The sequence below is a fragment of the Streptococcus oralis genome, assembly GCF_002386345.1.
Classification (GTDB): Bacteria; Bacillota; Bacilli; order Lactobacillales; family Streptococcaceae; genus Streptococcus; species Streptococcus oralis_S.
Genome location: NZ_CP023507.1, coordinates 114432 through 229774, shown reverse-complemented (window position 1 = coordinate 229774; position 115343 = coordinate 114432). Strand labels below are relative to the sequence as shown.

The following is a 115343-nucleotide window of genomic DNA, read 5'->3' as shown; positions in this document are numbered from 1 at the left end:
CAAGTCTTTCACTTCTTGTGGAAGTTCTTTACCTGGAGTTCCGCTGACAAACTCATGTGTTGCCTTGTAGGTTGGCGCTGGGGTGAATTCCCAGGCTCCTACGAAGTGTGCGTCTGCTCCATTGATGGTTTCCGATGTCTTATTGTAGGACTTGAAGCTCCAAGTGCCTTCCGTGGTCTTAACTTCTGTTTGACTTGGTTGCATTGGCGTTGCTTGGCTACCATCTTTCAAGTCTGTTTGGTCTGCTGGAAGTAGGGTTTTCACTTCTTGTGGAAGCTCTTTGCCCGGGGTTCCACTGACAAACTCGTGCGTCGCCTTGTAAGTTGGCGCTGGAGTGAATTCCCAGGCTCCTACAAAGTGTGCGTCTGCTCCATTGATGGTTTCAGATGTCTTGTCATAGGACTTGAAGCTCCATGTACCTTCCGCGGTCTTAACTTCTGTTTGACTTGGTTGTGTTGGCGTTACTTGACTGCCATTAGGTAAATTCTTTTCTGTTGCTGGAAGCAAGTCTTTCACTTCTTGTGGCAACTCTTTACCTGGAGTTCCACTGACAAATTCATGGTGTTTTTCGTAAAGAAGAGCAGTGCTCACCTGATTAGAAGGAGCTGATAAGTTATCAACATGCAAGGTTACAGTATTGTTAATTTTTTCAGGTCCTTTTTCTTCCACTTTTTTGTTGGTAGCTGTTTTATAAGTGATAATAATCTCAGCGGCAGAATTTGATTTTATGTATTCAGGTGTCATTTTAACAGTAACTGTTTGACCTGACTTCTCGATCGTATAGTCACGTCCTTCTTGCAGAGTCACTCCACCTGATTCAACTTTAAGTTCTTTATAGTCCAAGCGATCATCAAAATTTTGAACCATTTCAATAGATGATGGAGCTGCTAAAAGGTCTTTACCTGGAACCGGAACTTTAAAAGTAGCCTTATAAGTTACATCCTGCCCCTCTTTAGCTGGAATCTCAGTTGGTTCCACCTCGAGAACTGGACTTGGGTCAAGCTTTTCAACATACAATCCAAATACAGCAGAACAGGTTTCCGTAGATGAATAACCAAAATTCATGCTGTTACTATTTGAACGAAGCGCTAAACCTGAAACATTGTTTTCATAGTAACTACCTCCCGTTATTTGAGTGGCAATCCATGAAGTACGGTCACTTGTTTCTTCCTGTTGCAAGACATTGGCATTGTTCATTAATCGAAGGTTCACATCATTCTTATAGTTTTTTACATAGAAAGTTTCCTTCAAATTGTTTGCATCAATTGCATCAATATCTGTTGGTTTCATGACCAATTTCAAGTCTGTTTCTGTTCCATCAGCATAACGAATTTCTGCTGTAACATCAGCATCAATCCAAAACGCTTTATTCATGATGTAGTCATGATTCGCATCCACATAAGGAACATTCCCAATTTCGAAAGCACTACTTTCCCATAATTCAGAAATTGAGAAAAATTCGACAGTAGATTTTTGAGCACTATTCATTTCAGACTCTGCTTGAGCAGTATTTAGATAGTGAAGAGTTACCTTATTAAATTTTAAATAAGCATCTACTTGCTTACCGTGAACGTTACCAATATTTGTGAATTTTAGAGATAAAGGATTTTCAAAAACTTGATCTTGCTTTTTACTTTTATCTACTTTGAGAGTAAAGTTTTCCATCTCACCTGGATAAGCACCCCCACTTAGATATTCATAATGGGGATTCGATAGATGAAACTGATCAACAGACTGTGATTTAGATAAAACACTAGCATTGTTAATATTTAAATTAAACTTACGAATATCCAAGGTAGAGATATCCGTTCCATTTTTAATCTCTTCTAATGCAGCATAAGACTGAACCGGAAGAAGAAAAATAGAAAAAAGTAAAACGACCAGGCCGATATAAGCCTTTGTTTTTCTACCTAAATTAGTAGAAAACGGCACTTTCATGCCTCTTCTCCATTTCATAATTAACCTCCAAACTAAAAATGATTTGTATACAATCATTTTAAAAAGAAATGTTCACCTCATTCTAACACAAAAAGGGGGCAATTAAAAGTAGATTATAGATAAAAATTTATTATTTTGTATTTCCAGACTGTCAATTTTCGGTGAGAATAATTAAAATATCAAAATTTCAGAACAGGCGTTTACACTATGTAAATAGCCTTTTTATTGTTGAACCTATTATCACTCCATGAGTTTCATAACGTGCTCATACTACACATAAACATTAATATATTTAATTTTTTATAAAAAAGAACCCAAGAATAAATTCTGGGTTCTTTTTAGTATTTCTCGTACAAAAGATGCTTTTGTACAATTAGAGAGCCTTAGTCTTTCTTACGAAGGACAAAAGCAGCTAGACTTGCAAAGGCAAGACCGATGACTGAAAGAAGACTAGATACTGCTGTACCTGTGCTTGGTAGAGCTTTCTTATCTTGACTTGCAGTTTCTTCTTTCTTAGTGCTTTCGGCTTGGTTTCCTGTTGTTGCAGGATCCTTCTTATCACCGTTGGTTGTTGTAGAAGCTACTTTCTTAGTTCCTACTTCAACGATCTCATCTACGGCTGGAGTTGTGATTGTGTTTGATTTCTCAACACGACCTGTCTCTTTTCCATCTGTGTAAGTCACTGTATAAACAATGGTGCGAACACCTTTTTGGCCAGCTGTTTTCACTCGGCGAGTTCCTTCTGGAAGATCTGGATTTGTTACTTCCTTAGTTTGGAAAGCAACTTCTTCTGTCTTGGTCTCTTCCTTAGTCGTTACAACTGGGGCTACTACTTTCTTAGTTCCAACTTCGACAACTTCGTCTACTGCTGGAGTAGTGATTGTGTTTGATTTCACCTCGCGGCCTGTCTCTTTTCCGTCTGTGTAAGTCACTGTTTCAACAATCGTACGAACACCCTTTTGACCAGCTGTCTTCACTCGGCGAACACCTTCAGCTAAGAGTGCATTTTCAACCTCACGAGTCCGGAAGGCAACTTCTTCAGTTTTGGTTACTTCCTTAGTCGTTACAACTGCTTTTGAACCGGTATAAGTAATCTTGTTTTTGGCTGCTTTCTTGGTCTTGCGTGAAACTTCTTTACGAGATTTTTCAACACCATCCACTTTTGTCACTTCATAAGTGACTTCATCGATACCTTCTTCACCTTCTTCAACACGCGTTTGACCTTTATCCAGTGCTGGGTCTACTTTCGTTTCTTCTTTGAAAGCAACTTTTTCCTCTACAGTCACTGTTTCTTTGGTTTCTACACCTGTTTTCTTAGTTCCAACTTCGATGATTTCTTCTACTGGTTCTTTGGTAACTTTCTCGCTTTTCTTAGTACGAGCTGTTTCTTTACCATCTGTCAGTGTGATATCCCAAGTAATGGTCTTAGTACCTTTAACACCCGCTTGTTTCACATTGCGAGTACCTTCTGCAAGATCAGCATTGTTTTCGGTACGAGATGCATAAGGAATCTCTTCTGTTGTAGTGATTTCTTGATGCTCAACTTTTGGTTCCGCTGGTTGTTCTGTCTTACCAGCCAACAAAGCTTCAACCTTGGCTTTCAACTCATTGTAGCGAGCTTCATATGCCACAAAACCTTTTTGACCTTCTGGACTCTTCATTGCCTTCTTTGCGGTAGGAAGGTAGTTAGTAGCTTCCGCCAAACTATCTTCTAATCCAGTTTTGTTGTCTTCATCATTAGGATTAGCTTTATAGTCAGCGATGAAAGCCTCTACATCATCAAGCATTCTTTTGAATTTAAGCGCAATGTTTCGCTCTGCTCCATCTGGAATTTCTTCATCTTCCGCCGGTGTTTCTTCTGCATGCACTGTTGGAATTTGATATAGATCTGGAGCTACATGATACGTTGCTACTCCAAGAGCGTTTAAAGCAAGTATTGAAATCCCTAACTTTAATAATTTTTTTCTACTCATTCTTTTTCCCTTAACACTTTCAAAATACAGTAAGGAGGAGAGTAAATATTTCTACCCTCCTCTTACTATGCAATCCTATTGTTCAGCTGTGTTTTTCCAAACTAGAAGTCCTGTAAGTCCAAGAATGAGAACTGCAATGACTTCAAAGAGTGTAGAAACTTCAGAACCTGTATTTGGCAAGTTTTTGCCTGGATCTTTTGGTGGAACTTCCCCCTCAGAAGGTGGAATATTTGGAGCCGGTGGTGTTACCGGTGTTGGTGGGAACACCACAACTGTGTTGGTAGATTGTGGGGTGTGATTGAAGCTTACTGTAGCTGTATTTGATACACCGTCCTGATACTTAGCGAAGTCTGTTCCTTCTTTGAAGTTTGTGTAAAGAACGAGAGTTACTTTACTTCCCTTCAAGGCTTCAAGAACATCCTTGTCGCTGATTTCAAGAGTCACAAGATTTTCAGTTTCATCGTAAGTAACAGTAGCAATTGCTTCCAACTCTTTACCTACTAATTCACCGCGGTCATTTGAAGACTTACTCAATTTATCAATAGCTGCTTGAAGCTTAGTTTGAGCTTCTTTTAGTTTCTTGATTTCATTTTCAAGTTTCTCTTGTTGTTGTTTCTTATCAGCTGGTGCTAATTCTGCTTCTTTCTCTGCTGGTGCTTGAAGTTTAGCCAAGTTTTCTTCAGCTGCTTTCAACTCTACTTCCAAGCTTGCAAGATCTTGACTTGATTCGCTAGTTGCAGGTTTATTATCTTCTGTTGCAGAAGAATCAGATGTAGCTGGTGTTGTAGTTTCAGCTGGTTTAGCTGGCTGCGCTGCCTTAGCTGCTTCCAACTTCGCTTTCAATTCAGCCACTTTCGCTTCCGCCACTTTCAAATCTTCCTTCTTGTTAGCCTCTGTTGAAGTCTCATCAGTTGACTTACCTGTCAAAGCTTTGAGTTCTTTCTCAGACTGTTCAAGTTGGGCTTGAAGAGTTGCTTTGATCTTGTCAAATTGAGCGTTTTCAACTTTGAGGGCGATGCGGTCAAGGTTCACTTTGAGGACTTGATTGATTTTATCACTGATTGTGAAGTTCGTCAATTCCGTCTTCTTGATGCGACCGTACTCATCTTTCAAGGCATTTCCATTTTCATCCTTAGGATCTGCAGGAACGAGCGTTGAAATGTCGAAGCGGAATGTTTCATCTGCTTCTTTCAATCTGTAACCACCAGTTGGATTTGATCCATCTTCTGGTCCAACAGTCTTAGAAGGTTCATTTGGTTTTGGTTCAGTTGGTTTTTCTGGGTCACGTGGTTTCACCGTTACCGGTTTTGATTCCTTGCTGCCAGATTGACCATTGGCATCCTTGAAGTTAACACTTACTTTGTTTGGTACCAATTGATCCTTATAAGGAGTCAAATCGCTATGCGCTTTGAGTTTAGCTGGGATGTACAATTGAATCTCTTTGAAGCCTTTTAGTCGAGCGAAATCTTTCACTTTTACAGTGACAGTGTTTCCTTCAACACTTGTTTCAAGAGCTCCATTTGCATCACGACCGTCCACATAGGCTACTGGCGTATCAGCGATTGCCAAAACAGATTCAAGTGTATCTGTTACGGTGAACTCTTTGTACTTATCAATATCTTTTGGTAAAGCTGTATTGACATTGTACATGTAAGGTGCATCGTATTCGACATCCAAGTGGTCCAAGGTACGGTTGATTTTCTTCGTAATTTCTGGTTCTGGTTCTTTTGGAACGATAACCGGAACTTTATTCGAGTCTTTGTGTAGCCCTGGTCTATTTGGAATGTTTGCATCATAAGAAGCCGTATTTGGAACAGTGAATCCACGATCTGTTAGATATGGAGTCAAATAAGCTCCCGCTTTAATCTTAGCAGTGAAGCTCAATTCAACAGCTTGACCGCCATTGGCTTTCACTTGTTCCTTTGTAAGGGTCAAGGTAATCGTTTGACCTTCTACCTTGATTTGACTAGCATCAAGAGCTTGACCATTCAATTTAGCACTTGAAGTTCCTGCGAATTCAAGAACGTCCACTAGGGTATCTGTGACTGAGAAGGCTGTCGCATCTTGCGCTACACTTGTTTTCACATTGTATGTGAAGACTTGGTCGCGTTTGTCAAGAGTTTCTTCTGCCTTACCGTTCACATCTTTCTTGATCTCTGGCTCGTCTGGTGTTGGTGGCGTTACTGGAACTTCGTTAGAGTCCTTGTGCACTCCTGGTTTGTGTGGGAAGCTTGCGTCATAAGAAGCCTTATTCGGAATCTGTGTACGGCCGTCTTCCTTCACATATGCAGACAAGTTAGCGCCGGCTTTGATCTTAGCGTCGAATGTTAATTCAACTGCTTGACCGCCATTTGCTTTCACTTGTTCTTCTGTAAGGGTCAAGGTAATCGTTTGTCCTTCTACCTTGATTTGGCTTGCATCAAGAGCTTGACCATTCAAGGCCGCACTTGATTTACCTGCAAACTCAAGAACATCTTCGATCTTATCGGTTACGCTGAAGGCTGTCGCATCTTGCGCTACACTTGTTTTCACATTGTATGTGAAGACTTCATCACGTTTTGCGAGAGTTTCTTCTGCCTTGCCGTTCACATCTTTCTTGATTTCTGGCTCGTCTGGTGTTGGTGGCGTTACTGGGACTTCGTTAGAGTCCTTGTGCACACCTGGTTTATGTGGGAAGCTTGCGTCATAAGAAGCCTTATTCGGAATCTGTGTACGGCCGTCTTCCTTCACATATGCGGACAAGTTCGCGCCAGCTTTGATCTTCGCGTCGAATGTTAATTCAACTGCTTGACCGCCATTGGCTTTTACTTGTTCCTCTGTAAGCGTCAAGGTAATGGTTTGACCTTCTACGTTGATTTGACTAGCATCAAGAGCTTGACCATTCAATTTAGCACTTGAAGTTCCTGCGAATTCAAGAACGTCTACTAGGGTATCTGTGACTGAGAAGGCTGTCGCATCTTGCGCTACACTTGTTTTCACATTGTATGTGAAGACTTGGTCGCGTTTGTCAAGAGTTTCTTCTGCCTTACCGTTCACATCTTTCTTGATCTCTGGCTCGTCTGGTGTTGGTGGCGTTACTGGAACTTCGTTAGAGTCCTTGTGCACTCCTGGTTTGTGTGGGAAGCTTTCGTCGTAAGAAGCCTTATTCGGAATCTGTGTACGGCCGTCTTCCTTCACATATGCAGACAAGTTAGCGCCGGCTTTGATCTTAGCGTCGAATGTTAATTCAACTGCTTGACCGCCATTTGCTTTCACTTGTTCTTCTGTAAGGGTCAAGGTAATCGTTTGACCTTCTACCTTGATTTGGCTTGCATCAAGAGCTTGACCATTCAAGGTCGCACTTGATTTACCTGAGAACTCAAGAACATCTTCGATCTTATCGGTTACGCTGAAGGCTGTCGCATCTTGCGCTACACTTGTTTTCACATTGTATGTGAAGACTTCATCACGTTTTGCGAGGGTTTCTTCTGCCTTACCGTTCACATCTTTCTTGATTTCTGGCTCTTCTGGTGTTGGAGGTGTTACTGGGACTTCGTTAGAGTCCTTGTGCACACCTGGTTTGTGTGGGAAGCTTGCGTCGTAAGAAGCCTTATTCGGAATCTGTGTACGGCCGTCTTCCTTCACATATGCGGACAAGTTAGCGCCAGCTTTGATCTTCGCGTCGAATGTTAATTCAACTGCTTGACCGCCATTGGCTTTCACTTGGTCTTCTGTAAGCGTCAAGGTAATCGTTTGACCTTCTACCTTGATTTGACTTGCTTCAAGCGCTTGACCATTCAAGGTCGCACTTGATTTACCTGCAAACTCAAGAACATCTTCGATCTTATCGGTTACGCTGAAGGCTGTCGCATCTTGCGCTACACTTGTTTTCACGTTGTATGTGAAGACTTGGTCGCGTTTGTCAAGAGTTTCAGATTCTTTGCCGTTCACATCTTTCTTGATCTCTGGCTCGTCTGGTGTTGGAGGTGTTACTGGGACTTCGTTAGAGTCCTTGTGATATTTCGGATTGTGATCAATATCATAAGAAGCCTTATTCGGAATCTCTGTCTTACCATCTTTATTCACATAAGCTGATAAGTTGGCATTATCTCTAATCTTAGCCTTGAAATTCACTTCAATGGACTTACCTGCATCTGCTTTTACAGAAGCTTCTGTAAAGGCAACTTTGATGACTTGACCAGAAAGTGTCACTGTCGCCTTCGATCCTGCATCCTCACCATCAAGTTTAACAGTGGCTGAAGCATTCTCACCAACAAATTCTAGAACTTCTTTCAACTCGTCTGTCATCTCAAACACAGTTGCGCTGGCAGGCATTGTTGTTTTCAAAGTATAAGTAAACTCTTCATTACGTTTTGCAAGATCATAACGTTCTGCTCCGTTTACTTCCTTCTTAAGCTCTGGAGTAGTGGTTGGTGGTGGTGTAACGGTAACTGGTTTTGATTCTTTCTTAGAATCAGGATTATCATTAATGATGTAGCTAGCAGTATTTGGTACTACCGGCTTGTCTTTTGATTCATTTGGATAAGCTGCTAAGAGTGCATCAAAGGTAATGCCTTCCTTCACCTTAGCCTTAAATGAAACTTGTACAGCTTTACCAGCATATTGTTTCACTTGCTCTTTACCAAATGTGACCGTCAAACGTTGACCTTCTGTTGTTACAGTGAGGTCTTGAACAGCTTGGCCATCAACAGTGACCGTTGCTTCTCCTTCAAATGCCAATTCTTTGACGATATCATCTGAAATGGTGAAGCTATCTGCCACATGTGGAACCGTTGAGTCAATCGTATAAGTAAAGATTTCTGATAACTTACCAAGATCTGCGTGTTCCTGACCATTCACCTTCTTCGTGATTGGTGGTGGTGTAACAGTGACTGGCTTGGTTTCTTTCTCACCTTGTTGGTCATTCTTGTTGGTGTAAGTAATCTTAGCTTTGTTCTCAATAGATGGAACAGTTGAGCCTTTCTTCACTTTGGCATGAATCACGAGCTCTACTTCTTGGTTACCGTAGTCACCCGCATTCGCAAAATCTTTCATCGTTGCAGTCACGGTTTGACCTTGAACTGTTACATCGAAGAATTTCGCTGCCGCTCCCTTGATTTCAGCTTGACCTGAAGTCAAGTTCTCATCCAAGGTATCCGTTACAACGAAGGACTTGTACGTTGTAATATCATTTGGCAATTTCGCTTTGATATTATAAGTAAAGTCGGTTTCCGCACCGATTGTTGCCTCTGTCAGTGTTTCGTTGATTTTCTTATCAACACCTGGTTCTGATGGAGGAGTTACGGTGACAGGTTTCGTTTCTTTTTCTCCGCTATGATCGTTCTTATCTGTGAAGCTGAACTTCGCAGTATTTGGAATGTTGATACGAGTCACTCCATCATTGATCTTAGCCGGAATAATCAATTCCACTTCTTGACCAGCAAGGTCTGTAGCGTTCGCAAACTCCTTCATCGTTGCAGTCACGGTTTGACCCTCAACTGTTACATCGAAGAAGGCTGCAGCTGCTCCTTTGATAACTGGTTTGCTTGAAGTTTCATTGATAACTGACAAATCTCCTTCAAGTGTATCTGTAATCACAAATTTCTTGTAATCTGTAATATCGGTTGGAAGTTTTGTCTTAATGTTGTAGTTATACGCTTGACCTGTCGCGATATCTAAGTGATCAAGAGTTTCATTGATCTTCTTCGTTACAGGAGGTGGCGTTACGGTGACAGGTTTCGATTCAACTTCTTTCTCTACATTATTCTCATTTGTAAAGGAAATAGAAGCCTTGTTTTCAATGGTTGTACCTATCACACCATTTTTAACTTTTGCAGGAATGACTAGTTCAACAGTTGAGTATTTTGCAAGTTCACCAAACTGACCATCCTTCACCGTTGCCGTAATCTCTTGGCCATTGGTGTGGATATCAAAGAGGGCCGCTGCAGAACCTTTAATACTTACGTCTCCTGCAAGTTCCAAATTAGCATCCAGTGTATCACGAATCACAAATTTCTTGTAATTAGCAACATCACTTGGTACTGCTGTTGTAATATTGTAGTTGTATGGTTGCCCATCAAACGTTTGGAAGCTATCCAAGTTTTCATTGATTTTCTTATCAATCGTTGGTTCTTTTGGTTTTGGTGGGGTAACCGTTACTTCGTTAGAGGTTTGTTTCACATCGTTCAAGATCACATCCGCTGTATTTGGTACTTTTACTTGACCATCTTTCTTGTATTTAGAAAGATCAGCACCTTTACGGATTTTCGCCTTAAAGGTTAATTCTACATATTGAATGTCTTTCACCTTACGGCGATTCACTTTACGAGTGATTTTTTCAAGATTAGTTTTGTCTAGTGTCAACGAAACGGTTTGACCTGAAACAGTTGTCGCACCTTTCAAATCAGCGTTATCTTTTCCACCGAGTTTTACATTCAAACTATCTGCTTGAACTTCTAACTCTGGAACAACTGTATCTGTCAGCGTAAAGTTGTCCGCAATACCTGGCCATGGAGCAGTCACCTTGTACTCAAAGAGTTCCTCTTCTGCCTTCAAATCTTCATGTTCTTTGTCATTAACCTTCTTCGTAATTTCGGTTACAACTGGAGGTTTCACGTAAACTGGATTTGAACGGCGAATGGTACTTGGTTTGGTATCTGTCTTGGCATGCGCATCTTGGTTTGGTTGATTGTCATCACCATTCCACATGATGTTCCCTTGGTTTAGGAGACCAAATCCATTACTTTCCTGAAGGAGAGCCATGAATTCTTTACTTGATTGATTATTGCGGTATTGTTCTTTCAAACGAACCTTAATGGTCATTTGAGCTTTCTTCAATACCAAGTAATTATAGTTGGATCCTTTAGCAGGAACATCCGCAACCACGACACTTTGAGGGTTGCCTTCTGAATCATCTTGACTAACTACACGAGTGGTCCATTTTTCTCCATTTGGTCCAGTAGCTGAACTTTCAACCACTTCCAAACGGTAGTCAAGTGGGTCTGTCAACATGACGTTCTTTTCAAATTCGTAGGCTACGTTATTGAAGTTGTAATCAAGAGTATAGGTAAACTCCTCTGCCTTGTCTGACAATTGTGCAGAATAGGCTTTTTTCTTTGTCAAACCAAGCGGGTCATCAATTTCTCCCAAATCATTACTCTTATCTGCGTCGGTAATTCTCTTCGTGACACTTGGGTAACAGTACTCGAGTTTTTGAACTTCAACTTCTTCATTACGTCCACCAATCTTACGGGTTGTAAATTCACCTGTCTTGAAGACACCAGTCAATTCAGGGACTGTAATTGTTTCATTCGTTGGTGTGTAATCAGCTGGCGGATCAACTTCATCCTCTTCATTCGTTTCAGGAGCACGAGCTTCCTTACTCAAATCATAGTCGAAATTGTTATCTCCAGGGTTGAAGACACTATCGGGTACATAGATTGTGACATTGTCACCTTCTTGATTGATTCGACCACGAATTTGTTTTGATGGATCTGTGACTTTTTCAACAACTGTTTTACCATTGATTCGAACAGCATCAACCTTATACCCGGGTGTAACAGTGAACTCACCTTTGATGTCTTCCTTGATCAACGCTGCAGCTACCGATTCTAAAATTCGATTTGAGAACTTATCGATATCGCTTTGTTCATTAACATAGAAGGAAACGTTCTTTCCGTTTACAACCTTGTCTGGTGAAGCCATCGATTGAAGAGCATCATGGAAGATTCCTTGAACTGAACGGTTATCACCGATATTCAATGTTTTTCCAAATCCATTCAAATAAGCAGAACCATATTGGAAGTATGGGTCAGTGAACCCTGCCACTCGCTCCCAGAAACCAATAACTACAGAGCCTTCTGATCCAACAGCATTCTTAAGTGTATTTCCTGCCTCTTTTAACTCGTTTGCACGGCTGACAATATCTTGCGCTGCTTCAGGGAAATAGTTTTGACCAAGTCCCCATGCAGGTTGAATAGCATCTGTTCTTGTCCAGCTCTTGTCCATAACCACTGTGTTAGTCCCTGGCAGACGGTAACCGTTGGCTACCCCATCCGTTACAAGGAGGAATACTGTCTTACGACCATTTTTCATTTCTCCTTTTTGACTGTTATAAGCAGCAAGAGCATCCGTGATACCAGGAACTGTAGGAGTTCCTCCTCCAACAGTAATATTATCAATAAAGCTATGAATAGATTTTTGATCTGATGTTAAATCACTTGAACTAAACTGATAATGTTTACCAGTGATCCCCTCATTTGTATAGGTATCAATCGCTCCTGTGAAGTCCTCATTATCAAAATATCGAACCTGATCCAATCCTTGATAAGCTGAAACGAAGACGCGGTCAGTCGTATCTGGATCACCTGTACTCACTAAATGTGGGTCAGTTTCATTGTACTGTTCAGGTTTCACATAAGTGGTCAAACGCTTCAAGGCATTCTTAACACTAGGAATAGTCTTTTCAAAGGATCCACTCGCATCTTGAAGGATAACTAAGTCGATCGGTTTACGTGGAACTGTCCACTGTGTTTTTTCTGTTTTCTTTACCTTACGATAACATCCATTCTGGATAATTTCTGTGTTCTCTCCTACTTGTCTTGCAGCCCCTTCATCAGCTGATGCACCTCGAGCAAGGAACAGTCCAGCCAATCCTAATGGCACAGAGAGAAACAGAATCATAAACAGAACAGAGACCTTTTTAATGAAATCTCTCATAATTTTCTCTGAAATCCTATTGCGATTTCTTCTTCCTCCTCTTTTCTGAAATAGATGTATATTAGTTTAGCAGTTCTTGTAACTCTTTCGAGAAAATTTCAGCAGTAGTATGATTTACTAATACATTCTTTACCTGTTGCTGTTTTGTCACAAGATACATACTTGGTATGGTTTGAACCTGTAAAAGATCGGCTGCGGACTGATCTTCGTCATAATAATACGGGAAAGTATATCCTTTTTCTTTGATATACTGATCAGCAGTTTCCTTTGTTTCTTTTCCTGGTTCGTTCATATTCAGAAGAACAAAATGAATTTGATCTCCATACTTTTCATACATCTGCTGAACAATGGGTAGTTGTTTCTAACAACGAGGACACCAACTAGCCCATTCGACAACTAATATAGGTTTATCTTACAGTCCTGAACTAGCAATCAATTTTCCATCTTGAGAGGCCGTTTTAAATTCTGGAAGTTGTTGACCTTTTAAACTCAAAGTTGAATTGTTCTCATCACTTGAAGTTGATTGCAAAATTGAAGACGCCCCTATATCTCCATCCTTAGTGGGTCTAGTGAAATAAATTAAACCCACCGCTAAAGCTATGATGACTCCATCTCTTAAAACAGAAACCACCATCTGTCTTTTTTACACAAAATCTCCTTTCTTATAATAGTAAAATATCATGAATAAGTTTCAATTAAATAATATATCAATCTATAAAAACGAGAGCTAAACCTCATTCATGTCAAATGATATTTTATCATTTACTAATTAGTATTTCAAGAAATATGTTGTCAAATTGTAAATTTTTTTTAGAATGTTAAAAACCTACTATTTCATACATTAGAGAGATTCTCGAGATAGGATTACGGGAATATTATTCTGAGTTTTTTCAGAATATTATTACTTTTTAATCAATTCAACTAATGATCCATTTTTGCTCAATTCACCATATTATATATACTAAGAATAGTATCAAAATGCATTTAAAAAATTGCAATAATAAAAAAGATTATCCAATTAGATAATCTTTTTTATGTTCTTAATACAAATCAAGATAATTATCAACTTCCCATTGTGAAACAAATGTTGCATAGCTGGCCCACTCGATACGTTTCGCTTCAAGGAAGCTAGTGTAGATGTGTTCACCTAGGGCTGCCTTGACCACTTCATCTTCTGTCAAAGCTTTCAAGGCGTTATGAAGAGTTGATGGAAGATCAGTGATTCCAGCTTCCTTACGCTCTTCTGCTGTCATGATGTAGATATTTTCTTCGATAGGAGCTGGTGCTTCGATTTTGTTTTCAATACCATGCAAACCAACTTCCAAAAGAACCGCCATAGCGATGTATGGGTTTGCCATTGGGTCCACTGAACGCAACTCAAGACGAGTTCCCATACCGCGTGAAGCCGGTACGCGCACAAGTGGCGAACGGTTACGACCAGCCCAAGCAATGTAAACAGGCGCTTCATAACCTGGAACCAAACGTTTGTATGAGTTAACCGTTGGGTTCATGATGGCAGTATAGTTGTAAGCATGTTTGATCAAACCACCAAGGAAATGGTAGGCCGTTTCAGACAACTGCATTCCTTTTGGATCATTTGGATCAAAGAAGGCATTGTTTCCTTCTGCATCAAACAAGGACATATTACAGTGCATACCTGATCCAGCGATACCAAATTTTGGTTTCGCCATAAAGGTTGCGTAAAGACCGTGTTTGCGAGCAATGGTTTTAACAACGAGTTTAAAGATTTGAATCTTGTCACAGGCACGGAGGACTTCATCATACTTGAAGTCAATTTCATGTTGTCCAACCGCAACCTCGTGGTGACTCGCTTCTACTTCAAATCCCATTTTGGTCAAGACATTAACAATTTCACGACGTGTATTGTCAGCAAGGTCAGTAGGCGCCAAATCAAAGTAGCCACCCTTGTCATTTACCTCAAGAGTTGGATCGCCATTTTCATCCAGCTTAAAGAGGAAGAATTCTGGTTCTGGACCAAGGTTGAAGGATTTGAATCCTACTTCTTCCATATGACGAAGTGCACGCTTCAGATTACCACGTGGGTCACCTGCAAAGGGTTCGCCTTCTGTTGTATAGACATCACAGATCAAACCTGCAACACTCCCATTTTCATCTCCCCAAGGGAAGACTGTCCATGTATCCAAGTCTGGGTACAAGTACATATCTGACTCATTGATACGTACAAAACCTTCAATAGAAGAGCCATCAAACATGGCTTTGTTTGACAAGACCTTATCTAACTGTTCATCTGTAGCAGGAATTTCGACGTTTTTCATGGTTCCCAGAATATCTGAAAACATGAGACGGATAAAGGTAACATTTTTTTCCTTGACTTCACGACGAATATCTGCAGCTGTGATTGGCATGGGTTTTCTCCTTAATATATATGACTACTTGCGATTGCCTAACCGCGACCAAAGGGTGACCGTACTGAAGCAAAGCGCCCCTGCTGGAGGAGTTCATTGTGGAGTGCACGACGCACTTCCGTCTGACTCACGGCTTTCTTGGACTTCGCCTCGCGTTCAGCATATTTTTTCTTAATCGCAGCAATATTATGACCTTCAGAGATATAATCTTTGATTTCAAGCAGACGATCCATGTCATTCAACGAATACATGCGACGGTTCCCTTCGTTTCGATCAGGTTTGATCAACTCTTGATCTTCATAATAACGAATCTGACGAGCCGAGAGATCGGTCAACTTCATAACACTGCCGATAGGAAAAACAGCCATATTTCGGCGAAATTCTCTTTCCTTCATTTACAATTTCCTTCTTCCTGTCTATTATAGTCTAAAAAAAGACATACGTCAACGAATAATGTCATAAAATGTAACATTATTTTCTTTTTTTCTCCCAAAAGAGTTTCAGTTGCTCAATATCATAATTTACAAGGATTGCGACAAAAACTCCCATAAATGTTTCAAATACACGTGCAAACACGTACAAAAATGTTTCTCCGCTTGGTATTGATAGGGTAATAATCAACATAGCCGCTACACCACCGATAACTCCTGCCTTGTTGTTCATGGCAACGTTTGTCATAATGGTTAACATGGTGCAAATCGGAACAACTAGTAAGGTTACCCAAAAGGCTCCATGAAATAAAGTGTTTAAGAGGAAAAAGACAAGGGCGTAAAAACCGCCAATACTATTTCCTAAGATACGCGAAGTTCCAAAATGGACACTCTTATCAAAGCTCTCTCGTAAACTGAAGACCGCTGTCAACGCTCCAATTTGAAGCCCCTTCCAGCCAAAAAAACCAAAAATCAAGAGAACTATAAATACGGCAATCCCCGTTTTGAAGGTTCGCATACCAAGCTTGAACTGTGACTTATCAAATTTATATTTTTTAAAATAACTCATAATCTCAACTTTCTACTACCATTTTAACATAAATTAGTTGATTTTATGAGCCAAAATCAATAGGAAGCGTTTTTAATTCAAGCTACAAGAAAAAGAGGAAACAAAGTTCCTCTTTTCTATTTAACTTTTAGAGCTTACTTGCTTTCGTCTTCTTTACGTTTCAACTGACCAAGTCCTAAAACCACTACTAAAGCTGCTAGACCAAGATATGGCATGTAGCTTGAATCATTTGTACCTGTTTGAGGTAGAGTAGGGTTACCTTTTGGATTTGGAGTAGGAGTCGTTGGCTCCTCTGGTTTCTTAGGTTCTGGCGTTGTCGTACGAACTGTATTTGAGGCGTAAGCAACTTTGTTCACAGTATTTACATAGGTATTTTCAAAGGTTCCAACAGCAATTCGTTTCATTTGAATATAAGTCTCAGCCTGGAATGGAGAATCCAACTGAATCTCTTGAAGGAATTCTTCCTTGAAGCGAATTGTAAGCATTCCCTTATCTTGATCATGTTCAACCTGTGTTTCAGCCGTTAAGTCTGTTCCTGCCTTAATAACACGACCGTCTTTCAATCGGATATCAACCTTGGCAAGAACTTTATAGTTTCCAGTGTATTGATCACCTTTTTGGTCATAATCATCTACAAAACTATAGTCATTCAAGTCCTCAGAATGATTTTGTGGAATCAAACCACCGATTAAACGATAATTGAAGTACTGGTTCAACGGAATGGTTTGGCCATCAATATTGTCACTGCTTGGATCCATACTGATTGTCACATCTTTTTTAGGTGTGATTTTCGGTACATTGTTGACAACTACTTCTGTAGCATAACCATTTCCAAAATCAATTTGGTAAGCTTTGTTTTCATACTTACCACCCGTTTGACCAAATTCAGGTTTAACTGTCATCGGATCTGTGATGAGCAATGATTTTCCTGCTGCTACATAGTTCTTGTAGAATTCGGCTGGATTATCAGCTGAGAAGAGTTGGAAAGCACCTTTAACAGTGATGTTGGCTTTCTTCAACAGATCTTGAACCTTCTTAGGCGCAGCTTCTAAACTATCAAATTGTTGAACACTGATACCTGATACAAGGTTGCCCTCTAGATCACGGATCTTAACCAATTCTGGTTGAAGGGTTAAGGCTTCTTCTGGATAATCATCCACATAGTAGAAACCATTTTGAATCGCTTCTTTAGAAGATTTATCTCCCTTGTATTGGTCCAAATCCCATGTAAGTTCATAGTAGTTCGTTGAACCAGCTAGAACCTCTTTACCATCAATATTTACACCTTGCTTGTTCTTGTTAACTTTCAAAGGCTTGATGTAGTTGTTATTTGGATTGTCAGGATCATTTGGTTTACCTGGAGTCGTTACACGAACAATGTTTGACTTAACACCGTAGGCGTCGTTGACTGTCAATGTAAAGTTATTTGTATAAGTTGCCCCATCATTCAAGACACGACCAACAACAGTTGGATATAGAGTCTCAAAGGATTTTGTCAAATCCGCATTGAAAGCAGCCAAGGTCTCCTCAGTAGCCTTAAAGGTTACAGTGTGACTAGCTTTATCATAGCTTGTTTCAAAACCTTTGCTTGCAGCCTTGGTTGCTTCCAAATCAAACTGATAGCCAGTTGGAAGTGGATCTACCAATACAAATGAAGTTGTTTTTGGACGACCAGCTGTCAACGCTTCTGTTTTCAACTCAAACTTCACTACAGACTGCTTAGCAACTAGAGTACGATCGATATCTACTCCATCCTCATTTTTAATTTCTTTATTAATCTGAGGTTGTGCAAATAGACGATTGTAATGGAAGTGAACTGTTGGCACCGCTGGTGGTGTTGGCAACTGCTTAGGAGTTGGTGCTACCGGCGGAGTTGGCAATGGATCATAATTTGGCTCTTCTGGTTTTGATGGCTCTGGTTGATCTGGAGTTTTTACCGGTGGAGTTGGCTCATTTTCGTAGCTTGGTGCTACTGGAGCTGGTTCCAATGGTTTCTCTGTCTCATATGTTGGCTCTTCTGGTTTTGATGGCTCCGGTTGATCTGGAGTTTTTACCGGTGGAGTTGGCTCATTTTCGTAGTTTGGTGCTACTGGAGCTGGTTCCAATGGTTTCTCTGTCTCATAATTTGGCTCTTCTGGTTTTGATGGCTCCGGTTGATCTGGAGTTTTTACCGGTGGAGTTGGCTCATTTTCGTAGTTTGGTACTACTGGAGCTGGTTCCAGTGGTTTTTCCACTTCATAAGTTGGAGCTTGTGGTGCAGTTGGTTCTACTGGCGGAGTTGGTTTTTCTTTTGTAATTTTCGGAACGTTAACCGCACGAATCTTACCATTGAGTGAGTACCAGATATTTGGTCTTTTACCTGTATCAACCGCCATAACTGGATCAGAAGGAACTACTAAAGTAGCTGAAATGGCACCGACAGTAACACGGTTAGTTGAACCAGACATGCTAATTGCTCCTGCACCATACCAAGAGTTTGGAGCATCTGATGAATCCCATCCTGAATTAGGCTGGCTATTTTTATACATTGTCCAGCGAGCTCCACCCTGTCCTTGTTTAAAGTTAAGAGTTTCTGTGGCATAAATCTTTCCGTCTTTTTCTCCAACAGATGAACCGGAAATTTTAATAAAGTTACCAGTGTAATCCTTGGCCATCTCAATAGAATTATTTTCTCTATTTAGAGATGCAACTGAAAGAAGGGCATTGTCGAAATTAATTGGTTGGTCATTTTCATCATAGAAGGTAAATTCATTTTTAATGAAAATTGAAGTCCCTTTTTCAACATCACCAGTGTAAGCAGAAGCAAAGACTCCCAAAGTTGGGTCACTAAAGATTCCCAACCAAACTTTTCCACTAGGATTTTTAAATTGAGAAGAAGGATCTACAGTATATTTGTAAACAATCTTCGAAATCTTTTTACCGTTGTAGTATGAATTTTGAAGGTTGGTATAAGTTGCTGTAGCACTTTGTCCACGTTCTAAAAGAACCGATCCCCATTTAACCTCTGTTTTATTCCCTACATTGGTCGTCCAGTCTGATTTGTCTCCAATATTACCATACAATTCCACTGAAGAAGTAGTTGCACCGTTCTCCAAGTTCTTGACATTGAGATTGTCTAACTGAAGATTTTTCTTACCATATTGGTCTGTGTCTTTCTTAAAGGCTTCATCAACTGCTGCTGCAGTGAGAAGTTTTCCTTCTGTTTTGAGGTCAAGTTGGGCATTCGGTTCTAAATCATAAACCAAGCTCTGAGCAGATGGCTTAGATAAGTAACCATCTTGATCTTTATTCTTTTCAAGTTCTACAAGCGCTGCCTTAATTTGGGCCTGCTCATCTTCATAAGCCTGCAACTTAGCCGGATACTCAGCCAACTCTTTCTTATATTTGGCAAGATCAGCTTCATATTTAGCTAATTTTGCTTCATAGTCAGTTTTAGCCGCGGCATTCCGTTGCTTGATTTCTTCGTTTTCAGCTTGGAGCGCTGCATTTTTAGCTGTGTTTTCTTCAACAGCCTTCTCATAAGCTGCTTTAGCATCAGCATTTGCTTTTTGAACGCGAGCTAATTCCGTCTGGTATTCGGCTAGCTTAGCTTGGTAGTCTGCTTCGTTGGTAGCATTTGCTTGCTTAACTGCCGCCAAATCTGCTTCATATTTCTTCATCGCAGCTTCATAATTCGATTTTGCAGTGGCGTTACGCCGCTTAATAGCTTCATTTTCAGCTTGAATGGCTGTATTTTTTGCAGTATTTTCTTTTACTGCTTTATCATATGCCTCTTTAGCTTCAGCATTTGCCTTTTGAACACGTGCCAACTCCGCTTGGTAAGCTGCTAATTTTGCTTGGTAGTCAGCATCATTATCCTCTTTAGCTTTCTTAATAGCTGCAAGGTCTGCTTCATACTGCTTCATCGCTGCTTCATAATTCGCTTTTGCAGTTTCATTACGCTGTTTAATCGCTTCATTTTCAGCTTTAAGCGCTTCGTTTTTAGCTGTATTTTCTTTTACTGCTTTATCATAAGCCTCTTTAGCTTCAGCATTAGCTTTTTGTACTCGAGCTAATTCTGTCTGGTAAGCTGAAAGTTTATTTTGATAATCCTGTTGACTATCTTCATTTGCTTTTTTGACAGTTGCTAAATCTTTTTGATATTGTGCTAGCTTAGCCTCATATTCTGCTTTAGCTGTTGCATTAGCAGTGTTGATTTTTTCAACTTCTTCTTGATGACTTTTTAGATCTTTTTGGTACTTGTCATCCGCTGCTTTGTTTTCAGCATTGATTTTATCTGTTTCAGCCTGATGAGCTGCGACTTCTTTTTTATATGCTTCAGTTGTTGTCTTTACTTCTTCAGCCTGTTTAGCATAGTCGCTTTTAATCTCATCTTGTTTTTGAGCATTCTCTGTAGCAGTTGTGGCTGTTCCTTTGTCTTTTGTTTCATCTTGAACTACCTTAACTCCTGCAGATTTTGCATCAGCAACTGCTTTATCCAAATCAGCTGATGATACTTCTACTGGCAAAGCTGAGTCTTTAGAACCAGCCTTAGCTTGGCTCTCTTTGGCAACTTGGCTCATTTCACCCTGAGCTTCAGGTAGATTTGTGGCTGGGTTCCCTGTAGTAGCTACCTCAACTGTACTTGTACTAGTTGTCTCTGTAACTTCATCAGCAAATACTGCTTTGTCTACAAAAGCAATCAAAGCAGTTCCTAAAACAGCACCACACAAAGTTTTCGCAACTTTGCTTTTACGAAATCCATAGACTTCTTTTTTATTTTTCATTATAAGTCATTTCCTTATCTAAATTTAGTCGTTACTTCTTATACTAGCACTTTACAAGGCAGGATGCAAATATTTACTCTTTTTTCTTTTTATTTATAGAAAAATTTCACCTATTTATAAATTAAATTAAAAAGAAGATGGTCACACCATCTTCTTTTAGTTAAACTATTTATTTTTCAGTCAAAGCTGCCAATCCTGGAAGAACTTTACCTTCAAGGAGTTCCATTGATGCTCCACCACCTGTAGAGATCCATGAGAACTTGTCTGCACGTCCAAGGTTGATGGCTGCAGCAGCTGAGTCACCACCACCGATGATTGATTTAACACCTGGTTGTTTCACGATAGCATCCATGACACCGATTGTACCAGCTTGGAAGTCAGGGTTTTCAAATACACCCATAGGTCCATTCCATACAACTGTTTTCGCACCAGTCAAAGCTTCATCAAACTTAGCGATAGATTTAGGACCGATATCCAAACCAAGGAAACCTGGGTCTACTGCTTCACCTTCAGTGTCTTTCACTTCAGTGTAGTCAGCAAATGCGTTCGCTTCTTTTGAGTCAACTGGCAAGATCAATTTGCCGTTTGCTTTTTCAAGAAGAGCTTTAGCGATATCCAATTTGTCTTCTTCTACAAGTGAGTTACCGATTTCGATACCTTGTGCTTTGTAGAATGTGTAAGTCATCCCACCACCGATAAGAACTTTATCAGCTTTTTCAAGCAAGTTTTCGATAACACCGATCTTGTCTGAAACTTTTGAACCACCAAGGATAGCCACGAATGGACGTTCTGGAGCTTCAACAGCTTCTTGGATATAGGCAATTTCGTTTTCAAGAAGGAAACCAGCAACTGCTTTTTCAACGTTTGCCGAGATACCAACGTTAGATGCGTGTGCACGGTGAGCTGTACCGAATGCATCGTTTACGAAGATACCATCTCCAAGTGATGCCCAGTATTTACCAAGTTCAGGATCGTTTTTAGATTCTTTCTTGCCGTCAACATCTTCGAAACGAGTGTTTTCAACCAAGAGAACTTGTCCATCTTCAAGAGCGTTAACAGCGGCTTCCAATTCAGCACCACGTGTAACACCTGGGATAAATTTAACTTCTTGTCCCAATTTAGCAGCCAAGTCAGCAGCTACAGGAGCAAGTGATTTACCTTCTTTGTCTGCTTCTTCTTTTACACGTCCAAGGTGAGAGAAGAGGATTGCACGTCCACCTTGTTCAAGGATGTACTTGATAGTTGGAAGAGCTGCAGTGATACGGTTGTCATTGGTAATCACGCCATCTTTAACAGGTACGTTGAAGTCAACACGAACGAGAACTTTTTTCCCTTTCAAGTCAACGTCTTTAACAGTCAATTTTGCCATTAGATATGACTCCTTCTTTTTTTATACGTGTTAATTATATCACAAAATCAGCAAAAGAGATAGAAAAACCCTAAACTTTTCTTGTTCTTTCTTCTATTTATTAACCTAAAAACCTAGGATTGCAGTTCGGAAAATAGCAATCTTCACATAATTCGGTTGGAAAAATTTAGGCAAATTTCTTGATTGCTCTGCCTAATTACTTCTATACCATTCTTTTTCCAACATTTTAATCCTTAATATTCTAAACTATACGGTCCTTCTTTTTGAATTGCTAGGTTTCTTATTGTACAATATAACTGAAATAGTTTCTTTTAGTTTGTGCTATTTGAAATTAAAAAAGAGGATTTACTACAATGAAATTAGAAAGACTAATCTATATTTTACTGTCTCTTTTAAATAAGAAGAGAATAACAGCTAAAGAGATTGCAGAGAGGTTTGAAATATCTAGTCGAACAGTATACAGAGACATGGATACGCTTAGTTTAGCGGGGATTCCAATCTATTCGGAACGTGGAGATAAGGGAGGTTTCTATATACCAAGCGACTATAAGATAGACAGAAACTTTTTCACTGAGGAAGAGAGACAGTTTATTATTAATATGAGCCAGAATGTTAGTAAAATCGTTGGTCATTCAAGTCTTGACAGTATCGAACACAAGCTGTCTTCTCAAGAAATTACAAGAGTAAACAGTCCTTTTTACTTTGATCTCAGTTCCTGGACTCTTAATACAAATTATTTACTAGAAATTGAGGAAGCGATACAAACTGAACAGATGATTTCTTTTTCTTACTATTCGAAAAAACAAGAGAAAAGTCAGCGAACAGTTATTCCATACAGATTGATCTATAAACTGAATGCTTGGTATGTTATCGGTTACTGCTTAGAAAAATTAGATTTTCGTATTTTTAAATTAACTCGAATTCGTGAACTAGAACTAGTGGAGATAAAAGATAAACCATTCGATTATCCACGTTTATCTCAAGAAAAGTTAGAGCTTTTTTTAAATCCCCCAAAACATAAAGTGGAGGGGCAAAGAGAAGAAATTGAACTAGTTTTTACAAGATTTGCACTTCCAAAAATCTACGATCACTTCACGGAAGAAGAAATCAGAGTCGAGGACGAAATAATAAAAGTTCAGGCATTTAGAGCTTTAACTCCCTCGTTTTTTGATTTACTATTAAGCTTTGGTTATCAAGTAAAGGTCGTATCTCCAAGTCACTTACAAAATCTACTGGTCAGTACTCTCAAAAAAAATCTTCAGCAATATGACAACCTGTAGTCATATTTCCTTTTGTATACTCTTAAGTGGGCAAAATATTTCGTGATATTCATCATAGCCCAATTATTTTACAGGAGGTTCCAAATGGATACAAAAACACTTGCAGAAAGCTATTTTACGGCAGTAAATGAGGGAGGCTGGGAAGATTTCGTAGCTGAAAACTTTGACTATGGCATGTGCGATAGTATAGAAATTCGACAAGGACGTGATGTTTATTTGCAAGGTGCAGGCCAATTCTATGCTTTAAGCCAGCATCTTGAAGTGAAGCAATTACTTGTTGATGGTCGAACAGTCTCAGCTTTAAACCGCTACCATCTACATTCTCCTCAAGGAAAAGAACTCGAACTGGATGTCGCAGAATTTCTGAAATTCGATGAATTTGATAAATTAGTTGCATCCAATATCTATTTCGACACTTATCGTTTCCAAAAATTTATCCAAGGAATTGAATAACAAAAATCTAGCTTCAAATTTACTCTTCAATTTCAAAACTAAAAACAAGGCCTGACTAATCTACAGTTAAACCTTGTTTTTTTATTTTTATGAGAAAATCCAAGATTCGTAAATCTGATTAGTCTTCTCTCTTCTTTCCAGCAAGCAAGCCGTAGCCACTCATTAGTCCGAGGAGTCCTAGCGCTACTAGACTAGCATCTCTTGTCGCTCCCGTATTTGGGAGCTCTCTATTTGTTTCTTCAACTTTTGCTGGTGTTGCTGAGAGCGCTTGATCCCTTGTTTGTGAGACTTGCTCTTCTTTCGTTCCAACTTCAACAATTTCTGGGATTGATTCCTTGACTACCTCAGTCGAACGAAGAGTGCGTTTGCCTTGGCTATCTACTTCTACAAAGTGGCGAACTTGACCTTCAACGCCTGCTTGAACTAGCTGGTGTTTGCCTTTGAGAAGGGCTGCATTTGGTCGTTCCTGATGTTCGAAGGCAACTGTATCCTCTTCAACTTCCAGTTTCGGAATTTCTAAAACTAGGTCTTTTACTCCCTCAGCCGGTTGGTTGCTGGATAGAACTTTTGTACCTACTTCTGTAATTTCTGGAAGAGCTTCCTTGAGAACTTCTGTTGAACGAAGGGTGCGTTTGCCTTGGACATCTACTTCTACTAGACGACGAACTTGACCTTCAACTCCAGCTTGCACAACACGGCGTTGTCCTTTGAGAAATTCGGAGTTTGGTCGCTCCTGACGTTCATAGGCTATTGTTTCAGTTTCAATAACTAGTTCAGGGAGGGCCTTAACCGTCGGGGCCACTTCATTTGGATCCATGCTACCAACATGATGGCTTTCTTCTGCAGGAGCTAGTTTCTTATTCAGCTTTTCTTTCATGTCCGCAAAAGCCTGTGGAGTTGGCATCTCTGAAGCCAACAAAGTTTCTGCTTGGTCAATCAATTCAGCTTTAGGATCTTTTTCACGGACGGATTCGAGCAAGCCTTCCAACTCTTCTCTAGCAGTCTGATAACGTTGATTTCCATCCAAGGCTGTCCCTGCTTGTTTCAACTCATTCAAAGCCCGATTGACTTCTTCTTGGCTAGTATTATGGTTTTCTGCTACAGCTTTCGCTACATTGAGCTTCTCTACTAGTGCTGCTTGTTTGTCCTCGCTTGAGAAGGTGTAGGCAAGGGTTGACTGACGGCCTTGGGCAGCAGTAATTTCTTGTTTGAGGTACTCGTCGTTGACAGCTGCTTTTGGAGAAACCAAGACATCGAACTCAGCTGTGTGTCCCTTGTAATGAAGAGTCAAGGTCTGACGACCAGTCTTTTGAGCATCGTAGCCCGTAATTTCAACACCTTGATCTGTGAAGGCATGGCTTTCTTCTGTCTCATCATCATAGAGAACGCCGAAGCGACCTTCTGCAAGGTCCAGTTGATCCCCTACTAGATAGTCTGTTTTCGGTTTCTTAGTAATGTACAAACCTGCTACTTCTTTTTGTTTTCCTTCATCTTGACCAGTCACTTGTACGTTTAAATTACCAGTAACTGGAAGTCCAAGGTAGCTGACTGTGAGCTTTTGTTCCCCTTTTTGATGAGCGTTGTAGCCAGATACTATCACACCTGAATGAGTAAGGTTGATCAGCTCGTCGGCTTGTCCCCCTTCGTATTGAACACGGAGAGTGCCGCCTCTAAGGTCCAGTTTTTCTCCCTCTTTATAAACTGTCTTCTTAGGCCCTTTTTCAAGACTAACTGCAGCAATTTTCCTCTCATCCTGTGGAATCGCTACTGCCAAGGTGTTACTGATTTCTTTGCCAGGTAGTTGGGTACGATAGTAGAGGAGAGTTGGTTGCTTGTCAAAGCCCAATGGTGCTGTTGCCAAGTCGCCTCCAGTTTCAGACTTCAAGGTTGCAATCGGTGTTTGTGAATCTGCCTTGTCGTAAACGGTGATGGTTGCACCCGCTGGAACATCAGAGAAGCCTAGTTGAACTTGATGGTTTCCAAGTGAACGGGCAGCTACCTTAGCCATTGGAATATTTTGACTTTCTGTGTCCAAGGTTTCATACATCTTCCAGTTGTAGATACGAATGGCCTTCCAAGGTGTCCCGTTATCTGAAGTGATAACTTTTAGGCGCCAGTCTTGAGCAGTGATTGGTTTGTCAAGAGTGATATCCGTAACGTGCGCTTTGTTGCCACGGACTTCCTTAGCTAGTTTCCATTCACCATCTGCATCTTTATAATAAAGGTCAAAGTCTTTGGTGTTCATCAAACCGTCGTTGACAGACTCACCACCAGCTCCCGCATGATCCATGACCCATCTAACAACGGTACGTGGCTTGGTCAAGCGAATATCCACACTACCGCTCAACTGAGCTGAAGACCACTTGTCTGACAGGCTAGTAATGGTACCGTTCAACATACCTTCAATGCCTTCTCCACCTTCAGTATTTGGGAAAGTACTACCGATAACCTTTGCACCTGGAACAATATTTTCAGCCAAAGGTCTTGGGAGAGTCGTATCCTGAACTGTCATCCCCCAGTTAAAGGATGCCATCGCCGCTTCGGAACGGAGGCCATTTTTACCAACTGCAACGACTTTTAATTCCTGAGTCCTACCAGTCGCATTAGCAGAGCGGCTAACTTTTGGCAAGTAGATGGTTGAAGCAGATGATCCTGTCAACAAACGCCAGTTATCTCCATCTTTTTCGTAGACTTCATAGAAATCTGCATCTTGGTTACCAGCAAATTGGACCACTGCTTCAGCTTCTTGGGCATTCTTGAGAGATTGTTTCACAACAGAGAGTCCTGTTGGGGCTTGTGGTGCTTGGTGATTGTCCGAAATTGTTAATTGTCCTAGGTTGAACTGATAATCTTTTACAGCCCCTTCATGCTCGAAGAAAAGTTTGACTGCATAGATGGTTTTACCTGCTAGTGAGCTAAGGTCAAATTCTTCATTCTTCCAGTCATCAGAGAGAGTCAGTTCTTTCCATGCAGCTGCATCCTCAAATTTGTAGTCTGGAGTCGTAGAGAAGGCCATATAAACTTTAGAGCCTTTTCCTCCCTTGTGGGCAACACGAAGTTTGGTTTTCTCTGTTACTTCTAGTTTGGTAGAATACAAATTCACATCCTGGTCCGTCTTACCAGCTACATCACCTGAGAATTTAAGAGAATTTCCGCCATTGTAGGCATCTGTAAAGTCATATTCTGCACGAAGTTTTTCACCTGTCGAAGTCTGCCACCAGCGCCATGTTGGTAAAACACCTGAAACAGAACGGTAGTTCCACTCAGAATCCTTAGAAACTTTACCGTCAACAAACCATTTTCTACCATGACCTGTATTAAAAGAGGTGGTGAAGGTACGTCCTACTGCTGGTGTACGGTCAGCAACTAAATTGGCAATTCCATACCACTCTTTGTCAGCTGGTTTTTGAGCCGTTGGATCTCCTTGGTAACCTGTAAAGAAGATGTCTTCGTTCTTGTGGTAGTCTTCGCCTGTTTTTCCTAGACTGGTAATCGTATCTGGTGCAAAAAGTCCAAGTGACAAACGCAACTTACCCTTTTCATCCAAGAGAGCATCCCATTTGACTTTGGTCTTATAAGAACCACCTTGTTGCAATTCCAAGCCTGCAAAGACATCATATTGGCTACGTTCTAGCCATTTGGCCATCTCTACGGAGTGGTCATTCTTTTCCTTGTTCCAGTTGAAATTGGCAAAGAATTGGTCCGCAGGAACTTTGTCTCCTTCTTTTTGCATGAACTGGTAGTTGTAATCACCTAGACCATCTTCGTGGTAACGACCGTATTTGTAGGTCATGGCATCGTACCAAGCATACTTGATTGGGTGGTTGACTTTGGCTGCATATTCTTTTGTATAGAGCATGAATTGGCGCATTTTTTCACCAAGAGGTGCTACCAATTCCCCCGTTGTTTCCTGATTAATGAAATAGCCATCAAATCCGTAATACTTAGCAAGATCAACGAGCTTGCGTGCGATAGGGAAGCTGCCATCCTCATCTTGTTTCAAGGCAGCGGCAAATTTCTCTTGGTCAGCAATACTGTTTGACCAGTTGAAAAAGAGTGTTCCATAAACGGGAACTCCGTTGCGGTGACCGGCATCAATGACATCTGGAGTTGGAACTAGACCTTCCCAGAAGACCATTGAATCCAAGTATTGCCAGTAGTCAAAAGCATAGGCCTTGAATTCTTCTCCACCAACAGAAGCGTGGTCTTTAGCCTTTGAGTTGGTATTTGCCAGCGCCTGAACCTTGGCTCTTCTGCTTGCTTTTTCATTGACCAACTGCCCTCTGTGGCGCTTGGCGAGTTCAACTGATGAACGGTTAATAGGATCATCCTCACGCGCACCCGGTTCCCATTTTAACAAATCTTCCCAAGTATCAAATTTGATTTCTTTTGGTCGGAGACTCTTTTCTTCATTTTTAGGAACGTCTGCTAGAGTCGGTTTGTCGGCTTTCTTCTCAGCCACTTGAGGAGCTTCCTCTGGTTTGACTTCTTCTTTTTCAGTTGGTTGAGCAGGTTTTTCAGTTTTATCTGTTGGAGCTGGCTTCGCTTCTTCTTTTTCATTAACCAGATCCGTTATTGTTGGAGTGTTTTCTGAAATTGGTTGCTCAGCTACTTTGTTCTCTGTTTCCTCTAATTGTTTTTCAAGGGCTGCAGTATCTGGATTAGCTGTTTCACTAGTACTTGTCGCTTGGGCGCTCGTATTTGTAGCTGTTTCAGGGACTGCGACTTGTTCGGCAAGAGCTGGACTCGCAAATAGAGCTGAACCAATCATCAAGGAACAAGCTCCGATTGACAGCTTACGAATACTGTAACGGCAACGTTTTTCAAAAAATAGATTTTTCATCTTATCCTCCTAATAAAATATAAAGTAAGCGCTTTACTTTTTGATAAAAAGTAACTGTTCTCAGTGCACACCACCAGAACAGGATTATCTTCATTTTATCCTATATGAAAGCGATGTCAATCTATTTAACATAAAAACTATAACTAGGATAAAAATCAGTAAAATTTGGACACAATCCTATAAATCATCTATCTTAAAGGGAAACTATCTCTCATTTTGAAAGAAAGTTCTTGTTTCTTATGAAAATTTCAGCTAAACACTTGTGAGATTTACTTTTATCCTTTAAAATAGAATAGGAGAAATTCCGTTATTATTTTTCGGAGGAAAAAGAAATGTCCATTAATTGGCAGGAAATTTTATTTCACTTTTTAGGAGGTCTGGGACTGTTTTTATACAGTATCAAGACCATGGGAGACGGTTTGCAACAAGCTGCTGGAGATCGCCTTCGTTTTTACATTGACAAGTACACTAGCAATCCCTTTTTAGGCGTTCTAGTCGGAATCGTCGTGACTGCCCTGATTCAGTCAAGTACAGGGGTTACAGTTATCACGGTTGGGCTAGTCAGCGCTAGTCTTCTAACCCTTAGACAGGCTATCGGAATTATCATGGGAGCCAACATCGGAACCACCGTTACATCCTTTATCATCGGTTTCAAGCTTGGTGAGTATGCTTTACCCTTGATTTTCCTTGGAACCATGTTCCTCTTCTTTACAAAAAACAGAACAGCAAACAATATCGGGCGCATCCTGTTTGGTGTCGGGGGAATCTTCTACGCCCTCAACCTCATCAGTGCCGGTATGAGCCCGCTTAAAGATTTACCACAATTCAAGGAGTATATGGTAACCTTGGGACAAAATCCTATTTTAGGAGTAGTAGCCGGTGCAGTGATTACCGTCCTCATTCAGGCCTCTTCGGCAACTATCGGGATTCTACAAGGTCTCTATGCAGGTGGCTTCCTTGACCTTAAAGGTTCGCTACCGGTTCTCTTCGGGGATAATATCGGGACAACTCTAACCGTTATCATTGCGGCAGCTGGAGCCAATGTCTCAGCGAAACGCGTTGCGGCAACCCACGTTACCTTTAACGTTTTAGGAACTATTCTTTGCTTAATCTTATTAGGCCCTTTCACTGCTATGATCGAGTACTTCCAGGCACTCCTTCACCTCTCACCTGAGATGACAATCGCCTTCTCTCACGGTGCCTTTAACGTAAGTAACACCATTGTACAATTTCCATTCATCGGAGCCTTGGCCTACTTTGTAACCAAGCTCATCCCTGGTGAAGACGAGGTTGTCAAGTACGAGCCCCTCTATCTCGACGAGCAACTTATCCAGCAATCTCCTTCCATCGCTCTAGGAAATGCCAAAAAAGAACTCTTGCACTTGGGGAACTATGCAACCAAAGCTTTTGACCTTTCTTATACCTATATCATCGGTTTGGATGAAAAGGTAGCTGAAAAAGGGCACAAGACAGAGGAAGCCATCAATACCATCGATGAAAAACTCACTCGTTACCTCATCAGACTCTCAAGCGAATCCTTGAGCCAAAAGGAAAGTGAAGTCTTGACCAACATTCTGGATTCATCTCGTGATTTGGAACGGATTGGGGACCACGCAGAAGGCTTGCTCAACCTAACAGACTACCTCCAACGTAAGAATGTTCAATTTTCTGATGCTGCTTTAGAGGAATTAGCTGAGATTTATCAAGCAACAACTGCATTTATCAAGGATGCCCTTGATAGTGTGGAAAATAATGATATTGAAAAAGCTCAAAGTCTGATTGAACGCCATAAAGAAATCAACAATATGGAACGCGTTCTCAGAAAGACCCACATCAAACGCCTTAACAAAGGTGAGTGTTCTACACAAGCTGGAGTCAACTTTATCGACATCATTTCCCACTACACTCGTGTATCTGACCATGCTATGAACCTAGCTGAAAAGGTCATCGCTGAACAAATCTAATACTCTTCGAAAATCTCTTCAAACCACGTCAACGTCGCCTTGCCGTATATATGTTACTGACTTCGTCAGTTCTATCCACAACCTCAAAACCGTGTTTTGAGCAATCTGCGGTTAGTTTCCTAGTTTGCTCTTTGATTTTCATTGAGTATAAGTGCCAAGAAGCTATCCTGAATGGGATGGCTTTTTCGTTTCCTCATCAAAAATGTTTTTTCTGACATATAAAAAATGCTTTGATTCACAATGGAATCAAAGCATTTTAAAGAGTTCTCCAAACATGATAGCAGAAACTGCAGTGCCCCTGTATTTGGCTTCTTCTCTTTTGATAAAGCGCGCCAAGTTGAGCAACTCAGGTGCTGGGTGTTTGGGATTGGTGAGCAATTCACGGGTGACCAGTCCTGAAAGTCGGACTGCTAGTAATTGCTCATTTGTAGTAGGCAGCTTCTTAGCAGTCTCTAGGAGAGCAGCAACTAAATCTTCACTCAAACCCTGACGAGCATGGTTGTAGAGATCTCTTATAAGGCTTTCTAGGTTTGGTTCGGCCATCCTGACCACCTCCCTTATGTTTAATAATGTTTAATCAAATCAACCGTTGAACGATCCATTTTTTTCACCAAGGCTTGCAAGAAGGCTTGGGCTTCTAAGAAGTCATCCATCGCGTAGAGAGTTTGGTGAGAGTGGATATAACGAGCACAGACACCGATAGTTGTAGATGGGACACCACCATTTTTCAGATGAGCTGCTCCAGCGTCCGTTCCGCCTTTTCCACAATAGTATTGATACTTGATACCCGCTTCTTCAGCCGTTGTCAAAAGGAAATCCTTCATACCTGGGAGGAGCAAGTGACCTGGATCATAGAAACGAATCAAGGTTCCATCCCCAATCTTACCTTGGCCACCGTAGACATCACCTGCTGGTGAGCAGTCAACTGCCAGGAAGACTTCTGGATCAAACTTAGTTGTAGAAGTATGAGCGCCACGAAGGCCAACCTCTTCTTGGACGTTAGAGCCAAGATAGAGTTCATTTCCCAGTCTTTGACCTGACAAGGCTTCTGCTAGCTCACTTACCATGAGGACACCGTAGCGATTATCCCAAGCTTTTGAGATGATATTTTTTTCATTGGCTGTCAAGATAGCGGAACTATCAGGGACAATGGTGTCACCAGGACGGATACCAAAGCTTTCTGCCTCAGCCTTGTCTGCAAAACCACCATCAAAAATGATATCAGAGATTGCTGGCATGGTTGGCCCACCTGTTCCACGTGTCAAATGTGGAGGGACAGAACCTGAGATCACTGGAATTTCACGACCGTCACGAGTAAAGAGTTTGAAGCGTTGGCTGCTGACCACCATAGGATTCCAGCCACCGATTTCAACCACACGGAAAGTTCCGTCTGGCTTAATCTCACTGACCATAAAACCAACTTCGTCCATGTGAGATGCGACCAAAACACGCGGGGCATCCGTAGCTTCTGAATGCTTGATACCGAAAATACCACCTAAGCCATCTGTCACTACTTCATCCACATGCGGTGTCAACTTTTCACGAAGATAAGCACGGACAGGCGCTTCGTGACCTGAGATCGCAGCAAGCTCTGTTACTTCTTTGATTTTTGAAAATAATGTTGTCATATCAGTTCCTTCTTTCTGTCCTCCATTTTACCACTTTTTATAGGAGAAGGATAGTGGGAAGGTAAATTGGTTTTTACTCAGTTTTCCAATAAAAGAGAGGGGCAGATATTATTTCAGGAATTTTTCTTTCTTTTTACATTAAATTGTTAGAAAATTTATTGAAAGATTAAAGAAATCATGTTACATTTATATCCGCAGGTATCTTTCGATACCAAATCTACACGAAAGGACGGGGTATGAAACTCTCTCATATTTTAACAGGCTTACTTCTACTCCTAGTCTTTCTCTCCATTAGCATTGGAACCAGTGATTTTTCTTGGGAAAAATTCTTTGCTTTTGACCAACAGACCTGGCTTCTCTTTCAAGAGTCGCGTCTTCCAAGAACCATCAGTATTCTCCTTGCAGCCTCCAGTATGAGCATGGCAGGACTACTCATGCAGACCATTACTCAAAATCAATTCGCTGCTCCAAGTACAGTCGGAACCACAGAAGCCGCTAAACTGGGAATGGTGTTAAGCCTCTTTGTCTTTCCGTCTGCGAGTCTGACCCAAAAGATGCTCTTTGCTTTTGGCTCATCCATTTTATTTACCCTCTTCTTCCTGGCCTTTATGACTATTTTTTCTATAAAGGAAAGGTGGATGCTGCCCTTGATCGGGATCATCTATAGTGGGATTATCGGTTCTGTCACAGAAGTTATCGCCTATCGTTTCAATCTGGTTCAGAGTATGACTGCTTGGACCCAGGGCTCCTTCTCCATGATTCAGACCCATCAGTATGAGTGGCTCTTCTTAGGCCTCATTATCCTGATAGCCGTTTGGAAATTATCCCAAACCTTCACCATCATGAATCTGGGCAAGGAAACCAGTGAAAGTTTGGGGATTTCTTACTCTCTACTTGAAAAACTGGCCCTTTTTCTGGTGGCGCTAACGACAAGTGTCACCATGATTACCGTGGGTGCCTTGCCTTTTCTCGGAGTCATCGTTCCCAATCTTATCCGCAAGCGCTATGGAGATAATTTGAGTCAAACCAAACTCATGGTCGCTCTGGTCGGTGCTAATCTAGTTCTGGCCTGTGACATCCTCTCTCGAGTCTTGATTCGGCCCTATGAGCTGTCTGTCAGTCTCCTACTAGGAATCATTGGTAGTCTCGTCTTTATCCTACTTCTATGGAGAGGGGGACAAAAGGATGCAGTTTAAAAGCAAACATACCAAACTCTTCTGCCTTCTCATTATTCTGGCCATCGGAGCTTGCCTCCTCTACTTTTGGCCCATCACTCAGCTGTCTGCCTTTGCCTGGAAGCTACGTTCCCAAAAAATCATCGTTTATCTCTTGGTAGCTATCGCGACAGGGATTTCGACCATTAGTTTTCAAACCCTGACGGAAAATCGCTTTCTGACGCCAAGTATTTTGGGAATCGAATCCTTCTATGTCTTGCTACAGACCCTGCTACTGATATTTGAAAGCAAATTTCTACAGCTTGGGAAGTCGCCTGTCTTAGAATTTCTAATCTTGCTTCTGCTTCAATCCCTCTTCTTTCTCGCCTTACAAGGTTACTTGAAGACGCTGATGAAGCAAAATTTGGTTTTCATTCTGCTAATCTGCCTAGCCCTCGGAAGTCTCTTTCGAAATATCAGTACCTTCCTCCAAGTCCTGATGGATCCAAATGAATACGATAAACTTCAGAACAGTCTCTTTGCTTCCTTTCAACATCTCAACACTTCCATCCTAGCCATCGGTTCTCTAATCATCCTCGCCTTGACAATCTTTTTCTTTCGAAAAGCAGTCGTTCTGGATGTCTTGCACCTGCAAAGAGAAACGGCTCAGATACTGGGACTCAATGTTGAAAAAGAACAGAGAGAACTCCTCTGGGGTATCGTGCTTTTGACCTCAACAGCCACTGCCTTGGTAGGGCCTATGGCCTTCTTCGGTTTTATGCTGGCCAATCTTACCTACCTAATCGTCAAAGATTATCGGCACAAGTTGCTCTTTATCGTAGCCATTCTGGTCGGGTTTATCAGTTTGACCCTGGGGCAAGCCCTTATTGAACGAGTCTTTGCGCTGGAAATTCGCATCAGCATGATTATTGAGAGTGTGGGTGGCTTCTTATTCTTTATCTTACTATACAGGAGGGCGCGTCAGTGAAACTGGAAAACATTGACAAATCCATTCAAAAACAGGATATTTTGCAAGACATTTCGCTTGAAGTCAGTCCTCAGAAACTGACGGCCTTTATTGGTCCAAACGGTGCTGGAAAATCAACTCTCCTCTCCATTATGAGCAGACTGACCAAGAAAGATCAGGGAATTCTCAGTATCAAAGGTCGTGAAATCGAGAGTTGGAATTCGCAAGAACTAGCCAAAGAACTCACTATCCTAAAGCAGAAAATCAATTACCAAGCCAAATTGACTGTAGAAGAGCTTGTCAGCTTTGGACGTTTTCCCTACAGCCGTGGTCGACTGAGAGCAGAAGACAGGGAAAAAATCCGAGAAACTCTGGACTATCTGGAACTGACCAACTTAAAAGACCGCTACATCGATAGTCTGTCTGGTGGACAGCTCCAACGTGTCTTTATCGCCATGGTACTAGCTCAGGATACAGACTTTATCTTGCTAGACGAACCGCTCAATAATCTCGATATCAAGCAAAGTGTCAGCATGATGCAGATCCTTCGGCGACTGGTGGAGGAACTTGGCAAAACCATTATCATCGTCCTCCACGATATCAACATGGCTAGCCAATATGCGGATGAAATTGTTGCCTTCAAGGACGGTCAAGTCTTTTGCAAGGGAACGACTGCTCAAATCATGCAAGCCGAACTGCTCAGTCAACTTTATGAGATTCCCATCACGCTGGCTGATATCAATGGCAAAAAGATCTGTATCTATAGCTAGCTATTCTGAACTCATGTTAGAAAAGCCTCTGTCTCTTAGCTAACAAGCCTATCTAAGAGCCCCCCTACATCGTTATCACATTTTAAAAAGGAGAAATCATGAAAACATCCCTTAAACTTTATCTCACTGCCCTAGCTGCCAGCTTCTTGCTCTTACTTGGTGCATGTAGTACAAATACAAACTCAAGCACTAGCCAGACAGAGACAAGTAGCTCTGCTCCAACAGAGATAACTATTAAAAGTTCACTAGATGAGGTCAAACTTTCAAAGGTTCCTGAAAAGATTGTGACTTTTGACCTCGGTGCTGCGGATACTATTCGCGCTTTAGGTTTTGAAAAGAATATCGTCGGAATGCCTACAAAAACTGTTCCGACTTACCTAAAAGATCTTGCAGGAAATGTCAACAATGTGGGTTCCATGGTTGAGCCAGACCTAGAAGCCATCGCTGCTCTTGAACCAGACCTAATTATCGCTTCACCACGTACCCAAAAATTCGTAGACAAGTTCAAAGAAATCGCTCCAACAGTCCTCTTCCAAGCAAGCAAGGACGACTACTGGACTTCTACCAAGGCCAACATCGAATCCCTAGCAAGCGCCTTTGGTGAAACTGGTACACAGAAAGCAAAGGAAGAATTAGCCAACCTAGACAAGAGCATTCAGGAAGTCGCTACTAAAAACGAAAGTTCTGATAAAAAAGCCCTTGCTATCCTCCTCAATGAAGGAAAAATGGCTGCCTTTGGTGCCCAATCTCGTTTCTCTTTCTTGTATCAAACCTTGAAATTCAAACCAACTGATACTCAATTTGAAGACTCTCGCCACGGACAGGAAGTCAGCTTTGAAAGTGTCAAAGAAATTAATCCTGACATCCTCTTTGTCATCAACCGTACCCTTGCCATCGGCGGGGACAACTCTAGCAACGATGGCGTCCTAGAAAATGCCCTCATCGCTGAAACTCCTGCTGCTAAAAATGGAAAAATTATCCAACTAACACCAGACCTCTGGTATCTAAGCGGAGGCGGTCTTGAATCAACCAAACTCATGATTGAAGACGCACAAAAAGCTTTGAAATAAACAAGAAAACCCAACATCAGGTGATGTTGGGTTATTTTTTTTCTTGATTTCGTCTGAGAGAAAAGTGGTCTGGGACAGGATCTTTTCCTATTTTCGACCAAGGATGACAACGCAAAATCCGAGCCAAGCCCATCAGAACACCCTTGAAGCCATGTTTTTCAATAGCCTGAATCATGTAGTTGGAACAAGTCGGCTCAAAGCGACAAGAGGGTGGAAAGGCCGGTGAGATAAAACGTTGGTAAAAGCGTACTGGCGCTATTAAGATTCGTTTCATTATTTCTTGGTTACAGCCATGGTGTGTAGTTGGCTGATTTCTTTTTTATTAAGACGACGGGCTTCTCCTGGACGGAGACCAGTTAAGTCTAGATGTCCAAAACGTGTTCGAGACAACTTATCCACTTGAAGACCGACGGCTTCAAACATCTTTTTAACCTGATGGTTACGCCCTTCATGGATAGTCAACTGTACCACAGAGCGGTTTTTGACTGGATCCACTTTGAGAATCTCATAGACAGCTGGCTTGGTTTTCTTACCATCAATCTCAAGACCACGGGTCAAGGGGCGGAGATTTTCTTTGTTGGCCACACCTTTAACACGCGCGACATAGACCTTGTCAATCTCATTACGGGGGTGAATCATTTCATCCGTAAAGTCCCCATCATTGGTCAAAATCAAGACACCTGATGTATCCCAGTCCAAACGTCCCACAGGGTAAATGCGTTCTTTAACATTAGGCAAGAGATCCACAACAGTCTTGCGGCCCTTGTCATCTGTCACACTGGAAATCACTCCACGTGGTTTATTAAGCAGATAGTAAACCTTTTCTTCGTTGTAGATGGGCTGACCTTCCACTTCGACCTTGTCACCAGACTTGATGGTGGTTGCGAGTTCACGCACTACCTGTCCGTTGACCGTTACCAATCCTTGCTTGACCAGCTCTTCTGCTTTTCTCCTACTGGCCACACCTGCGTGGGCAATATATTTATTGATTCTCATCTTCTTCTATCCTTTCACCAAATAATTGGCTTTCTTGGGCTTGAATCTCAAGCTCATCAATCACTGGCAGTTCTTCCAAATGGTTAATTCCCATGTAATCTAGGAAATAATCCGTTGTTACATAGAGGTTGGGGCGGCCCAACACTTCTTTTTTCCCATCTTCTCGTATCAAGTCAAAAGCCTGCAACTTTGCCAAAGCCCCACTCGAATTGACCCCACGAATAGCATCAATCTCAATTCGGGTAATCGGCTGCTTGTAGGCAATGATGGACAAGGTCTCAAGGGCAGCTCGAGACAAGCTCTGGTTGATAGGTGCCTTAGAGTATTCCTTCAAAACCTCTGAAAACTGAGGCTTGGTCACCAATCTGTAAGCCGTCCCTGTCTCAATCAGAGCCAAACTGGAATCAGTGTCCTTTTCATACTTCTGGACTAATTTTTCTAAACTCTGCTGGATGCCTGTCGGAGGAAGCGATAGGAGTTCAGCCAACTGACGGACTCGAATCCCATCTTCACCTGCTACAAACAAGAGCGCTTCTATTTCTGCTAAAGTACTCATCTTTCCTCTCTATCAAGTCTAGCTTTGTGCCTCTTGACTTTCTTCCTTCTTTTCCATGAGATAGATATCTCCGAAACTCTCCTCTTGCACGAGGATCAGTTCCTGGGTTTTGATTAACTCTAGGGTCGCCAAAAAGAGGGTAATAACCTCTTGAACATTCTGAGCTTCCTTGAACAAATCCTGCAAACGCAACTGGTCTCGTCCAGTCAAGGACTCTTTTACGATGACCATCATGTCCTCAATCTTATACTCATCCCGCAAGATAGTCGTGTGATTCTGTGCGAATTCCTCTTTTTTCTTGACTAGGATATTTGAAAAAGCCAAAAAGAGGTCAATGGTCGTCTTGTCATGCACAAGCTCCGCATCCTCGTAAATCAACTCTGTTGGCGCTTTGGAATAGTACTGGGCTCGATCTTGGTGCCTAGCCTCCAAGTGCTCACCCAAGAGCTTGAACTTGCGGTATTCTTCGATTTGAGAGAGAAGATCCTGCTCTAGGTCATCCTCCAAGTCTGTCACTTCTGCTACCTTTGGAAGAAGCTTGCGACTCTTGATCAGCATGAGCTGACTAGCCATGACCATATACTCGCCCGTTACTTCCAGACGCATGGCCTGCAAAGTTGAGACATAGGCTAGATACTGTTCGATGACTTCTGTAATGGGCACATCGTAGATATCCATCTGGTACTTAGAAACCAGGTGCAAAAGCAAGTCCAGCGGCCCTTCAAAATCTTTTAATTTAATATCCATTATCTATATTTTTCTAAGGTCAAGACTGTTTTTAATCCTAGTTTTTTTGCAATTTCGTACAAATCGACCTTGTTTTCTATTTGTCTTAGAATGAACTGTTCCCGCAAGGCTTGGGCTGATAAGGTTGGGAAACCTTTCTCCTTGACAAAGGACTCCAGCTGACGAAAGGCCCACTGACGAGAATAGGCTTTCCCTGCCCTTTCAAAGAGATAGGTCTGCCCCATCAAGGGTTCTAGCTCTGGAATCAAGGTAGTGGGAATGCTAACAATCCTCTGTTGGGAAACCTTGTTAATTCGCAACACCTGAAAATCCAGATTGATATCTGCAACCTTAAGGGATAAAATCTCGCTTGGCAAGAGTCCCATTTCTAGGATTAAGAGCGCTAGCAAGCGTCCCTCTGGATAGTCACTTTCCTGCCAAAAAGACTCTAGGTCTAACAGTTCTGGCTTTTCGGTCTTCTTTTCAGCTTGTTTGGTTAATTCCAGACGGTAAAAACTGTCCACTTCTCCTTTTCGATAGAGAAAGTAGAGAAATTGGTTACAGGCCGAAAGTTTTCGCTTCTGGGCGCTGATTTTTAGGTTGGCTAGTTGGGCTTGGTAAATCTTGAGACTAGTCTCAGAGATTCGCTCACCTACAATGTCTAAAAATTGCTCCAGATCATACTTATAGGACTGCTTGGAATTGGCAGACAAACCCTGCTTTCCCTCTAAAAAGTCTGAAATCCTATCTCTCATTTGCATCGAATCTCATATTCCTTACTAAAGTCATGCAAGAGAGCATTGACGGCCTTGAGGATAGACTTTCGCGTGATGATTCCTTGAAAAATCCCTTCATCATCTACTACTGGCAAGAAGGGTTCATCCACCAGTTTATGGAGGACTTCAGTGATGTTATAGTCTGGAGCTACTACCGCTACATCCGTCTTGGTCATATTGACGATATCTGTCGTTGCCATCTGCTCATCTGTCAAACCTTGCTCCATTTGATAAGCCAAAATGTCTCTCAGACCAATGGTTCCGACAAAGCGTTTGTCAAAGGTCACAACAGGGATACGGGTATAGGTGATTTGGCTCAGCACTAAAATCGCATGGTCAGCATTGTGGGTATCAATCAAAGCTGCTAGATTCTCAGCAGGGGTAAGAAAAGTCTCTTCCTGCTCCAATAAAAATGCTTCAAATTCCTTGGCAATCATCGAGCAAACTCCTTGGACAAGCCTGGATAAACCTCATGGTCACGTGTCAAAAAGTCTACTTTGAAATAGCTGTCATCAATCTCCACACGCGCATAGAGACATTCTCTGATAGTCCCTCGTGGTTGGCTAATGGAGCCTGGATTGAGAAAGAGTGTCTTTCCTTCCATCCAAGCATTTGGCACATGCAAGTGACCATAGAGACAGATGTCGGCATCTTCTTCCTGAGCCCAGTAGTCCAACTTTTGAAAGTTGAAATTGATATCAAATAAGTGTCCATGAGTCTGGATGATCTTGGTCGGACCAAGTTGGGTTACCAAACGTTCTGGGTAGCCAGCATAAAAGTCCATGTTGCCTTTGACGACATGGATACCCTCCCAGAGCGGAGAATCGGGACGGAGTTCAGAGTCACCATCGTGAAAAATGGCATCGACTTTCCCCAGATAGCGGTCACGAATTTCTTCCACAATCAAGCTATCGCCATGGGAATCACTCATTACAATGATGGTTTGCTTTGCCATGCTGGAAATACCTCCAAAAGTTTCTTAACGGCTAAGGCGCGGTGAGATTGGCTATTTTTTTCTTCAAGGGTTAATTCAGCCGCTGACTTGCCTGTCTCTCCCACAAGGAAGAGGGGATCATAACCAAAGCCATTTTCACCCTTGGGTTCAAAGTTAATGTAACCCGGCCAGTCAGCTTCGACAACCAAGCTTTCCTTGTTTGGACTAGCTACAACCAGGGTCGTGTGGAATTGAGCCGAACGGTCCTTAAGGTCAAAGACCATGGCCAATTCGTGCAAGAGCTTGGCATTATTTTCACGATCAGTCGCTCCCACTCCTGCAAAACGGGCTGACCAGACACCTGGCAAGCCACCTAGGACATCGACTTTGAGACCTGAGTCATCTGCTAGAACTATCTTACCTGTTAATTGGGAAATGGTTTCTGCCTTAAGTCGAGCATTTTCTTCAAAAGTCATGCCTGTTTCTGCTACTTCAGGCAGGTCAGGATAGTCATTAAGATTTTCCACATCATAGCCTAGCTTGTCAAAGATAGCTCGGAATTCCTTGGTCTTGCCCTCGTTACGAGTCGCAATCAACAAGGTTTCTCTAACTTTACTAGTTTCAAAGAAGGCATGAACATTGACCCCTTCTTTAGGCAATTCTACATGCAGGAGTTGCCCATTTTCAACCAAGAGTAGGGCTCCCTGACGTTGGATGACTTCCAAGTTACGTCCTGCTTCCGCATTTAAAATCTCAACGATAAAGGAGAGCAGACGGTAGTTAGAAGACCAGCGCATCACCGTTATCGTAATTGGAAAGCCATTTTCCTCATCACGAAAAATCCGCGCCAAATCCATAAAATCAAGCTCGATAGGATCTTTGATAAGGCTATAGATGCCTCCATAGACATCCCAGACACCGACATACCAGTCCTGGTCATCCTTGTATTCATAAATTTTGTTTGTCATAAAGTTACATGCTCCACATGAATCTCTTTTTCCAGCCATTCTGCTCCAATTTGAGCAAAACTTTGGCTGCTGGCTGTTGTGTAAAAACGGTGCTGAAGAGGTCCTGCATCTCGGCTACGATTGATTTCAAAATAGTTAAGCAAAACCGAGATATCCCGTACACACTCTGCCCCACTATCGATGAGCTGAACCTTTGGTCCCATGACATTTTGGATGATAGGGCGAAGGAGTGGGTAATGGGTACAACCCAAAATCAGGCTATCCACCTTTCCAACCAAGGGACGCAGGGTTTCATAGACCACTTTCTTGGTGACACTGGTCGACAGGGCACCAGACTCCACCAAGGGGGCAAACTTGGGACAGGCCAAACTCTCCACCTGTAAATCCGGATCCAGATCATGGATTTTCTGACGATAGATGTCTGATTGGACCGTCATGGGAGTTCCAATCACCCCGATTTTCCCGCCTTGACTGGACTTAATAGCTGCCGAAGCTCCTGGCAAAATCACACCTAGAACGGGAATGTCTAGTTGGGCCTTGATTTCTTCCCAGACGACCGCAGTCGCAGTGTTACAAGCAATGACAATCATTTTGACATCCTTGGTCAAGAGAAAGTTGACCAACTGCCAAGTATATTCACGAATTTGCTCAGCAGGACGGGGACCATAGGGCGCCCGTGCCGAATCTCCAATATAGACGATTTCTTCATGGGGAAGCTGGCGCATGAGCTCACGAACAACCGTCAAGCCCCCGACACCTGAATCCAAAAAACCAATTGGTCGATTATCCATACAGTCTTCTTTCTAGTCTATTTTCTGATTGATAGTTCATTATGATTCCTTGTCCTGAAGGAACTAACCGACAGCTTGATAGAATGGCAACTGCCTCTCTCTTAATCATAATCAAATATCAATAGAATGCAAGGAAAAAGTCTTATACTTGAGAACTATTGAACATAGTGAGAAGTCTGGAACTTTCATCCCAGACTTTTCCTATTTATTTCTTTTTGTTCTTAGCAAGGGCTGCTTTTTGTTGGCGGATGATTTGGTGGTAAACTTGTTGTACCTTGGCTTCGCTTGGTTTTTGACCATTTGCACTCAAGAGAGCACGAACTGCGTCAGCGTTCAAACGGGGGTTGTCAGCATATTTTTTTTCGATTTGCTTACGAGCCAAGTAAATGCCTCCAAGAGCTCCCCCTAGAAAAGCTAGCACAATCAAGACAATTGCTAAAAGTAAATCCATTCTTTTTCTCCTGTTTCTTTTTGAGTCTTCTATATTATACCACAAAGTGACTTTCCTGACTAGTTTAGATTCCCTGTTGATATTAGTTATTTTTCCACCCTGTGTTTTGAAGAAAGCTTCTATTTTACGCGATTTGCTAATGCTATCATCTTATAAAAATAGACAAACACAAAGCTGTGTTTGTCTATCATCCGAAACAGTTATAGGAGATACCGTCTCTTTACTGTCTATCTTTCTTTTCCCAGATTAACAATCTGAAACTAGTGTAAATCAGAACGATTCCGCTCAGCTGAATCCATAAGGAAATTCTTGAACCTGTGCTAGGAAGATGACCTGCATTAGAAATCATTGATAACTCCTTCGTGCTCTTCTCTGTTGATATCTGTTTAATATCTTGCACTTGTTTTGGAGTGTCTAAAAGAATTTGAGAACTTTTTGGAGTAGGTGGCTCGGAATTTGTCTGAAGTCGTTGATCCTGTTTAGCAAGATTCCTATCCGTCTGATCTAGAATTTCTCTATAGTAATCATCCGCCTGCTGCTTTTCTTGCATTTTCAGTTTAGTCACTAAACGGTTGTAGTTCACTTGAGTAGCAGCTTGTGCCGTTTGCAAGTTGCTCAACTGCTCAATTGCCGCAAGTTGCGCTGCTTCCTTGGCTTTCACCTTTTGTTCAGCTGCTTCTAGCACCTCTTCAGCTTTGGAAAGTTGTTCTTCAGCTTGAACCAAATTCGACACTTTACTCTTTGCTTCCATCACTGCTGTTTGAGCTTTGACGAGTTGTTCCTGAGCAGTATCCCTTTTTTCAATAGCATCAGCAAGCGTACTAGTAGCATCTTTAAGCAAAGCTTCTTCTTTGGAAACATCTGCTTGTGCAGCAGTCAAGTTCTTTTGTGCAATAGAAAGGGCATCCCTAGCTTTTGATAAAGCCTTCACTTTATCATCCTTTTCCCTTTCAACGTTATTAGCAGTTGTTTGTGCTAACCTCAAGGCCTCTTTATCAGTTTCTAACTGATTTTTAGCTTCTTCTAAAGCTTGTTTAGCTTGTTCAAGCCCAAGAGGTGTTTGCGCTGCTTCATCAAAGGCTGTTTGAGCTTGAGTGGCTACTAACTGAGCTTGTTCAAAAACTGTTTTTGCATTTTCCTTATCAGCTTGAGCTTGATTATTTGCAGCCTGAGCTACATCAAAGGCTGTCTGAGCTTGTTCAAGCTTTTCTTGATTTGCTTCCCCAGATTTTCCACCAATTGGCGTCGCGTCAAAATTGTTTTTACTAGCATATTTCACCTGATCTTCCGAAACCATCGTGAAATGAGATACTGTAATATCGTTCTCCATTGAGAAATCAACGCCTAGATAATTCTTTTGACCTCCTGTATTCAAACCAGAAATAGATTTAGCATGCACCCACTCATAGCCATTATACATGAATTCAACTAATGAAAAATAAATATCACGTTTCATATCTGCAACACTCATTTGAGAAGTGTTTGCCTTCCAGATATATGCATTTTCGTAATATTGAATCCCTTCTTGTTCTTGTTCAGAACTAGTTGTAACCAGTCCATACTCACGCGCAACTCGGTTAATACCCCATGCGTCATGATGGTAACGATTCATCAAATCCCAAGACCAATTATCATTTTTATATTCACGAGCTACTTTATCCGCAAATTCAAGTGCTGAAGGAGTAACAACTACCTCGCCCGTCCCCATTTGCGAACGAATTTGGTTAATCAATTCTGCTGTAAACTGAGATATTTCCAAACGGACATCATAAGGAATATTATTTGTATCTATCAGCGTTTTACTATCATTTGGGTCTGCTACATAATTGTTAAAAGATTTAGCCTTATCATTTACAGCTGTCAAGGTAGCTTCAATCTGACTAATCTGTGACTGCGGAGTATTTGGATCTGCCAACTGTTTTAAAGCAGCAATATATTCTGGAGTCATATAGAACGTATTCTTAGTATTAGATGTAACTGGAGCACCTGTATTCTTAGCTGCACTCAATGTAGCTTTTGCTGTTTCAAGTGCTGACTGTGTCTTTTCTGCTTTTGCACTAGCATCATCAAATGCTTGCTTACTTGTTAATACTGCATCATCAGCCTTACTCTTATTAGCAGTTGCTTCAGCTAATTTCTTCTGACGTTCTTCATCTGATTGATTGGCCTTTTCTACACCTTGTTGAGCTTTATCAACCGCGGTTTGACTGGCAGCGACTTTCGTTTTTGCTTGTTCAAGGTTTGTATCCGCGTCAGATGTTGACTCTGTCAATGTTGACTGTGCAACATCAACATCTTGTTGAGCTTGGGTTGCTTTTTCAGCTTCCCCTTTTTCCTTCTCTTTTGCAGTGGCTAAGGATTGAGCTTGATGATCCACTTGCGACTGTGCTTCTTCAAGCTCAGTCTTGCTACTTGCCAGATTGGCTTCTGCTTTTTTTTCTTCATCCAACTTGGTCGCTAGGTCTGATTGCGCTTCTTTTAATGCAGTAGGCGCAGATTCTACAGCCTCTTTTGCTACATCAACACTCTGCTGAGCTATCTTCAGTTCATCTTTGGCTGTAGCTGTGGATTGTCTAGCCTCCTCTACATTCCTTTGAGCTTCCGACACTACTCGATTTACACGATCAAAGTCTGCTTTTGCTGCATCTACTTCACCTTGTGTAACGTTAGAAACAGGTGATTGTTTTTCTTCTCTTTGAGAACTCGTGTTCTCTCCTGAAGGCGTTGAGTTTTCACGCACTTGATCCGCTTTAACACCTTTCGTAAAGAAAATCGAAAGAGCAACTGCACTTATTGAAAATGCACTGAGCATTTTTTTAAACATAAAATATTCTCCTTTAATTTTTATCATTAGGAAAAATGACTAAATTATTTTATCATGTTTACCTTTATCAAGAAAGACGTCAAGTATTAAATATAGCGTATTTATTTGAAAATCAAAGAAATTGTCATTAAATTGTCATTTATTTTTTTCTAAAAATCCTCATAAAAACGGGAATCTTTCAAGGAGGACATTTTTATAAATGGTTCTTCTTGACAATCTTTTTACTTTTTTTTACATTTTAAAGACGAGTTTTAAAAAACGGTATATTATTTAATTATTTACTTTTTTAGTTGACAATCATTTTTCTTTATTTGAGTCAGTTAGCTCTATCCTGTTATAAATATTTAATATATACTTCTGCAAAATAAAAAACAAACTTCATCTAGAAGCTTGTTTTTTCTGAACCTTACTCTAAAATCGTTTATTTACTTTTTAAATATAGTGCTAGGCTATGATACGGTTTCAGAAGGATTTTTTCTGATACTTCTACATCTTCATAGTTTGAAATCAGAATCTGTCCATTTTGGTAGACCACTGGCAAGTCGATTTCCACTTCTGTAGCATAAAAGTTATTGAGGACCAGTAACTTTTCATCCTCATACTGACGTTCAAAAGCGTAGACTTGCTTACTGTCTTCAAAGGCTGGTTTGTAGCTTCCTTCTGAAATGATTGGCATTTCTTTACGAAGTCGAATCAAGTTTTGGTAGAAGGTGAAAATTGGGCCTTGGATGTCATTTTCTACGTTGATATCTTTATAGGATTTACCAGTTTTCAACCATGGAGTGCCTGTTGAAAATCCTGCATTTTCTGAAGCATCCCACTGCATGGGAATGCGTGAATTATCTCGTGACTTAGCCTGAATAATCTGGAAGGCTTCTTGCTCACTTTTCCCTTCTTTTAAGAGCGTCTGATAAGCATTGATAGACTCGACATCCACATAGTCAGTCATGGAATCATAGCCTGGGTCAACCATGCCAATTTCCTCACCCATGTAGATATAAGGTGTCCCACGTGACAGGTGAATGCTGGCAGCCAGCATAGTCGCCCCTTCCTTGCGGAAATGTTGAATATCGACAAAACGATTTAAGGCTCGTGGTTGGTCGTGATTGTTCCAGAAAAGAGCGCTCCAGCCGTTTTTGTCACTCATTTCCTTGCCCCAGCTATGGTAAAGACTTTTCAACTCTTCAAAATCAAAGGGAGACAAGGTCCACTTCTGCCCATCCTTGTAGTCCACCTTGAGATGATGGAAATTAAAGGTCATGGATAATTCTTGACGGTCAGGTGACGAATAGAGGACACAGTTTTCCATGGTGGTAGAAGACATTTCTCCAACAGTCATAAAACTATCATCTGATCCAAAAGTGGCTTGGTTCATCATGCGTAAATAGTCATGAACAATAGGCTTGTCTGTGTAAGCTGGCTTCCCTTCATTTTCAGGACAATCCACTAAAACCTCATCCTTACCGATCAAATTGATCACATCAAATCGGAAACCTTTGACTCCCTTGTCTCGCCAGAAATTAACAACCTTGAAAAGCTCCTTGCGGACATTGGGATTGCGCCAGTTAAGGTCAGCCTGGGTCTCATCAAAGAGGTGGAGGTAATATTTTCCCGTATCCCCGAAAGGCGCCCAGGCAGAGCCGCCAAACTTAGACTGCCAATCTGTCGGTTGGTCTTGGATGAAGAAAAAGTCTTGGTAGTACTGGTCGCCAGCTAGGGCTTTCTGAAACCATTCGTGTTCTGTCGAGCAATGATTGAGCACCATGTCCAGCATAAAGTCAATCTTGTGCTCTTTGCCGACACGGACCATCTCCTCAAAATCAGCCATATCACCAAAAAGAGGATCCACTGCCATATAATCTGAAATATCGTAACCATTATCCCGTTGGGGGCTTGGATAGAATGGATTGAGCCAGACCATATCCACTCCCAGTTTGGCTAGATAGGGGATTTTTTCGATAATCCCACGGAAATCCCCAATACCATTTCCAGTGGTGTCTTTGTATGATTTTGGATAGATTTGATAGACTACTTTTCTTTTATCAAGTGCCATCTGTTTCTCCTTTTCTGATAAAAGGGAGGAACTGATGTTCCTTCCCTGTTTGTACTATTTCGATTAGATTCGTGTAGCGACCATGAGAGCTTCCCCAGCTTGGATAGTTGTTGGATAAGTTCCAGTAATAGTCGCTGTATAAGCATCTTGGTTCGTGATGATAACAGGAGTTTCTGTCACGAGACCTGCAGCCTTAATGACATCCATATCAAAACGAATCAATTTCTGACCTACTGTGACGTGGTCTCCTTGGGCTACAAGACTTTCAAAACCTTTGCCATCAAGACCGACTGTATCCATACCGATATGGATGAGCAATTCCACCCCCTCATCAGAGACAATACCGATGGCATGCTTGGTAGGGAAAAGAACCGTCACCGTCCCATTGACTGGAGCAGTCAACTCACCTTGGCTTGGTTCAATGACTAGACCTTGTCCCATGACACCTGATGCAAAAACAGGATCCGTCGCTTGACTCAATTCTTTCACTTGACCAGTAAGGGGGCTGACAATTTCTACTGGGGCAAGGGTTACTGGTTCATGACTGACAAATTCTGCCTCTTCTTGGGCAACGAATTCTGCCTGTAAGGCTGTATCATCCTCTGTCTTTGTAAAGAGGCCTACCTTGCGGAAGAAGAAAGTCAAGAGCATTGGTACAACAATAGCAACTAGCATGGTTCCTGCAAACGGCAGCATGTATTGAGGTTGAATAGAGAGGATACCTGATAAACCTCCGATACCAATAGAAGCCGCAGTTACATTGAATGTAACGGACAACATACCTGCAAGGGCTGAACCAATCATCCCAGCTACAAATGGATAGATGTATTTGACATTGACCCCAAAAAGAGCTGGTTCTGTAACACCGAGATAGGCTGAAATGGTTGCAGGAAGTGAAATCTGAGCCTCACGCTCATCATGACGATGCATGAAATAATAGGCAAATACAGCAGAACCTTGAGCAATATTAGAAAGTGCAATCATTGGCCAGAGGGCAGTTCCACCAGCATCCGCAATCAATTGTGTATCGATGGCATTGGTCATATGGTGCAAACCAGTGATGACAAACGGAGCATAGAGGGCACCAAAAATCGCACCGAAGAGCCATTTAACTGGACCAGTCAAACCTGCCAAGACAATTGCTGAGAGTCCTTGACCAATTGTCCAACCGATTGGTCCCAAGACAGTGTGAGCCAAAATCAAAGCTGGAATTAAAGACAAGAAGGGTACAAAAATCATGGAAATGACTTCTGGTATACGCTTGCGCCAGAAAATTTCAAGATAAGACAGACTCAAACCTGCAAGCAAGGCTGGGATAACTTGAGCCTGATAACCAATACGATTAACAGTAAAGTATCCAAAATTCCATACCCAGTTGGCTGCGATTTCTGATGCAGGTGTTGAAGCTACTGCATAGGCATTGAGCAACTGAGGTGAAACCAAACAGATCCCGAGAACAATTCCCAAGATTTGACTGGTTCCCATCTTACGAGAGACAGACCAGGTAATCCCTACTGGCAAGAACTGGAAGATCGCTTCACCAGGCAACCAGAGGAAGTGATTAACCCCTGCCCAAAACGGAGAGGATTCTGTGATGGTCTTACCATCCAACATAGACCAATGCACACCTTCCAAGACATTACGGAAACCGAGGATCAATCCTCCGACTATCAAGGCTGGAATAATCGGTGTAAAGATTTCTGCTAGAGTGGTCATGATACGTTGAAGCACGTTTTGATTGCTCTTAGCTGCAGATTTGGCTGCTTCTTTGGAAACACCCTCAATGCCTGAAACAGCTGTAAAATCATTATAAAAAATCGGCACGTCATTCCCAATAATCACCTGAAATTGACCCGCGTTGGTAAAGGTCCCTTTGACGGCTGGAATCGACTCGATGACCTTGACATTGGCCTTCTTTTCGTCTCCGAGAACAAAGCGCATCCGTGTCGCACAGTGGGTAACAGCAGTGACATTCTCCTTGCCTCCGATTGCTTGAAGCAGATCTTTGGCTTCTTGTTCAAATTTTCCCATTTGATTCTTCTTATACCTGTCAAAGCAAGCTTGACTTGATAGTTCTATTGTAAACGATACCAAACTTGTATGCAACTTGTTTGCTATAAAAAGAGGATATTTTTGGATATTTTCTAGCACTTGTATGGCAAAATAGATACAAGTGTGTATAGAATAAGATTCAAAACTCATTTAAGGAAGCAATATGAAGAAATACCAACAATTATTTAAGCAAATCCAAAAAACCATTCAAAACGAGACTTACGCTGTCGGAGATTTCCTCCCCAGTGAGCACGAACTCATGGATCAGTATCAGGTGAGCCGTGACACCGTCCGAAAAGCTCTGTCCCTCCTCCAAGAGGAAGGATTGATCAAAAAGATAAGGGGGCAAGGTTCTCAAGTCGTCAAAGAAGAAACGGTAAATTTCCCTGTCTCTAACCTAACCAGCTACCAAGAACTGGTTCAGGAACTTGGGCTGCGCTCGAAAACCAATGTCGTCAGTCTTGACAAGATCATTATCGATAAAAAGTCCTCACTGATAACCGGCTTTCCAGAGTTTCGGATGGTGTGGAAGGTAGTCCGCCAGCGTGTGGTGGATGATTTGGTATCGGTTCTAGATACGGACTATCTGGATATGGAACTGGTCCCAAATCTCACTCGCCAAATCGCTGAGCAGTCTATCTACTCGTATATAGAGGACGACCTCAAACTCCTTATTGATTATGCTCAGAAGGAAATCACCATTGACCACACTAGCGATCGAGACAAGATTCTCATGGATATTGGCAAAGACCCTTATGTCGTTTCAATCAAGTCAAAAGTCTATCTCCAAGACGGGCGCCAGTTCCAATTCACCGAAAGTCGCCATAAATTAGAAAAATTTCACTTTGTTGACTTTGCCAAAAGACATCCGAAATAAACACTTACAGTTGGGGATACTATCAACTGTTTTTTAGTAGTAAATAATCTAGTTGATAGTTGGAAAAGAGGCACTACTTGCTACTTATTCTACTATTTTAAGAAAAAACAACAGCAAATATGTATCTTGCTAAAAAGCTCTTGACAAATGCTAAGCGACCATTAGAATGGGAGGTGAGGAGATAAATAGAAACAAAATAAACGAAACTGCTTCATAAAATGTAAGCGGTTTCGAATACACAAAGGAGGGTTTTATGAAAAAACACTTTTGGGAGAAATCCTGTCGCTATAGCATCCGAAAGCTGACGGTTGGGACTGCTTCTGTTTTACTGGGGGCCGTTTTTCTAGTCAACCACACTGTAGCCGCAGACAGTGTTGAGGTTAAGCAAACTGAACCAACCTCTGTCGAAGCTATCACTAAGCCTGATAGTGAGCCCAAAGCAGCTGAAGCGACTGAAACTACAAATCCGTCTCTAGCCGAAAGTCCAGTAGTTTCCGAAAGCAAGCCAGCTGTGGAGACTCAGACAACAAATAGTCAAGCTAGTGAAGAAGCCATTGTAGAAGCTAAAGAAAATAAGGAACCTGAAAAAACAGATCAGCCGGTGACAAAGCAAGAAAACTATCAACTCAACTACGATCAACCAACAGCTCCCTCCTATGATGGATGGGAAAAACAAGCCCTCCCTGTCGGAAATGGAGAAATGGGAGCCAAGGTTTTCGGACTCATTGGGGAAGAGAGAATCCAGTACAACGAAAAGACCCTCTGGTCAGGAGGACCACAACCCGATAGCACCGACTATAATGGAGGAAACTACAAGGATCGTTACAAGGTCTTAGCAGAGATACGTAAAGCCCTCGAAGCTGGCGACCGCAAAAAAGCAAAACAGCTCGCTGAACAAAATCTAGTTGGACCAAACAACGCCCAGTATGGACGTTACCTAGCCTTTGGAGATATCTTCATGGTCTTTAATAACCAGAAGAAAGGACTAGATACTGTAACTGATTATCACCGTAATCTGGATATCACTGAAGCCACTACGACCACTTCTTACACCCAAGATGGGACCACCTTCAAACGCGAAACCTTCTCCAGCTATCCTGATGATGTCACTGTGACCCACTTGATCAAAAAAGGAAACAAGACACTTGACTTTACCCTTTGGAACAGCTTGACAGAAGACTTGCTTGCTAATGGCAACTACTCTTGGGAATATTCCAACTATAAGAATGGTCATGTCACTACAGATGCAAACGGAATCCTTCTAAAGGGAACTGTCAAAGATAACGGCCTCAAATTTGCATCCTATCTAGGAATTAAAACGGATGGAACAGTTACTGTTCAGAATGAGACACTAACCGTTACAGGCGCAAGTTATGCAACCCTCTACCTCAGCGCCAAAACAAACTTTGCTCAAAATCCTAAAACCAACTATCGAAAAGACATTGACCTCGAAAAAACAGTTAAAGGGATTGTAGAAGCTGCTAAGGCCAAAGACTACGAGACACTTAAAAAGGCCCATATCAAGGACTATCAAAGTCTCTTTAACCGCGTTAAACTAAACCTAGGCGGAAACAAGACTGCTCAAACGACAAAAGAGGCCCTTCAAGGCTATAACCCAGAAAAAGGGCAAAAATTGGAAGAACTCTTCTTCCAATACGGACGTTATTTACTCATCAGTTCGTCTCGTGATCGGACAGATGCTCTTCCTGCCAACCTACAAGGAGTCTGGAATGCTGTAGACAATCCACCTTGGAATGCTGACTACCACCTCAATGTCAATTTGCAAATGAACTACTGGCCTGCCTATATGAGCAATCTAGCTGAAACAGCCAAGCCAATGATTAATTACATTGACGACATGCGCTATTATGGCCGTATCGCTGCCAAGGAATACGCAGGTATCGAATCCAAAGACGGCCAAGAAAATGGTTGGCTGGTCCACACCCAGGCGACACCATTTGGCTGGACTACTCCAGGCTGGAATTACTATTGGGGTTGGTCTCCAGCTGCTAATGCTTGGATGATGCAGAACGTCTATGACTATTATAAATTCACCAAGGATGAAACCTATCTCAAAGAAAAGATTTACCCAATGCTCAAGGAAACCGCTAAGTTCTGGAACTCCTTCTTGCACTATGACAAGGCCAGTGACCGTTGGGTATCTTCTCCATCCTACTCACCAGAACACGGGACCATCACCATCGGAAATACCTTTGACCAATCGCTAGTCTGGCAGCTATTCCACGACTACATGGAAGTCGCCAACCATCTGAATGTCGACAAAGACTTAGTCACAGAGGTCAAGGCTAAATTTGACAAACTGAAACCACTTTACATCAACAAAGAGAGACGCATTAAGGAATGGTACGAGGAGGACAGTCCGCAATTCACAAATGAAGGGATTGAAAATCACCACCGTCACGTTTCCCATCTAGTTGGTCTCTTCCCAGGTACGCTCTTTAGCAAGGATCAGGCTGAATACCTAGAAGCTGCGCGTGCAACCCTCAATCACCGTGGAGATGGTGGGACTGGTTGGTCTAAAGCCAATAAAATCAACCTCTGGGCTCGTCTGCTGGACGGTAACCGTGCCCATCGCTTACTCGCTGAACAGCTCAAGTACTCAACTCTAGAAAACCTTTGGGATACGCACGCGCCTTTCCAAATCGATGGCAACTTCGGAGCAACTAGTGGGATGGCAGAAATGCTCCTCCAATCTCATACAGGCTATATTGCACCATTACCAGCCCTTCCAGATGCCTGGAAAGACGGTCAGGTTTCTGGCTTGGTTGCTCGAGGAAACTTTGAAGTTAGCATGAAGTGGAAAGATAAAAACCTGCAAAGCTTGTCCTTCCTTTCAAATGTCGGTGGAGACCTAATTGTAGACTATCCAAATATCGAAGCCAGCCAAATCAAGGTCAATGGCAAACCAGTCAAGGCAACGATCCTTAAAGATAATCGTATCCAACTGGCAACACAAAAAGGTGACGTCATTACCTTTGAACACTTCCCTGGTCGTGTAACCAGTCTAACAGCCGTTCGACAAAATGGAGTCACTGCCGAACTCACCTTTAACCAAGTAGAAGGCGCTACCCACTATGTCATCCAAAGACAAGTGAAAGACGAAACTGGCCAAACCTCTGCGACCAGAGAATTTGTAACTAATCAAACCCACTTTATTGACCGGTCACTCAATCCTCAACATGCCTACACCTATACTGTCAAGGCTATGCTGGGCGAGCTTGCCACACAAGTCTCTGAACAGGCCATTGTAGAAACCCCTAGTGAATTGATGGATGACCGAGACGTTCGTATCCAGTACGGAGCTGCCTTTGGAAACTGGGCGGACTCAGAATTATTTGGAGGAACTGAGAAATTTGCTGACCTTTCAAAAGGAGACTACACAGACGAAGACCTCACTGCCACCATTCCTTTCACTGGCGTTGGTATCGAAATCTATGGACTGAAATCATCTGAACTAGGTCTTGCCACTGCTAAAATTGATGGCAAAGAGGTCGGCGAACTTGATTTCCATACTGCTGGAGCAACTGAAAAAGGTAGTCTCATCGGTCGCTTCTCAGGATTATCTGACGGACCTCACACATTGACTCTTCGTGTTAAACGTGAGCACAAAGGACGTGGTAGTGAGCGCTCGAAAATTTCCTTAGACTACTTCAAGATCCTAGCAGGAGCAGGAAATACGATTGAAAAAATGGATGATCGTGATTCGCGCATCCAGTATGGTTCCCAGTTTAAGGACTGGTCTGACCCTGAACTCTACGGAGGTACGGAAAAATACGCGGACATCAACAACAGTGACTCTAGTGCAGCTTCAGAAGCTCAGGCAACTATTTCCTTTACAGGGACAGGCATTCGTATTTATGGCTTGAAGAGCCTTGCCCTTGGACGAGCACGTGTTACACTAGATGGCAAAGAAATGCCAAGTCTAGACTTCTACACTTCAGGTGCAACTGAAAAGAGGGCTTTTATTGGCGAATTTACAAACCTTACTGACGGTCCGCACACCCTGACACTACAAGTTGACCCAGATTCGCCAGAAGGTCGCAAGAAAATCTCTCTAGACTCCTTTGATATCATCAAAGCCCCTGCTGTTGGTATAGATAGCCCTAGCATCGCGCCTCTTAAGGAAAATGACAAAACCATTTCCTTAACCCTACCAGCTGGAGACTGGGAAGCCATCGCTGTAACCTTCCCAGGTGTCAAAGATCCTCTCGTTTTGCGTAAGGTAGATGAAACGCATCTGGTTACCAGTGGAGATCAGACTATCCTATCAATCCAAGACAATCAAGTTCAAATCCCAATCCCTGACGAAACCGATCGCAAAGCTGGAAATGCCATTGAAGCTTATACCATTCAAGGAAATACCACAAGCAGCCCTATCGTAGCCGTCTTTACTAAAAAGGATGAAAAGAAAGTCGATGAGAAGCGACCAACTACAAGCAAGGGGGACGAACCAGCTCCTACTGTTGAAATTCCGGAATACACTAAACCTATCGGGACTGCAGGGCAAGAAGTGCCACCCACTATAGATAAGCCTAAATACACTGAGCCTATCGGGACTGCAGGGCAAGAAGTGCCACCTGCTGTAGAAATTCCTGAGTACACTGAACCTATCGGAATGGCCGGACAAGAAGAGTCTCCTACTGTAGAAAAGCCTGAATACACCGAACCGATCGGAACTAGTGGAGATCAGGCTGCTCCAAGCCTTAGCCTTCCTGACTATCCAGTTCGAGTCTTAAAAGATAAGGAGACTGGAGTAGAAATCATCGGTGGAGCCAGCGACTTAGAAGGAATTTCTCACGTTTCTAGCCGACGTGTCCTAGCTCAAGAACTCTTTGGCAAGACCTATGACGCTTATGACCTACAACTTAAAAATCCAACCGATCATAGTGTACAGCCAAAAGGCGCTGTCTTGGTTCGCTTGCCTGTTTCAGCTAGCGTAGAAAACATCTACTACATCACTCCAACTAAGGAGTTGCAAGCCCTTGATTTCACCGTTCGAGACGGAAAGGTAGAATTCATCACTAATCATTTCAGTACCTATGCTGTCGTCTATCAAGCAACTGGAACAAGCTCTAACACTGAGGAAAAACCAAGTACTTCAGATGAAGAAGCCTTGGCACACGAGGCTGAACAACTTTCAGCTAGTCCGAGCCTTACTAAAGCTGGAAATCATTCTCCTAAAGAAGAACTTCCAGCAACAGGAGAAGCGTCCAACCCACTCCTCTTCTTAGCAGGACTCAGCCTAGCCCTTACAGCCACTTTTATGTTAAAAGGAAGAAAGGATGACTCCAACTAACCTTTAAACACACAAAAACAGGATGAAGATCACCTTCATCCTGTTTTATTTTGTAATCAAAAGTTAGTTTTACAGTAGGTATAAAAAGGCTAGGGTCAAGAGACTTGCTAGAAGCCCAACTCCCCAAAAGAAGAAGTCAACCTTCCACTCGCTCCAAGGATTGCCCTTGCCTGAGAATCCTCCAAGCTCAAAATGATGATGGACAGGCGTCATACGGAAAATACGCTTTCCACCACTAAGTTTGAAGTAGGTAACCTGCATCATAACAGAGCTTGTCTCAAAGACATAGATAATCCCAATCAGCAAAAGGGTCCATTCTTGGTGGAGGGCCATAGAGATTGCTGCCAACATCCCACCTAGAGCCAAACTTCCCACATCTCCCATGAAAACCTTAGCAGGCTTGTGGTTAAAGACGAAGAAACCTAGCAAACCACCAATCATGGCAAGAATCACAAGAAGGATATCCAGTTGATTTTGCATATAAGCAATCACACCGTAGGCCGATAAGCTAATCACCACTGAAATACTTGCTAAGCCGTCGATCCCGTCCGTCAAATTCACCGCATTTGAAAAGCCAACTAGCCAGAAAAGGGCAAAGAAAATATAGAAAATGCCTAGATGAACTTGGTAGCCAAAGACTGAAAGCATGTCGCCACCACGCTCATAAAAGAGGTAGAAAATCACTCCTCCAAGGAGCTGGAGAGCAAGTTTTTGCTTGGGATTTAAGCCTTCGTTAATTTTACGAAAGACCTTGAGGAAATCATCCAAAAAACCTACCAAACCATACAAAACCAAGATAAACAAAATCATGCCGACATTGTTGGTCAATTGTTGGGTAAAGAGAGCGACAAGGAAGCTCACCACTACTGCAACAATCAGGAAGACAAGACCTCCCATGGTTGGAGTCCCAGCTTTAGCTTGGTGTTGCTTGACATCCTCGTGCATCTGCTGACCCGTAATCTGTGCTTTTCGATAAAATCGGATAAAGGCTGGAATACCTATCAAGGTCAATAGAAAGGCTAGAACTCCAGCACTAATGGAACTAATCATCTTAATCTCCTAAAGTTATTTTCATTTTTTTAATGTCTTTGAGGGCTGTATTGGCACGGACACTTTGTTTCTTGACCGTTTTGCCACTACCTTCCCACTCGACTTCTATATTCAGCCATTTGGCAAATGTTTGCACATTTTCATCTGTCCAGCCGTACATATCAGGCATTTCTTCGACCTTATCTGACAGGATCAAGATCTGCTGATTGGCTTCCAAATTATCTCCTTCAGAAACCGAGAGTTCCTTGATCTTGGTTCCTGTTCCGATAACGATTGGTTGGACAAGGTTGCGACGCAATTCCTCTGCTAGGTCACCCGGAGTAAAGTCCTTGGTAGCTGGCATGGCATAGCTTGTCGTCTTGCTGACCTGATCCAAGCTCTTGGCAGTTGACTGAAGATTGAGGGATTCTTTCATAGCAGAAGCTCGCTCAAGGATTGGGTTGGCAAACTCTCCCAGCTGAACACCCGAATAATGCTCTGGCTGTTGCACCGTTACATAGAGGATAAAGTCAGGATTTTCTGCAGGATGCATCGACACAACTGAGAAGATATAGTTGGTTTCACCTGTCAGGTAGCCCCCATTCTTCTCATCGGCAATCTGAGCTGTCCCTGATTTCAGGGCAACATTTTGCCCCGGAACATTGACATTTGGTTTTCCTGTGCTGTGGTTATACATGGTACCGTAGACAGGATCTGTCCCGACCATGACCATGTGCTCCCGAGTAGAGGACGCTGCTGCTTTTGACACAGGATTTCCGACAATTTCCTTTTGAGACTTACGGACAGACTGGTCATTTGGATCATAGAGGGCACTGATAAATTTCGGCTCCAACATAACCCCATCATTAGCAATAGCTGTAAAGGCACGAAGCATCTGAGTCTGGGTAACAGAAATCCCTTGTCCAAATGAACTCATGGCGATATTGACAATGTTATCAGCAGGCAATTGACCTGTGTACTCATCCGCCAGACCAAAACGGGTCGGCACCCCAAACTTAAAGCGGTTAAGGTAGTCCAGCCAAGTTGTATCCCCCATCTTTTGCTCAAGCAAGGTCATCCCGATATTACTTGAGTGGGCAAATCCTTGAGAGAAGGTCATGGTGCCACCACTCGTCAATCCTTCATTGACGTCCCAGTCTCGAATGGTCGCATCAGCTATTTTCAATTCACTGCTGTTAAAGTATTCGCCACCAGGGAAGGTATTGTTGTCAATAGCCGAAGCTAACATCATCACCTTCATGGTTGACCCTGGCTCATAGTTACTTTGATAGAGGATATCACGCCAGACAAAGTCTTTTGTGATGCCATCCTTGGTATCAGCATTAAAGGTTGGCCGTTGGGTCGTAGCCAGGATTTCCCCTGTTTTAGCGCTAACCAAGGTAGCCGTCATATACTTGCCTTTTACCTTTTCCTGAAAGGCATCCATCTGGGTTTCCATAAAGGATTGCAAGGGACTAGAAAGGGTTGTGTACACATCCTTTCCATCTACCGTTTGTTGAGAAGCTTGATCTGTACCCGGAACAATATTTCCCAGACGATCTTTCTCATAGGTGATGATCCCATCTGTACCCGCCAGAATGCTATTTAAGGAACTCTCCAGTCCAGATGTCCCAATCAAACGTTTGGTGCCATCCTCATTTTCATGGAGTTGCGCTAAACCGATAAAGGAAGAAGCAAACTGTCCATTGGGATAACTACGGTTAGGGCTAGTTGTAAAGTCAATCCCCTCAACCCCAGCTGTTTTGAGGTCATTTTTAATAGCCATCATATTGGCATAGGTGATCCCATTTCCCTTGGTACCAAAGGATACCTGTTTTAGATCTGGCTGAGAAAGCTGTTCTTTGACATAGGACTCCTCCATATCCAAATACTTATGGAAAATTTCAGCTACCTTATTAAATTGAGAATCCTCTACATAGAGAATTTTTCCTGTTGCTGACTTGTAGGTCTTGTCAATAACGGCATAGATATTATAAGATGTCGCATCTTCTGCAATAGGTGTTCCATTACGATCGTAGATGGTTCCCCGTTTTGCAGGAATCGTCTTGGTTGTTTGATGGACCTTGTTTGCTTCTTGAACCAAGTCCTTACCAAATTTTTTACCCGTTCCGATAATGACCGCAAAGTTGACCAAAAAGACAGCGAAGAGTATGACAGCCAATAAACTCAGGCTTTTCCCTACTCTTCGACGGTTTTCTTCTGGAGATTTACGGTTACGAACGGCATAACGGATGATTTTTTCTTTCCACTGTTTCATTTCTTACTCCGCTGTTCGGATATTTTCGTTATTCAGCTGCAAATCCTTAGAGTTTGCAATTTCTTTCAAACGTTCTGAACGAATCAATTCATTGACCTCTTGCTTGGCATCGTCTAGCTCTGTTTTCTTTTCTTCGATTTGAGCATTAACCTTGGTCAATTCATTCTGAACTTGTAATAGCTTGGTCTGCATAAACACAACGCTAATTGCCAGGATAATCATTGTTGCAGCAATCGAAACATAGAAAGCCTTTTCCACACGTGAAAAACCTTTAAACTTCGTTTGCAATAACTGGCTTGTTTTTTCGATTCTTTCTGCCATGTTCTTCCTCTTACTTGTGAATTTTTCTAGCCACGCGCAACTTGGCTGAATGCGAACGATTGTTGGCTTCTAGCTCTTCAGCACTTGGCAAGATTGGCTTGCGGGAGACCAATTCCATCTTGGGCTTAAGGTCATCTGGAATGAAGGGCAAGCCTTTGGGAACTTCCACTGTTGAAGCTTCTTTGAATAATTGCTTGGTCAAACGATCTTCCAACGAATGGAAGGTAATGACCGAGATTCTACCATCCAAAGCCAGCATGTCCATGGCCTGCTGGATGGATTCATCTGCAGCGCCCAGCTCATCATTGACTTCGATTCGGATAGCCTGGAAAATCTGCTTGGCAGGGTGCCCCTTTTTCTTGAGTTCCTTAGCAGGCTTGGCCGACTTGATAATCTCTGCCAACTCCGTCGTTGTCTCAATGGGTTTCACCTCACGCGCTTGCTCAATCTTACGGGCAATCTGTTTAGAAAATTTATCCTCACCATACTTGAAAAAGATCCGAACCAGGTCATGATAGTCATAATGATTGACCACTTCATAGGCCGTCAAACTAGCTTCCTGATTCATCCGCATATCCAGTGGCGCATCCTTTTTATAAGAAAAGCCACGTTCACGCTGATCTAGCTGAGGACTGGACACTCCCAAGTCATAACAAATTCCATCAATTTCCTGGACACCAGCCTCCTGCAATCGTGCCTGCAAATGACGGAAGTTGTCCTTGATAAAGGTTACTATCCCCTTTTCGATATAGGGTGCCAACCGTTTTTGCGCATTGTCAATGGCATTCTGGTCCTGGTCGAAGGCATAGAGATGCCCTTTTTCGCTCAATTTACTTAATAAATATTCGCTATGGCCTGCTCCACCCAAAGTCGCATCAACGTAGATACCGTCAGGTTTTACGTCAAGCATATCAATCGTTTCATGAAGCAAGACCGTTACATGATGAAATTCTTTTGTCATATCCTATCTATTTTACCACAAATCTGACCAGCTTGCACTTGTCAGACAAGGCTAAGTTTCTTCGAAAATAATTCTCAAAAATATGTCATATATACTTGACATCTCATCCCCAAAAGAATATAATGTAGTCAAATATATACGACATATCAGAAAGGAGCCCCTATGAATCGTGTGAAAGAATTCCGCAAGGAACTGGGCATTTCCCAGCTCGAGCTCGCCAAAGATATCGGTGTCTCGAGACAGACCATCAACATGATTGAAAACGACAAGTACAATCCAACCCTGGAACTCTGTCTCAATCTCGCCCGCAGCCTCCAAACTGACCTCAATAGCCTCTTTTGGGAAGACGATTTTTAAAAAAGGAGCAAACAAATGAAAAAAGAAACTCTCACTGACAAACTCATCAAACGCACATACGGCATTTCTGGCCCCCTTGACGAACACAAACGGCGCGAGGCTGATCGTATCGGGAATCAGGTCTTTATCGTTCTCTTTTATCTCATGATATTTGGCAACCTCATCCCCTTTGTCCTTGCTTATAAATACCCACAAATTGTCGCTATCGGCTATCCTCTCGTAGTGTTTGGCATTTCGATGATGGCTGCCCTCTATGTGGTCTCTCAAACCAAAAAAACGGGCATAACAGCTATTGACCCCGAAATGTTAAGCAAGAAAGAAAGTAAACAGCTACATTTTCCTGGTCTAAAAGCTGGTCTGATCTATGGCATGGGCATGTTCTTTGGAATACCGCTTCTGAATGTCCTAACCAATGATAGCAAGGATTATCTTGGTTCTCTTTTAAATACAGGGCATTTTGTATCAACTATCCTAGCTACCCTCTTCTTCGGAGTGGCCATACAAATTATTGTCTCTCTTCGCATTCAAAAGGCCAAGAAAGACCAAGAAGACGACTAGGAGGTACCTTATGAAAGCACTAGCTAGACTACTGATCAGTCATGTTTTTATCAGTATCTTTGTTACCTTTTTCCTACTTTCTGGACATATTGAGCATCCTTTCTTGATTTTCTTTCTTTTATTCCTTCCTGTATTGAACAAGGGACAGAGATCCCAGAAAATCCAATCAAAAAAAATACGTCTTCTAAACGCATCTCTCTGTTTTATCCTCGTATCCTTTCCACAACTTTTAACAAATCCTATGGATTGGAGATACCTGGTATTTCTAATAATCTGTATCATTTTTAGTTTGGTTTACTTCTATACTCTCTATCAACTCTTTAAAGAAGTCAATCAAAAATCGCTCATTTAGAAGGTTACTCCCATGAAAAAAGAAGATTTCACCACTCGCTTACTTAAACTATTCTTTCACATACAAGGCCCTTTTGATGAATGTCGTCAAGAGATGATTTACAAGGCTTGTGCCCGTGCCTTGATCCAAATCGTATACTCCTCCCTCCTACTCTTCTTGTTCTATCTCCTATTTGGACGCTTCATAGAGTTGGTTCGAGATGCCATGCCCTACCTCTATTTTGGACTTATCTTCGTCCTCGCATCTAGGGCGAGACTAGCAGTTCGCGACTTACATTTAGACAAGGATGACCCGTCCGAAATCCATCACAAAAGCTACAGCAAAAGTCAAATCAACCTTCGTAGTTGGGGTGTATTCATCAGTATTCCAATTGGATTGTTTGTCTTATCAGCCTTTCACAAACTCTTTGTTCAGCATCTCCCCCTCAATACCTTTTGGGACAATCTCTCCCAGTTCGATAAAATGCTCCCTTTACTAGTCTTAGGTTTGGGAATTGGTGCCATCTTTGGAACCATGACCTACACCTTTTTATCGGAACACGTTAAAAAATAGAGCAAGATTCGCTAATTTCTCATTTTATAGGCAAAGAATCCCACCTAGTTCGTTCTAGGTGGGGTTTCCTCTTCAATTCATAGGATATTTTCCAAAATATCTACTGACCCTCGTCACCAATTCTCCCACTGGGTTTCAATCTTGACCTCACCATAGTTACTTGGCGAGTACTTGCTGTCATAAATAGAACACCAGTCTTTCAAGACTTTCTGGTTGATGATTTCGTCGTAGTAAGAATCCAAATCCTTAGCAGTGATACCGTACTGCTCTAGGTAGGATTTCACCTGAGCTTCGTCTTCGATATAACTATCCTCATTTCCTGATATCACAATCTGAATTGACTTTGTGATTGTTTTAGTATTTGGATTATATTTGTTGACCATCCATAGCTTCGTACCATCAGCTATTTTTCTCTCAAATGAAACAAACAGTTTACTATACGCTTTCTCAAAATTAAATCCAACTCTCAGTTCAAGATAATCCTCTGGAGGAGTCTTATACTTTCCTAAAGGGCTATATTTAAAATAATCTCCATCACTTGGCCAGACATCATCGATTTCAAAACCTTCTATATTTCTTAAAATATTATTTGTGCGATAGGTTTTCTCTGTTTCCTGATAGATTTCATCAAAAATGTTTTTAGGTTGTTTAGAAAAAAAGTAAAGACAAACTGATACAAGTAATACTACTATTGTTAAAACACCTAGAATTTTCTTCATAGATTTCCTCCTAGTCCGCCACGGCTTCCAAGCGGTTTAAAAACTTGGACACACCTGAATAGTTACTTTCAATATATGCTTTAATGGCATCTTCACCTTTTTCCATAATCTCTAATGGGAGGATACTAGCATAAATAGTACTTCTGACATGCTTCCAATCTTTATTTTTTAAGAATTCTCTTTCTCTCTGAGAGGAATCTTTTTGAAGATCAGCATAGTAAGAAGAGATAGCTTGGTCATAGGATTGCCCCTTTTGCATACGGCCGATAAGATTGACCGAGTCCAAATCCGCCTTGTAGTCATCTTCCCCGATGCTTGGTTTCATATCATTTGCATTAAATGTCGTGTCTCCCTCCCAGCCTGAAAGGTCCTTGACATGCTCTCTACCACCATAAAAATCAGATAACTGGAAACTACTAGGATTTAGATGAGTAGCCATAGTGATGGACTGGTGAGTGAAGTCTGCATGGCCTGCTCCGTTGTTAGAGTAAGCCTTTAGTTTCTCATCCCAAAACTTATCAAAACCTTCTTCTTTATTATAAACTTCGGAATAACGCTTTTTGAAAGTTTCATATAACTCAGGGTCCTCAGATTTTAACTTATTTGAATAACTAGCTTTCCCACTAGCCAGTTCATGTTGCAATCGAAGGTTATAATAGAGTTCTTTGGCCTTTTCTTCTTTCAACCCCAGTTCTTGGAAGATTTCAAGAAGTGGTTTTTCTACTCTCATTTTTTCAACTGTAGATGGACTGCTAACAACCTCATCAAAAAAATAATTTTTTAAATATCCTGCAGTCTCATCCCACTTTGATTCGTTGTAAGACGTCGCACCGACGACTCGCAAAAAGATATAGTCACGGAACTCTTGGCTAGAGGTTGGGAACTTCTTGTCTATCCCTTGCTTGATGGTCAAAAGCTGTTGGGCTGTCTCTGCGTCAAAGCCGTATTCTGCCATCATGGTCTGGACAAAGGCCTTCTCTTGACGGCTGAGCTTCAAGTCCTTTGTATCAGCATAGGCAGTCAGATAGTTGGCCCAAGTCAGGTCAGAGGGGACTTTAAAGACGCCTTTCTTTGCATCCCAGCTCGTTTCGATCTGGGCCAGTCCGCGACTCAACTGCACGTCGATACTGTCTAGAACATCGAAAAGTCCTCCTGAGTAGCTATCATAGGCACGCAGGTCTTTCAAAATCGTTTCATAGACACGTTTATTCGCATGGTGTCCTCGCATGAGTTCCACATTACTGCGTCTCAATCTCCCCTTTTCTTCACTATCCATGGTCAAGCTAGAAAGGGATTGGTTGACTTCATCTAGATAGGCAATCATTTGCTCTTCCTGACGGATCTTATCAAGCAGATCATCCTCACGCCAACTCTTGCTGTCGACCATCGTTTGGTAGTCTTCTGGTAATTTCTTGATAGCTTGAGAGAAAGTTTCCGCATAGAGCTGTCCCCCTTTGCTCAAGGGAAGCAAGACACTTGCAAAAAAACTTCTAGCCGAATTATAAGCATCGCCCTTTAGACTCTCCGTATCCTCTGAAAACTTTTGAATGGCTGATTGCAAGGCTTGATAAGCCTCCACCTGAGATTGACACATGGTCGCTACACTCGAACTTTGTAGTTGTGATTGTTCCAAATACATATCAATGCCCATGACGTGTCTCCTCCTCTCTTTCTAGTTCCTTGCGTCTTTCATAGTAAACCGCATCCAAGTCTCCCTCTAATCGGAACTTTTCTTTCTTCAAATCATCCATGTGGTAGGTGAGGTCCTCAAAGATTTGGTTTTTGAGTTGGTTTCTTTGCAGGAGCGTTTCTTCCAACTGTCCTGCATATCGGCTCTGATAGGCTGCCTCCCACAAATCACTTTGATAACGGTGGCTGGCTCTATCATATCCTTCAAAGGTTTCTATCAGTTCTTTAGTGCGGTAGTTCTCTTTTCCATTGTCTTCTAGCTGGTACAAGAGTTCTCGCTCTCTTTTCTTCAACTCATCTAACGTGCTCATGTATGACTCCCAAAACCATTGGCCGCAGCCTTATCTAGCGCTTCAAAATCACTCGCTACAGAGTGAAGTCTTTCGGAAGTTAGGGTGACAGCGGCTGTTATCTGACTAGCTAGATTTTGATCCTTTGTCAGACATTGATGAGCCTTGTTATTCCCTTGAAGGGTCGTTAAGTCATCCTGACTAGCCGCAGCGATCGCTGTTAACGATTGACAAGCATTTTTCAGCTGAGTCGCATATGTTTGCGCAATATTTAGATCACTTTTTACTCTTGACATGACTGTTTTATCCTTTTTCTGATTCCCTAGTGATAGGTACACTCCATTTAGCTATATAGGCCTATTATACCATGTTTCATAAAAGGAGCATCATTTTGTCCTGATTTATCTACAATTGTGTATTTTTCAACAACTTCTCTCATCCAACTCGACGAAAAGGGTAAAAACTGTTACAATGTAGAAAAAGAAAAGAGGCCCTCATGACCAGTGTATATGATTTTTCCGTTTTGAACCAAAACAACCAAGCAAATCCCCTGGAGACCTATCGTGGCAAAGTTCTCTTGATTGTCAATACTGCTACTGGATGTGGCTTAACGCCCCAGTACCAGGGGCTCCAAGACCTCTATGAACGCTATCAAGATCAGGGCTTTGAAATCCTAGATTTCCCTTGCAATCAGTTCATGGGACAAGCACCCGGCAGCGCAGAGGAAATCAATAGTTTCTGCAGCCTACACTATCAGACAACTTTCCCTCGCTTTGCCAAGATTAAGGTCAACGGCAAGGAGGCTGATCCTCTTTATGTTTGGCTAAAAGACCAGAAGTCTGGCCCGCTAGGAAAACGAATCGAATGGAATTTTGCTAAGTTTCTCATTGGTCGAGATGGGCAGGTCCTTGAGCGCTTCTCTTCTAAAACAGACCCCCAAACCATCCAAGAGTCTCTTCAAAAAATACTTTAATTTCTTTTTAAAACGTATCCTTTCATTTAGTTTGAGCCCTGAAAGGATGCGTTTTTTCTTTAAAAAGTAACTGATTTTCTTTAATTTATATTTATTTTTTTGCTTTTTGCTATTGCAATTCTTTCATTAATTTAGTATATTTGTTATATTAAAAGTTTTCAGTCATTTTAAGGGAGAAATGACCTTTTAAATTTTTTTATCTTAAAATGAAAGCGCTTTATAAACAGGAGGTAAGGTGGCTTACAAATTATCAGAGAGTTTTTTCATTAAATCAAGTTGCAACCAAGTCAGACTTGGGCTTGGGCAGTAGCTGACTGCCTTTCTAAAAACTAGGAGTATATTATGAATCGATACCTTTTTGAAAAAGGGCAAACATTTAGCATTCGGAAGTTGACTGTAGGTGTGGCATCTGTTATCGTCGGACTGGCATTTTTTGCTTCTGGAACTGTGCGTGCAGACGAAACGTCTCCTACCACGACATCCAATTTAGATCAGCAAATGAAACAAGTCGCAGATATAGAAGAGACCAAGGTTGAACCAGTCAAAGAAGAAGGCCGTGTAGAAGCTGAAAAACAAGAAACACCTATTGCCGATACCAACAGTGCTGACTTGCTCCCTGAAGACATTCAGGACCGCGCCTATCCCGACACACCTGTCAAAGAACTCGATACGACTACTATCGTTGACCAGAAAGCTAGTCCAAAAGTAGAAACTAAGAGCATTCTAAAGGACAAGGAAGAAGCTCCAAAAGAAGCTGAGAACGGAAACCGTGCCATCATTAACGGTGGACAAGACCTCAAACACATCAACTACGAGGGACAACCTGCTACTGCTGCTACTATGGTTTACAGCACTTACAACGCAGGGGAACAACGCTACCTCGTTTCAGGCTCAGGTATCTTCGTAGCCCCTAACCTGATCCTTACCGTTGCTCATAACTTCCTAGAGGCCAATAAAGAAACTGGCGAAGGTCACATTCGTGGTGGAAAATCTGCCCAGTTCTACTATAACGTTGGTTCAAACAGCGAAAAGAAAAACTCACTGCCATCCTCTGGAACTACGGTTTTATTCAGAGAAAAGGACATCCATTTCTGGAACAAGAAGGAGTTTGGAAAAGGCTATAAAAACGACCTTGCTCTTGTAGAAGCTCCTATTCCTCTTCCGATTGCTAGTCCAAACAAAGCAGCAACTTTTGCACCTTTAGCGGAGCACAAGACGCATCAGCCGGGAGAAGCCATCAGTACGATTGGCTATCCAACTGACTCGAGCTCAAAAGAATTGAAACAACCTATCCTAGCTGGTCAGCTTTACAAGGCAGATGGGACCATCCGATCTGTTGAGTCCTATGATGACAAGGGAACAACTGGTATCACCTACAAAACCACTTCTGTATCTGGTTTGTCTGGTGGCGGGATTGTCGATAGCCAAGGAAAAGTTCTGGGTGTCCATCAACACGGAACCGTTGACAATGGTGTAGCTGAAAAGGATCGCTTTGGTGGTGGACTCGTCCTTTCACCTGAACAACTGAAATGGGTTAAGGACATGATTGCCAAATATGGTGTGAAAGGCTGGTACCAAGGAGATAACGGAAATCGTTACTACTTTACTGATGAGGGGCGTATGCTTCGAAACGAAACAGCTGTGATCGGAAGCAACGAATATTCCTTCAACCAAGATGGGATTGCTACCTTGACCAAGGGAGTTGAGTACGGCCGTGTGGTTATCCAACACGAAGACGAAGAAGGAAATCCTGTCAAAGATAATGACACCTTCATCGAACAGACAGCTGTTGATTCGCCATTTGACTACAATTTCAAAAAAGAAATCGAGAAAACGGACTTCTACCAGAAGAATAAAGACAAATACGAAATTGTATCCATTGATGGCGTAGCGGTCAATAAACAACTAAAGGATGCTTGGGCTGAAGATCACAATGTTGTCAGCAAAGCGCCTGCCGGTACACGTATCATCAAGGTAGTCTATAAAGTCAACAAAGGCACCTTCAAAGTTTACTACCGTCAAAAAGGAACCACTACTGAACTAGCGGAAGCGACAGTTGATAACAATGACGGTCAAGAGTATGACGTTTCCTTTGTCAACACCTTCCATGCAAAAGACATTGCTGGCTTCCGTCCAGTCAAGGCTAGCTTGGAAGCAACTATCCAGCAAAAGGGGGTGAATGAAGTCGTCTTTGAATACGAGCCAGTCGCTGATACAGCTAATCCAACGACTCCGACTCCACCAGTGGCTCATCCAGAAGATAAAGAAACCGAAATTGGCAATCATGGACCTCTTCCAAGCAAGGCTCAACTCGATTATCACAAGGAAGAATTGGCAGCCTTCATCCACTACGGAATGAACACCTATACCAATTCTGAATGGGGAAATGGGAAAGAAGACCCTCGATACTTCAATCCAACCAACTTGGATACTGACCAATGGATTCGCACTCTGAAGGAAACTGGCTTCAAACGAACCATTATGGTGGTTAAACACCACGACGGTTTCGTTGCTTATCCATCTAAGTACACCAACCATACCGTAGCTGCTAGCCCATGGAAAGATGGAAAGGGTGACCTTCTCGAAGAAGTTTCCAAGTCTGCTAGCAAGTACGACATGAATATGGGTGTATACTTGTCACCATGGGATGCTAATCATCCAAAATACCATGTCGCAACCGAAAAAGAATACAACCAATACTATCTCAACCAACTGAAAGAAATCCTTGGTAATCCGAAATACGGTAACAAAGGGAAATTTATCGAGGTTTGGATGGACGGTGCGCGTGGTAGCGGTGCCCAAAAAGTAACCTATACCTTTGATGAATGGTTCAAATACATCAAAGAAGCCGAAGGAGATATCGCTATCTTCTCTGCTCAACCAACAAGCGTTCGCTGGATCGGAAATGAACGAGGTATCGCAGGTGACCCTGTCTGGCATAAAGTCAAAAGGGCCAACATCACAGACGATGTGAAAAACGAATACCTCAACCATGGTGACCCTGATGGTGATATGTACTCTGTAGGGGAAGCTGACGTTTCGATCCGTTCGGGCTGGTTCTATCATGACAACCAACAGCCAAAATCACTCAAAGAATTGATGGATATCTACTTCAAGTCTGTTGGCCGTGGAACCCCGCTCCTTCTCAATATTCCACCAAATAAAGAAGGAAAATTCGCCGATGCAGATGTGGCTCGCTTGAAGGAATTCAAGGCAACCCTAGATCAAATGTATGCGACTGACTTTGCCAAAGGTGCGACTGTAACAGCAAGTTCTACTCGTCAAAACCACCTTTACAAGGAAAGCCACCTCACAGACGGTAAAGATGACACCAGCTGGGCGCTCTCAAATGATGCCACAACCGGTAGCTTTACAGTCGATTTGGGGCAAAAGAGACGCTTTGACGTCGTTGAACTCAAGGAAGATATCGCCAAAGGTCAACGTATCTCTGGTTTCAAGATTGAAGTTGAAATCAACGGACGTTGGGTGACATATGGCGAAGGTTCGACCGTTGGTTACCGTCGCTTGGTTCAAGGCAAGCCTGTAGAGGCACAAAAAATTCGTGTAACCATCACTGGTGCTCAAGCAACTCCAATCTTGACCAACTTCTCAGTCTATAAGATACCAAGCAGCATTGAAAAGACAGATGGCTACCCTCTTGGACTGGAATACCACTCAAACACAACGGCAGATACAGCCGGAACAACTTGGTACAATGAATCTGAAGGTGTTCGTGGCACTTCTATGTGGACCAATCAAAAAGATGCCAAAGTAAGCTATACCTTCACAGGAACCAAGGCCTATGTCGTCTCTACAGTCGACCCAGGTCATGGAGAAATGTCCGTCTACGTTGATGGCCAAAAGGTTGCAGATGTGCAAACTAAGAATGCTAGCCGTAAACGAAGCCAAAAAGTCTTTGAGACAGGCGATTTAGCACCAGGTCAACACACTATTACCCTCGTGAACAAAACAGGTGAACCAATTGCTACAGAAGGAATCTACACCCTAAACAATGATAGCAAAGGAATGTTTGAACTCGAGTCTACCAACTACGAAGTCGAAAAAGGAAAACCCGTCACTGTTAAGATTAAACGTGTTGGTGGAAGCAAGGGGGCTGCTACTGTGCGCTTCATCACAGAACCTGGAACTGGAGTTCACGGTAAAGTTTACCAAGATACAACTCAAGATGTGACCTTTAAAGACGGAGAAACAGAAAAGACTGTGATCATCCCAACGATTGACTTTACAGAACAAGCCGACTCTATCTTTGACTTCAAAGCCAAGCTAACTTCAGTCACTGATGGTGCCCTGCTCGGTTTTGCTACCGATGCAACCATCCAAGTGATGAAAGCTGAATTGCTGATCAAGGACCAAACAAGTTATGATGATCAAGCTAGTCAGTTGGATTATAGTCCTGGCTGGCACCATGAAACCAATTCGACAGACAAGTACCAAAAAACGGAGTCTTGGGCATCCTTTGGTCGCTTAACTGATGAGCAAAAGAAAAAGACAACTGTCACAGCCTACTTCTACGGTACTGGACTTGATATCAAGGGCTATGTTGATCCAAATCATGGTATCTACAAAGTCTTCCTAGATGGCAAAGAAGTTCCTTACCAAGATGGCATGGGAAATGCTTCAACTATTGACGGTAAGAAATACTTTAGCGGTCGTGCAGCCCAACGCCAAGGCAATCAAACTCTGGTTAGCTTAAAAGGTCTGGACGAAAACTTGCACGCAGTCACCCTTCAACTAGATCCTAATCGAAATGATTTGTCTCAAAATATCGGTATTCAGGTAGACCAATTCATCACTCGTGGCGAAGGTAGTGAACTCTACAGCAAGGCAGATATCATCCAGTCTATCTCAAAATGGAAAGATGATCTGTCCAACTTTGATCCAGCAGGCTTGAAAAATACGGCTACTGCACGCCAAGCTTTCCAAGCAAATCTAGAAAAATTGAGAAACCAACTCAGTGCTGAAGCAGTGGATGTTCAAGAAGTCATGTTGACAGTCAGTGCCCTACAAGATATCCTATCCAAGGATGAGAACTATCAAAGAGGTCAAGAGGAGCCTAGTCCAGAGCAACCGGAGCAACCGGAACAGCCAGAAGAACCTGAGAAACCTGACCAACCTGAACAACCAGCTGAACCAAAACAACCGGAAATTGAGTACGATAAGGCTATGGACAGCTTGACAAAAGCTATCGAGAAAAAAGTCGCTGAGCTTGGATCCAACAAGGAAGCTAAGAAGAAATTATTAGAAATTGCTGACCAAGCCATTGCTGCAATCCAAGAAGCTAAAACTCAGGAAGCAGTCAATCAAGCGCTAGAAACTGCTCTCGAACAAATCAGCAAGCTCAAAGCAACCCAGCCTGAAAAACCAGCTGAGCCTGAAAATCCAGCTGAACCTGAGAAACCTGCTCAACCTGAAAAACCAGTTCAACCTGAAAAACCAGTTCAACCTGAAAAACCGGCTGAACCTGAGAAACCGGCGCAACCTGAGAAACCAGCGCAACCGGAACAACCAACTCAATCTGAGAAACCAGCTCAGCCTGAAAAACCTGCTGAACCTGAAAAGCCAGCTCAACCGGAACAACCTGCTCAACCGGAAACTCCAGTTCAACCTGAGAAACCTGCTGAGCCTGAGAAGCCAGCTCAACCGGAACAACCTGCTCAACCGGAAAAGCCAGCTCAGCCTGAAAAGCCGACTCAACCTGAGAAACCGGCGCAACCTGAGAAACCTGCTCAACCTGAGAAACCTGCTCAACCTGAGAAACCAATTACTTCTTCAAGTCCTGAAGAAGGGGTTAAAGACCTTGTCTTTACACTTCCAAGCTTGGAAATCGTCAATAAGGTAGTACCGTTCAAGACTATTCGTCGCGAAAATCCACAATTAGACAAAGGAAAAGAGCAAGTTCTATCAGAAGGGAAAGACGGTCTCTTAGTCGAGTATGTTGAAGTGGACGGTGACAATCGCAAGGTTCTCCAAACAGAAGCAACTCCAGCTCAAGATCGAGTGATTGAGGTAGGTAGCAAACAAAGCTCAGTTGGAACAGAAGCGCCACCAGTTGTGACTCTTCCTGAGTATGTTCTACCAAGAGAGACTGAAAAACCTGCTCCAGCCGTAACAGATAATTCATCATCAAAAGATGAAAAAGCTCCTGTTACAGCTACAATCAAAGAAGACAAGGAAAGACTACTCCCTGCAACTGGGGAACAAGAAGCAACTGCCTTCCTCTTCTTGGCAGCCATTACTTCTATCTTGTCTCTCCTCATCTTCCAAAAGAATTTCAAAGACTAGTAATCCTCTTTGATTGATTCTTTCTAATTATTCAGTTCCCCCGTTGAGAAGACCATCTGGTCTTCTCTTTTTCTATCTGTAAAATTAAAAAACATCCACAAATATACATGGATGTTTTGGTATGACTCTATAAAGTAAGATGATCATTGAAGATAGCTGTTCTCAAATCCAACTACGCTTTCAAATAAACGCTCATCTAAAAAAGAGAGTGCACCTTGTCTTACCTCATCCGAACTACCATTATAAGTTTCTGCAAGAACTCCACAGATATAGGATAGTGTTTCGAATTCCAATACCATGAGATTTTCTGACGCTCACAAGCAATCTCCCCTAAGTCAGACTTCCCTCTCCCACATCTAGTCACTGACTACTATTTTTGAGTCCAGCGTATGCATAGGTTCGATTTCTAGGAGACCCTTTTTCCGTCACCACCCTAAAATAAAAGCGATGCTCTCGCCCATCCTTGGCATTTTCCTTGTTTAAGACGAAGTAGTTCTTCTGATTCATTGCCATGGTTCGTAGGATATCATCGATCAAAAAAGTCAAGGGAACATTCAAGGCAGAGTATTTTTGAAAATCCTCTTCAAAGCGGATGTAACTATCTGAAAAATAATCCATCTGCAGTTTGTTTTCATACAACTCTTTTCTAGTCATACACTCCCTCCTCCCACAGTCGAATTTCGAGGACATCTTCTACCTCTACCAGCCTATAGCCCTCATTGGTCCTAATAGATAGAGTTTGAGGTGATAATTCGCTTACCTCGCCTACGATAGTCGTTTTTTGTTTCTTTTCCTTGACTACAAAGCATCCCTTCAGTTGCCCAACATAAAGCTGCGAAAGCAAGAGCAACTTCTCAACTGAATTCAAATTCGTTGAAAAATCAACACGATTTTTTTCTTCACCAAGCGAGCTGGTATGCTCTGAGAGGAAAAAGCCCATCCACTTCTGCATCCCTGGATCTTGATAGTCTCGCGCAGATTGAAAGGGTAAATAAGAACGATCAATCATTTTAAACCATCTAATCCTCCAGCAGAATGACCCCCAATCAGCTTGCTTCTAGCAAGACTCCTAGAGGCTTCTTCCAGTGCATTGGCCTTTAAGAGGGAGGTAAAACCAAATTGTTCCCGAATGGAGTCAATGGCTGTCTGGAGCCTTTCTTCTTTTTCTAACTTGTCAACATCATCAAAGAGGGAGATCAAACCAAAGGACTCGTCCACAAATCCTGAATAGTTGACTCCGACACTTCTGACCGCTCCAGAAGTGTATTTATTATGAAATAGCTTCAAAACATAATCCGTTAAGATAGCTGTATTATTGGTCGGTTCGACCTTCATTTGTGTGTGAATAGACGGCCTGACCTCCTGCTTAGAGAAACCAACATAGATAGAGACAAGGGTTGTTTTCTTGCCCGCCCTTCTCAGCCTAATAGCCACCTGCTCCGCCATTTCTCGGAGAATAATTTCAATATCCCGTAGCTTCACGTAATCTCTCGGCAAGATTTGAGAATTTCCTAATCCCTGAGACTTGGCTTTATAGGGCCTGTGAACATTGCTCTCATCAATCCCGTTAGCATGAAACCACAAACGCAGGCCAGCCTGACCAAGTGTTTTCTGTAGCTGGTCTGGATTACTGGTGGCCAATTCTCTGATGGAAAAAATCCCCAGAGCATGCAAGCGTTTCTCCATCCTCCTGCCAATCCCCCAAAAGTCCGTCATCTTGGGAATGGCCCAAACCTTCTCTTCCACATCCTGGTAAGACCAGTTGGCCCTCATGGTCGGAGTGTGCTTGGCCTCATTATCCAGAGCCAATTTGGCCAGTAAGGGATTGGCATTGGACATACCCACTGTAGAGTAGATCCCTGTCTGCCTCCAAATATCCCTCTGAATACGAGCAGAAAGCAGATCCAGCTTGTCTTTGCGAGAGATACTCTTGTCTGGGATGAAATAGTTGAGCGAACTAGTCAGATCGATAAATCCCTCATCGATAGAGTAGGGATAAATATCATCTGGACTGCCATAATTTTGAAAGATTCGCTGGATTTCCATATTGACCGCTATGTATTCATCCATCCTAGGTGGCACAACCAAAGTCACTTGAGCCCAATCTTCGATGTAGCGAACATAGTCTGAGTCAGTAGGCAAGCCTTGCTTTCGAGCATTGTAATAAGAAAATTTACGCGTTTTGATATCAAAAGGCAGATCATAGGCCCGACCAACATTGGACTTGCCAAAAATCTTCTTAAACATGGGAGAGGAAGCTAAGATAAGACCAGTAGAATTATCCGCGCGACTCATGACACAAAGCGAGGTCTTTAGCGGATGCAACCCCCGTTTCACACACTCAACACTGGCATAAAAGGATTTCATGTCGACAAAGGCAATATCACTTTTGGGCTCTCTGGAATAATCAAAGTAGCCCATAGGCTAACCCTCCATCGGCACAAAATTTCCAACGATAATCCCCACAATCCGAGGATCTTCCTCATAGGAGATGAAAATGTCCTTGTATTTAGGATTTATAGAAACCAGACGCAAACCATCTTCCTCCCGATAGACCCGTTTGATATAGGTCTGGTTGTTGCAGACCACTGCATAAACTGCCCCATCATAGTCAAATCCTGTTTCCCGAATCAGAGCCACTGAACCATTTTGGTATTTAGGTTCCATAGAGTCCCCAGACACCCAGGACGCAAAATCATGGGCCAACTCCTCGTTAAAGTAAACCGTATCAAAATTCTGGTCATCGTAGACCGAAGCCCCGATCCCTGCTGACATACGTTCATAGACACGGTACTCGTAGAGGCGCTCTGGCATGGTCGTCACCTTCTGTGTTTGTTCCTCTTGAGCTAGGTTGCGAGCATAGAGCACAACCTTGTCCTTCCCTTGCTTGGAGAGGCTATTGTAGAGACGAACAATCTCGATCTGAGTGAAATATCCCTTTGCCACCTTTAAAATATTTTCTAGCTGGGCAACCTTCTCCTTGGATGGTTCCTTAATTCCACGTTCCCAAGCCGAGTAAGCCTGAAAACTAATCCCTAATTCCTCTGCAATTTCCTTCTGTGTCAATTTTAACTCTTTTCTCCGAGCCTTGAGTTTTTCTGGTTGGTACATGATTCACCCCCTAGTGTGATGCTTTATTGAGAATATCTCTCTTAGAAAGACAAATCGACGGTTGAGCTTACATCTCTAAAACTCAACCAATTCGGTTTAGTTTTATTATATAAAAAAAGTGGACGATTGTCCACTGGGAAAATCAAATTTTAACAGACATACCTGGAGATTCTGAACAAAAAACTGACCTAGATCTAGCAACTCCTACTCTAATTTTTGCAACAGCTTTACAACTTGACGATTTTCAATCCTCACATAGTATACACCACTATCATTGACAAGTTTATCCTCTTTATACTTAGCAATTTTGACAGCATAAAGACCGCGTGGTAGGGGTTGGTTGGCAAAAAATTCCTTCATGAGCGCTTCAAGCTCTTTAAGATAGTCATCATACAAGAGATCTCTTTTTTCTTTTGGAACGAAATACTGAAATTCAAATGTCGGTATAAAAATCTCTTTTTGGAAAAGATATTGAGAATCCATTGGGTACATTCCTTGCAGAGCTTGGCCCTTGCTTTGATTTTCCTCTAATATTTCATTATAAAGATAGATATTATCAGATTGGTTATTAAATTCAAAACCAATACCTTGATACTTCAAATCCGGCAGTTTAGGATCTTTGATTGAACTGTCCAGTGTTTTTAAAAACTCGCTGGTGCCTGGACTAACTTCAATCCCTAAATAGGCTAATTCTGGGAAAACATCATAAATTTTTTTACCATTTTTGTAATCGACCTCTGCATCTGTCTTTCCATATGTTTCACTTTTCGAAAAGCGAGTATAGTATTTAAATCGAGTTTTAACCTGATAGGTTTTTCCAGCTATATTTTCACTATAGGTACCATGGATTATAAATCCTCCCACACTTGTATAGTTTTTCTCGTATTTTTCTAACTCAAACTGTCCTGTAAGACCGTAATCTTGATAAGAACGATGCACAGCTTGCTCAATCTCAGTTCGACTTGCATGGGCAAATAGCCCCCACATATCCATTAGAGAAAAAATCGGACTGAACACTGTGAAGATTACCATTGGAATCACTATGGATAAGCAACCTATTAATAGCCAATTTCTTTTCTTGGCGTTTCCTTCAGATTTTTTAGCAGTTTTCTGTTTCCTTTTTAAAATTAGAATAAGCAAAACCAAAATCCCTAATACTAATAAAACCAATCTACAATCTCCTTTTATCGTGGATAGCTGTTAACAGGTGTATAGGAGGCTGACAGAAATACTCGTCTCACCTGCTAACTTATCCTGAAATCCATAAACTCGTCTGAAACGAGGAGCAACCCTTGTCTCATTATACCACATGGGCAATGCCGTGAGAATACGAGAAAAGCAAAAGAAAACCACCTGAACATCATTCAGGTGGTTAGCTTCATGATACTAGAAATAGTCCCTATAAACCTTTATCTCTTCTTAGACTTCTTGACATGTTCCTTGTACATTTTTGACTTCTTTCCATACCATTCTTCGATGGTATAGCCATACTCTTCACGGTATTTCTCTTGATTTTTATTGACTGCATTCAAGTTCTCTAGAGTTACTACATTGGATTTAAACAATGATACCAAAAATAGGCCTAGGAAAATAGGTGCAATAGGTAACAAAGCAAGCAACAAATGTGCCAGAAGGTTATTAAGACCATGGGTAAAGAGATTGATTCCAGACATTAATAGCTATAAAAACAAAATAACATTATTCTTTTCTAACATCTGAAAAAGTTAGCTGAACAGGAATTTTTCTTAAAATCCTCCCTTTTTCAAGACAACCTGCAGAGTTTCAGGAGAAATTGGGTCGACCAGAACATACTTGGCATCTAGCATATAGATGCCCTCAGTCAACGACTCTAAGAACTGTCGATAAGGAACCTCGGCTAGTTTCTCCCCATCGGCTGTCATGATGAATAATCGTGCTACTGCAACCTTACTTCCTCGATACTGTTGCAAATATTGAGGTTCTAGCTCTGGTTGAGCCGGCAAAATAGTTCGTCCTTCACTATTTAGATAATTGATAGGGATAATGATGTCCTCTCCATTTTGCTCTACTTTAAAAACTTGCTACTCAGAGTAATAAGCATTCAGCTGTTGGGTAAAGCGCAAACGCTGGTCATAACTATTTAAGAGTTGCTCGTCCGGCACATGGATAATCTGCCCTAGGTAGAGTTCATTGATGTAAATAGGACGTTTCACTCCCATAATTTCCACGATGAGATGAACTTTTACTTCCTTAGTCAATTCTGAAAGAGCTGATAAGAAAATATCTGTGAAATGAAATTCTAGAATAGAATCTTTATCATACGCCACACCATTATGTTCACATACAGTTACGTATAAGAGAATGAGCAAGGTTTTCAAGAACATCAAGGCCCCAGTCCAGTCAGAAGCTGTCGCCAAATCTGGAACAGATACCTGATAAGCTTGACCATCAAAAGATAGACGGAACCCTAAACTAGACTTCTCTTTGACCCCAAACTGAACAGAATGGAAATCCGAAATAAGAGAGTCTGCAGATGGCTTTAAGCCCGCATCCTTAGCGGAAACGCTGTAACATTCAAAGAGTTCTGCTTGAAGCACCTCACCAATTCTTAGTGATTGGTTACTTTTTATTGTAAAAATAACTGATTTCATATTTTTCTCCTTCGGTCTACTGGCAAATCCTTTCTACGACGTAGAATCGTTACTTCGCTGACAGGGATTTTTCCTGATGCATACATTGTCTGGCCATATTTCTCATCCAATAATTCCGCATCATCAGCTAAATTGTTTTCAATTAGAAATTTTTTATCAAAAACCAGGAGTCGCACATAAGAATCGGGTGCTGTAAAATCATCATCCCCATGCTTGTGACCAGCCATTGTAAATTCCTGACCTTTATATAGGACACTATCATAAACCGAATACCTCTGACTAACCTCACTATAAGGCACAAGCTTCCCGTATACGCCTTCTCCGGCATCATCTACATAGAAACTATAGGGAACGTAGCCTTCTTCCAACATCGCTGGATCTTTTGAAAGTAGGATATAGTCATTTATATAATTCACAAAATTAGAGTATACTTTATTTTGGTAAACTAGAAATTCTTTACGCATACTAACCCTCCACATATTCCATTATACCATCTTTATTAACCCTACCAACCAAGACTTCCTCGCCTCCGACATTTAGATATAATTTAGAACCTTCCTTGAGTCTACTTCCATCTGAATGAAGATATTCTGGAACCAAAAACTCGTCTGAATCTGATTTTATGAAGCCATTTCCACTAGCAGGGTCTATTACTTTCTTAGGCTCACCTGTAGATTGATTCTTTATAATATTACCATCGGTATCAATTAAATTCCCTTCCATATCCCCATATGGAATTTGAATATAGCCCGTCTCATCAGTAGTGTACTCTAAGCGAAGGTATGCATCGGTTTTAAGAACTAAATTACCATTCTGATCACGTACTGCAACCCTATTGCCATTTGCATCAATCATAGTTTCAACAAATGGAGATCCTTCATAGTCCAGTCGCAAGCCTTCTACAGCTTCTCTGATATTAGTAATATTTTTCACATCCGAACGTTTGGCTGCATAGCCACCTGCTGTTGCTTTTTTCCTCCTATCGAATAGCCAAACCTCAGCTTCAATAGGCATAATCTTTTGCATGACTGTTGAATCATCTGGATACGGAATTGCATTACGAATATCAATCATCATGTCATATTCAGATTGTGTCATTTTGGTTACATGCGTATTCCTTAGTCGATTAAACTCATCCCAAGAAACACCATACTCTTTTAATTTTTGATCAATGATTGCTCGAGTTCTTGATTGACTTGGTGATGGATTCGCTGTCCCCTTCACCTTCGGCACGTCCACATCACCTGGCTTGACTTCGCTAACAGCCTTGACTGCGCTGTCGCCTGATACTTGCTTGACCTTCGGCCCATCCACGCTGACTGTTGGATGGGTTTTCAGTTTAGCGAGGGTCCCATCAGCTGAACTAGCTTTTAGATGCAGATCTTGCCTACTACTCAAACGTACATTAGCTGGATCCAGCTTGGGTATTTGCTTGCCTTGAAGTGAGATATCCAGATGAGATGTTTTGGTGCTTGGTACATCTACGGCCGGTGCTCCAAATTTTTTACCAATATAATTCCCTGCCGACTTCATCCCAATGCCCATCACTTGACCAAGCACCAAATTCTGAAGCGCTGCGTTCGGATCTTTATCTGTCGCAAAGGAGTAGATCACCTTGGAAACATCGTTTAGATCATCCGCATGTTTCCCTGCCGTTGCTAGACCTTTCAATACCGTAGAGCCGTTCTTTCCACTCTTAGCTAGTTTGGCCAGATAACCTGCCGAACCCATACTCACAAGAGTGACTGCTGCATCAATACCTGCCCATACTCGATCCTCTGTCGATAACTGATTTCCGGTAATCATCGTATGGCCATTAAATGCCGAATAAGCACTATCAGCCGCTAAGTAGGCCATACTAGCATAGGTGACTGTTAGCGAGGTCCCTCCTGTCACAGGAGCTAAGATTGTTCCTCCTGCCATACCTAAAAAGGCTACAACTTTGAGGGCCATATCCACATACTGAAGACTTTCCTTATTCTCTTCGTAGTAGCGACTGGCTTTGAGTCTCTGATAGTCTGGCAGTTGTCCTTGTACAGTAAAAGTTTACCAATAAAACATTGGTAAACTCTTGCTTCATTTATTCTATCATAAAAGAAAATACTTATTTCTTTGTAAAGTCATAGTTTAAACAGGTTTTATAACCAACCCTTAGCTTTTAAGAACTCATCGGGAATGCGTAATTCAATCTCGGCCATGATTTCTTTTAAGTATGTGTCCCAATTTGTTATACTTCCAAAATCATATTTTTCTTTAGGGAGTGAGATTCCAATCCCTTTACTAATCACTATATAAAAATCTGTAAAACTTAATTCATAGCCAAAATGAGCTTCATAATAATCGTAGGCTTTAAATTTAATACTAAACATGTGATGATTGGGTACATCTACCACATCGTAAATGGTCATGTCTGAAGCTCTATCTCCAAACGCTCTTTGAATACGTTCGCTCACTTCTGTCGCTAGCTCTTGCATACTTTTCACCATATTAACACCTCCGGATTCTTTCATCGCCAACCCTTGGCTTTTAAATATTTCTCTGGGATATAGGACTCGATTTCTAATATGATTTCTTTTAGGTAGCTGTCCCAGTCACTTATTTCGCTGTAATGGCTATTGGGCTTAGAAATCACTTTTTCTTTGTTAAGATTAAGAAGTAGGTGAATTTCAAATAAATCGTTTTCGTATATAAATCTTACCCCTGCAAAGTTATAGATGAGAAAATCCAGTTTAAATGTATGACGATTGGGTTCATCAACTATATCATCAAACACTATATCATTAATCTTATCTTTAAATACTCTTTTAACTATATCAAAAAATTCATCTGATAAAATATCCATATTATTTAATTCCATACCAGTATCCCCCTTTGGGTTTTAATCCCTTATATCCATGTTGTTCTTGCAAATAATCCCATTCCCACCGTAAGGCAGATTTTTTATATTCTTCTAACTTAGGATTATGAGAAAATCGAATGGTCTTGCCTTGCGCAACCGCATCATCCAATGCTGGCTTATTAAATGCTTCAAACATTTGTTTTCCTCGGCTGTCTAAGTTATAGGCTTTCGTCAATTTATCCCAATCATCTCCTAAGCTAAAGTAAGTGGTATCTCCAGCCTTGCTGATGTATGAATTTGGACCAGGTGTACTCCAATCTTGAGTCCCGTCAGGTCTAATTGTAGGCTCATATTTACCTAATGTCATTGTATCCGAGTCAGGGTTGATTACACTCTTCGTCCGATACATTTCATACTCTTCCAGTGGCATATTTTTTATTGGAGATGTTGTTGATTGACTTGGTGATGGATTTGCTGTTCCCTTCACCTTCGGTACGTCCACATCACCTGGCTTGACTCCGCCAATAGCCTTAGTTGCGCTGTCGCCTGATACTTGCTTGATCTTTGGCACATCCGCACTAACTGTTGGATGGGTTTTCAGCTTAGCCAGTGTCGTATCAGCTGGGCTGGCTTTCAGATGCAGATCTGGCCTACTACTCAAACGTACATTAGCTGGGTCCAGCTTGGGTATTTGCTTGCCTTGAAGTGAGACATCCAGATGAGATGCTTTAGCGCCTGGTAGATCTACGGCTGGTGTTCCAAATTTTTTACCAATATAATTCCCTGCCGAGTTCATCCCAAGGCCCATCACTTGACCCAGCACCAAATTCTGAAGCGCTGCGTTCGGATCTTGATCTGTCGCAAAGGAGTAGATTACCTTAGAAACATCGTTTACATCATCCGCATGTTTCCCTGCTGTTGCTAGCCCTTTCAATAACGTAGAACCGTTCTTGCCACTCTTAGCTAGTTTGGCCAGATAACCTGCCGAACCCATACTCACAAGAGTGACTGCCGCATCAATACCTGCCCATACTCGATCCTCTGTCGATAACTGATTTCCGGTAATCATCGTATGACCATTAAAGGCCGAATAAGCACTATCAGCTGCTAAGTAGGCCATACTAGCATAGCTGACTGTTAGCGATGTCCCTCCTGTCGCGGGTGCTAAGATTGCTCCTCCTGCCATACCTAAAAAGGCGACAACTTTGAGGGCCATATCCACATACTGAAGACTTTCCTTATTTTCTTCGTAGTAGCGACTGGCTTTGAGTCTCTGATAGTCTGGTAGTTGTCCAGGATAGCGAACAGCTACGATTTCCTCTGCACTCTTACCTTCTAAGGCCTTGATTTGTTCATCTGATAGCTGATCCTTTTTAGCCATCATCTCCTTAACAGCTTTTATACGATCATCATAGACATCCTTGGCGGCTTGAATGGGACTTGCCTTGCCATCTAGGATTTCTGACAGAGTATAGGACTTCTGTTCGGTGGTGTCAATATAGACAGAAGTACCGTCAGCCTTATATCCGGCTAAGACTTTCTTTGGCACTGTTTGTTTCGTATACTTGCTCTTATAGGGTTTATTGGCTCCATTAACATCATTTAATGTCACGAAGGCCGCATCCATCCCCTTGGTGAACTTGCTATCTATATTCTGCATGATGTCTGAATGAATCTTCTTCGTCTTCGAGACCATCTTGAATATCCGATTCAGAGATTTGTCAAATGTTGTACTATCCTTTGTCGTCCCTAATGAAGCTTCCCCATTTTGAACATAGAGATCTTCAACTCCCTCGTCTGTTACAACCTTACCCGCCGCTTCGATATCATCCATGATATCACTCATTGACTTGAAATAACTACTGGACGAAATCAGAGGATAGGCTGGATCACCGGGAAAGTCGGGTTTATTACTATAATACTTCGTCATTGGTCCCCACTTTCTTTTGCATCTGCTTGACGGTTTTTCATGATTTGTTCAACGGAGCCTTTGGAAACTACTTTATTACATTATACCACAAAAAGAGAGCGTCATTCGCTCTCTTTATCACTCTGGTAATTCTACCTTCAAGCTCATATCCGTCGGTTGCAATACCTTCTGAACAGCAGCCAGAAAGGCTAGCCCATTATCAGATGGAGAATACTGGAATGTGATATGGATGACTTTTTTGTCAAAGTTATCGCCATATCTCTCCACATACTGCTTGCTTTCGAGGAAGTAGATATAATTGTTAATTTTTTCCTGCAGAATTTCAAGATGAACTGTTTCTATCTCTTCCTGCCAGCCGACTGAATCCACCAGAAGAACCTCTAAATGATTATCAACTGTACCAATAGCATCAAGTTCAGTTGGCTTGAGTTCTGAAGAGATGGCTTTTTTTACAAGAGCTTTAAACTCTTCAACATCAAACAACTCACGTTGATCTTCTATATTTGATAGCATAGTTTCAGGATGATTACGTATGTAGTTTCTATCAATATCATCTTGCTTACTTAAGGGCCAGCGCCCTGTTTCAGCATAAATCATGACTTCATATGCTCCCCTAGAAGATTCAAATGCTTTATCCATCAGTTCCTTATTGATAGGATAGCAAACTTCTGGACCCATGGCTCCTCCAATTTCTTTAAAGAAGCCAATTTCGTAATAACCATTTGTCTCATATACAACAAATCCATCGCCTTTATGTACAATCGTATCTGAATGATTATAATCATTTAACTCATCTGCCTTTGGCCAACGATGGTGTTCACAATAAAACATTACTTCTAAAGAATCTTGTTCTGATTTTGAAACACGTTCTGCTAATTCTTGGCTAATGGGATAGTTAAGCACTTCTTTCCCTCTACTCCAAAGGATCTGATAATCATTATTGTCTTTTAATATCGTACAATTTTTGTATTGCTGAATTTCTATTGCCATACAAACACCTATTCAAATACCTTTCCTATTGTATAATCACCTGGTTTAAATTGATCTACAACTGCCTCTGGTATACCGCCCTTTGTAAAACCTCCTAGTTCCCAAAGGCCTTGCCAAGCACCTGGTTCATTGCCTGACGGCATACGTAAATTTTTAGGATTTTTAACATTAATAGTAAGAGGTGAATCACCTAAATACCCTCTATCAAAGCCCAATAGTTCCTCTAATACTCTCGGATTCCCATCTGATGCCAATACAGCTTTATCATATATAAATTTTGGCATTACATAATGTCCCTTTTCTGGTCCAATATTCCCACCAAATTTCATCACAGATTTATTATATCCTTCTTTACTGATAACCTTCACAACTCCATCCTTAAACATATTTAGATGTGTCTCTATCTCTTGGTGTGAAATATATCTGGAAGGATCTAAACGTTCACCGTTTTCTGTACTAATCAAACCGTCAATGATTTTTCTAGATATATCTGGCCGCTTTAGTTTTTCCAGCTCCATCTTAAAGTTTTCAATTTTTTGATTGCTACTATTGATTACATCAATCCTAGTTCCCTTCGGAATTTCTACACCGCCAACAAATTTGCCTTTCCCCTTACCAACAATGACTCCGCCATTTCTTTCGATATTATCGAGGATCGCTTGGCGTTTGGAAGAAATATTGCTAGATGCAGTATAGTCTTGAATACGAATCTTACCATTACTATCAAAACCAATGGCGTCGACTTGTACCTTTTTTATCTGCCCGTCAATAATAGTTGCTATTGTAATTCGATTCTCAACATGGCTAGCAATCTGTTTAAAGTTTTCAGTTTGAGCTACCTTAAACTCTTTACCTGCAGTTTGATTCTGCTTCAGGTTATTAACCTTTAGCTTCCAATCTGACATAGAGAGCGGTTGTTCTCCCAAGCTTGTCTTTTGAGCGACATAATTATTATAATCAGCCCTAATTTGCTTCATCTTCGGCCCATCCACGCTGACTGTTGGATGGGTTTTCAGCTTGGCAAGACTCATATCAGCTGGGCTGGCTTTTAGATGCAGGTCTGGCCTACTACTCAAACGTACATTAGCTGGATCCAGCTTGGGTATTTGCTTGCCTTGAAGTGGGATATCCAGATGTGATGCTTTAACGCCTGGCACATCTACGGCCGGTGCTCCAAATTTTTTACCAATATAATTCCCTGCCGACTTCATTCCAAGGCCCATCACTTGACCAAGCACCAAATTCTGAAGCGCTGCGTTCGGATCTTGATCTGTCGCAAAGGAGTAGACTACCTTGGAAACATCGTTTGCATCATCCGCATGTTTCCCTGCCGTTGCTAGCCCTTTCAATACCGTAGAGCCATTCTTTCCACTCTTAGCTAGTTTGGCCAGATAACCTACCGAACCCATACTCACAAGAGTGACTGCCGCATCAATACCTGCCCATACTCGATCCTCTGTCGATAACTGATTTCCGGTAATCATCGTATGACCATTAAAGGCCGAATAAGCACTATCAGCCGCTAAGTAGGCCATACTAGCATAGCTGACTGTTAGCGAGGTTCCTCCTGTCACAGGAGCTAAGATTGTTCCTCCTGCCATACCTAAAAAGGCTACAACTTTGAGGGCCATATCCACATACTGGAGACTTTCCTTATTCTCTTCGTAGTAGCGACTGGCTTTGAGTCGTTGATAATCTGGTAGTTGTCCAGGATAGCGAACAGCTACGATTTCCTCTGCACTCTTACCTTCTAAGGCCTTGATTTGTTCATCGGATAACTGATCCTTTTTAGCCATCATCTCCTTGACAGCCTTTATACGATCATCATAGACATCCTTAGCCGCTTGAATGGGACTTGCCTTGCCATCTAGGATTTCTACTAGATTATAGGACTTCTGTCCGGTGGTGTCTATATTCCAATTATACCACAAAAAGAGAGCGTTTCCGCTCTCTTTATTACTCCGGTAATTCTACCTTCAAACTCATATCTGTGGGTTGTAACACTTTCTGAACCGCCGCAAGAAAGGCCAATCCATTATCAGATGGAGAATATTGGAAGGTAATATGGATGACTTTTTTGTCAAAACTATCGCCATATCGTGCCACATACTGCTTGCTTTCGAGGAAGTAGATATAGTTATTGAGTTTTTCTTGAAGTTTCAAGAGATGCTCTTCTTCGGTATCTGGAAGCCAAAGATTGCCATCTATTAATAAAAGTTCCAAGTCTGTATCACTCGTTCCGATTGCATCAATTTCTGAAACATCTAACTGAATAGGGATACTTTTAATTCTACATCTAAACTTTACAATCTCATATAATTCTTCAATAGCATCCTTTTCTCTTTCAAAACTAGCTTTTTCATATAACTGTTGACGTTCAGTCACCTCATACACTATAAATCTATTTGCACTTAAATCCTGATAATACCCTATTGCAAACTGCTTTAAAACTTTTTTATTTAAGTACACAGTATAATATCTAAGTTTGTTATTATTAAATTTTAAAAAGTCTAATAATTCCTGTTTTGTCATCAAAATTCCTCCATCATCCCTAAATCTAACATTACATCCCCCCTAAAAGGTGTTACAATCTGTTCAGCACCACCTGACATATCTCCCCATTCTGCTGCTTTCCCATGAACTCCATATTTAATGTCTTCGTACGACATATTTAACTCATTTGAAGTCTTTTCTAAATAAGTTCTATAATCAGCAGAATAACCTGCAAAATCTTTCTGTGATACACCTTCAATTCCTTCTTCTCTCAAAATCCTATTAAAAGTCTTGATATCACCTTCACTGATAGCATCAATTTTGTCAAAATAACTATCGGTTTTAAATTCACCGTTATGGTAAGCTTTAAGATTTTCAACATATGGAATTGAACGTTGACTGTACGTATATGGCCCTTCGCTAGGAATATCCGAGAAGTTACCTCCTCCCATATGCCCAAATCTGTCCCATCGCTTTGGTAAACCAGAAGTTCTCGTTATAGGACGTACAGTTCCTTTTTTAAATCCTAATCTTTCTGGCCAATCATATGAAATCCAACCATCTTCAATTGATTTAACATATTGAACATCAGAAGGGACATTGATATCTACTTTATCATCAAGCTCAGAAAAATACTTTTGAAGTTTTTGAACCTTTTCTTCTAAACTTAAGTCAGCTTTGTATAATTCACTGGTATACTGCGTCACCTTGTCAAAGCTTGATACTTTATCAATTGTAAAACTATCTGTTTGTTTGGAAATCACATCAATCCGAGTTCCTGGTTCAATTTTAGTACCACCCGTAAAGCGACCTTTTCCTTCGCCTACGACAGTACCGCCATATTTCGATAGATTATCCAGAATATCTTGGCGTTTAATGGACAAACCATCTTTCGCAGTTGTATAATCTTGAATGCGAATTTTTCCAGTTTCATCTACACCGACTGCTTTTAATTGGATACGCTGAATTTCACCTGCTGCATTACGTGTCTCAACGGTTATCCTAGTCTCGACATCTTTGAAATTTTTCTTGAAGTCATCAATCTTTGTAGTTGAAAACTCTCTGTAGTTAGCAAAATTTTGTTCAGATACGTTATTTTTCAGTTTCCAATCTGACATAGAGAGTGGTTTTTCTCCCACGCTCGTCTTTTGAGCGACATAATTATTATAATCAACCCTAATTTGCTTCATCTTCGGCAAATCCGCACTAACTGTTGGATGGGTTTTCAGCTTAGCCAAGGTTCCATCAGCTGGGCTGGCTTTCAAATGCAGGTCTGGCCTACTACTCAAACGTACATTAGCTGGATCCAGCTTGGGTATTTGCTTGCCTTGAAGTGGGATATCCAGATGAGATGTTTTGGTGCTTGGAACATCTACGGCTGGTACACCAAACTTTTTACCAATATAATTCCCTGCCGACTTCATCCCAATGCCCATCACTTGGCCAAGCACTAAATTCTGAAGTGCTGCGTTCGGATCTTGATTTGTCGCAAAGGAGTAAATCACCTTGGAAACATCGTTTACATCATCCGCATGTTTCCCTGCCGTTGCTAGACCTTTCAATACCGTAGAGCCGTTCTTTCCACTCTTTGCTAGTTTGGCCAGATAACCTACCGAACCCATACTCACAAGAGTGACTGCTGCATCAATACCTGCCCATACTCGATCCTCTGTCGATAACTGATTTCCGGTAATCATCGTATGGCCATTAAAGGCCGAATAAGCACTATCAGCCGCTAAGTAGGCCATACTAGCATAGGTGACTGTTAGCGAGGTCCCTCCTGTCACAGGAGCTAAGATTGTTCCTCCTGCCATACCTAAAAAGGCTACAACTTTGAGGGCCATATCCACATACTGAAGACTTTCCTTATTTTCTTCGTAGTAGCGACTGGCTTTGAGTCTCTGATAGTCTGGCAGTTGTCCAGGATAGCGAACAGCTACAATTTCCTCTGCACTCTTACCTTCTAAGGCCTTGATTTGTTCATCTGATAGCTGATCCTTTTTAGCCATCATCTCCTTAACAGCTTTTATACGATCATCATAGACATCCTTAGCCGCTTGAATGGGACTAGCCTTCCCATCTAGGATTTCTGCTAGACTATAGGACTTTTGTTCGGTGGTATCTATATTACATTATACCACAAAAAGAGAGCGTTTCCGCTCCCTTTATTACTCTGGTAATTCTACCTTTAAGCTCATATCAGTCGGTTGCAATACTTTCTGAACAGCTGCGAGGAATGCTAGGCCGTTATCTGATGGAGAATACTGGAATGTGATATGGATGACTTTTTTATCAAAGTTATCGCCATATCTCTCCACATATTGCTTGCTTTCGAGGAAATAAATATAGTTGTTGAGTTTTTCTTGAAGCTTCAACAGATGTTCTTCTTCTAATGACTCTATCCATTTGTTTTCATCAATCAACAACAACTCTAGATGGTCATCTGAAACACCCATCGCATCAATACTTGTAACGTCTAGTACAATTGGCCATACTTCTGCAACTAATTTAATTTTTCTTCTATTCTTATTTTCCTCTTTCTTTTGCTCATTAACAATATATTCTACTTTGTCTTTATCACAGCTTTTGAAAAGCTCCATAGAATCAATTAAATTACAAATATTACGGTAATAATCAACCTTTTTCTCATTAGGAAGATTATAAATACTTTCAAGAACAATAGGTACTATGTTCTCCACATCAATGATAAAAGGTAAAGCATCATATTCTCCCAGTAAATCTTCTTGTTTTTTGATAAATGATACAACTTGATACAAATGTATAGTATCCTGACTAGAAGCTAACTCCTTTAAAATATCTAAAACTCGATCTGGAATATCAAAATCTCCGCCTACATAAATTGGATAAAGGCAATATTCTATCAAAATATGGGTATCCGTAATATCTTGATAATATGAATCTCGATGACCTATCCTATACTCGGGATCAATACCTAATAAAGCATCTATTTCTCTGTGATTTTCAATTGCTTTTTTATACCTCATAATATCCCACTCGGTATCTGTTTTTAGTCTATATGTCTTCATTTATTTACTCCATTAGTTTATTCTGCCTATTTCTAGGTATTTACTTGCACTATTGTTGAATGATGGTATTAAAACTTTGTCTTATTATAGCATAAAATAAATACAGAAATAATAAAATAGGGAACTTAAGGAAAAAGAAAACCACCTGAAAAACTATCAGATGGTAAACTTTTCAATCTTGAACAGGCTAATAAGTTTCTTTGAATGTTAGTTTTGTGATAACTTCTGCAAAATTTCAGGAGAAATTGGGTCTACAAGAACGTATTTGGCATCCAACATATAGATACCCTCGGTCAACGACTCTAAGAACTGTCGATAAGGAACCTCGGCTAGTTTTTCTCCATCGGCTGTCATGATAAATAGTCGTGCGACTGCAACCTTACTTCCTCGATACTGTTGCAAATATTGAGGTTCTAGCTCTGGATGAGATGGTAAGATTGTTCGTCCTTCACTATTTAGATAGTTGACAGGGATGACGATATCTTCACCATCCTGCTCTACTTTAAAAACTTGTTGCTCAGAGTAATAAGCATTTAGCTGTTGGGTAAAGCGCAAACGCTGGTCATAACTATTTAAGAGTTGATCATCCGGCACATGGATAATCTGCCCTAGATAGAGTTCATTGATGTAAATAGGACGTTTCACTCCCATAATTTCCACGATAGGATGAACTTTTACTTCCTTAGTCAATTCTGAAAGAGCTGGTAAGAAAATATCCGTGAAATGAAAATCAAGAATGGAATCTTTATCATAGTCCACGCCATTATGTTCACACACACTTACATCTAAGATAAGGAGCAATGTTTTCAAGAACATCAAGGCCCCAGTCCAGTCAGAAGCTGTCGCCAAATCTGGAACAGATACCTGATAGGCTTGACCATCAAAAGATAGACGGAACCCTAAACTAGACTTCTCTTTGACTCCAAACTGAACAGAATGGAAATCCGAAATAAGAGAGTCTGCAGATGGCTTTAATCCTGCATCCTTAGCGGAAACGCTGTAACATTCAAAAAGATCTGCTTGAAGAACCTCACCAATTCTTAGAGATTGATTGCTTTTAATTGTAAAAATAACTGATTTCATAACAAACTACTTTCTTACTATCTTGACTATATAGGGAGATTTTTTCGAGTTCGAATTAAAGAAAACTTTTCTGCCTCGATTGGTAAAGAACAGTAATACAAATGTCCATACCTACTTTCAACTAAATTCTCCTTCTTCCATAGCCCATTTCTTTTTAAAAATTGTATATCATCAGAAACGATCGTTACCCATGAATTAGGCTTATCTAAATTATCATCACTTCGTTGAAAGATATCCCATTTCTGTTCATTAAACCAAATATGATCTATAATTTTATATTTTTTTTCAACCTGTTTTTCTGTCAAGTATTTTCTATATTGTTTCAACTCTGAATCAAATAATTTATAGCCATTATTCTCTGACAAAGGATCATAAGAAATCAAATAATATCCTGTACTATCACGATCAAAGTATTGGTGTTCAATTCCATCAACCACTATGTATAATTTATCCATCATCCCTCCACGTAATACATTTTACCATTTTTCACAACTCCAACTAATACTTCCTCTCCTCCAACGTTCAGATACATTTTTGACCCATCAGTTAGTTTGACTGAAGGAAATTGGGTATCCGGATCAACTATTTTATACTCCGGAATCAAATATTCATCAGACTTAATGAATCCATTACCCGATGCTGGATCAGCATCTAGTTTTGTACCATCTCTATTACCTATCGGAATATCTATATAATCAGTGTCGTGTGTTCGAAATTCGATTCTGACAAATGCATCTGTTTTTAGTTTCAAATTACCATTCTGATCACGTACTGCAACCCTTTTGCCATTTGCATCAATCATAGTTTCAACAAATGGAGAATTTTCATAATCAAGGCGCAAGCCATTCACTGCATCTTCAATGGTTTTAATATCAACCACATCTCCTCTTTTTGATATGAATCCACCAACACCCCATCCTTTATCACCAAAATAATTATCTGCATTTTCAACTGGAATAATCTTCTGAAGAACAGTTTGTTCCGTTGGATTTGGTATTGATTTACGAATATCAATCATCATATCATACTCATATTGAGACATTTCAGTGATACGTGTATTCCTTAGCCTATTAAACTCATCCCAAGAAACACCATACTCTTTTAATTTTTGGTCAATGATTGCTTGAGTTGTTGATTGACTTGGTGATGGATTTGCTGTTCCCTTCACCTTCGGTACGTCCACATCACCTGGCTTGACTCCGCCAATAGCCTTAGTTGCGCTGTCGCCTGATACTTGCTTGATCTTTGGCACATCCGCACTAACTGTTGGATGGGTTTTCAGCTTAGCCAGTGTCGTATCAGCTGGGCTGGCTTTCAGATGCAGATCTGGCCTACTACTCAAACGTACATTAGCTGGGTCCAGCTTGGGTATTTGCTTGCCTTGAAGTGAGACATCCAGATGAGATGCTTTAGCGCCTGGTAGATCTACGGCTGGTGTTCCAAATTTTTTACCAATATAATTCCCTGCCGAGTTCATCCCAAGGCCCATCACTTGACCCAGCACCAAATTCTGAAGCGCTGCGTTCGGATCTTGATCTGTCGCAAAGGAGTAGATTACCTTAGAAACATCGTTTACATCATCCGCATGTTTCCCTGCTGTTGCTAGCCCTTTCAATAACGTAGAACCGTTCTTGCCACTCTTAGCTAGTTTGGCCAGATAACCTGCCGAACCCATACTCACAAGAGTGACTGCCGCATCAATACCTGCCCATACTCGATCCTCTGTCGATAACTGATTTCCGGTAATCATCGTATGACCATTAAAGGCCGAATAAGCACTATCAGCTGCTAAGTAGGCCATACTAGCATAGCTGACTGTTAGCGATGTCCCTCCTGTCGCGGGTGCTAAGATTGCTCCTCCTGCCATACCTAAAAAGGCGACAACTTTGAGGGCCATATCCACATACTGAAGACTTTCCTTATTTTCTTCGTAGTAGCGACTGGCTTTGAGTCTCTGATAGTCTGGTAGTTGTCCAGGATAGCGAACAGCTACGATTTCCTCTGCACTCTTACCTTCTAAGGCCTTGATTTGTTCATCTGATAGCTGATCCTTTTTAGCCATCATCTCCTTAACAGCTTTTATACGATCATCATAGACATCCTTAGCGGCTTGAATGGGACTTGCCTTGCCATCTAGGATTTCTGACAGAGTATAGGACTTCTGTTCGGTGGTGTCAATATAGACAGAAGTACCGTCAGCCTTATATCCGGCTAAGACTTTCTTTGGCACTGTTTGTTTCGTATACTTGCTCTTATAGGGTTTATTGGCTCCATTAACATCATTTAATGTCACGAAGGCCGCATCCATCCCCTTGGTGAACTTGCTATCTATATTCTGCATGATGTCTGAATGAATCTTCTTGGCACTCGTTAACATGCTATAAATACGCTTCATTGATTTGTCGAAAATAGCACTGTCTTTGGTCGTCCCTAATGAAGCTTCCCCATTTTGAACATAGAGATCTTCAACTCCCTCGTCTGTTACAACCTTACCCGCCGCTTCGATATCATCCATGATATCACTCATTGACTTGAAATAACTACTGGACGAAATCAGAGGATAGGCTGGATCACCGGGAAAGTCGGGTTTATTACTATAATACTTCGTCATTGGGCCCCACTTTCTTTTGCATCTGCTTGACGGTTTCGCATGATTTGTTCAACTGAGCCTTTGGGGTCTTTTCTAATGGCTTCTTTATCTTCGGCACTTGTGGTTGGTTCTTCTAACAAAAAGTTGGCAATCGATGTAGCTAAAACCTTATCTGTATTTACCATTTGATTATAAGTATTTTGCGCATGTCTATAGAGCACCTCGCTGAGTGTCTCAAACTCCTGTGCTTTCAGATAATACGAACCTAGACCCCCATTCGTCTTACTGTTACTGATCAAATCATGATAGGCTCCCTCAGAGGATAGGTCGGGAAGTGTTGAAATGACATGTTGAATCTTGGTCGAAACTTGATTCGTAAGTGTGACTATATTAAGACAGTGGTAAATGAGTTGTTCTTGATCATTTAAAACGAGTTTGAAATCTACCCCCATATCACATCCTCACTTTCAATTTTTTTATTAGTTGTGTTTTTAGCTGTTCACTATCAATCGAACGGCGCATTTGCTTCGATACATCATATTCATATAAATGATGATCACTTGTTAGATAGATAATGTCTTGTGTATCTTTGGAAAACTCATTGATTCGGATACGAAGGGCCTCTTCATTCCCATGGTGGACTATCAAGCGCATAAATGCTTCCTCTTCCCATTGCGAATGAATATAATCTTTGATAGTATCATCAACTTCTTGTAAGACAGGGTGCATCTCCATCAAAAAGGCTAGGAAAACAGCACTACCTGCTCGGTCTAGTTGAAATTGATTGTCACCGACTTCCATGATAATAACAGCCATTCGTTTGAATTCATCTACTCCAGGCGCATAGGATAGGAGCTGATCAATCTGACAATGATAGTTAGCTTCGTGATACTCCTTCAAATACGCTCCATATTGAACACATTCTTCTGTAGGCCGATTATCAACGATAAGCCCCATCTCCTTTAAATCTTCAAAACCTTTCTCAATTACCCACAAAAGGTTGTCTTTTCTATTTTCATTCCCTTCAATAGCAGTTGGAAGTGGAAGGAATGCCAAATCATCTGAGTAATCATTAAATATATGTAGTGTGTATAAGGCTTCTAATGTAAATATCATGCGTTATCAATCTCCTTTATGACATTTGAAGTGGAGATAGAACCGAGTAATGTTTTTAAACCTGATACCACTTTCCTAAGTTCTTCTACACTCTTTCCATAGTCAGAATGATAGGATTTTAGAAATAGCTTTAGGTCTAAGTATTGATTCTTGCTTTCTCCCTTCCATTCCGTATCATTTGAGTCCAAACCAGATATCTCAGTATCTATACTAGAAAGAAGATTCACGATTTCATTCAATTCATTGATAACTGTGTCAATCTGACTATCATCATATGTTACTACATCACTTGCATAACTACTATCAATAGTATTAATATTTGTATCCATAGACACCTCCTTTTACCACCAAAGTTGTTCCCACCATGGTTTCCCTTTATTATATGCTGCTCTATTACTAGCTATGGCACTATCTAAATCTGATATTTTTTCCCCAAGAGTTGCATATAAATCTTTGAAGGACGAGTTCGCATCCTTGACAAAGTCAATGTACTCCTTAAGTGTCTTTTTATCAGATTCTAATTTTGACTTTAAGTTTGAAAGATAATGATATCCCTCATTACTATCGATTTTCGTAATAGTTTTATCACAAAGTTCAACATAGCCTTCAAAACGACTAAGGTCAACATCTGAATCCAAACCATGTGATTGGATAGAATTTCGTACTCTCTTGTACTTTTCTTTTTGGGCTTTATCACTATCAATTTGCGCTCTTAAACTCGCATCACTCATTTTTATCCTCCGTATCTTCCGTAGACTGTTCCTTAGCATGATTCTCTCTAAAATCTTTTTTGGATCTATCAATGACTCTACGCAATTCCTCATCATCAACTCCGGGAAGATGGAAATCATAGTTATGTGTCTCTTCTTTTGAAGATTCCGTTCCTGAACTTTCTGCCTTCGTGCTCTCTTCAGTAGAAGACGACGCTCCTGAATCTGAGGAGTTAGCTCTTTCAGAACTAGAAGAGCTTGATGTTTTAGGTGTTTTGCGGTCCAATTTTGGTATCTTATTGATTTCTTCAACACTAGGTATTGGCTTATTCACTTTAACTGGTCTGTAGAGCATCGCAAAAGAGAAGAATAAGGCCAAAATAGTTCCAATAGCTGCTAAAGTTCTTTTACTGGATTCTGATGAGGGAATTTTGACACCACTAGTGCTAAGCTCTTTCCATTCAGGATGCTCTTTTTCTATCTCTTTTTTTTGTTCCCATAGCGGAACTAGCAGAAAGTGATTAAAAGGCACAACTGTTCCCATAGCTGTTGCTGCAAGTGGGATAAATCTAGAAAGGTTAAAAATGAGTACTATGCCTAGTATTGCAAATATAGTAAAGAGAAGTATCACTAATCCTAAGCGAATTTTATATTCTTTTTTTATCCGCAGGTATTCTTCTTGGGTCATCTACTTATTACCTCTTTTTCCTATTGTTTTGTAATTTTCAATTTTGTTTGAACATTTTGATAATGAAGATAAATTTGATCATCTAGCAACGGTTCTTCACGTCCTGTAGTAGAACGAGTATAGATTGATTGCTCAGACATCTTCATTGCTATGATAGCAGTATCTAATTGAGTTTTCATGTATTTAGGTATGTCTGTATAACCCGATAGATACGATTTGTGAGTAGCAAAGATTAAATGCAGACCTACTCTCTGCCCTTCTTCCATCAACAGTGCCAGTTCATTTGGTTCAATATTACTTTCCGTCACAAATTGCCCAACATCTGTTATAACAACAAAATGTTCTAACATTCTACGCTGTTTTCTAGCAATAAGAACCTGTTCTTTCAAAGAATCAAGTATAGATCGGTAAGACATACCACTTCCTATGTAATGCTCAACCCTATCTGAAACTGAACGATATTCATCAATAGGATCGAAAATCGTAATAACTTCCTTATCAAATAAATGTAGAAGCAATTTGATTATATGATTTGTCGCAGCGTTCATAGCAGTATCCTTGTCTGACAAGACAAGTAAGTGCTTAAACCTGTCAATCGGTAAACTTGTTGTTTGTACTTCCTCAAACTCCAGACCAATTGGTAATTCATGGTTTTGAATCGCTTCTTGAGTTGTAGGCAGATTGAGAAATACATCCATCGTCAACTCCTCTGGCACCATCGGGATGGCACTTGGGCGCTGTCCGGTCCAGGCTTCTTGGAGGGAAGCGACTGCTTGGCGCAGGTTGTTGAGGACTTGAGTATCATTGGCTCCATAAACTGGGAGAGCCAGCTGGATGACATCCACCTCTTCACGCTTCATAAGGGCACGTCCCTTGATATCTTCCATAGTCATAGCAAGTGGTGTAGAGCCCACGATGGCCCGCACTTCACCTGCCTCATTTTGTGGCAGGCTCAACTGGTGCTTGAAGTTCGAGTAGAGCTGAGCACGAAGGTTGGTCTGGCGACCGGCTGTCACCAAGAGGTGAACCCCGATACTGAGACCTTCACGAGAGATACGCACCAAGAGCTTGAAGAGTTCCGCCTCATAGGCTTCTTCCTTGAAGGCTTCATAGCTATCTAAGAGGATGACAATAGCCGGTTCTTCCTGACCACTGGCCTGACGATAGAGGTCCAAGGTCCCAACTCCATAGTCCGCAAGGAGTTTCTTACGACGGTTGAGTTCTCTCTCCATGATTCGTACAAACTTAGAGATCTTCTCCGTTTGGTCCAAAAGCATGGTATCCGCCACCTGTGGAAGCTTGGACAATGGAGCCAAACCATTGGTACCAAAGTCCATCAAGTACATGGTAAGGGCCTTGGGACTGAATTTGCGAGCCAAGTCCATACCAGCTGTCTGAAGGAAGGTGGTCTTTCCTGTACCCGGACTTCCGTAGAGGAGGATATGACCATCCTTGGAGAGATTGATAGAGACAGCTTCCTGCTTCTGGGCCTGCGGGATATCCGCCATCCCCAAGAGGACAGAGAGTGGTTTCTCTTGTGTCCAGGCTACTGTCGGCTGCACTTCTTCCAGTTCGTCTAGCGTGATTCGCTCTTTGAGCGGTGGCAACCATGGCTGTGGCACTGGAGGAATCTCTTGTTCCTCACACAAGAGCTGGATATGGTGCACTATCGCATCCAACTCTGTTGGAACTTCCTTGATCTCATCCACATCTTCTAAGCCTGACAAGTCTTCATTCAAGATCTCATATTGGCCCAATTCATTGATCAGGTAGATAGTATGGTCCTCAATCCCCATATCGTCCTTGTCCGGCTGGTAATCTGCCCCTGACCAGGCTGACTGGAAGAGCTCATAGACTTCGTTATTCCCGACCTGTAGATAGGCACGTCCCGTCTGAGTGATCTCGGTTGCGTCCGGTGTATGAAGCATTTCATTCGAGTCCGAACGGTCCGCCACCTTAAGGGCGATCTTGAAGCGTGAGTTAGACCAGATCTGGTCATCCACCACACCAGATGGCTTCTGAGTAGCTAGGATCAAGTGGACCCCGAGGGAACGTCCGACCCGAGCGATGGATACCAGCTCCTTGATAAAGTCTGGCTGGTTGACCTTGAGCTCTGCGAACTCATCTGAGATGAGAAAGAGGTGAGGGAGCGGTTCTGTCGCTTCTCCGTTTTTAAATTTTTTCTGGTATTGATTGATATGGTTGACTTCAAACTCTCCAAAGAGTCGTTCACGACGATGGATCTCCGCATTGATCGAAGCCAGAGCCCGCATAGATTGGGCACCATCCAAGTTGGTAATCGTCCCCAAGAGATGGGGCAGATTTTTAAAGAGATTGGCCATCCCACCACCCTTGTAGTCAATCAGCAAGAAAGCCACATCATGAGGGTGGAAGTTAACAGCGAGGGATAGGATATAGGATTGGATGGTTTCTGACTTCCCTGAACCAGTCGTCCCTGCGATCAAACCATGAGGTCCATGGGCTTTTTCATGCAGATTGAGCTGAACCAGGTCATCCTGACCACGCAGACCAATTGGTACAGCCAAACTCTTGTAAGGTGCGTTCTTTTTCCAACGGCTCGATACCTGCAAATCCTCAAAGGTCTCCGCCCCATACATTTCCATAAAGGTCACAGAATCTGGGATGGAACTCTTAAGATTTTGGAGGTGATTGAGAGGTGCCAAGGTACGGGCGATCCGCTCCTTGTCATAATCTGCTGGGAAATGATCCAAACGGAAGTCCGTCTCTTTCAAGACTCCTTCTTCCATGACCAGTTGGCCTGTATTACGGTCCTTGATATTGATCACTGTCTGAATGTTCTCAGACAAGGAACTCATGACATCCTCTACAAAGATGAGAGAACAGCCTAATTCCGTTGGATCTTCAGTAAAGAACTCCATGATGATATGATCCAAAATCAGCTTCTCATCGGTCACTAAAACCACGTAATGAGGATGGAAGAGGGTGCTCTCCTTGTGGGATGCTTCTTCCTTTTGACTACGGCGTAGTTTCAAGATTTGGTTCAAACTATTCAGAACTTGGTCCCGTGTTCGTTGATTGTAGACAAAACCGCGGACATTGAGTTCTTGCAGTTTGGCATGAGGGAGCCAACGCATCCAAGACCATTGCTCTTTTTCCTCTTCAGGCAGGATCGTAATAAACTGCACATCATGATAAGAATGGAAAGTCGCTAGCTGCATCACCAAAAGTTGCAGTTGTTCTAGAACGAGATTTCTAGGTCCAATATAACCCACTGGTCCATGGCTGAGGTTTGCCGGGATTGGCATATCTGGGATCTTTTTGTGACGACTATAGAGAGCGTAACCCTCTTCTTCTAGAGCATCCTTCTTACCACTACGCTCCTGTTGACCGTATTTCAAGTCATAGCTAGTCGGCATTTTCCCGAGTCCCAAACGATAGTATAAAAAGTCAAAATGCAAGGGAGTCTTTTCGTAGATCCGGTGATTGTAACTCTCAACCAAGTCCGTCAATTCTAAAATCGTTGGAAAATGATAGTGCATCCCTTCTTTTTGTTCTCGTTCCAGACGAGTCAATTCCTTGACCTTATCTTTCAGGTAAAGACGATAGAGATCGACCCGTTCCTTCTTATCAGCCTTGTACTTTTTACGATTTTTGATAAAACCACGGATAGAAAAAATCATTGTGGTTATGGACATCCCTACTGTCGCAAGGATATAGATCCCTCGAGGTTGAATTAAGGTGATTAAGACGGTTACTCCGACCATCATCAGAGGAGGAACGATCAGCTTTAACAGTTCATCGCTCGGTTTAACCGGTTCCTGGCCTGGGGGATTGATCAAGATTTTATCTTCGCTGCCACGATAGATGATCCGTGGAGAACGATGATAATCTGGATAATCTTCATAAAAACCATATCGAGATGGTTCTCTCAGAGTCAGTTGTGGCCCAACTTGGGCAGGACCCTGGACCCATACTTCATCAGGATAGAACTTGATCGTCACCGCCCCTAGACTCAACTCATCTCCAAAACCAATCAATTGCTGGTCCATTTGTTCCAGATGATTGTTTCGATAAAATGCGCCTTTTAGTCGAGTTAGCTTCCATTGATTTTGGGATTTTTGGAGTAAGAGTTCAACATCTCCATCTAGTGTGATCAATGCACCTCTTTGAGAGCCAATCTGAAACTCTGATAAATCCAAAAGGTCATAAACCCTTGGCTCCCCTTCTCGGAGATAAAAGACGACCTCACCCAAACGCAGACCATCTTTCAAGAGTCCTGCTTCATCGTCGTACTGATAAAAGACCTCGTCACCATCGACCTTGAGCTGAATCGGTCTTTCCTGTTGAGAAAGGTAGACTTGGGCCTTTTCAGTCGCCCCGATCAAGACCGTCTTATCTGCACTCAGTTCTACTTCATAACGTAGACCTTGGCTGTAGAAAATGATTTGTTTTTTCATAATTTCTCTCCTTGGTCTACTTTAATTGCTAGAGGAGCTACTTGGAACAGGTTTCTTCTCAGATGACGGTTTGCTTTCAGAAGCCTTGTCTTGAGGGTTAGGAGTTGTAGAAGCATTGGAGCTTGATTCACTCGTTAGTAGCTCACTTCGACTATCCCAGTATTTCTTATACTCGCTTTCCAAAGTATTCAACTTACTTTCACGGTCTTTCCCTGACAAGTTACCATCTTCTCGAACCTGCTTGATTTCCTGAGTCAAAGCATAGAGAATCAAGTCACTGTCGTTAATCCGTTTCGCAATATCAAGAGCCTCTTCAAAGCGATTGCGCCCAACCTGGATCCAGTAAGTCAAATAAAGCTCATCTGACTTGAGTGTTACGTTGTTCAAGATGACTTTCTTTTGTTCAGAAGAAAATTCCAATCCCTGAATATAAGAGTAAGCCAACTCATACTTTTGCGTATTCGGCAAGCTAGCTGGATCAATTCTCTCTAATTCTGTAATAACACCACTATAATCCACTTTAATAAAGGCAGTATCTGCCTGCAACATCTTTTCTTTGAAAGGATTTTGCACAAAAATCAGATAGATAAGTGGAACGATTAGCAAGACAACGCTGGCTGTTAACCAAATCGTTGCCAGTTTAAAGACACGATGGCGTCTACTTGGAACCAAGACCAAATCTGCCCGTTCTTTCGCAGCCTTCTCCGTGTAGTACTTCTCCAAAACAGCTACTGCAGCCTCTATATCACCTGCCTGACATAGATCATTTAAGAAATCTGGCAAGGTCTCTAATTCCAAGGAACCATTATAAAGATCCATGAAATCCAAATCGCTAAATAGTGTTACTGTAAAACATTTAGCCTGGCGTAAAAAATCTTCTGAGGATATGGATTGAGGAACCATCAGACCAGGAATTCCACGATAAGCAATCTTAGCCTGAGCATCCTTGGTAATAAAGAGATTTACTGGGTGCAAAAGGAAAGTCACAGGTAACTCCAAGGCGCCCTCTAGACGAAAAACGTTTAGGGCCAAACGGATTCTTTCCGAAATGGTACGTTCCTTTATTTCCTCATAAGTCAGTCCATGAACTTCGACTTGATAGGAGAAGGTGACACTATCCTCATCAGACACCATCGATTGCTCCAAAAAGAATGGATGATGCAAATCCAATAGTAAGAGTTCCCGTAAATCTTGACTCGCAACATCTGAACGTTTGAGTGTTAATTCCCAGTTTGTTTCATTTTTTTCATAGACAAACGACTGTCCACCAAATTCAAATTTTTCTTCAGCCACCTATATCTCCTCAATTTCTACTAAATCTCCTGTCGTCATAGGATAATCAGACAGATGTTTCCCTTCATCAATCAACAAACCTTTATTGACAATTCTTAATTGATATTTTTTTCGCTTGATACCTGGATTAAAAATCGTATCCACTTCTCGCACCAGCCGGCGCACTTCAATTCGCCGTGGAATGCGAATATCCACATCTCTTTCTCTCAAACGTAGGGTAATATTGATATGTTGCTCCACCTTTTACACGCCTCCTATGTCTGGTTTATCCTTTTCTAAGTTACTTAGACAGACTAGTTAAAAACCTAGTCCATCCCTTCTACCATCACACGATAACTCATTACTGCCGTTGCTCCAAAGAGCAAGAAAATCAACACCACATAGAATATCTCTGGAAGAAAGTCATTCAGACCACCTTTTTCTACATGGCCTATATTTGTTTGGAACTTGATTGTTTTTTGAGCATTGGGCTGAAACAACTGTTCTTCAGAAGATTTTTTCACTGGTCTCTGTATAGCAGAAAACAGTTGGCCCCTTTCTGTGATCAACTGTTCCTCTTGATGCTGTTGCATGTCCTGCAACCTCTTTTGAGTCGCTTCATTAAAAAGCTCCTTGATTTGTTCAGACTGTAGACCAAATTTCAATCCCTCTTTCTTTTCAAGTCGGGAATCATCAATCTGCAGACTGTTATCCTTCAAATCATCTGCAGCAGCCCCAGAGACTGCTGCACATGTTACTAAGGTAAGAAGGAAAAGAATGATTTTCTTCATATTTCTAATTTCTATTCTTTCTCAGCTTGTCTTGCTTGAAACCACAAACTACTTTCTCTGATAAAAACATTTATAACAAGTAAAACAGCTATGACAACAATCGTTGCAACAAAAGCGATAATTGCTGCTGGATGTCCATCAAAGTATCCTGAGAGCAAACCTTCTAATATCGATAACGCATTGAGATTTTTGATAAATGCTGGGAAACCAGTTAGACTTGCTGTTGTCCCAATAGCATTTGATAGGTAGACAAAGCTAATCATCATAAAGAAGGAGAGTCCCATACCAATCACTCGGAAATGTTTAAGCAATAGATATTGTCCTTGAATCAGTACAAATGCGGCTAAAACAATTAATAGAACCCAAGATGGTTGGTATTCACGGCCAACCTGTAGCTGAACACTTGATACAACACCAACTACCAATCCGACAACGAGACTTAAAGCAGATAGGATAGTTACCGTCATCAAGTCTGTATCATGTAACTTATCAAGTTTGAACTTATCTTTGACTTTGCGAATAACGTTTTGAGTTGCAAACAGATAGGCTGTAAAGAGGCTAACAATCTCCAATAGTAAAATCCATGTAAATGGACGGTAAACATTGACAGTCGCTTTCACTGAAGTAGCATTTTGGGTAACAGGATTGGATAAGAAGTTCAACAATACTTCGTTTGGCACCCCATTTTGATAGGCATTATTCAGAACCTTCACAAAGGATTCTACAAAGTTTCCATTGTTAGTCAATTCTTCGTTAAACTGCGTCATCAAGGAGTCAGCATCTTGTGACAACTTTTCAGTACTTGTTTGAGCGTTTGACAATTCACGATTGAAATTACCTAAAGTCTCATTCACAGACTCTGCAGCTTTGACATTACTTTGAGAAGATTCCTTCACACCCGTAGTTTCTGACAAGAGAGCTGCATAATCCGAATTTAGGGTAGCCAATTGATTATTAGTCTCTTCAAAAGTAGCATTGCCTCCCCTTTGCTTCTCAACCAAATCATCTAGTTTCTTTTCCAACTGGTCGTACAACTCTAACTGTCCCTTGATTTTGGTAGTCAATTCTTGGTTGGTAGCCAAAACATCCTTCACATTTTGTTCTAGAACAGGCTTGAGAGTAGTCAGTTCTGACAAGGCTTTATCTACTTTTCCTTTAGTACCATCAGTTTCTGTATCGCTAGCAGGTGTAGTTAAGCTGTCTTCATATTTCTTCAGATTTGAACTAATAGCTTCAAACCAAATATCTGACAATGCTTTAGACACATTACTATTTTTTAACTCTTTGACAGTATTATATGCTTGTGTGAGTGCTTGTACCTTTTGGTAGTCAGAAGCTATTTTCTGAACCTTTTGTCCATAAGACACTGCAGCTTGCTGAACACGTAACACATCTACTGGAGCACTAGCTGCTTGAACATCATTCAAGGAAATATTAATTGATTTTAGCTCTGCTTTTGGAGCTGGGCTTGGAGTCCCGGTTGAACCTGTAGTTGGAGTCGGAGCTGCCTCTGCAACACTATAGGCTACTTTAAAAGTCCCACCCGTCTTTAAATCAATTTCTTGACCAAACTCAACTGGTGTACCATCATAAGTGACTGAGTGAACTGTCACTCCTGATTCAGCTTTCCATGATACCTTAGCCTTTGTTCCTGTTCGTCCAACAGCACTCGTACTCGTGATTGCCAGATCTTCCAAATTCTTCAAATCAGTCGAATTGATTTCGTCACTAGGCTCTTTGATTGTTTTTAATTCAGTATAGTCTACAGAAGGAATTGTGATCGGTGTCATACCAAAACCATTAAATTCTTTTCCACTAAAGTTTTCTTTTGGTAATTCTGAGATTGCAGAAGCCAACTGCTCTTTGAGAGATTCTTCAGCCTTCTCTAGGTCCTTGTTTGCAGCTTTATTCAAAAATTGATCAAGAGTGATGTTGCTCTTCTCACTTGTTCCATAGTAAGTAGCTAATTTCTCATCAATAAAGTTATGAATATCCTTTTTATGATTTTCAAACTTGGTTCTTTCGTCTGTTAGATTATTCTGTAAGCTAGCAATCTCTGTGCTGATGTTTTCTGCGACTGTTTTATAGGAAGGTACAACTTCAGATGACGTACCATCAGAGGATGCTGCTGTTCCGTCTATATTAGAAGTCAGACTACCTTGAGCTTTAATTAATTCCTTATAAGTTTTAATTTGTTCCTGAACGTCTTCCCGACTCTGAGAGATGAGCCCAGTGATAACATCCGCATGATTTTTCTTCTCATCTACTCTATTCTTAAGCAGAGTTCCAAACTTCTCACCATAGGCAATCTGCGAAACATCAAAACGACCAAAAATCTGTGAGTAGCCCTCCAAACCTGTCTTTAAAGCAGTGTTGGCGTCAACAGAAGAACTCGACATACTATAGAGAGTTGGGAAAAGATTTTTAGTGTTGATAGCTGTCCCATATAAGTTCGTACGATAGTTTCCGATATTGGTCGCTTGTATCTGTGAACTAGCTTGGACATTCTTTTGTGCAGTGTAAAGATTGTTCAAAATACTAGCCATATACATATCAACTAACTGACCATTCAAATCAGCAACAATGTCTTTTGCTAGTTTATTTGCATCATTTTCTACCTGCAAATTTCCTTGCGCATTCACCTTATAATTGATGGTTGTCTTATCAACATTGATGCTGTTAATATCGAGTATTTTTTCAGAAAAGTCACTAGGAATTGTTAAAACGAGTTGGTATTTCCCACTTTCTAACCCAGAATCAGCTGCTCCACGAGGGACAACAGACCAATTTTGTGAATTATCACGCTCGATATTTTTTACATAACTAGCACCTAGATTGTATTCTTTTGTATCTAAGTAGACAGGCTTATCTTCATTTACGATAGCTACATTTAATTTTGTCTGCTGATTAGCCTTTGCATTATTTTCATTGCTAATCGTTGTATTTTTTTGAACAGATAGATTCAAAAAAATAATCAATGCAAGCAACCCTAATGCCAACAGACTACTTCCTATATATTTAAAAATTCTATTCTTCCTCATATTACTTTAAATCTTCTCCATCATAAAAAATAGGAAGGCTCTCGCCCTCCTAAAGCCACTTATATAACAAATTAAATTTGTGATGCAAGATCTTGGTCGTTTTGCTCAACAATTTCAGCAACCTTGTTCAACTGTGCATTGATCTCATCAAGCAAAGTTGCAAACTCCTCAATTTTTGGAGACAATTCTGTGAATTGGCGATCAAAGCTCTCAAAAGCAGCACCTTTCCAGTTGTCTCGGATAGTATTTTGCTCTTGAGTCAATGTGCGAAGTACTTGTCTTACTTCCTCAGAACCTTGAGTGTACTTTTGAGCAGAGGTGCGCAATTCTTCTGTTGTTAATTGAATTAAAGCCATGTGAAACTCCTTTATATTAATTTAATACCTCATTATATCAATAATTTGCCTCAATTGCAAGTTTAAAATTCATTTTTTATTCTATTTATAAAAAAATAAGAGCTATTTCCATCTAAAAACTAGTAAGAAGGATTAAATTATCTGCTTTTCTTGTATAATTACTTCTTTTTTTATCTATAATAACAAACTATAACAAATTCATATCATCCTTCTTTTATAAGGTATATTTGTCAAACGTTCTTTTCTTCTAACTTTCTATGAAAGTTTTTATTCTCTTGATGGCGAGCTTCCAGCACATTCTCTATACGACTCTTGTAAAGTTGATGATAGTTATCCAAATTGTTCTCTATCTCAAAGATATATGGTTGAATTTCAGCAAAACTACTATCTCTACATGCATAGGAAAGCGCCTCTAGGAGATGATCCGTCTCCCTGCTAAACTTGTGGAAATCATCATCCAAATCCATCTCCAAGCGTTCTAAGTCTCGTAATTTACGATTATGCTCATCCTCTAGTTTCTGAAGTTCCTTTTTATCCATGACCAGTTTTCTCCTAGCTTTTGATCGGACTCTGTAAAGTAGGGGTTTGCATGGTCTGGGTCAAGTAAGTTTCAGCAGCATCAGCGGCCTTGCCCTCAAATCCTCCCTTAATATTGTTTACATAGGTCTTAGAAGCATACTCTTGCATATCTGCGGCTGCTTCCTGCAACTTTTTAGTTAACTCAGTTCCTTTAGCAAGGATTGACAACTCTTTTGCAGTTACCAAGGCTCTGACTGCTTGGCGTTCTTGTTCCTTCATTCTTTCTTTGAAGCCTCTATCGAGTTGCTCTCTTGTAATTAAGGTATCCTCATCCGTTAGGACTAACATTTTTTCCCCTCCATGTTTGTTTTACATCCGCCAATAGATTATTAAAATCTTCAGCACTATCTGTATCTATGGTCTCAAAGGAACCACTAGCTTTAACCAAGCTTTCCCCCAGTTGCTCGATTTGTGTCAGGAAGGATGTTGCTGCAGTCTTCGTGTCACTTGCAACGCCTTCATCCCAAAAGCTTGTTGTATCAAAACCAGAAAGCAGATTCGTAACTTCTGAGCTTGACAAATATCCAACCATGTCAAACGCTGTCTGTCTTGTTTCTTTTATCATATTTTGAATATCTTCCTTAGCATCTGAAAGTAAGGTTTTCACAGATTTAACTTTATCTTCCATGTCAAAATTTGCCAACTGGGCTGCTGTCTGAAGCAACTGAGCTCGGACCAAAATTCTCTTTTCTCCTGTAAGATTACCATTTCTCAGTTGTTCCTGATAACGAGGAATAGCTTCACGATCCCACTTTATAGATTCCTGACGAGCTTCTTCGACAATCTTACTATATTCAGTTGTAAAATTCTCGTAAACGCCATAACCAATAGCTGCCTTTATTTTAAACTCACCTCTCATAATGGAATTTAAAATATTAGCTGCTACATTTTCATCGACTCCTAAAGCCCTGAGAGAATCCAAAGATGTCGCAATCAATCGAGCTAGCTTTTCACCTGCCCTGAGCAATTCTGGGTGAAAATCCTCAGACGCAGTCAATAAATTTCCCTTTCCATCCGATTGGAAAACACCAAAGTCATGGGAGCTTTCCGGATCAGTAATTTGGGTATAATGAAGGGGGACAAGGACATTGACTTTACCGACGGGTTTCTTAAGTGGTTCATCGGAGTCCCCAGGTAATTTAGTAATGGTATGCTCACGATTGAGCATCCCCACGACATCAAAAGGATTGACATAGTACTCGATTTTTTCGCTAATCTTTTTGATTTTCTCATCGCTGAGGCCCATTTTCTTTAAGCTCTTTGTCGTGTCTGGACCGTCAAAGAGAACCACTTTGCCGATTTTCTCCAATTCTTGATCACTGAGGCCAGCTACCCCTTGCGCAGAGACAATGGTTCCTAGGGAATGAGCTGCAATGTCCATCGTCGCATTTGGAGCCTTTTCGCGCATCTCAGCGATTTTCGTTTTCATTCCTACTGTTGCTAACTTGGCTTGCGGCGTATGGATATGGTTGAGCGCAAACTGAGCATCGTTGTCAATCCAGTCGTTCAAATTCTCTATACTGATAGCATCACTTCCGCGGATGGTCATATAGGTTTTCTTGGTATCTTTAGTTAAGGTTGGCGTATCCGTTAAGTAGTAGGCATTAAAACCAGCTCTCTCATCAGTTAAGAGTCCTTTTTGATAGCGTTTGATAGGATACTCTTCTTGGTGAACCCCTCCTCCAGGATCACCAACTTGAAGTTTTATCGTATCTTCCACAGTATGTAAATCAGGATCTGGCTGCAAGTAGACTTTACCATTATGGGGAAGATGTTTCCCGCCGGGAGTGATTTCCCATTCTTTTTTATCCTTGTTATAAATCTTAGTATCTTGAGAGAAATCGAAATAGAGTGATTGACCTGAATTTAACAAAGCCCTATTTTTTTCTCTCTGAGATTCATAAGGAAATTTTATTGGTCTACCAGTATAGGCTGACTGAGCTAAATTCGCATAGAAATTATCAAAATCTTTTAAATTACTATTCGTCAAAACCTCTTCCTCCTACACGTAACGGACCGCTTAATATCATAGAATCAAAAATTACTTTTTCATTTTCAATTTCAAACATGACACTCCAATCCGACTCTTCTATATTATTAAATTCACCAAATATACTCACAACTTCCCCTCCACCTTGTGGAGTTCCATTTCCAACTTTTTCCCACATTGTTTCATCCCAATCAATCTGAACAGATTCTATCTTTGCATTTTGAGATTTTACAAAATCCTTAATCTCCTCTTCATGCTCCTTTAAATAAGCCAACTGCTTGGCTCGCGGACTAAGAAATACTCCTCCAAATAAATTTGTTTTCTGTGCCATCCATGCACCTCCTCCAAATACTACAAGAGCTAAAACTATCCAAAGTAAAGTACGTTTTTTCATTTCTTTCCTCCTATATAGTGGAATCTAAGTATATTATATCATGAATGTAAAAAAATACTTTTAGCAAGTATTGTAAGTCAATAGGGAATGAGTGCTGTTAAATTTGAGTAAAAATTATCAAAGGTTTTTAAATTACTATTAGTCATAATAATACCATCCCCCATCCCTATAAATTCTTATAGGTTGCATTTCATAAATTCCAAATTCCTTTGGTATGCCATTAGCATCATTGTCTAAAGAAAATCCAACCATAAATTTCGTTTTATCATTATTATTTACCTTTCCTCTAAGTGTCAACATATAGCCACCGCCTTGAGGAGTTCCATTCCCTACTTGGCCAACCTCCATACTATCCCAATTAAATTGAACACTTTCCACTTTAGGGCTTAAAGCTTTCACAAAATCAGCCATATCCTCTTCATGCTCCTTTAGATAAGCCAACTGCTTGGCTCGTGGGCTTAGAAATAGATTTGTTTCTTTCGCCATCCATGCTCCGCCTCCAAATACTACAAGGGCTATAACTAGCCAAAGTAAAGTACGTTTTTTCATCTCTTTCCTCCTATATAGTGGAATCTAAGTATATTATATCATGAATGTAAAAAAAAATACTTTTAGCAAGTATTGTAAGTCAATTGGGAATGAATGGTGTTAAATTTGAGTAAAAATTATCAAAGGTTTTTAAATTACTATTCGTCATACTTGTCCCAACCTCCATTTTTTAACACTCTAGGCTGACTATACATACCAATCCTATCTATTGAAGGCACATCATTTTTATTTTTTAATCGAAAATCTATTGTAAAGTCAGAATCCTTTATATGATTAAAAGAACCCTTCACTGATAGATTATAACCTCCACCTTGTGGAGTTCCATTCCCTATCTGTTCAACAGTTAAACTATTCCAATCCATCTGAACAGATTCAATCTTTAAATTTTTAGACTTTACAAATTTTACAATTTCTTCTTCATGCTCCTTCAGATATGCCAACTGCTTTGCTCTCGGACTAAGAAATACTTCTCCAAATAGATTTGTTTTCTGTGCCACCCATGCTCCGCCTCCAAATACTACAAGAGCTAAAACTAGACAAAGTAAAGTACGCTTTTTCATCTCTTTCCTCCTATGTCACGGAATCTAAGTTTATTATATCATGAATGTAAAAAAATACTTTTGGCAAGTATTGTAAGTCAATAGGGAATGAGTGCTGTTAAATTTGAGTAAAAATTATCAAAGGTTTTAGGTTACTGTTAGTCAAAAATCTCCCATATATTATCTTTCAAAACTCTTATCGGTTGCATTTCAGAAATTTTCTTACTATTAGGAATACTATTTCTATTATATTCTAGAGGAAATCCTATTGTAAATTCCGTCTTTTCATTATTATTTACTTTACCATCTAATATTAAAATATATCCTCCGCCTTGAGGGGTGCCGTTCCCTATAACTTCAACTTCCATACTATCCCAATCAAATTGGACACTTTTGACTTTAGGATTTCTAGACTTTATAAAATTCGCCATCTCCTCTTCATGTTCCTTTAGATAAGCCAACTGCTTGGCTCGCGGACTAAGAAATACTCCTCCAAATAGATTTGTTTCCTGTGCCATCCATGCGCCTCCTCCAAATACTACAAGGGCTATAACTAGCCAAAGTAAAGTACGTTTTTTCATCTTTTTCCTCCTATATAGCGGAATCTAAGTTTATTATATCATAATTGTAAAAAAAAATACTTTTAGCAAGTATTGTAAGTCAATAGGGAATGAGTGCTGTTAAATTTGAGTAAAAATTATCAAAGGTTTTTAAATTACTATTAGTCATATAAGAACCAACCTCCATCTCGTAAAATTCTTATAGGTTGCATTTCATAAATAACCAGTTCCTCAGGCACTTCATTTAAATTTCGTTTTAGAGGAATCCCTAATGTAAATTCAGTATCCTTATTATTATTGATTCTACCGTCCAATGTTATAATATACCCGCCACCCTGCGGAGTCCCGTTTCCTATAACTTCGACTTTCATACTATCCCAATCAAACTGAACACTTTCAACTTTAGGACTTAAAGCTTTCGCAAAATCAGCCATATCCTCTTCATGCTCCTTTAAATAAGCCAACTGCTTGGCTCGCGGACTAAGAAATACTCCTCCGAATAGATTTGTTTTCTGCGCCATCCATGCTCCTCCTCCAAATACTACAATGAACAAAACCAGTAAAATCAAGGCACGTTTTTTCATATTGATGCTCCTTCAGATATATCATCTCCCTCTTACAATCCAAAACTCCTTAATTAAAAACAAATTACGGATCTATTGTTGCTTTAGAAATAGAAGATTGTCATTAAAACTAGTATAGCATAAAAGCCTCAAACAGCCTATTTCACCAATCACTCTTCTTGAAGATTTGTTAATAATTTGACCAGAAGGATTTGAGTTGAATGCAAAGAAACAATAGTGTGAATTTTGCTAAAAATCATCAGAAAAGCACCCATGAGGTAAACTCTTGAGTGCTTTGAAATGTTGATATAATCGTATTGATTAACGTTTTGAGGCAACTGACTTTGTCAGATTACACCAATTTAGTATGAAAATATAAAAAAGAACACCTCGGAAGGTGCTCTTTGTAAGTATAGTAATTCTCTCGAATTAACGTTTACTAAATTGTGATGCTTTACGAGCTTTCTTAAGACCTGGTTTTTTCTACATTATGATATTTATGGTAAATTATCACTAAAATCAAGTAATTTTAAGAGATAAATCCTCAATATTTACATATATAATCCTTTTGAAAATCGAGAGGTTATCAAAGGGTTATCACATTTTAGTTTTCGGAGCTTATGTAGTTGAGAAATACGAAATACCGTATCATAAAGATGATGTACAGTTTAGCAACAAATATACAGTTTCTTCGTGCCTGGACAATTTCTTTTTCTATCCTGAAGATATTTAAACAGTTCTATATATTATTTCTTGTGAGTAATTTTCATCAAAAAATTTCGGGTATTCGGATTTTATGGTGGAAAAGGGCTTATAAATCACCCTTCTCCAAATTCTTAATAAGTGTGGAAAAATCGACACCTAAGTTGTCTGTAATGTCGTGATCATTCACTTCATACCAATTGAAAGTATCGTATAACATAGCTTTATTGAAAGCACTTGAATTAAATCGTGGCTTACGCTTTTTATGGAGCTTCTCATTGAAAAGGATTTTGGCTCGTAAGGCATCAAACGAGTAACCTCTACCCATTCGCTCTACCTGCCTAATAATGCTGTTAATTGACTCCGTATAAGCATTAGTGAGCCTTTTATCAAAGTAGTTGAATATTTCAACATGCCAGTTGTCTACGGCTCTCACGAGGTCTTTATATGCGTCTTTAGAGTTGCTGGACATACAACGGTGTCTCCATTGACTATAACGAAGATGACCTTCATCTGGATCAGGAGTATCCCATATCCAGTAAAACTCTTCTTTGAGTTCATAGGCTTCTTTTAAAGCAGGAAGATTACCTAACCAAGTATCTAAGAGGAATGATTCACGTTCATTTAGATCGTGTTTACGCTTTAGAAGGATAAACCTTTCACGCATAAGGTACGTCTTTCTTTTTGGCTCATATGGGCTTTCAAAGACTTTCTGACGTTATCTAAGGCTTGATTAGCCATTCTAACTACATGAAACTTATCTACGACAACTTTAGCGTGTGGAAGGATAGTGTTCACTGCGTCTTTGTAGGGCTTCCACATATCCATTGTGACGTACTCAATGTAAGTCCTGTCACTGATTTCTGAAAGACGTTGGATGACTGTTTCCTTGTTACGGTTAGGCTTGATGTCATAAATAGTCCTGCGTTCAATATTAGTCAATACAAGCCGAGGTCTACGGATAATATGTATCTCGTCTATCCCAAGCCACTTAGGAGTTTCAAACTGGTATTCACGTTCTTTGAGTGCCACATAGTCCTTAAAAACGTTCCTAATGGTTTTTTCGTCAACACCAACGCTTTCTGCGACTTCTACAAAGGTCTTAGACATGGATTGCTCTTGAATGGACTTTAAAAGCCTTTTGGTCATACTACGCTTTTCATCTACAGATATTAGGCGTTCCCAGAAGGTAGATCTGCATTCACGACACTTGTATCGTCTACGGTTCAATTGTAAGCCCACTCGCTTTAAACGAATGGGCAAATCCATAATTAGTTGATTTCTTGAACTGTGTTTGTACAACTTGTCAAAACCACATTCAGGACAACATTCAGGTGGTCCGACTGCTTCAACTTTAAACATCATATCGGTTTCATTTTCTTGTGGCGGTTCTATTGTTTTAATGTCTGGTAAGGATAATAAGTCTGACATATTATTCATCCTTTATTACTCTGCGGTGTTAAGGTATCAATTATAGATTTGATGTCGAAATCATCAGTGTTAAATTATTTTTGTGACCACAAATGCACTTAGAAAATCCCTTAAAGCATTAGCTGGTTCACTTGAATAGGGAGTTGTAAAAAAGTTCCCTTAGCCTGCACAGCAAGATAATTTCGAAACATCTTTATCAAAAGTTAGGACAGCCAGCTTCAATCCTTCTGCCATTGTTAGATATGGAGCCATCGTTTCTCTCAGATCTCCAACAGTTAAACCGAATTTCACAGCTAATGTTGCTGCATAAATTACGTCTCCTGCGTTTTCTGCCACTACATGCGCCCCTAACACTTTCAATGTTTTCGCGTCTGCCACTAATTTGAAAACACCTGTTGTTTCCCTATTAACGAGCGCTCTTGGAACAGCATCCAACGGCAATACCGATGTTTTCACTTCATATCCTTTTTCTTTTGCCTGTTGCTCCGTTAAACCAACCGTTGCAATCGATGGAGAAGTAAACGTAACGCCTGGAACCACTTCTAAATTGACCTTTTGATTTAGTCCTCCGATTGCATTACGAGCAGCAAGTCCACCTTCATAAGCAGCTACATAAACAAATTGGGGACCGAGAGTGACATCTCCAGCTGAATAAATTCGGGAATTGGTCGTTTTAAGATAATCATCAATGACAATTTCACCACGGGAACCAACTTCAACGCCTGCTGCATGTAAGTTTAATGATTCTGTATTTGGTTTTCTTCCAGTGGCAATTAGCAATTGTTCTGCTTCAATAATTCGCTTTTTACCATTTATCTCAACATGAACTTTTTTAATGTCTCCATCTTGCTCAACTCGTTCATAGGTTGCACCTGTTACTAAATTAATTCCCTGTTCTGTTAAGGCCTTAGTAATGGCTTCTGAAATTTCAGGATCGTATTCTTTTAATAGACGCTCGCTTCTTTGAATCAAAGTGACTTCTGACCCGAGGTTATGAAATAGTTGTCCTAATTCCATGCCGATATATCCTGAACCAATTACGGTAAGACGATTTGGAACCTTCTTTAATTCCAATAAGCTAGTGCTTGTTAAATAATCTACTTCATCTAATCCGGGAATATTAGGTGCAGTTGAAGAAGCACCTGTAGCTATTAAAAATCTTTTGGCTGTGATTTGATTGCCATTTACTTCAACTGTATTTTCATTTACGAATTTTGCTTCACCTTTTATTAATTCAAAACCATAATCATCAATTAAATTCACATATTTTTCATTTCGCATCTCGGTTACTAAATCATTCTTTTGTTTTACTAATGGCGCTAAATCAACATTTGAAGCCGAAGTGTGTAATCCCACAAATGGATTATTTTTTGCTAGATGATTGATTTCCCCTGCTCTTAATAAGGTCTTAGAAGGAACGCATCCGACATTAACGCAAGTTCCACCCACCGTTCCACGCTCAATCATAGCCACTTTTGCGTTCAAAGTAACGGCTTCAATGGCAGATGAAAAGGCAGCTCCACCAGAACCGATGATGATGTAATCATAATCATAGTTACCTTCATCATTTAAACTTACATCTGTCCTTTTTTCCGATTGCACTTGTATTTCTTCTGCTTCGCCCGGGTGATATTGTGCGTCAGTAATCGCTGTTTTCGCGATATCAATGTCTACATCATACGGTAGTTCAAACAGTGCTTCTCCGCGACGAAAGTCTACTTCAATCCCTTTTGCACCTGCATTTTCAAGAGCAACCGCAATATGTTCTTCACAACCAGTGCAGGTCATTCCTTCAACGTTTAGCCGATATTTTTTCAATAAATTCGTCTTTTGTTCCGATTGAAATTCTTCTGCTTCGCCCGGGTGATAATTTGCGTCAGCAATCGCCTTTATTGCACTTTCAACCTCAATATCATCGGACAGTTCAAATACTGCTTCACCACGACGATAACTAGACTCAATATTTTTAGCACCTATCTTTTCAAGTGCTGATTCTACGTGTTTTTCACAACCCGTACAAGTCATTCCTGAAATGTTTACCTTAAATTTATTCATAAAAAAGCTCCTTTCGTTAATTAATCTCTCATGTTAATGTTTCTATTATTGGACACGAATGTAATTGCTTTTCATCTGGACATCGTTGTTTTAAGTCGTCTAACATAGTTTCAATTCGTTTTAAATCCTCTATTTGTTTTTGCACTTCCTTTTGTTTTTTAGAAACAAATTCGAACATATCTTGACAACGAACTTCATCTTTATCTACAACACCAAGTAATTTATAAATCTCGCTTAAAGAGAAACCAAGTTCCTGTATTCGTTTAATAAGCCCAACACGCTTAACGTCATCATATGAATATATCCGATAACCAGCTTCCGTTCGGTGAGGTTCTTGTAATAAATTTTTTCGCTCGTAATATCTGATCGTTTCTTTATTAACTCCACATTTATCTGCAAACTCACTAATGCGATAAATCATCTTATTTCACCCCCTGAATATTATAAACCATGTACCATAGTACACGGTCAAGTAAATTGGACTATTTTATTTTTTTCCCAAAGTATCACTCGTATGTGATTGATACTTTTATATAATACTATTGATTATCCTAACATCCCACCAGAAAATCCGATTTAAACACCAGTTGTTTTTAAACTATTAAGAAAGTAATTCCACTATATATTCCGAAGACCCGAAATTTCATAGAGTAGCTCCCTAGAATCATGGAAAAGTAGTAAAAATAGTTGTTATCCTAGTTGATTAAAAAAATCCCTGATTTCCTTATCTTTTATAAAATAATATATAATTTTCCCCTCTCTTCTAGTGCCCAAGATGTTTTGATTGGCTAGTTTACGAAGATGGTGGGAAGTAGATGCCATACTGAGATCTAGTAAACAGGCTATATCACAGACACAGAGTTCTTCAACAGCAAGAAGATAGAAGATGATATT

91 protein-coding genes and 2 pseudogenes (2 of these 93 cut by a window edge) are annotated in these 115343 nt (G+C 41.1%); 15 read left to right on the top strand and 78 right to left on the bottom strand.

What is annotated here, in order from left to right; genetic code table 11:
• From CO686_RS01100 to CO686_RS01060, 10 genes are all read right to left on the bottom strand, one after another.
• A protein-coding gene (locus CO686_RS01100) for an LPXTG-anchored SHIRT domain periscope protein (protein ID WP_096753411.1) crosses the window boundary here: on the bottom strand, positions 1-1956 show its 5' portion. 1902 nt of this gene lie to the left of the window's left edge; the window shows 1956 of its 3858 coding nt (coding positions 1-1956); the start codon lies at positions 1954-1956; its stop codon lies beyond the left edge, outside the window.
• 365 nt (positions 1957-2321) lie between these two features.
• Complete coding sequence (locus CO686_RS01095; protein WP_096753410.1) at positions 2322-3911, bottom strand: G5 domain-containing protein; 1590 nt, start codon at positions 3909-3911, stop codon at positions 2322-2324.
• Between the two features lie 75 nt (positions 3912-3986).
• Positions 3987-12608, bottom strand: coding sequence for an LPXTG-anchored isopeptide-forming adhesin PadA (gene padA, locus CO686_RS01090; RefSeq protein WP_096753409.1), 8622 nt, complete (start codon positions 12606-12608; stop codon positions 3987-3989).
• 61 nt (positions 12609-12669) lie between these two features.
• A complete protein-coding gene (locus tag CO686_RS10420; RefSeq protein WP_225901776.1) occupies positions 12670-12900 on the bottom strand; it encodes a TlpA family protein disulfide reductase in 231 nt (76 codons plus the stop codon).
• 120 nt (positions 12901-13020) lie between these two features.
• Positions 13021-13242, bottom strand: a complete 222-nt coding sequence (locus tag CO686_RS10415) for a hypothetical protein (protein WP_225901777.1) — start codon at positions 13240-13242, stop codon at positions 13021-13023.
• A gap of 406 nt (positions 13243-13648) precedes the next feature.
• The gene (gene glnA, locus CO686_RS01080; RefSeq protein ID WP_001122885.1) at positions 13649-14995 is read right to left on the bottom strand and encodes a type I glutamate--ammonia ligase; all 1347 of its coding nucleotides are present in this window, start codon (positions 14993-14995) and stop codon (positions 13649-13651) included.
• A 38-nt stretch (positions 14996-15033) separates the two neighbouring features.
• Positions 15034-15390, bottom strand: coding sequence for a transcriptional repressor GlnR (glnR, locus tag CO686_RS01075; RefSeq protein ID WP_000664333.1), 357 nt, complete (start codon positions 15388-15390; stop codon positions 15034-15036).
• A 76-nt stretch (positions 15391-15466) separates the two neighbouring features.
• Positions 15467-15994, bottom strand: coding sequence for an FUSC family protein (locus CO686_RS01070; protein ID WP_000119887.1), 528 nt, complete (start codon positions 15992-15994; stop codon positions 15467-15469).
• 134 nt (positions 15995-16128) lie between these two features.
• On the bottom strand, positions 16129-20760 hold the full coding sequence (locus CO686_RS01065) for an antigen I/II family LPXTG-anchored adhesin (RefSeq protein WP_096753408.1): 4632 nt from the start codon (positions 20758-20760) through the stop codon (positions 16129-16131).
• A 169-nt stretch (positions 20761-20929) separates the two neighbouring features.
• Positions 20930-22129 carry a phosphoglycerate kinase gene (locus CO686_RS01060; RefSeq protein WP_049501507.1) on the bottom strand — a complete coding sequence of 400 codons (1200 nt, stop codon included), beginning with the start codon at positions 22127-22129 and terminating at the stop codon, positions 20930-20932.
• Between the two features lie 353 nt (positions 22130-22482).
• Here CO686_RS01060 and CO686_RS01055 point away from each other — a divergent pair, with 353 nt between their 5' ends.
• A complete protein-coding gene (locus tag CO686_RS01055; protein WP_049550429.1) occupies positions 22483-23409 on the top strand; it encodes a helix-turn-helix transcriptional regulator in 927 nt (308 codons plus the stop codon).
• An 84-nt stretch (positions 23410-23493) separates the two neighbouring features.
• Complete coding sequence (locus CO686_RS01050; RefSeq protein WP_049485034.1) at positions 23494-23862, top strand: nuclear transport factor 2 family protein; 369 nt, start codon at positions 23494-23496, stop codon at positions 23860-23862.
• 118 nt (positions 23863-23980) lie between these two features.
• Here CO686_RS01050 and CO686_RS01045 read toward each other — a convergent pair whose 3' ends face one another.
• Positions 23981-28705 (bottom strand): endo-beta-N-acetylglucosaminidase, encoded by a 4725-nt coding sequence (locus CO686_RS01045; protein WP_096753407.1) that lies wholly within the window; start codon positions 28703-28705, stop codon positions 23981-23983.
• A gap of 332 nt (positions 28706-29037) precedes the next feature.
• Between CO686_RS01045 and CO686_RS01040 the strand changes: the two genes are divergently transcribed.
• Positions 29038-30669, top strand: a complete 1632-nt coding sequence (locus CO686_RS01040; protein WP_049501505.1) for a Na/Pi cotransporter family protein — start codon at positions 29038-29040, stop codon at positions 30667-30669.
• 246 nt (positions 30670-30915) lie between these two features.
• On the opposite strand, the gene CO686_RS01030 is transcribed toward CO686_RS01040, so the two are convergent.
• Both CO686_RS01030 and pepA read right to left on the bottom strand, forming a co-directional pair.
• A complete protein-coding gene (locus CO686_RS01030; RefSeq protein ID WP_000840149.1) occupies positions 30916-31212 on the bottom strand; it encodes a bacteriocin immunity family protein in 297 nt (98 codons plus the stop codon).
• Between the two features lie 20 nt (positions 31213-31232).
• The gene (pepA, locus tag CO686_RS01025; protein WP_000209176.1) at positions 31233-32297 is read right to left on the bottom strand and encodes a glutamyl aminopeptidase; all 1065 of its coding nucleotides are present in this window, start codon (positions 32295-32297) and stop codon (positions 31233-31235) included.
• 236 nt (positions 32298-32533) lie between these two features.
• Between pepA and CO686_RS01020 the strand changes: the two genes are divergently transcribed.
• The 4 genes from CO686_RS01020 (at position 32534) to CO686_RS01005 (ending at position 36258) form a co-directional block, all read left to right on the top strand.
• Positions 32534-33493 carry an ABC transporter permease gene (locus CO686_RS01020; protein ID WP_000777210.1) on the top strand — a complete coding sequence of 320 codons (960 nt, stop codon included), beginning with the start codon at positions 32534-32536 and terminating at the stop codon, positions 33491-33493.
• Positions 33483-34439 (top strand): iron chelate uptake ABC transporter family permease subunit, encoded by a 957-nt coding sequence (locus CO686_RS01015; protein WP_096753406.1) that lies wholly within the window; start codon positions 33483-33485, stop codon positions 34437-34439. Before CO686_RS01020 ends, CO686_RS01015 begins: the two co-directional genes overlap by 11 nt.
• Positions 34436-35188, top strand: coding sequence for an iron ABC transporter ATP-binding protein (locus tag CO686_RS01010; protein WP_070536026.1), 753 nt, complete (start codon positions 34436-34438; stop codon positions 35186-35188). The genes CO686_RS01015 and CO686_RS01010 overlap by 4 nt, the downstream gene beginning before the upstream one ends.
• 98 nt (positions 35189-35286) lie before the next feature.
• The gene (locus CO686_RS01005; protein WP_045616411.1) at positions 35287-36258 is read left to right on the top strand and encodes a siderophore ABC transporter substrate-binding protein; all 972 of its coding nucleotides are present in this window, start codon (positions 35287-35289) and stop codon (positions 36256-36258) included.
• Positions 36259-36289: 31 nt separating this feature from the next.
• On the opposite strand, the gene yidD is transcribed toward CO686_RS01005, so the two are convergent.
• From yidD to treP, 13 genes are all read right to left on the bottom strand, one after another.
• Complete coding sequence (yidD, locus tag CO686_RS01000; RefSeq protein ID WP_045616413.1) at positions 36290-36532, bottom strand: membrane protein insertion efficiency factor YidD; 243 nt, start codon at positions 36530-36532, stop codon at positions 36290-36292.
• On the bottom strand, positions 36532-37254 hold the full coding sequence (locus CO686_RS00995) for a pseudouridine synthase (RefSeq protein ID WP_065371387.1): 723 nt from the start codon (positions 37252-37254) through the stop codon (positions 36532-36534). The genes yidD and CO686_RS00995 overlap by 1 nt, the downstream gene beginning before the upstream one ends.
• Positions 37241-37810: an SMC-Scp complex subunit ScpB gene (gene scpB / locus CO686_RS00990; RefSeq protein ID WP_065371388.1), complete on the bottom strand. Its 570-nt coding sequence runs from the start codon at positions 37808-37810 to the stop codon at positions 37241-37243. The genes CO686_RS00995 and scpB overlap by 14 nt, the downstream gene beginning before the upstream one ends.
• Positions 37811-37828: 18 nt before the next feature.
• A complete protein-coding gene (locus CO686_RS00985; protein ID WP_096753405.1) occupies positions 37829-38557 on the bottom strand; it encodes a segregation/condensation protein A in 729 nt (242 codons plus the stop codon).
• Positions 38557-39291 (bottom strand): site-specific tyrosine recombinase XerD, encoded by a 735-nt coding sequence (gene xerD / locus CO686_RS00980; RefSeq protein WP_301336036.1) that lies wholly within the window; start codon positions 39289-39291, stop codon positions 38557-38559. Before xerD ends, CO686_RS00985 begins: the two co-directional genes overlap by 1 nt.
• Complete coding sequence (cbpB, locus tag CO686_RS00975; protein ID WP_000560696.1) at positions 39288-39749, bottom strand: cyclic-di-AMP-binding protein CbpB; 462 nt, start codon at positions 39747-39749, stop codon at positions 39288-39290. Before cbpB ends, xerD begins: the two co-directional genes overlap by 4 nt.
• Positions 39746-40267 (bottom strand): metallophosphoesterase, encoded by a 522-nt coding sequence (locus tag CO686_RS00970; RefSeq protein WP_001118939.1) that lies wholly within the window; start codon positions 40265-40267, stop codon positions 39746-39748. The genes cbpB and CO686_RS00970 overlap by 4 nt, the downstream gene beginning before the upstream one ends.
• Positions 40243-41214, bottom strand: a complete 972-nt coding sequence (locus CO686_RS00965) for a nucleoside-triphosphate diphosphatase (RefSeq protein WP_070800505.1) — start codon at positions 41212-41214, stop codon at positions 40243-40245. The genes CO686_RS00970 and CO686_RS00965 overlap by 25 nt, the downstream gene beginning before the upstream one ends.
• Entirely contained in the window at positions 41211-42005 is a 795-nt protein-coding gene (racE, locus tag CO686_RS00960) for a glutamate racemase (RefSeq protein ID WP_033583381.1), read from the bottom strand. The genes CO686_RS00965 and racE overlap by 4 nt, the downstream gene beginning before the upstream one ends.
• 205 nt (positions 42006-42210) lie before the next feature.
• Positions 42211-42456, bottom strand: a complete 246-nt coding sequence (locus CO686_RS00955; RefSeq protein ID WP_000364984.1) for a YneF family protein — start codon at positions 42454-42456, stop codon at positions 42211-42213.
• Between the two features lie 220 nt (positions 42457-42676).
• Positions 42677-45280 (bottom strand): SEC10/PgrA surface exclusion domain-containing protein, encoded by a 2604-nt coding sequence (locus CO686_RS00950; RefSeq protein ID WP_049550442.1) that lies wholly within the window; start codon positions 45278-45280, stop codon positions 42677-42679.
• Between the two features lie 421 nt (positions 45281-45701).
• Positions 45702-47333 carry an alpha,alpha-phosphotrehalase gene (gene treC / locus CO686_RS00945; RefSeq protein WP_049550443.1) on the bottom strand — a complete coding sequence of 544 codons (1632 nt, stop codon included), beginning with the start codon at positions 47331-47333 and terminating at the stop codon, positions 45702-45704.
• Between the two features lie 63 nt (positions 47334-47396).
• Positions 47397-49364: a PTS system trehalose-specific EIIBC component gene (gene treP / locus CO686_RS00940; RefSeq protein ID WP_049550444.1), complete on the bottom strand. Its 1968-nt coding sequence runs from the start codon at positions 49362-49364 to the stop codon at positions 47397-47399.
• Between the two features lie 184 nt (positions 49365-49548).
• Here treP and treR point away from each other — a divergent pair, with 184 nt between their 5' ends.
• Both treR and CO686_RS00930 read left to right on the top strand, forming a co-directional pair.
• Positions 49549-50262, top strand: a complete 714-nt coding sequence (gene treR, locus CO686_RS00935; RefSeq protein ID WP_049550445.1) for a trehalose operon repressor — start codon at positions 49549-49551, stop codon at positions 50260-50262.
• A 253-nt stretch (positions 50263-50515) separates the two neighbouring features.
• Positions 50516-55579, top strand: coding sequence for an SIALI-17 repeat-containing surface protein (locus tag CO686_RS00930; protein WP_096753403.1), 5064 nt, complete (start codon positions 50516-50518; stop codon positions 55577-55579).
• A gap of 69 nt (positions 55580-55648) precedes the next feature.
• Here the strand turns inward: CO686_RS00930 and mraY are convergent, their stop codons facing one another.
• From mraY to rsmH, 4 genes are read right to left on the bottom strand one after another with little or no spacing between them, the layout of a single operon-like run.
• Positions 55649-56629: a phospho-N-acetylmuramoyl-pentapeptide-transferase gene (mraY, locus tag CO686_RS00925; RefSeq protein WP_000625795.1), complete on the bottom strand. Its 981-nt coding sequence runs from the start codon at positions 56627-56629 to the stop codon at positions 55649-55651.
• Between the two features lies 1 nt (position 56630).
• A complete protein-coding gene (gene pbp2x / locus CO686_RS00920; RefSeq protein WP_049550446.1) occupies positions 56631-58886 on the bottom strand; it encodes a penicillin-binding protein PBP2X in 2256 nt (751 codons plus the stop codon).
• Between the two features lie 3 nt (positions 58887-58889).
• Entirely contained in the window at positions 58890-59207 is a 318-nt protein-coding gene (ftsL, locus tag CO686_RS00915) for a cell division protein FtsL (RefSeq protein WP_049550447.1), read from the bottom strand.
• A 10-nt stretch (positions 59208-59217) separates the two neighbouring features.
• Complete coding sequence (gene rsmH / locus CO686_RS00910) at positions 59218-60168, bottom strand: 16S rRNA (cytosine(1402)-N(4))-methyltransferase RsmH (RefSeq protein WP_096753402.1); 951 nt, start codon at positions 60166-60168, stop codon at positions 59218-59220.
• Positions 60169-60330: 162 nt separating this feature from the next.
• On the opposite strand from rsmH, the gene CO686_RS00905 reads away from it, so the two are divergent.
• The 4 genes from CO686_RS00905 to CO686_RS00890 are packed head-to-tail and all read left to right on the top strand — an operon-like array spanning position 60331 to position 61987.
• Complete coding sequence (locus CO686_RS00905; protein ID WP_001082470.1) at positions 60331-60525, top strand: helix-turn-helix transcriptional regulator; 195 nt, start codon at positions 60331-60333, stop codon at positions 60523-60525.
• Between the two features lie 15 nt (positions 60526-60540).
• A complete protein-coding gene (locus CO686_RS00900) occupies positions 60541-61083 on the top strand; it encodes a DUF3278 domain-containing protein (protein WP_096753401.1) in 543 nt (180 codons plus the stop codon).
• A 10-nt stretch (positions 61084-61093) separates the two neighbouring features.
• A complete protein-coding gene (locus tag CO686_RS10410) occupies positions 61094-61435 on the top strand; it encodes a hypothetical protein (protein ID WP_070536069.1) in 342 nt (113 codons plus the stop codon).
• Between the two features lie 12 nt (positions 61436-61447).
• The gene (locus CO686_RS00890) at positions 61448-61987 is read left to right on the top strand and encodes a DUF3278 domain-containing protein (RefSeq protein WP_070536074.1); all 540 of its coding nucleotides are present in this window, start codon (positions 61448-61450) and stop codon (positions 61985-61987) included.
• Between the two features lie 113 nt (positions 61988-62100).
• Here the strand turns inward: CO686_RS00890 and CO686_RS00885 are convergent, their stop codons facing one another.
• The 4 genes from CO686_RS00885 to CO686_RS00870 are packed head-to-tail and all read right to left on the bottom strand — an operon-like array spanning position 62101 to position 64981.
• Entirely contained in the window at positions 62101-62706 is a 606-nt protein-coding gene (locus CO686_RS00885; RefSeq protein WP_096753400.1) for a TipC family immunity protein, read from the bottom strand.
• A 10-nt stretch (positions 62707-62716) separates the two neighbouring features.
• Positions 62717-64357 (bottom strand): LXG domain-containing protein, encoded by a 1641-nt coding sequence (locus CO686_RS00880; protein WP_096753399.1) that lies wholly within the window; start codon positions 64355-64357, stop codon positions 62717-62719.
• Positions 64347-64706: a DUF3958 family protein gene (locus CO686_RS00875; RefSeq protein ID WP_096753398.1), complete on the bottom strand. Its 360-nt coding sequence runs from the start codon at positions 64704-64706 to the stop codon at positions 64347-64349. The genes CO686_RS00880 and CO686_RS00875 overlap by 11 nt, the downstream gene beginning before the upstream one ends.
• Entirely contained in the window at positions 64703-64981 is a 279-nt protein-coding gene (locus CO686_RS00870; protein ID WP_096753397.1) for a TIGR04197 family type VII secretion effector, read from the bottom strand. The genes CO686_RS00875 and CO686_RS00870 overlap by 4 nt, the downstream gene beginning before the upstream one ends.
• Positions 64982-65181: 200 nt before the next feature.
• On the opposite strand from CO686_RS00870, the gene CO686_RS00865 reads away from it, so the two are divergent.
• Together CO686_RS00865 and CO686_RS00860 are read left to right on the top strand one after the other, a co-directional pair.
• A complete protein-coding gene (locus tag CO686_RS00865) occupies positions 65182-65658 on the top strand; it encodes a glutathione peroxidase (RefSeq protein ID WP_096753396.1) in 477 nt (158 codons plus the stop codon).
• Between the two features lie 342 nt (positions 65659-66000).
• The gene (locus CO686_RS00860) at positions 66001-71961 is read left to right on the top strand and encodes an alpha-L-fucosidase (RefSeq protein WP_096753395.1); all 5961 of its coding nucleotides are present in this window, start codon (positions 66001-66003) and stop codon (positions 71959-71961) included.
• Positions 71962-72104: 143 nt separating this feature from the next.
• Here CO686_RS00860 and CO686_RS00855 read toward each other — a convergent pair whose 3' ends face one another.
• The 44 genes and pseudogenes from CO686_RS00855 to cadX form a co-directional block, all read right to left on the bottom strand.
• On the bottom strand, positions 72105-72260 hold the full coding sequence (locus CO686_RS00855) for an ADP-ribosylation/crystallin J1 (RefSeq protein ID WP_096753394.1): 156 nt from the start codon (positions 72258-72260) through the stop codon (positions 72105-72107).
• A 61-nt stretch (positions 72261-72321) separates the two neighbouring features.
• Complete coding sequence (locus CO686_RS00850) at positions 72322-72615, bottom strand: DUF5960 family protein (protein ID WP_070800525.1); 294 nt, start codon at positions 72613-72615, stop codon at positions 72322-72324.
• Positions 72608-72970 carry a hypothetical protein gene (locus tag CO686_RS00845; protein WP_096753393.1) on the bottom strand — a complete coding sequence of 121 codons (363 nt, stop codon included), beginning with the start codon at positions 72968-72970 and terminating at the stop codon, positions 72608-72610. The genes CO686_RS00850 and CO686_RS00845 overlap by 8 nt, the downstream gene beginning before the upstream one ends.
• Positions 72967-74382, bottom strand: coding sequence for a Y-family DNA polymerase (locus CO686_RS00840; protein ID WP_096753392.1), 1416 nt, complete (start codon positions 74380-74382; stop codon positions 72967-72969). The genes CO686_RS00845 and CO686_RS00840 overlap by 4 nt, the downstream gene beginning before the upstream one ends.
• A gap of 3 nt (positions 74383-74385) precedes the next feature.
• A complete protein-coding gene (locus CO686_RS00835) occupies positions 74386-75072 on the bottom strand; it encodes a LexA family transcriptional regulator (RefSeq protein WP_061418048.1) in 687 nt (228 codons plus the stop codon).
• Between the two features lie 204 nt (positions 75073-75276).
• Positions 75277-76242 (bottom strand): hypothetical protein, encoded by a 966-nt coding sequence (locus CO686_RS00830; protein WP_096753391.1) that lies wholly within the window; start codon positions 76240-76242, stop codon positions 75277-75279.
• Between the two features lie 239 nt (positions 76243-76481).
• Entirely contained in the window at positions 76482-76745 is a 264-nt protein-coding gene (locus tag CO686_RS00825; protein ID WP_101800409.1) for a hypothetical protein, read from the bottom strand.
• 72 nt (positions 76746-76817) lie between these two features.
• Positions 76818-77702, bottom strand: a pseudogene (locus CO686_RS10535) (DUF4299 family protein).
• Positions 77699-78166 carry a UCP033725 family protein gene (locus tag CO686_RS00815; protein WP_096753390.1) on the bottom strand — a complete coding sequence of 156 codons (468 nt, stop codon included), beginning with the start codon at positions 78164-78166 and terminating at the stop codon, positions 77699-77701. Before CO686_RS00815 ends, CO686_RS10535 begins: the two are co-directional and overlap by 4 nt.
• 1 nt (position 78167) lies before the next feature.
• On the bottom strand, positions 78168-79655 hold the full coding sequence (locus CO686_RS00810; protein WP_096753389.1) for a hypothetical protein: 1488 nt from the start codon (positions 79653-79655) through the stop codon (positions 78168-78170).
• A 185-nt stretch (positions 79656-79840) separates the two neighbouring features.
• The gene (locus tag CO686_RS00805) at positions 79841-80188 is read right to left on the bottom strand and encodes a hypothetical protein (RefSeq protein WP_096753797.1); all 348 of its coding nucleotides are present in this window, start codon (positions 80186-80188) and stop codon (positions 79841-79843) included.
• 20 nt (positions 80189-80208) lie between these two features.
• Positions 80209-80559 (bottom strand): hypothetical protein, encoded by a 351-nt coding sequence (locus CO686_RS00800; protein ID WP_096753388.1) that lies wholly within the window; start codon positions 80557-80559, stop codon positions 80209-80211.
• Positions 80546-82471: a hypothetical protein gene (locus tag CO686_RS10395; RefSeq protein ID WP_096753387.1), complete on the bottom strand. Its 1926-nt coding sequence runs from the start codon at positions 82469-82471 to the stop codon at positions 80546-80548. Before CO686_RS10395 ends, CO686_RS00800 begins: the two co-directional genes overlap by 14 nt.
• A gap of 117 nt (positions 82472-82588) precedes the next feature.
• On the bottom strand, positions 82589-83302 hold the full coding sequence (locus CO686_RS00790; RefSeq protein WP_234446885.1) for a DUF6572 domain-containing protein: 714 nt from the start codon (positions 83300-83302) through the stop codon (positions 82589-82591).
• Positions 83303-83469: 167 nt separating this feature from the next.
• Positions 83470-85392: a hypothetical protein gene (locus tag CO686_RS00785; RefSeq protein WP_096753385.1), complete on the bottom strand. Its 1923-nt coding sequence runs from the start codon at positions 85390-85392 to the stop codon at positions 83470-83472.
• A 25-nt stretch (positions 85393-85417) separates the two neighbouring features.
• Positions 85418-85993 carry a DUF6572 domain-containing protein gene (locus CO686_RS00780; protein WP_084881304.1) on the bottom strand — a complete coding sequence of 192 codons (576 nt, stop codon included), beginning with the start codon at positions 85991-85993 and terminating at the stop codon, positions 85418-85420.
• A complete protein-coding gene (locus CO686_RS00775; RefSeq protein WP_172844163.1) occupies positions 85993-87963 on the bottom strand; it encodes a hypothetical protein in 1971 nt (656 codons plus the stop codon). The genes CO686_RS00780 and CO686_RS00775 overlap by 1 nt, the downstream gene beginning before the upstream one ends.
• 159 nt (positions 87964-88122) lie before the next feature.
• The gene (gene ifs, locus CO686_RS00770) at positions 88123-89001 is read right to left on the bottom strand and encodes an NAD glycohydrolase toxin immunity factor (RefSeq protein WP_070800532.1); all 879 of its coding nucleotides are present in this window, start codon (positions 88999-89001) and stop codon (positions 88123-88125) included.
• Between the two features lie 207 nt (positions 89002-89208).
• Complete coding sequence (locus CO686_RS00765) at positions 89209-90084, bottom strand: DUF4299 family protein (RefSeq protein WP_070800533.1); 876 nt, start codon at positions 90082-90084, stop codon at positions 89209-89211.
• 26 nt (positions 90085-90110) lie between these two features.
• Positions 90111-90542, bottom strand: a complete 432-nt coding sequence (locus CO686_RS00760) for a hypothetical protein (protein ID WP_096753383.1) — start codon at positions 90540-90542, stop codon at positions 90111-90113.
• The gene (locus CO686_RS00755; protein WP_096753382.1) at positions 90539-92695 is read right to left on the bottom strand and encodes a hypothetical protein; all 2157 of its coding nucleotides are present in this window, start codon (positions 92693-92695) and stop codon (positions 90539-90541) included. Before CO686_RS00755 ends, CO686_RS00760 begins: the two co-directional genes overlap by 4 nt.
• Complete coding sequence (locus CO686_RS00750; RefSeq protein WP_070800582.1) at positions 92692-93126, bottom strand: hypothetical protein; 435 nt, start codon at positions 93124-93126, stop codon at positions 92692-92694. Before CO686_RS00750 ends, CO686_RS00755 begins: the two co-directional genes overlap by 4 nt.
• Before the next feature lies 1 nt (position 93127).
• Positions 93128-93790, bottom strand: a complete 663-nt coding sequence (locus CO686_RS00745; RefSeq protein ID WP_070800581.1) for a DUF5081 family protein — start codon at positions 93788-93790, stop codon at positions 93128-93130.
• Positions 93787-94119, bottom strand: coding sequence for a hypothetical protein (locus CO686_RS00740; RefSeq protein ID WP_070800580.1), 333 nt, complete (start codon positions 94117-94119; stop codon positions 93787-93789). The genes CO686_RS00745 and CO686_RS00740 overlap by 4 nt, the downstream gene beginning before the upstream one ends.
• 12 nt (positions 94120-94131) lie before the next feature.
• The gene (locus CO686_RS00735; protein ID WP_070800579.1) at positions 94132-94521 is read right to left on the bottom strand and encodes a hypothetical protein; all 390 of its coding nucleotides are present in this window, start codon (positions 94519-94521) and stop codon (positions 94132-94134) included.
• Positions 94514-95188: a hypothetical protein gene (locus CO686_RS00730; RefSeq protein WP_070800578.1), complete on the bottom strand. Its 675-nt coding sequence runs from the start codon at positions 95186-95188 to the stop codon at positions 94514-94516. The genes CO686_RS00735 and CO686_RS00730 overlap by 8 nt, the downstream gene beginning before the upstream one ends.
• 20 nt (positions 95189-95208) lie before the next feature.
• Positions 95209-99627, bottom strand: a complete 4419-nt coding sequence (essC, locus tag CO686_RS00725; protein WP_096753381.1) for a type VII secretion protein EssC — start codon at positions 99625-99627, stop codon at positions 95209-95211.
• A 21-nt stretch (positions 99628-99648) separates the two neighbouring features.
• Entirely contained in the window at positions 99649-100920 is a 1272-nt protein-coding gene (gene essB, locus CO686_RS00720) for a type VII secretion protein EssB (protein WP_096753380.1), read from the bottom strand.
• Entirely contained in the window at positions 100921-101160 is a 240-nt protein-coding gene (locus CO686_RS00715) for an EsaB/YukD family protein (RefSeq protein ID WP_000434883.1), read from the bottom strand.
• 65 nt (positions 101161-101225) lie between these two features.
• A complete protein-coding gene (gene essA, locus CO686_RS00710) occupies positions 101226-101690 on the bottom strand; it encodes a type VII secretion protein EssA (RefSeq protein ID WP_000720507.1) in 465 nt (154 codons plus the stop codon).
• A gap of 11 nt (positions 101691-101701) precedes the next feature.
• Positions 101702-104731 (bottom strand): type VII secretion protein EsaA, encoded by a 3030-nt coding sequence (gene esaA / locus CO686_RS00705; protein WP_096753379.1) that lies wholly within the window; start codon positions 104729-104731, stop codon positions 101702-101704.
• A gap of 71 nt (positions 104732-104802) precedes the next feature.
• Positions 104803-105087 carry a WXG100 family type VII secretion target gene (locus CO686_RS00700; RefSeq protein ID WP_001173991.1) on the bottom strand — a complete coding sequence of 95 codons (285 nt, stop codon included), beginning with the start codon at positions 105085-105087 and terminating at the stop codon, positions 104803-104805.
• Between the two features lie 230 nt (positions 105088-105317).
• Positions 105318-105626, bottom strand: a complete 309-nt coding sequence (locus CO686_RS00695) for a hypothetical protein (protein WP_000358232.1) — start codon at positions 105624-105626, stop codon at positions 105318-105320.
• 13 nt (positions 105627-105639) lie between these two features.
• On the bottom strand, positions 105640-105954 hold the full coding sequence (locus CO686_RS00690) for a hypothetical protein (protein WP_000960730.1): 315 nt from the start codon (positions 105952-105954) through the stop codon (positions 105640-105642).
• Complete coding sequence (locus tag CO686_RS00685; RefSeq protein WP_070535982.1) at positions 105935-107656, bottom strand: Mbeg1-like protein; 1722 nt, start codon at positions 107654-107656, stop codon at positions 105935-105937. Before CO686_RS00685 ends, CO686_RS00690 begins: the two co-directional genes overlap by 20 nt.
• Complete coding sequence (locus CO686_RS00680; RefSeq protein WP_096753378.1) at positions 107646-108050, bottom strand: hypothetical protein; 405 nt, start codon at positions 108048-108050, stop codon at positions 107646-107648. The genes CO686_RS00685 and CO686_RS00680 overlap by 11 nt, the downstream gene beginning before the upstream one ends.
• Before the next feature lie 138 nt (positions 108051-108188).
• Positions 108189-108599, bottom strand: a complete 411-nt coding sequence (locus CO686_RS00675) for a hypothetical protein (RefSeq protein ID WP_096753377.1) — start codon at positions 108597-108599, stop codon at positions 108189-108191.
• A 137-nt stretch (positions 108600-108736) separates the two neighbouring features.
• Positions 108737-109159 carry a hypothetical protein gene (locus tag CO686_RS00670; protein ID WP_096753376.1) on the bottom strand — a complete coding sequence of 141 codons (423 nt, stop codon included), beginning with the start codon at positions 109157-109159 and terminating at the stop codon, positions 108737-108739.
• A gap of 137 nt (positions 109160-109296) precedes the next feature.
• Positions 109297-109719, bottom strand: a complete 423-nt coding sequence (locus tag CO686_RS00665) for a hypothetical protein (RefSeq protein ID WP_096753375.1) — start codon at positions 109717-109719, stop codon at positions 109297-109299.
• A gap of 140 nt (positions 109720-109859) precedes the next feature.
• Positions 109860-110282: a DUF1433 domain-containing protein gene (locus CO686_RS00660; protein ID WP_096753374.1), complete on the bottom strand. Its 423-nt coding sequence runs from the start codon at positions 110280-110282 to the stop codon at positions 109860-109862.
• 790 nt (positions 110283-111072) lie between these two features.
• Positions 111073-112325 (bottom strand): annotated as a pseudogene (locus tag CO686_RS00655) (ISL3 family transposase).
• A gap of 228 nt (positions 112326-112553) precedes the next feature.
• Positions 112554-114449 (bottom strand): mercury(II) reductase, encoded by a 1896-nt coding sequence (gene merA, locus CO686_RS00650; RefSeq protein WP_083321221.1) that lies wholly within the window; start codon positions 114447-114449, stop codon positions 112554-112556.
• 28 nt (positions 114450-114477) lie between these two features.
• Entirely contained in the window at positions 114478-114870 is a 393-nt protein-coding gene (gene merR / locus CO686_RS00645) for a mercury resistance transcriptional regulator MerR (protein WP_000640389.1), read from the bottom strand.
• Between the two features lie 269 nt (positions 114871-115139).
• On the bottom strand, positions 115140-115343 hold the 3' portion of the coding sequence (gene cadX / locus CO686_RS00640; protein ID WP_096753373.1) for a Cd(II)/Zn(II)-sensing metalloregulatory transcriptional regulator CadX. It continues 135 nt past the right edge of the window; 204 of the gene's 339 nt are visible here — the last part of the coding sequence; its start codon lies off the right edge, out of view; its stop codon occupies positions 115140-115142.

Coding starts and splice junctions, on each gene's coding strand:
- CO686_RS01095 (WP_096753410.1), bottom strand. CDS start 3,911: ATGAGTAGAAAAAAATTATTAAAGTTAGGGATTTCAATACTTGCTTTA.
- padA (WP_096753409.1), bottom strand. CDS start 12,608: ATGAGAGATTTCATTAAAAAGGTCTCTGTTCTGTTTATGATTCTGTTT.
- CO686_RS10420 (WP_225901776.1), bottom strand. CDS start 12,900: ATGAACGAACCAGGAAAAGAAACAAAGGAAACTGCTGATCAGTATATC.
- CO686_RS10415 (WP_225901777.1), bottom strand. CDS start 13,242: ATGGTGGTTTCTGTTTTAAGAGATGGAGTCATCATAGCTTTAGCGGTG.
- glnA (WP_001122885.1), bottom strand. CDS start 14,995: ATGCCAATCACAGCTGCAGATATTCGTCGTGAAGTCAAGGAAAAAAAT.
- glnR (WP_000664333.1), bottom strand. CDS start 15,390: ATGAAGGAAAGAGAATTTCGCCGAAATATGGCTGTTTTTCCTATCGGC.
- CO686_RS01070 (WP_000119887.1), bottom strand. CDS start 15,994: ATGAGTTATTTTAAAAAATATAAATTTGATAAGTCACAGTTCAAGCTT.
- CO686_RS01065 (WP_096753408.1), bottom strand. CDS start 20,760: ATGAAAAATAAAAAAGAAGTCTATGGATTTCGTAAAAGCAAAGTTGCG.
- CO686_RS01060 (WP_049501507.1), bottom strand. CDS start 22,129: ATGGCAAAATTGACTGTTAAAGACGTTGACTTGAAAGGGAAAAAAGTT.
- CO686_RS01055 (WP_049550429.1), top strand. CDS start 22,483: ATGAAATTAGAAAGACTAATCTATATTTTACTGTCTCTTTTAAATAAG.
- CO686_RS01050 (WP_049485034.1), top strand. CDS start 23,494: ATGGATACAAAAACACTTGCAGAAAGCTATTTTACGGCAGTAAATGAG.
- CO686_RS01045 (WP_096753407.1), bottom strand. CDS start 28,705: ATGAAAAATCTATTTTTTGAAAAACGTTGCCGTTACAGTATTCGTAAG.
- CO686_RS01040 (WP_049501505.1), top strand. CDS start 29,038: ATGTCCATTAATTGGCAGGAAATTTTATTTCACTTTTTAGGAGGTCTG.
- CO686_RS01030 (WP_000840149.1), bottom strand. CDS start 31,212: ATGGCCGAACCAAACCTAGAAAGCCTTATAAGAGATCTCTACAACCAT.
- pepA (WP_000209176.1), bottom strand. CDS start 32,297: ATGACAACATTATTTTCAAAAATCAAAGAAGTAACAGAGCTTGCTGCG.
- CO686_RS01020 (WP_000777210.1), top strand. CDS start 32,534: ATGAAACTCTCTCATATTTTAACAGGCTTACTTCTACTCCTAGTCTTT.
- CO686_RS01015 (WP_096753406.1), top strand. CDS start 33,483: ATGCAGTTTAAAAGCAAACATACCAAACTCTTCTGCCTTCTCATTATT.
- CO686_RS01005 (WP_045616411.1), top strand. CDS start 35,287: ATGAAAACATCCCTTAAACTTTATCTCACTGCCCTAGCTGCCAGCTTC.
- yidD (WP_045616413.1), bottom strand. CDS start 36,532: ATGAAACGAATCTTAATAGCGCCAGTACGCTTTTACCAACGTTTTATC.
- CO686_RS00995 (WP_065371387.1), bottom strand. CDS start 37,254: ATGAGAATCAATAAATATATTGCCCACGCAGGTGTGGCCAGTAGGAGA.
- scpB (WP_065371388.1), bottom strand. CDS start 37,810: ATGAGTACTTTAGCAGAAATAGAAGCGCTCTTGTTTGTAGCAGGTGAA.
- CO686_RS00985 (WP_096753405.1), bottom strand. CDS start 38,557: ATGGATATTAAATTAAAAGATTTTGAAGGGCCGCTGGACTTGCTTTTG.
- xerD (WP_301336036.1), bottom strand. CDS start 39,291: ATGAGAGATAGGATTTCAGACTTTTTAGAGGGAAAGCAGGGTTTGTCT.
- cbpB (WP_000560696.1), bottom strand. CDS start 39,749: ATGATTGCCAAGGAATTTGAAGCATTTTTATTGGAGCAGGAAGAGACT.
- CO686_RS00970 (WP_001118939.1), bottom strand. CDS start 40,267: ATGGCAAAGCAAACCATCATTGTAATGAGTGATTCCCATGGCGATAGC.
- CO686_RS00965 (WP_070800505.1), bottom strand. CDS start 41,214: ATGACAAACAAAATTTATGAATACAAGGATGACCAGGACTGGTATGTC.
- racE (WP_033583381.1), bottom strand. CDS start 42,005: ATGGATAATCGACCAATTGGTTTTTTGGATTCAGGTGTCGGGGGCTTG.
- CO686_RS00955 (WP_000364984.1), bottom strand. CDS start 42,456: ATGGATTTACTTTTAGCAATTGTCTTGATTGTGCTAGCTTTTCTAGGG.
- CO686_RS00950 (WP_049550442.1), bottom strand. CDS start 45,280: ATGTTTAAAAAAATGCTCAGTGCATTTTCAATAAGTGCAGTTGCTCTT.
- treC (WP_049550443.1), bottom strand. CDS start 47,333: ATGGCACTTGATAAAAGAAAAGTAGTCTATCAAATCTATCCAAAATCA.
- treP (WP_049550444.1), bottom strand. CDS start 49,364: ATGGGAAAATTTGAACAAGAAGCCAAAGATCTGCTTCAAGCAATCGGA.
- treR (WP_049550445.1), top strand. CDS start 49,549: ATGAAGAAATACCAACAATTATTTAAGCAAATCCAAAAAACCATTCAA.
- CO686_RS00930 (WP_096753403.1), top strand. CDS start 50,516: ATGAAAAAACACTTTTGGGAGAAATCCTGTCGCTATAGCATCCGAAAG.
- mraY (WP_000625795.1), bottom strand. CDS start 56,629: ATGATTAGTTCCATTAGTGCTGGAGTTCTAGCCTTTCTATTGACCTTG.
- pbp2x (WP_049550446.1), bottom strand. CDS start 58,886: ATGAAACAGTGGAAAGAAAAAATCATCCGTTATGCCGTTCGTAACCGT.
- ftsL (WP_049550447.1), bottom strand. CDS start 59,207: ATGGCAGAAAGAATCGAAAAAACAAGCCAGTTATTGCAAACGAAGTTT.
- rsmH (WP_096753402.1), bottom strand. CDS start 60,168: ATGACAAAAGAATTTCATCATGTAACGGTCTTGCTTCATGAAACGATT.
- CO686_RS00905 (WP_001082470.1), top strand. CDS start 60,331: ATGAATCGTGTGAAAGAATTCCGCAAGGAACTGGGCATTTCCCAGCTC.
- CO686_RS00900 (WP_096753401.1), top strand. CDS start 60,541: ATGAAAAAAGAAACTCTCACTGACAAACTCATCAAACGCACATACGGC.
- CO686_RS10410 (WP_070536069.1), top strand. CDS start 61,094: ATGAAAGCACTAGCTAGACTACTGATCAGTCATGTTTTTATCAGTATC.
- CO686_RS00890 (WP_070536074.1), top strand. CDS start 61,448: ATGAAAAAAGAAGATTTCACCACTCGCTTACTTAAACTATTCTTTCAC.
- CO686_RS00885 (WP_096753400.1), bottom strand. CDS start 62,706: ATGAAGAAAATTCTAGGTGTTTTAACAATAGTAGTATTACTTGTATCA.
- CO686_RS00880 (WP_096753399.1), bottom strand. CDS start 64,357: ATGGGCATTGATATGTATTTGGAACAATCACAACTACAAAGTTCGAGT.
- CO686_RS00875 (WP_096753398.1), bottom strand. CDS start 64,706: ATGAGCACGTTAGATGAGTTGAAGAAAAGAGAGCGAGAACTCTTGTAC.
- CO686_RS00870 (WP_096753397.1), bottom strand. CDS start 64,981: ATGTCAAGAGTAAAAAGTGATCTAAATATTGCGCAAACATATGCGACT.
- CO686_RS00865 (WP_096753396.1), top strand. CDS start 65,182: ATGACCAGTGTATATGATTTTTCCGTTTTGAACCAAAACAACCAAGCA.
- CO686_RS00860 (WP_096753395.1), top strand. CDS start 66,001: ATGAATCGATACCTTTTTGAAAAAGGGCAAACATTTAGCATTCGGAAG.
- CO686_RS00855 (WP_096753394.1), bottom strand. CDS start 72,260: ATGGTATTGGAATTCGAAACACTATCCTATATCTGTGGAGTTCTTGCA.
- CO686_RS00850 (WP_070800525.1), bottom strand. CDS start 72,615: ATGACTAGAAAAGAGTTGTATGAAAACAAACTGCAGATGGATTATTTT.
- CO686_RS00845 (WP_096753393.1), bottom strand. CDS start 72,970: ATGATTGATCGTTCTTATTTACCCTTTCAATCTGCGCGAGACTATCAA.
- CO686_RS00840 (WP_096753392.1), bottom strand. CDS start 74,382: ATGGGCTACTTTGATTATTCCAGAGAGCCCAAAAGTGATATTGCCTTT.
- CO686_RS00835 (WP_061418048.1), bottom strand. CDS start 75,072: ATGTACCAACCAGAAAAACTCAAGGCTCGGAGAAAAGAGTTAAAATTG.
- CO686_RS00825 (WP_101800409.1), bottom strand. CDS start 76,745: ATGTCTGGAATCAATCTCTTTACCCATGGTCTTAATAACCTTCTGGCA.
- CO686_RS00815 (WP_096753390.1), bottom strand. CDS start 78,166: ATGCGTAAAGAATTTCTAGTTTACCAAAATAAAGTATACTCTAATTTT.
- CO686_RS00810 (WP_096753389.1), bottom strand. CDS start 79,655: ATGGCCCTCAAAGTTGTAGCCTTTTTAGGTATGGCAGGAGGAACAATC.
- CO686_RS00805 (WP_096753797.1), bottom strand. CDS start 80,188: ATGGTGAAAAGTATGCAAGAGCTAGCGACAGAAGTGAGCGAACGTATT.
- CO686_RS00800 (WP_096753388.1), bottom strand. CDS start 80,559: ATGGAATTAAATAATATGGATATTTTATCAGATGAATTTTTTGATATA.
- CO686_RS10395 (WP_096753387.1), bottom strand. CDS start 82,471: ATGACGAAGTATTATAGTAATAAACCCGACTTTCCCGGTGATCCAGCC.
- CO686_RS00790 (WP_234446885.1), bottom strand. CDS start 83,302: ATGTTTTATTGTGAACACCATCGTTGGCCAAAGGCAGATGAGTTAAAT.
- CO686_RS00780 (WP_084881304.1), bottom strand. CDS start 85,993: ATGACAAAACAGGAATTATTAGACTTTTTAAAATTTAATAATAACAAA.
- CO686_RS00775 (WP_172844163.1), bottom strand. CDS start 87,963: ATGGCTAAAAAGGATCAGCTATCAGATGAACAAATCAAGGCCTTAGAA.
- ifs (WP_070800532.1), bottom strand. CDS start 89,001: ATGAAGACATATAGACTAAAAACAGATACCGAGTGGGATATTATGAGG.
- CO686_RS00765 (WP_070800533.1), bottom strand. CDS start 90,084: ATGAAATCAGTTATTTTTACAATTAAAAGCAATCAATCTCTAAGAATT.
- CO686_RS00760 (WP_096753383.1), bottom strand. CDS start 90,542: ATGATGGATAAATTATACATAGTGGTTGATGGAATTGAACACCAATAC.
- CO686_RS00755 (WP_096753382.1), bottom strand. CDS start 92,695: ATGACGAAGTATTATAGTAATAAACCCGACTTTCCCGGTGATCCAGCC.
- CO686_RS00750 (WP_070800582.1), bottom strand. CDS start 93,126: ATGGGGGTAGATTTCAAACTCGTTTTAAATGATCAAGAACAACTCATT.
- CO686_RS00745 (WP_070800581.1), bottom strand. CDS start 93,790: ATGATATTTACATTAGAAGCCTTATACACACTACATATATTTAATGAT.
- CO686_RS00740 (WP_070800580.1), bottom strand. CDS start 94,119: ATGGATACAAATATTAATACTATTGATAGTAGTTATGCAAGTGATGTA.
- CO686_RS00735 (WP_070800579.1), bottom strand. CDS start 94,521: ATGAGTGATGCGAGTTTAAGAGCGCAAATTGATAGTGATAAAGCCCAA.
- CO686_RS00730 (WP_070800578.1), bottom strand. CDS start 95,188: ATGACCCAAGAAGAATACCTGCGGATAAAAAAAGAATATAAAATTCGC.
- essC (WP_096753381.1), bottom strand. CDS start 99,627: ATGAAAAAACAAATCATTTTCTACAGCCAAGGTCTACGTTATGAAGTA.
- essA (WP_000720507.1), bottom strand. CDS start 101,690: ATGAAGAAAATCATTCTTTTCCTTCTTACCTTAGTAACATGTGCAGCA.
- esaA (WP_096753379.1), bottom strand. CDS start 104,731: ATGAGGAAGAATAGAATTTTTAAATATATAGGAAGTAGTCTGTTGGCA.
- CO686_RS00700 (WP_001173991.1), bottom strand. CDS start 105,087: ATGGCTTTAATTCAATTAACAACAGAAGAATTGCGCACCTCTGCTCAA.
- CO686_RS00695 (WP_000358232.1), bottom strand. CDS start 105,626: ATGGATAAAAAGGAACTTCAGAAACTAGAGGATGAGCATAATCGTAAA.
- CO686_RS00690 (WP_000960730.1), bottom strand. CDS start 105,954: ATGTTAGTCCTAACGGATGAGGATACCTTAATTACAAGAGAGCAACTC.
- CO686_RS00680 (WP_096753378.1), bottom strand. CDS start 108,050: ATGAAAAAACGTACTTTACTTTGGATAGTTTTAGCTCTTGTAGTATTT.
- CO686_RS00675 (WP_096753377.1), bottom strand. CDS start 108,599: ATGAAAAAACGTACTTTACTTTGGCTAGTTATAGCCCTTGTAGTATTT.
- CO686_RS00670 (WP_096753376.1), bottom strand. CDS start 109,159: ATGAAAAAGCGTACTTTACTTTGTCTAGTTTTAGCTCTTGTAGTATTT.
- CO686_RS00665 (WP_096753375.1), bottom strand. CDS start 109,719: ATGAAAAAACGTACTTTACTTTGGCTAGTTATAGCCCTTGTAGTATTT.
- CO686_RS00660 (WP_096753374.1), bottom strand. CDS start 110,282: ATGAAAAAACGTGCCTTGATTTTACTGGTTTTGTTCATTGTAGTATTT.
- merA (WP_083321221.1), bottom strand. CDS start 114,449: ATGAATAAATTTAAGGTAAACATTTCAGGAATGACTTGTACGGGTTGT.
- merR (WP_000640389.1), bottom strand. CDS start 114,870: ATGATTTATCGCATTAGTGAGTTTGCAGATAAATGTGGAGTTAATAAA.